This is a genomic window from Shewanella nanhaiensis (assembly GCF_019457885.1).
Taxonomy (GTDB): domain Bacteria; phylum Pseudomonadota; class Gammaproteobacteria; order Enterobacterales; family Shewanellaceae; genus Shewanella; species Shewanella nanhaiensis.
In genome coordinates this window covers 115,344-197,924 of record NZ_JAHZST010000010.1, presented here as the reverse complement: position 1 = coordinate 197,924, position 82,581 = coordinate 115,344, and the positions used below count along the sequence as shown (strand labels likewise).

Sequence of the window (82,581 nt, the reverse complement as noted above, 5' to 3'; positions counted from 1 at the left end):
GAAGATATGTAAGGCATCAAGAAAAGGTTGAAAAACAGGAGCAGCCGCAATTAGATTTGAAGTAGACAACGCCCCCTTTTAGGGGGCTAATGCAAAGCCACCTTCTTCAGAAGGTGGATTCTTTACTGTTAATACCAATTAGTATCAGATATTCGAGCTTTAACGGGTTTTGCTCAATGCTGGAATGGCAAAAACAGCCAGTGCGATTAAATATGCCGTAAACGCACCTATCATCCATTGACCCATGGTGATCCCAAACATCTCCCAAGGGATATCGGTGCACATACCGGTAGGCATAAATAGTGATGGGAGCCATTCATGAAGTGGCATCCAAGTTGGAAATTCGGGTAGGAATGAACAGGTAGAGAAAGGGGATGGATTAGTCTGCATATCAACTAACTCAAGTGCCAACTTTAATCCCCATGCGGCACTGACAGACCAGCCTAAAATGGCTATCAGGCGCATAAAGCGATTTTTATGCCCTATGATGCCGATTAAGCCTGCAGCCAAAATCCCAAATATCGCGAGACGTTGATAGATACACATCACACAGGGATCGAGCTTCATCACGTATTGAAAGAAGAGTGCACACAGTTCAAGGCCCAGAGCGGTACCGGCCAAAATAAGCCAAGCAAGACGAGATTGTGCAAATTGAGTGACTGGGTTCAAGACTAAATTCTCCCTAATTCATTAATAAAAAACGCCCAATGAGGGCGTTTTTAAGACTTTTGTAACCTGATAAAGTTCAGTTTACACTGAATTTACTCTCGACGTTAGTGTGAAGACACTGCAGGTTCAACCAGATCTTTTATCGAGTGGTGGGTAATAATCTGGTTATCGTAAAAGTACTGGGTCATCTGTTCTAATCCACCAAGCTCAATTGCAAGCACACCTACGATAGAGAGTACGATAGTGTATGGCAGAGCCATCCACACCATACGTCCATAGGAGAGGCGAATAAGCGGAGCTATGGCTGATGTTAACAAGAACAGGAAGGCGGCTTGACCATTAGGTGTTGCTACCGAAGGCAAGTTAGTGCCTGTGTTAATGGCTACAGCCAATAGGTCAAACTGATCACGAGTGATTTGACCAGACAGAAGTGCAGCTTTAACTTCATTGATGTAGACAGTGCCAACAAACACGTTGTCGCTGACCATAGAGAGCAGCCCATTGGCGATATAGAAGATCACTAATTGAGTGTTACCTTCATAGCTTAGTGCCCATTGGATCACAGGAGCAAACAGTTGCTGATCGATAATCACGGCAACTACTGCAAAGAAAACGGCTAACAATGCAGTAAAAGGTAGCGCTTCTTCAAATGCCTTACCCAATGCATGTTCATTGGTTACACCATTAAAAGCGGTTGCTAGGATGATAACGGACAGACCGATAAGACCTACAGAAGCTAAGTGAAGGGCTAAACCTACAATCAACCAAATTCCGATAAATGCCTGTACAACCAGCTTCATCTTGTCATGGTTGGTGCGTCTCGCATCTTCATGAGCTTCATAGTCAGATAAAATTTTGTGTACGGCTTCTGGTAGCTGTAGCCCATAGCCAAATATTTTAAATTTCTCCACAAGGAAACAGGTAAATATACCCGCAAAGAACACAGGGACTGTTACAGGGGACATGCGTATCGCAAATTCGGCAAACTGCCAATTAGCTTGCGCAGCAATGATCAAGTTTTGTGGCTCACCGACCATAGTGCATACACCGCCTAATGCGGTACCGACACCTGCATGCATCAGTAGGTTACGCAGGAAGCCACGAAACGCTTCGAGCTCCTCTTCGCACAACTGTTTCTGTCCATCAGAAGTGTGGTCGTGATCGTCATTGAAAGTTTTACCCGATGCAACCTTATGGTAGATAGAGTAGAAACCGACTGCGACGGCGATAATCACAGCAATAACCGTTAATGCATCTAGGAAAGCCGACAGAAATGCTGAGGCAGTACAGAACATCAAGGAAACGACTATTTTAGACCTTACCTTAGTGATCATCTTAGTGAAGCCAAACAGAAGTAGCTGCTTCATAAAGTAGATACCAGCAACCATGAAGACTAATAGCAGTAATACTTCTAAGTTTGCTTCTATTTCATGGAAAACTTGGCTGGGAGAGGTCATGCCTATCGCTACTGCTTGAATAGCAAGTAATCCGCCGGGTTGGAGTGGGTAGCATTTTAATGCCATGGCCAAAGTGAAAATAAATTCAATGACCAATAACCATCCCGCTACAAACGGATTGATATAAAACACAATCGGATTAATGATTAAAAATGATAAAATTGCGATTTTGAACCACTTAGGAGAATTACCTAAGAAGTTATCAATAAACGCCTGACTCATAGTCACAGGCATGTCATCCTCTCAAAATTGATAGATATTATGATTAGTAGTTTGAGACCACCATTTTTTAAGCCGCACAAGTCTAGCTCAAAGAGGCTAGTGTTTAATAGCCTACTAACATCTAATACCTTAAAAAAATCTTAAATTGTCGAATTCAGCAGGAAAAAATTCTCTCCATTAATGAATTGCGTCTTATTTTCCTGTGTTTTGGGACTTTAATCTTTGATCTTAACCTGTTTTGATCTAGAAAGGTTTCCATTTATCCTCTCTCTGGTATGATCAGTGGATAATATAATGTGAATCAAATTTGGAAAACGACCCTGATGACGATAGTCCAAAAAGCTCCGACCGTGGCAAAAAACAAAGATATTATCGAAGCCAAGGGACCTGCGAGTTTTGCTGAGAAGTATATTGTCCGTTCTATCTGGGAGGAGAAGTTTCCACCAGGTTCAATATTACCGGCTGAAAGAGAGTTATCTGAGCTGATAGGCGTGACGAGAACCACACTACGTGAAGTGCTACAACGTTTAGCACGTGACGGTTGGTTGACGATTCAACACGGTAAGCCTACTAAAGTGAACGATATTTGGGAAACGTCAGGGTTAAATGTACTTGAGACGATTGCTGATTTAAACCCTGCTGGTGAGCCTGTTTTATTAGAGCAGTTGCTCTCTGCTCGAACCAATATCAGTGCAATCTATTTTAAAGGTGCCGTACGCCATAACCCTGAAAAAGTGTTAGAGGCGTTAAAAGAGATCACCTTACTCGATAACGATCCTAAAGCTTATGTAGAGTTTGATTACCAGTTGCACCACACTTTAGCCTATAACTCAGGTAATCCACTTTATGTGTTGATTTTGAATGGCTTTAAAGGTCTTTATAGTCGTGTGGGTCAAGATTATTTTGCTATTGATAAAGCCCGTGAGCTGGCCTATGAGTTTTATGAAGCGCTGCAACAGCTCGCTGAAGAGAAAAATCATAATGCGATACCAGCACTGATGCGCAGTTATGGCATTAATAGTGGCAAGGTGTGGCAAAGGTTTAAGAATAGTCAAGCTCAACTGGCTGATTAATTCCAGTTAGGGATTGAAAAAAAACCGCTTTCTGCGGTTTTTTTATGTCAGGAACATTTATGCAGATTTGCCAAGGATGGCAGTAAATCTGCTTTATGTCTGGCCATAAATGTTCCCTTCATTTATTGGCATTTCCACCATCCTTGGCGGTCAGAACATCTGTGTAGATTTGCCAAGGATGGCAGTAAATCCGCTTTGTGTCTGCTTATCTTAGTCAATATCGAAGTTGTAGTAGATATCCAGAGATTGTTCAACGGTTCCAGATACCGTCTCGAGGTAGAGCTGTGATAGTAGGTAATACCTTACTGTCACCTCATAACCGGGGTTAAACACGCCAACACCGTATTTTACCATCAAGTCTTCACCGATAAATCCACTGATCGCCACTCGACCATCATCATTGGCATCAAGCTGCACGTTTGAAAAGCCCATCTTCTCAATAAGCGTTGTTGCTGAGTTACCGATATTATTCACAGCTCCGCCGCCTAATTGGTTACTTAAGGTTAATGCGGCGCCCATCATTAGGCTGCTGTTTTGATCGCTGTCATTGCTGTGAAAACCTGTCCCTTTTATGATGTAGGAGAGGATCTCCGCTTGCTCTTTTGTTGGCGATGAGAATAGTGTCACGATCGGTTTTAATGGAGTTCCGGTGATCCTAACTCCAGCAACCACATCCTCCTCTTTGATCTCTCTGACCGCCTCAATATTTAGATTGGGAATAGAGAGTGGGCCAATAAATTGCACTTCACCGGCTTTAATCTCCAGTGTTTGCCCCATAAATTTATAGTTACCGTCAACGACTCGAATATCGCCGTAGAGCTGAGGCGGCCTAAACGCTTCCTGTTTTAGATCCAGTGTGCCTGTGAGTTTACCCCTCAAGCCCATGCCATCAATTTTGAGCTTATCTGCTACATTAATCTGAATATTTGAGGTGATGGCTAGCGGTGTCTGCTCCTTCTCACCAGAGGAGATGCTGTCTTCAAATACCACATCGCTGGATTCAGCTACGCCGCCTTCAGGGAGTTGAACTACCTTGATATTTCCTGAGGGAATATCGATAACGCCCTGAATATCTAGGTTCTGTTTCTTAAACTGTATTTTGAGAGCAGGTGATACATTGAGTAAGGCTAGAGGCGGTTGAATTATGGCCAGATCTTCACCATTAAATGAGATATCTCCATTTAGTTCATCACCTCCCCAATCGATAACACCATCGAGTGTCGCCTTACCATCTCCCATAAGCCAGCTTCCATCAACGTTAGCTTTCTGCCCTGAGAGTGTAAGGGAGAGGTCGATATCTTCTAGTTGCGTTGGGTTAGCTGTGATAAGTAGCTCGCCTTGTTTTAGTGCTATCTCGCCAGAAATATCGGGTTTGCTTAAGGTACCGCCTATGGTGAGTTCGCTGGAGATCTTGCCAGCGAGACGCTCAAGTTGTGGCATAAACTCCGATAAAGCCTCTAAGTTGATCTGATGCAGTTTTGTGTAACCTGAAAGTGTTCTGTCTGGGGTCACATTAATATCAAGTTGTCCCTCTAAACTGGCGATATCATGGGAATCAAAGCTTACCTGAGTCGACAGTTTTTTCTCATCGAGGGAAGCTTGTATGTTTAACTGTTTGTAGCCTATATCTAATTGACGATTATTGTTGTTAAGGCTGATATGCCCAGGCTCAAAGTTAAGGGTCAAGAAACCTGTGGGTTTACCTCCTGGTTGCCACGCAAGCTGGGTGTTGAGTTTAGCTGGCGCTTCCCAAGCGAAGTTATCGGGTAGGAAAGGGGTGAGCACAGAGCCTAAGTCGCCGCTAAAGTTAATACTGGCATCGCCTTTAACGCCGAGTTCTGCGGGATCATTAAGGCATAAATTGCCCTCTTTATGTTGCCAACAAAAGGGCTGTACTAGGCCTGATTGTTCACGGTTTTGCCAAGTGATATCGAAGGGGGCTTCAAGTGACCAAGGACCCATTATGGAGTTAACACTAAAGGTATGTATCTCTGCGGTCAGTTTCTCTGTTTTAGCGTCGAAACGTGAATACATTTTTGAGTCGACTTGTAACTCACCGAAACTTTGTAAGCTTAGTTTTTGTTCCTTCTCGTTTCCTTTCGCCCCTAAGGTGACTGAGTCAATATCGATATCATCCCAAGTGAGTTTTTTGGCATTCATTGAGAGTGCAAATTCATGGGTATCGAGCGGTCGATAGTTGCCTTTGATTTGAGCGTGTTCAAGCTCGAACTGATCAAATTGCAGATCTAATGCATCTGCTATGATCCCTATTTGCGGGTGACTGCTCTGTCCAGAAACCTTAATGTTTGATTTAATACTTCCTGAAGCATCCCGGTGCCAGAGGCCTAGATCTGGAATATCTAATAAGGCATTTACAGCCCAGGTATCTTTTACCGCACCAGAGAGATGTAAAACCGATTGCAGGGCATTAATTGTTAGGCTGTTTGCACTGAGGCTTAACTTATTATTGATGGTGACATCACCTAAGAGCTCGAATGGATAACCTTGTATTTCACCGTGCAGATCCGATTGGGCTATCCCTACCTGCCACTGTTTACTGTCCAATGTGCCTTGAGTATGGAGCTGACCGCTAATAGAGCTTGCTGGTAGTGGGCTTTCCAGCTCCAAAACCAACTGTTCCATCTTAAATTGATTGAGCTTAATATCAGCGTCCCAACCAATTTGATCTCCATAACTGGCACTGCCTGAAGCGGTAAGTTCGCCAATACTCCCTTTGGCATTCAGGTGGCCTATCTCTATTTGCTGAGCTGTATGTTCAAACGCAGTATCGATATCAAGTTGAGGTTGATAGGGCGTATTGAAAAGGCCAGTGAGCGTGACTGACTGGTGACTCAAACTGCCTTGACTCGATAAGTTAATCGATTCACCTTTATAGAGGGGATTGTCGAGTGGCCAAGTTAATCGCTTACTCTTAAGTTTCAGGTGATAGGGCAGTGTTGGCGATGAAAGTGCAATATCCCCATCGAGCGAAAGATCAATGTGACCGGAGCCTGTTGCTGTAATGGCGAGTTTATCAAAACCACCTTCTGCTTTTATCGTGAGTTTTTGTGGATTTAGCTCTGGTAATTCAGCGATGTGCTGAGCATCAAATGCAGCAGAGAGTGCCATAGGGTAGTCAGCTTTAAGGGAGAGTTCACCTGCTAGACTCGCGTTACCGTAGGTGTGTTCAACCTCAAGCTGCTCAACATGAACGAGAAAACTGTGATAACTGGCCTGTAGCTTGATCTGTTTGAAGTTGTCCTGTCGTTGTCCCAGTTTAAGTAAGCTGTCAGTGAACTTGGCATCGGAGACAAATACCGGAATTGGCATAAACACTTCCGGAAGATGAGCCATGGCCCACTCGCTCTCCTTCTGCTCTACTGTGTTGACTTCAGAGTTTTTACTCTCTAAGGGAATAGAGACTAACAGACCTTGGCTATTAAGCCGGTTAACTCTTATGCCTGTTTGCTGCCATTGAGCCTGTGTTTGTAACTGCTCGGCATTAAACTGCATATTATCGACTCTGACCTTGACTCCCGCTAGAGAGGCATGTTGAAGATCGATCCCAAAAGGAAGTTGGATCTCCACATTCTCTTCATTCTCGGTTTGGAGGTTGTCAGGGGAGGGAGTGTCTGCGGCTTCACTTTCTGAAAGTTTATCAGTGTCAATCTCTACCTGAATATTTGATGCAACAAGCTCATCAACACATAGCTGTTTTCTCAATAGACACATGGGCAGCCATGTCAGTTGTAGCGATTTTACATCGACAGCAATACCGTCCATTCCCCAGTGAGTATCTTTCACCTCAAGGCGGCTATTAATGGTGCCGCTCACATAGGTGATGTCGAGGTCGGGGATGAATGCATCTGCCAGAAATACCGTGATCCTGCTGCCGAAATCGGTACCAATTAAGATGGCGATTAAGATTAATAAACCAAGCGGAAGGTAGATGAAGAGCCTGCATAGGCCCTTAAAGCTTCGCCAGCAGTGAGTTAACAGACCAGCTTTTTGCTTTGTAGAGGCTAGGGGGGGTAACGACTCTTGGCTAGCCTCTTTTACTAACTGCTCTGGAATCTGGCTCATAACTCTGACCCCATGGTTAAGTGAATACGCCATGGGCGGGAAACTGTGTCAGTTTCAGTCCCTTTAAGGCCAACACCGACATCAAACTTGATGGGGCCTATTGGGGTTATCCAGTGAATACCTCCACCTACAGAGATAATAGGGTCAATTTGATCCACATCGAAGGCATTACCTGCATCGACAAAAGTGGCCACACGCCAAGATGGGGTCAGGTAATACTGATACTCTAGACTTCCCACCATCAGGTAGCGTCCACCGATCACCTGCCTTATTAGCTTATCGTCACTGCTGGTGTATTCAAAATAGGGGCCTAACTCTTGATAACTATAACCACGGATACTCTGATCGCCTCCGGCAAAATAGCGCAGTGAAGGGGGGATAAAGGGCAGATCTTCATCTGCAGCCAAATTTATCCCTAAATCGAGTCTAGATACGATTCTGTGTTTTTCGAAGAAAGTATCGATCCACTTATATTTAGTTTGGAGCCGAGCAAGGCGCACCGTAGAGCCTAAGGAAGGATCGGCATATTCAATGCTGTAGTGCTGAAAGAAACCAGATTTAGGATCTAAACTGCTGTCTCCTCGTATGGTCTTGGAGATGCTACTGCCAAACAGAACAAAGGTGGGATCGTAGTCGATTTCAGATTGAGTGTAATACTCACGGATCGCCTCAACTGAGTAGCTAAATAACCATTGGCTCTCTAGTTTTTGTTGGCGAATGATCCCGAATAGACGTTTATTGCCCTCAAGCTCTCCGGTATTTCTAAAGGTGTTATCTTCAGGATCAAAAACCTGAGTGACGCCATATTTATCCCTTAACATCCCCACTCTTATTTTTAACTGATCATTGAGTGGATGAGTGAGCGGTATGGTATAAGTGCTTAAAAACTTAGGTTTATCGGGAGCCCACTCTAGGCTGGTCTCCTGAGAATGCCCGTAACTGTTTATCTGCGGGGTTCGCCAGGTGACTCTGACTCTAGGTTCGAACTCCTTCTCTGTGGTGTTACCGATATCGACACCTAAACCGAGCTCTATTGAGTGGCTTGGTCTGGGAGAGAGCTCAACTTTAATCGGAACATTCAAGTCGACCGCTTTATCCACCTGAGGGAGCACTTTAATATTGGAGAAGTACCCAGTGTTCAGCAACTCTCTATTTAGTGCTCCAAGATTTGCAGTACTGTATGGACTGTCTGTCTTGAAGGGGACTAAACCATTCATCAGATCATCATTGAGTGTCTGTCCCTCAAAGTTGACGGCACCGATTCGGTAACGTTGACCTGAGTCATAGTGGAGCGTGATACGAGCGGTGTTTAGATCGCGATTGATTGTGATAGCCGATTTTGTGTATTTACCATCGAAGTAACCACGGGCGAGTGCCAGTGTGACAAGTTGGGACTTTACCTGCTCATAAATACCGTGATTAAGGGTATCGCCCGGTTTAATGCTTAGCCCATTGAGCCAGTCGCTAATGATGGGATCATTGAGGATCTCGCCATCGAGATCAATATCTACCCACTCGATTAATGTGGGAGCACCAGGCGTTACAATAAGGCTTAATGTCCAGGCTCCTTTCTCAGGTGATAATACTTTTTGGTCCACTTTGCCATGGTAGTAACCGAGAGAGTGAAGTGCGGCCGAGGTGTTATCCTCTGCGTTGAAGATAAAGGCACGCCGCTGCACGTTTGAGTTTGGTAATTGGCCTAAGTGAGCCTTGATATTTCTATCTAATTCTCCGGAAACGCCACTAATGTTTAATTTAAGCCAATCTTCTGCCTGTGCTAAGAGGGGGCACAGTAAGCTGATGATTAAGATAAGGCTAAATGGCCATGAAGCTAATGTACGTATATGCAAAAAGAGGTAGCTCTAATCAGTAACAGAAATGCTGTGACCATTGTCGCTAGATTATTGAATGCAGGCAAGTTGATGATTGTAATTAAGTCTATAAATGGTTACAAAGAGTACAAATAAAAATAATGGACACGTTAATGGATCACAAGATTAAAATTACTGGCCTACTGCTGGCTATTTTATCGTCATCAACCACTCAGGTTGTTGCCGATGAAAAACCTTTCTCTATTGCGATACATGGTGGAGCGGGCACCATCTCAAAGGCAAACCTGACGCCAGAGCAGGAGCAAGCTTATCGGGATAAGCTTTCACAAGCTGTCAATGCTGGTTACAGCATATTAGAAAAGGGGGGAGATAGTCTTGTGGCCATTCAGGCTGCAATCAATGTGCTCGAGGACAGTCCACTTTTCAATGCTGGTGTTGGCGCTGTGTATACCTTCGATGGTCAACATGAGATGGACGCTTCCATTATGGATGGCAAGACCATGAATGCGGGCGCGGTTGCTGGGGTAAAACATATTAAAAACCCGATCAATTTGGCCGATGCGGTGATGAATAAGTCGCCTCATGTCATGTTATCTGGCGCTGGGGCTGAGGAGTTTGCACTCACGCAAGGGTTCCAGTTAGTTCCTGTGACTCACTTTGATACTGACAAGCGTTATAACCAACTTATCGATGCCAAAGAGAAGATAAAAACTGCTGAGACGGCAAAAGATTACCAAGCCGCTAACCACTTGATGGGACGTGATTATCTGGATCTGGATTATAAATTCGGTACTGTTGGCGCGGTAGCCTTAGATCAAAATGGCAATCTGGCCGCTGGCACCTCGACAGGAGGGATGACAGCCAAACGTTTTGGCCGTATCGGTGATTCGCCTGTGATAGGCGCTGGTACCTATGCTGAAAATGGTGTGTGCGCTGTATCAGCCACTGGCCATGGTGAGTATTTTATTCGCTATCATGTGGCCGGAGATATCTGCGCTAAGGTCAAGTATCAGAAAAAGTCTATTATCCAAGCCGCCGATGAGGTGATTAACCAGCGTCTTATCACTGCTGGTGGCACGGGGGGCGTGATTGCACTTGATCAAAGAGGCAATATCGCCACACCGTTTAATACTGAGGGGATGTACCGTGCGACACGTAAAAATGGTGAACCTGTACAAGTGATGATTTGGCGAGATAAGTAACTCTTGGTTTAAAATAAAAGAGTTGAAGCTGGCATCTGCATTGATGCCAGCTTTTTACTTTTACTGTTTCTTCTTCCAGATGTAGATACCAGCGACCAAGATAACGGCGGCAACAATAGGAAGTAGATCAAACATATGATGGAACAGACCCACACCATCATGCCCTGGGTGAGCCCAGGCCAAACTTGGTATTAAGGCCAGTGCGAGCAAAGAGGTTATTTTTTTCATTTTAACTCCATTTCATTAATATACGTAGCTTATAAAATTAGGTTTAATCCTGCTTGTTTTAATCTGTCTTATACCGATTAGTACTGTGTTATCCAGTGTCAAGTTCCAGCTGCATCAATAGCATCTCCTCTCCCTCTACTAACTTGGTGTCGCTGCTTTTGCATTGGGGGCAAATAAAATGTCGCTCTTCAAGTTGATTGCTTCTGTTGCAGCCATAGCATTGCAGTACTAATGGTTGGATCTGCATCTCAAGTTCGGCATCTTGGCAGATCTCGCCAAGCTTAAATGTTTCAAACGCAGTTTGTAGTAATGAAGGTTCTACACCACTCATCACGCCTATCTTTATCGCGACTCGAGTGACTTTATTGGCTCCATTTTCAAGCGCCAGCTGCTCACACTGTTCGATTAACGCTGATACGATGGAATATTCATGCATCTAACAGATCCTTGGCAATAGTTCACCTTGGGGTAGATCTAAGTAGCGACGGCTACCCCATGGAGTGGTGATGACAACTTTGCCTTGATGCTCTGCGGTCACAGAGCCTATGATGGCGGCATGTTCACTCTGGCCATATCGAGCCATTATCTCAATTACGCCTAGAGCAAATGCCTGAGGAATGGCAAGGATGAAAGTGCCTTCGTTTGCCAAATCGTGAGCTTCAAAGCCATAGAGTTCGCATAAGCCTTTTACTTCATCACTGATGGGGATGTCATCTTCTTGAACATCGATCCCCACATTGGACGCTGCTGCCCACTCATTCAATACAGCTGCTAAGCCGCCACGAGTAGCATCACGCATGGCGTGGATTTCGATATTTGCAGCGATGAGCTGTTCGATAACAGGCCATAAATTGGCACAGTCACTGGTGAGTGTTGACTCCAGTGCTAAAGACTCTCTGGCCATCAGAATAGCAGCGCCGTGTCGGCCAATATCTCTAGATACGATGATGGCATCGCCCACTTGGATGTTTTTAACTGAAATGCCTTTACGTAAGATGCGCCCAACACCGGATGTATTAATAAACAGACCGTCAGCGCAGCCTTTCGGTACAACCTTGGTATCTCCACAGACAATGCGAGTGCCACTCTTGTGCAGTTCAGTTGCCATGCTGGCAACAATCTGTTTAAGGGCGGAGATTTCAAATCCCTCTTCGATAATAAAACTGCAACTTAAATATTGTGGCTCGGCGCCCATCATCGCCAAATCGTTCACTGTGCCAGCAATGGCCAGCTTGCCTATATCTCCGCCAGCGAAGAAGAGTGGTGCCACGGTGAAAGAATCAGTAGTGAAGGCTGTTTCGCCTGAAAGATGCAGTAGCGCTGCATCCTCTTCATTATGTAAAATCGGGTTCTTAAATGCCTTAAAAAAGATCTGTTGAATAAGATCACTCATCTCTTTGCCACCACCGCCATGGCTAAGTTGAACCGTTTTGCTGTTGTTTTCAGACATTAAGACACTCCGTTGTAACGATAGTAGGCATTACATGCTCCCTCAGAGCTAACCATACAGCTGCCTAAAGGAGTTTGTGGGCTGCAACCGCGGCCAAAGACTTTGCAATCCTTAGGTTTAACAATTCCCCGTAATACATCACCACATTGACAGGCTTTATGATCATCGATTTCAGTATTGGGGAGCTGATCGCGGTAGATAATTTCGGCATCTCGATGGCTATATTTTGGGTTAAGTGCAAGTGCTGATTTTGCTATGGGACCAAGTCCGCGCCAGCGAAATGATTCTCTGACAACAAATGTCTCTTGGTTTTTGTTTTGGGCTGCAAGGTTGCCCTCTTCGGTGACGGCGCGGCTATATTGTACATCGAGCTCGGCCACTCCTTGGACTTTCTGTCTGACGATCCTTAGGATTGATTCCATCACATCCACAGGTTCAAAACCTGACACAACTAGAGGTGTCTGGTACTTCTCGACACAGGGTCGGTAGACCTTAGAACCACTGATCACACTCACATGCGAAGGCCCGATAAAGGCATTAACCTGAACATCTGGATCCGCCATCACAGCATCGATTGCTGGGGGAACGAGGACATGGTTGATGTAGAACAGCAGGTTGTTTATGCCTCTTTTTTCTGCCTGTTCAAGCAGCACTGCGGTCATTGGGGTCGAAGTTTCAAAACCTATGGCAAAGAAGATAATGGTTTTATCTGGATTATTGATAGCGATATTGAGCGTATCGAGGGGATCATAAATAGGGCGGATGTCATGGCCTTGAGAGCGAAATTCAGCCAGACTGCCTTTTGAACCAGGTACCCGAATCATGTCACCTAAGGTCACAAGTATAACATTGGGCAGACAAGCTAGAATTGCGGCATGATCGATTCGTTCTTTTGGCATGATGCAAACAGGGCAACCCGGACCATGGATAAACTCTATATTATTAGGCAGTAGCTGCTTTAGCCCATATTTCATGATGGTGTGAGTATGACCGCCACAGACCTCCATGATCTTGATTGGCTCAATTAGCTGTTGTGCTTCATCGGCAATCATTGTGGCGAGTTTTGCTAAGGTTTGTGGATCTCTAAACCCTTGGTATAAAGTCTTTAACGCTAACATCCAACTACTCCGAAGCTGTGAGTTTCTCTGCAATCTCTCGATAGAGGCTAATACTTTCCAGTGCATCACTTTTATCAATCTTGCTCATAACAAAGCCAATATGGATGAGCACATAGTCACCAATTTCAAGTGGGTCTTGAATCAAATGGGCACTGACTTTTCGTCTTACCCCTAGCGTTTCCACCGTCACACTCTGTTCATCTTCATGGAGCTCAACAACCTCTGAGGGGATAGAGAGGCACATAATTAAGCTCCTCTTTGATGCGTGTTAAGCCATTTGGCCAGCTGAGTCATGGATCTTGGATCTTTAATGGAAAGCTCAATGACATCGACATTGGGATTGAGCTTGGAGATCTGTGCTTTAGCCTCACTAATGCTGAAATCGAAGTGAGGTAATAGATCGCATTTGGTGATTAAAATTAGATCAGCGCGACGAAACATCACTGGGTATTTCTCGACCTTGTCATCCCCTTCAGGGATCGAAACCAACACAATATTAAGATGAGTACCAACGTCATAGGAGGCGGGGCAGACAAGATTACCGACATTTTCAACGAAGCAGATATCGAGGCTGTCGAGTTTAATATGGTGTAGGGCGCTGTGGACCATAAATGCGTCGAGATGACAGGCTGAGCCGGTTTGAATTTGATAAGCATCGATCCCTTTGGCTTTTAGCCTATCGGCATCGCGAGAGGTTTCAAGATCGCCCTCAATTACAGAGTATTTAAGGTTTGTATATTCATGTAAGTGTTCCAGCAGTGTGGTTTTGCCGCTGCCAGGACTGCTCATTAAGTTAAATGCAGTCACGCCATGGCTGTTAAAATGATCACGATTATGGCCAGCCTCAATATCATTTTTGTCGAGAATTTTATGGATCACAGACAAGGTTTTTTTATCATTGAGCTGGGGATTACTGTGTAGTTCGCTATGAGAATGATGGTCATGGTGATGCCCGTTGCTGTTATGAGCGGGGCGAGTCAGTGAACAACCGCAATCTTTACACATGGTGCTTCTCCATTTCATTCAATCTGGTCAATATGGTCTATATCTAACTAAGTTTCTTTGATTTTTGTCAGGAAAATTAAGTATTAATACTCTCTTGGGGGGCTTTGCTTAATGCCCCATTGATTTTATGTAGGCCAAACCAAAGTTGCCCAAGGGCGATACCGCCGTCATTAATCGGCAATTTTTGGCTGTCTAATCGTATGCTCTTCTGTTTTTTTAATTGTGAATGACAGGCTTCGCTTAGAAATCGATTCTGAAACACTCCACCACTGAGTACTACAGGTGCCCATGGATAGATTAGGGCTAATTGCGACACAGCGTCACAGATACAGAGCATGAACCCTTTTGCAATAAGTCCAACTCTTTGCTCTGTCAGCGTCTCTGCCGTTGTGGCATTAATGAGCTGCATTATCAGGTGAGTTGTGTCCCACTGATCTTTTACACGAGGCAGAGTGAAATGAAGCTCATCAGGTAAATCACTAGTCTGGTTTGCCGCGGCCTCAAGCAACATGCCAGCTTGGCCTTCGTATTGGTTACGATCTAACAAGCCCAGCAGTATGGCAACAGCATCAAAAAGACGGCCCATGGAGGAGGTTTGAATACAAGCACTACCACTCGACCATATTTTATGTAGATTACTGATAAGAGTTGGGTCACTGTTGTCGATGATGCTAATTGGCATTGCTAACACTTCAGAAAGAGAGTATTGCTGAAATAGCAGTGCCAGCAAGATGCGTTTAGGATCGTTAATCGCCTGTTCGCCGCCAATTAAGCTAAAAGATTTAAGGTGACAAATCCGTGTAAAGCCATTGATATCGGCGATCATCGCCTCACCACCCCATAGGCTTGCGTCGGTGCCGAGTCCTGTGCCGTCAAAACTAAAACCTAATACCTTATCTGTGTAGTGGTGCGTAGCCATCACACTTAAGATATGGGCGTAGTGATGCTGTACAGGTATTTGCGTTAAGCTACTGTCTTGCTTACAGCGTTGCTGAGCCCATTTAGAGGGGGAGTAGCCAAGGTGGAGATCATGACAGATATGTTGAGGGTTAAATCGATAAAGTCGCTCAAAAGTTTCTAAGGTGTGGTTAAAATACTGCTCAGCTTCCACAGAAAATAGATCGCCGATATGAGGGCTAAGAACAATCTGGTTGGCAAATGCAAAAGCTAAACTGTTTTTCTGTTGCGCTCCGACCGCCAATATATGACAAGGGATTTTCCTAGGCATTGGCATGCTAAAAGGGGCATAACCTCGAGCAAGGCGAAGGATCTGCACTTCCTTGCCTATGCATTGAATTACGCTGTCATCACAAGCGTTGAGTATGGGGCGATCGTGGTCGAGAATGCCATCGAAGACATCAGGTAGTTGACGTTGTATCTCTTCTGCATTGCAGATAATCGGCTCCCCAGAGCGGTTGGCACTGGTGGCGACCAGAGGACGCTGAAGTTGATCCATTAATAGTTGATGAAGTGGTGTATAGGGCAAGAAGATACCCAGTTTATCGATACCCGGCGCAATGGATGGGCTTAGGTCGATAGAGAGGGCTGTATATGCATCAGGCTTTGTATCAGGCGTTTTTGATTGATGCATTATAACGATGGGGCGTTCAATATTCGTTAACTGTTGCCACTCGAATTCAGCGCCAGTTACCCAGGTTTTCGCCATTTCGACGTTTGGCATCATTACGGCTAAAGGTTTACTGGGGCGTTTTTTTCGCTCTCTAAGACGACAAACCGCGTCATCATTACTGGCATCACACACAAGGTGAAATCCGCCCAAGCCTTTGATGGCAAGAATGTCGCCCTGTTTTAAACGTTCAACAGCATGTTCTACTGCTTGATATTTATCAAATAATACCGAACTTTCATGGGATAAAAAGCGCAACACTGGCCCACATTGAGGGCAGCTAATGGGCTGAGCATGATATCGCCTGTCCATGGGGTTTTGATAGCTTTGCTGGCACTGCTGACACATTACAAAATGTGCCATAGAGGTGTGCTTTCTGTCATAGGGAAGGGCATTTATTAATGAGTATCTTGGGCCGCAGTTAGTACAATTTACAAAGGGATAGCGATAGTGGCGATTAGTAGGATCTTTCATCTCGGCTAGGCAGTCACTACAGGTGCTTTTATCTGGAGAGAGCGAGACTATTGCATCGAGCTCATTATGACTCTCAACAATGACGAATTGAGTGCTATGGCTATCCTTAGCTAATTGAGTTTGCTTAATGGCATCGATGCGCGCCAGTGGCGGTGGCGTACTAAATTGGCGAATAAAGTCATTGACCTTGGACGATAATCCTTGAACCTCTATAGTCACGCCTTGGCTATTATTGAGCACAAATCCACTTAGGCCCAGCTCTATGGCATGACGATAAACAAATGGCCTGAATCCCACCCCCTGTACTATGCCTGTGATCACCAGTGAGACGCGTATTATTGGGTTTAGGGATTGAGTCATTATTGGAGCTGCGCTGAGATTCACCGCCTTGCTCCTTGTGTTTTTGATCTTCTTTTATTTAGGTAAAGGGCCCCAATGGCCAGGTTATTGCCGTCAATATCGAGTTGTCGATTAACCTTAAGAGGGAAATTTTTACCCAGTCGAAGTGAGATCCTCTGACTTAAGACTTGATTAGCAAACTCATCTCCAGCGAGGATGACACTCTTGATGCCGAAATTTTGATCTAAATGCTCTATCCAGTTTGCGATGAAATCAGCTAGCGAGTCTTGCATACCGAACGCCAGTTTATGGTGTTCTTTGTCATCGGCGAGACGAAAACTCATTAAGCAGCCTAAGGTTTTACACCAGTTTAAACTTCGGTGTGCTTCGCCTCTGGTTAAGGGATAATCAATGCGAGGAGCATTAACCCCTCGGTGGGACATAGCTGAGCTAATAAGAGCATCAGAGAGTGCTTTTTTGGACAAGCTTTTAGATGGGAGACCAAGGATGACCGCGGCGATGGCCCAGAGAGTTTGCAGATTGTCAGTTGGCTTATCAAAATGCAGATCAAGCAGACGTATATAATCCTGTGGGTAGCTATGTTTAAATTTTTCAAGCACTTGTCTTTGTGAACTTTGCTCTAACTGGTAATAGATGTCGTAACCTGTACTGGGAAGTTCTGGAAAAGAGAAAAATAACTCAAGATTACGTTTGCCATCTAAGGTGACTATCTGGTTAGTGTTGTGTTGGCTAAAGTAGAGGACTGCACAATTTTTTTGTTGGCTGTATTCAAGGCTCCCCGCGTGAAGGGCGCAGGTTGCGGCATCTTTTGAGTCGATATGAGAGAAAGTGTCAGCTTCTAGAGTCTTGATATCTGAGCAGCAGCTGAGTTTCCCCTTATTCCACTTAGCTGTGACGCCACTGTAGCAGGCTTCATCATGAAGCGGCTCAATCATGTTAGCGAAGGGAAGGAAGATCGGTTGATTCTGTTTAGTTGACTTAAGTTCACACCAGCCAGACTCAACCCAAGCTAGAGGTGTAACAGGATTATTGGAATAATAATAAACCCAAGTGATCCCTTTTTGTTTAAGTCTTTCAGCGATGACGATCAAAAGTCGGTTATGGGCAAAGTGCAAGTTATAAAGAGGGGCAGTTAGTTTTGAGTGGTTACACACAGGGCGAGCTGTTATCCAAGGTTTCTCTATACTGGATAGGGCTAATACATGATGCTCTTGCAAATGGAACAGGGCATTTAAATTATTAGGGTTACAGATTAGAAGGTTATTTTGTGATGAGCTGACTCCAGGATCAAGGCTGAGAGTGATAGCAGGCAAGCCGGGTAGCGTTAGCGCTTTTTGTGAGAGCAGAGTGTCGACTAGAGCCGATATGTCAGCATAAGATAGATAACGGTGGTCCTCTTGCAAGCGAGTCTGTCCTTGGCAGCATTCACAGGTCAGCCCAATGTCTCCAAATTGTGGTGATTGGTTATCACCAAATTGCGGCACACAGATTTGGCAAAACTCTTGCTCAACAATAGAACTAGTCAACGGTGTTCGGCTCCCTATGGGAGTATCAATGAGTAAGATTTGTGAATCAATAAGCCAAACCGAAAGTAAGAAGTCTTGAGCAATTTGATCGGCAAGTTGGCCCAGTGATTTAAGATCGCCTCTTGCTTCAATAAAATAGGTGAACTTATTTAGTCCGATAGTGATCGATAACCCCTCTATTTTCAGGTATTGATCACACAGGTGAGCGTAAAGAGGGACAGGTCTAGAGCAGGTGAATTCAAATCGAATATTTCTCATAGTAAGTTCTCAATGTTTGAAACTCCGCGTTTGTAAGAGCTAGGGATAGAGTCATGAATATCGATGTCATTGACTCGTTTGCATTCAAAGTTGAGCAGCTCGAGGTGAGTGATGAGAGTTTGCTCCATCAGGGGAGTAGCGGCTTCAATACGTTTTGTAATTCCCAGTACCATAGGTTCGAGGACAGTGGGGGTGACACCTAAGATAAAGGTTTTGGGTCTATCGCCGACCATATCCATCATGTTTAAGGTTTGCAGCATCTCAACTTCGTGGGCGCTACCTTGCCAATCAATCTCGCTAGGGGCCTTGTCAAAATCAAAGAAGTAGACCTCTCCTGGCATGACACCGCTGGCATTGACGGTATCGACGACAATCATGTAATCATATTGGCAGATGGTGGGAATGAGCCCTTGGGCTAATGTGCCGCCATCGGTAATATCGAGTTGATGGTCACAGTGAGTAAATTGATAGTTATCTTCGATATAATTGACAAAATGGACACCAATACCCTCATCTGCGAACAAGACGTTGCCTATCCCAAGTAACAATACTTTCATGCAATAATTGCCTTTTAACGGTAAATCTAGTTAACAATCATCAGCCTATGTTAAGGATATCTGTGCTGATTTTCTTGCTCTACAAAAAATGGGAAAGGTACATTCCAAAAATGGATGTACCTTGGTCAATGATTGTCTAATGTGATGACTACTTTTTGTGGTAGTCATAACCTGAGACGATCGAGTCCACAGAGTTATGTTTAAATCTGATCCCTGACCAGACAGCCATATAAACGTGGATCACAGTGAAGATAATAAATACCCATGTGAGGTAGTGGTGCCAGATTCTGACCTCAGCTAATCCCCCCATCTGAGCGGTTATCCAGGCTGCTGGTTCCCACATCATGCCGCCCATGCCTAAGTGATAGACGTTGGCGTACAGGACTAAGCCTGTGATACAGATAAAGAGAGCAGCAAAAGAGATCGCTGCATAAGTCACAAATTGAAGTGGACCATAAACCCCAGCTTTATGTAGATGACCACTCCATAGGTAAGATCTAAGCTGAACGAGCCAACTTTTCACGCTAAGCACATCTTGGATAGAGCGACGCTCAATGTCACTTTTACCGAAAAAGAACAGATAAAAACGCACTAAGGTCACAGCCGTCAGTAGAAAGCCAAACACTAAGTGAGCGAAACGGATATAGCTCTGAACCTGTACATCATTGCTTTCTGGTGCAACCAGAAACGGCCATGAAATATAGAATCCTGTGATCACCAGAATCAATATCGACAGTGCCCTGAACCAGTGAAATATACGGATCGCCGGACTGAAAATTAACGTTCGAGTATGGGTTGCAGAATGACTCATTTGCTATCCCTCCCTAATCTGTTATTGGCCGTTGGGCGAAATACGAAACTCACTCAACTCTTGTCCCTTGAAATCCATAACGTGTACCGAACATGCCATACAAGGGTCAAACGAGTGAATAATACGTATTACTTCTAATGGTTTCGTTGGGTCTTCTAGCGTCAGGCCTATAAGTGACGCCTCATAAGGGCCCATCTTGCCATTGGCATCGACGGGACCTGCATTCCAAGTTGTAGGTACCACGGCCTGATAGTTTTCAACTAAGCCGCCTTTGATGCGGATCCAATGGCTTAGCATCCCCCTTGGCGCTTCAATCATGGAGTAACCGGCATACTCTTTATCTGAGTCCATCACAGGTTTTGTATAGGTAGATTCATCTGATTGCATGTTGACCAACATGGCATCGAAAGTTTTCACCCCCTCTTCGGCCACAATTAAGGTCTGTAACATGCGAGCCGCAGTGCGACCTAAGGTTGTGAAAAGAGCTTCAACGGGTAAACCTGCTTCTGCTAAAAATCCATTAACAGATTCAACTACAACCTTATTGCCGCGGGCATAGCTGACTAATAAGCTTGATAATGGACCTACCTCTACGGGCTCGTCTTGGTAACGAGGAGATTTAACCCAGGAGTATTTACCATCGCCATCGAGTGTTGGCAGCTTGCCGTATACGGTTTCACGCTCAACAAAGCCTGTGTAATCAGGGATTGTTGTTCCATCATAAGGGTGTTGAGGACCATCGGATTTATACCAGGCATGGCTTACATCTTCCTTGATTAAATCAGGGTTAACATCGCTCACATTGGCCAGATCGCCATCCATTATTACGCCTTGATCAAAAATATATTCCCCATTGGCTAGTACAAAATCGTTGGTCGACATGAAGTTTTTAACATTAACACCACCGAGTACGCTGGGCTCGTTACTGAACGCGGTTGCGGCCATTAGCACGTCAGCTTTGTAGGCTCGGTGTATAAAGTCGGTGACGGTGGCATGTTTTTGTTTCCACTCCTGCAGTCGAGCAGGGCTCAACATATCTCGGACAGAGGTTACGCCACCCACGACTAACGATTGTGGATGAGGAGATTTACCACCAAAGATTGCTAACATTTCAGCCGCGATTCTTTGTACTTCCAACGCTTTGAGATAGTGAGATAGAGCTATTAAGTTTTGTTCTGGGGTGAATTTGTAGGTGCCATTACCCCAGTAAGCATTGGCAAATGGTCCCAACTTACCCGTTTCTACAAACCCTTTTACTTTCTCTTGTACAGCCCTGAGTTCGCCTTCACCAGCAGCGATCGGTTTATTGGTGTACTTCATCGCTTCGGCAGCAGCAGCGGCAGGATCGGCGCTTAGTGCGGATACCACATCAACCCAATCTAACCCATGAAGATGATAGAAGTGCACGATATGGTCGTGCATATACAAGGAGGTTTGCATTAATGAACGTAGGTACTTGGCGTTGAGGGGGATCTGAGTTCCTAACGCATTTTCGACTGCTTCAATTCCTGCGCGGTAATGAGAGTAAGTACAGACACCGCAAATACGCTGCACGATAAGACCGACATCCATCGGACTTCGCCCTTTTAAGATAACTTCTATTCCTCGCCAAAGGGTTGAAGATGACCAAGCTTTAGTGACCGTATTATTGTCATCAACCTCAACTTCAATACGCAGGTGACCTTCGATACGGGTGATAGGATCGATTACGACACGTTGACTCATTAATTACTCCTCCAAAGGTTTGGCAAAAATACTGGCAACGGCATGGGCACCAATGCCAACTGCTGTTGCGCCAAGGATAACGGCACCGACAGTGTCAGCTGTCGCATCCACCCCATGGAGGAGCTGTCTGCCCAGTGGCTTTTCGAAATCGGCCATATCGTCCCAGAAGTTGGGCTCTGAGCAGCCTATGCACCCATGACCGGCAAGTACTGGCCAACTGGTATGGTGGTTAAAGCGTTCGGTAGGGCAGTTGTTATAGGAGTAAGGGCCTTTGCAGCCGAGTTTATAGAGACAGTAGCCATCTTTAGCGCCCTGATCGCCAAACTCTTCAACGAACTCACCTGCATCGAAACGACCACGGCGTTCGCAGTTGTCATGAACACGAGCGCCGTAGGCCCATTTAGGACGGTTAAACATATCCAGAGCTGGTAGTTTGCCAAACATGATGTAGTACATCAGAGTACCAACGATATTTTTTTCGCTGGGCGGGCAGCCACCAAGGTTGATAACAGTTTTATCGATGACCTCATGAACCCCTTTGGCCTCTGTAGGGTTAGGGTGAGCGGCTTGAACACCACCGAAAGCAGCGCAGGTACCGACAGAGATAATGGCGGCAGCGCCTTCTGCAGCATGTTTGATTATCTCTAGTCCAGTATGACCCTTACAGCCTACTGTTAAAAAGCTGCCGTTATTGGCTGTAGGGATTGCTCCTTCAACGGCTAAGAGGTAACGGCCTTTATAGGCTTCCATTGCATGTTCTAGATTCTCTTCCGCCTGCCAGCCAGAGGCGGCCATTAAGGTTTCGTGATACTCCAAAGAGACATGATCGAAAATAAGTGAATCAAGGTTTGGGGTATCTGTTCTGATCAAGGACTCAGAACAACCGGTACATTCGGCCATATGAAGCCAGATCAGTGGGACTCTGTCTGCAAGCTCAGCCGCTTCTGCGACTAAAGAGCTAAATGGGAGGGGAAGCGCCAGCATGGCAGTAACTGATGCACTCCATTTCATGAAATCACGCCGGGTGATCTCATTTTCCATCATTTTATTTTCGAGAGAGTGTGGAGTACGGGCTTTAAGCTGGCGAAGCATATCCAAACGCGCTTTTCCCTGTTGATACAGGGCTGCATGTGTGTCCATGTTATACCTTTACTTGTTATTGTTATGTAAATGGCTATTTGTTGATTGCGTTACTCAGTCTATGCTTTAAAAATTTCCAATTATTGACATAAATCAAGCTTAAACAGGCTAATTGAGCTAGGTAGAGAACCTCAAGTAACAACATGAGCTAGATCAAAAAAAATAGATGCATTAGGACAAAATGTCCCACTTTGTTATCAGTGTGTTTCAGTAAATAATGCTAAAAAGAGGGGGATGAGTAGGAGATATATGCAGACAATTGATATTTTTAATGCTAGGTGACAAAAGTTGATTGAGCCACTAAATATAGGCTTACGGTAATTTAGATTAGAGCTATCGGTTGTTTTGTGTTCAGATATTTAATAGGTTAGGTAGACTGGGTTTATTATTTTCATAGGGGAAGATTATGGATTCTATAAAAATTACCGAGCATATGGATCGTCAACCAGTACTACTAACTGCAGATATGAATTTAGCGACTGCTGTTGATGCGTTATTAGACAGAAATAAACTTGGGGCGCCAGTGGTGGATGACGCTGGACACTTAATTGGCTTTCTCTCCCAGCAAGACTGCATGTCTGTGATGCTTAAAAGTAGTTACCATTGCGATCTTGTGGCGACGGTGAGTGATTGCATGCGCAGTGACGTACTTTGGGTGTCGCCTGAAGATAGTATCCTAAAACTGGCGGAGCAGATGCTCGGACCTAAGCCTAAGGTTTACCCAGTGGTCGAAGAGGGTAAGGTTGTTGGGACGATTAATCGAACCAATGTGCTTAATGCGATTAATATCTATATGCAGCAGTGTTATCTAGCGCCAGTATAAAGGGGATCTCTTGTTAAAAAGTGAAAGTGAATTTGGCACTTATAATGCTTGTCATTAGGCTAAGCTCACTTTACTTCTGACGCCCTTGGACTAAGCTTTTCTTCTATGAAACAAAGAGAAGTGATACGTCTTAATGAAGCATTAATTGTACAAGCCAACGCTGAAATAGTGAGGGGATTTGGCTGGTTTGTGCACTTTTCATGTATCTTTTTTCTCTTTATTGCCGTTATTAGCCTATTGAAAGTCGACACTAATGCCAACAGGGACTACCTGCAGATAGTCTTTGGTGTGAGTGGTGCAGTCTTTGCCGCTTCCTATCTTCGCATCACCATCAAAAAGTTTAACTATGACGATCTAAAACTCGCCTACATCAATCTGTTTTTTATCTTGTTTGCCTGGTTACTGCTAATGCTGGGCTTAATTGCGGTCGGTGATGAGTTCTGGCCATATGTGGACTTTATTGCTTTTACCTTGTCGATCTCTTTACTGACCTGTTTTTATCCCAATAGCCGATTTTTCTACAGTGGCTTGCTGTTTGTCTGCTTGTCCATGATTACCATGCATCTCTATATTCGAAATGAAGATATCTTGATGTTTCTTGGGAGCTACCTGACCGTAAGCTTTGTGCTAAATCATTGCCGAGTTTCGTTCGCTCAACATTTTTATGATGGGCTAGCCAGTCAACATGAGAATACATTACTGTTGTCAAAATTAGAAAACTTAGCCATGCGAGATGGCCTGACTGGGATAAGCAACCGCAAATATCTCGATGACAGACTCAATATTGAGATTAAGCGGGCTAAACGGTGCGGTAAACCTTTGAGTATGATCTTATTGGATGTGGATCATTTTAAACGTTATAACCAGAGTGTGGGCCATCAAGCTGGGGATCTGTGCCTAATCGATATTGCTAACCTCATACAGGGCTGTATTCAGAGGCCCGATGATATGCTTGCCAGATATGGTGGTGAAGAGTTTGCAATACTGCTACCGGACACAGGATTAGAGTCGGCGGTTAGAATTGCCAAAAAAGTACAAACAAAACTTAAAGAGGCAAAAATGTTGCACCCAGACTCCCCCCTAAGTGGGTGGACGACGCTGTCGCAGGGGATCACTGTGTGGGAGCAAGGGATGAGCGCCAATGTTTTTTTAAAGCAGGTTGATAAGGCGCTCTGTGACGCTAAACTTGCTGGGCGAAACTGTTACGTCGTCTACTCTTGAGTCGATAAAGGTCATCTCTTTCTATTTTTACGACTAGGCTAATTTTCCATACCATTAGCGCCTGTTCCTTGCTAGGATCCCTTTTTTGTTTTTAAAAGTGGGATCTGGTCTTGAGTTCGCAACAACATCCTCTATCAAACGCTTACCTTAATCTTTGCTATCAAGCAGATGCCTCCAAAATTAAGCGTCGTCTCTATAGGCTAAATAAAGAGGTCGATTCTGATAAGAAGCGTGCCAATCTTGAAAAGCTTGAAAAGCAAGCCGTTGAAGCATTTGAGAAGGTAGAGAAGCGCCGTCAAGCCCGTCCAGAGATCAGTTATCCTGAAGGTCTACCAATTTCGCAAAAACGTGAAGAGATAGCCCGCGCCATTGCGGGTAATCAGGTGGTGATCATCGCAGGGGAAACAGGGTCGGGTAAAACCACTCAGTTACCAAAAATCTGTCTCGAGCTAGGCTTGGGCTGCCGTGGCCTTATTGGTCATACTCAGCCTCGACGACTCGCAGCAAGAAGTGTTGCCACCCGTGTCGCGGACGAGCTTAATAGTCCTTTAGGTGAAGCCGTAGGCTTTAAAGTAAGATTTGCCGACGCCATTAACCATGACTCCTACATCAAGTTAATGACCGACGGTATTTTGTTGGCTGAGCTGTCCAATGATAAGTTTCTAGATCAGTATGACACCATCATTATCGATGAAGCACATGAGCGAAGCCTGAATATCGACTTTATTTTAGGCTATCTTAAAAGTGTTCTGAAGCGTCGTCCTGACCTTAAGGTGATCATCACTTCAGCCACTATCGATCTTGATAAGTTTTCACAGCATTTTGGCGATGCACCTATTATTGAGGTGTCCGGTCGAACTTACCCGGTTGAGACCCGTTTTCGCCCCTTAGTTCGCGACAGCGATGAAGATCTTGATCTCACCGAGGGGATTTTTGAAGCGGTTGATGAGCTAACCAAAGAGGGTCCTGGGGACATTCTTATTTTTATGAACGGCGAACGAGAGATCCGCGATGTCGCCGATCAGCTTAATCGACGCCAATACCGCGATACCGAAATTTTGCCTCTCTATGCGCGTCTCTCCTATGGCGAACAGTCAAAGGTGTTTAAGAGCCACGTGGGGCGACGAATAGTGTTAGCCACCAACGTTGCTGAAACATCGTTAACTGTCCCTGGGATCCGTTATGTTATCGATCCCGGTACAGCGCGCATCAGTCGATATAGTTATCGCACTAAGGTGCAGCGTCTGCCGATTGAGCCTATCTCTCAAGCCAGTGCGAATCAGAGACAGGGTCGATGTGGCCGTGTCGCGCCTGGGATCTGTATACGTCTCTATGGCGAGGATGATTTTATTAATCGTCCTGAATTTACCGATCCTGAGATTTTACGTACTAACTTAGCGTCAGTTATTTTGAAGATGCTATCGATTGGTTTAGGTGATATTGGCTCTTTCCCCTTTATTCAGCCACCAGATCAGCGCTATATCCAAGACGGCTCGCTTCTGCTTGAGGAACTTGAGGCTGTGACTAAGAGTAAAGGACGTTTGGCGTTAACCGCCTTGGGCCGCCAACTGGCCACGATCCCAGTGGATCCTCGTTTAGCGCGTATGGTGATTCAGGCGAATCAAAATGGTTGTTTGCATGAAGCACTCGTCATTACCTCGGCGCTCTCTATCCAAGACCCCCGTGAGCGGCCTATGGATAAAAAGCAGGCCAGTGATGAGGCTCACAAGAAGCACAGTGATAAAGATTCAGATTTTGTCTCCTATGTGAATTTATGGGATCACATCAAGTCACTACAGAAGCAACACTCATCCAGCCAGTTTAGAAAACAGTGTAAGAAGGAGTTTCTTGCCTATTTGAGAGTGCGAGAGTGGCAAGACCTTTATACTCAGTTAAAACAAGCTGTGCATGATCTTAAATGGCGTCTTAATAGTGAGCCAGCCGATTATGAACTGCTGCATAAATCCTTATTAACAGGCCTTTTGAGCCATGTTGGTTTTAAAGATAAAGACAATGAGTATTTAGGTGCTCGTAATCGAAAGTTCTTTGTGTTTCCAGGTTCCCCTTTGGCCAAGAAAGGGCCTAAATGGATCATGGCGGCGGAGCTTACTGAGACATCCCGTCTGTTCGCTCGTTGCTGCGCCAAAATTCAGCCGGAGTGGATTGAGCCTTTAGCGGGTCATTTGATCAAGAAAAACTACCTCGAACCGCATTTTGAAGCAAAGCAGGGCAGTGTGGTTGCCTTAGAAAATCAGTTGCTATATGGCTTGATGGTAGTCAACAGACGTAAAACCCAATATGGGCCAGTTAATCCAGTTGAAGCGCGAGAGATATTTATTCGCAGCGCCCTTGCAGAGGGGGAGCTGCGGACAAATGAGTCGTTTTTTATTAAGAATCGTAACTTACTGCAGGAAGTTGAAGCTCTAGAGCATAAGTCTCGTCGCCGTGACATTTTAGTCGATGAACAGGCGTTGGTGGACTTCTATGAGCCTAAAATACCTGAAGGTATCTACAACGCGCCTAAGTTCTTTAGCTGGTGGAAGCGTGAGCGCAAACAAAATCCAGATCTGCTGGATTTTGAACGTGAACAGTTGATGCAGCGTGGAGATTCACATATCTCAGCTTTAGATTTCCCTGATTTTTGGCATCAAGGGAACCTAAAGCTATCGGTCAGTTACCATTTTGAACCCTCTGCTGACGATGATGGCGTTGCCATTCACGTGCCTGTAGCCCTGTTAAATCAGATAGAGAATGTGGATTTTGACTGGCAGGTTCCAGGTCTGAGGGAGGAGAAGTGTATTGCGCTTATCAAATCCTTACCGAAATCTATCAGACGTAACTTTGTCCCTGCCCCTGATTACGCCAAAGCCTGTTTACAAGCGATGAAGCCGTTTGAGATGAGTTTAGTTGAAGCCATGTGTAAACAGCTTCTGCGCATGAGTGGAACTCGGGTTAACCCAGAGGACTTCGATCAGAGTCAGCTAACTAAACATCTTCTGATGAACTTTAAAGTAGAGGGTGACAAGGGGAAGTTGGTTGCTCAAGGCCGTGACATTGAGGTGTTAAAAGCGAGCTTGCAGGGGCAGGTTTCCCAAGCTATTCGTAAAGTGGCAGATTCTGGTATCGAAAAATCTGAACTAACCCAGTGGTCCTTTGGTGATCTGCCAAACCAGTTCCAGCAGAAGAAAGGTAACTTCGAAGTTAAGGCATTTCCTGCGTTGGTTGATGACAAAGAGAGTGTTTCGATCAAACTATTTGATGACGAAAATGAAGCGCTTCGCTCTCATCGTGGTGGCTTGCAGCGTCTGCTGCTGATCAATATGCCATCACCGGTTAAGCACCTGCAAAAGACCTTGCCTAACAAGGCCAAACTTGCGATGTATTTTAACCCTTTTGGTCAGGTGCAGATCTTAATTGATGACATACTCGCTGCCGCGGTTCAGCAACTGCTGGATGAGAAAGCATTGAACGTGCGCAATGAAGCTGATTTTGAAGTTGCCAAAGAGTGGGTTAGGCAGGAGCTTAATCCAACTGCGGCAAAATTAGCACTCAAGGTTGAAGAGATCTTGACCCTGTATCAGAAGATAAAGAAGCGACTCAAAGGCAAGATAAGCTTAGATATCGCCTTTGCCATGAGTGATATTCAGACCCAACTGGATAAGTTGGTTTATAAGGGCTTTGTTGAAGGTTGTGGTTGGAGAAGACTGGCTGATATGGCGCGTTACCTAAAAGCGGTGGACAATCGTTTGGATAAACTGCCTATCGACCCAAACCGAGATCGCTTGCATATGCATAGCATTAACAATGTTCAAAATGCCCTTGAGGAGCAGCTGGGCAAGGTGCCACGATCGAATGCAATACCTGAAGCTCTGCTAGATGCGAGATGGATGATAGAGGAGTACCGTGTCTCCTGCTTTGCCCAAGTGTTAGGTACTGCCTATCCTATCTCTGAAAAACGGATATTGAACCGTATTAAAGAGAGTTAACTCTATTTAATACTGATTGGTATCACCTTCATTTATCGTTTAAAGCGCAGCCTACACTGCGCTTTTTTATTACCTCAAATTTACCCTGTCCCTTTATTCATCTCATCTGCTATTTACTTAAGCCTATAATTAGCCTTCAACACTTGTTTGATGTTTTTTTGTACAGGCATAGCTCAGTAAGAACTAACCATTTAGCTGTATATTTACAGTCGCTTAATCTTCTGTTAGGGCGTGTTAATGACTGTAAATTTAACAAAACTTGTTCTAGATCATGGTTATTATTTGAATGTTTGATTTTTAAGCTAAAATATGAGGGTGTATTTGTTGATCTATGTGGTGTTTTGTGTCGAAATGGTGACAGAGATCAAACTGTATCGGCTTTACCAAGTTAGAGGTATACAGCTTGAGCTCTTATAAACGTTACTATTTTAAATAAGTTAACAGTTTGATAAATACACTAGACATTAACCGTCAAATAATGAGTCTGATCTATATGGCTCACCATGTGCCGGGTTTACCCCCCCACGTTGGAGGACTTATGAGTTCCACAGCTTCAGAAGAGAAAAGTTTAGAGTTGAAAATCTTTATCTTTCTTACCGTTTTTCTCGCTCCTTTACTATCAGTTATTTTGGTTTCCGGACTAGGTTTTGCCATCTGGTTTACTCAAATTATTGCTGGTCCACCAGGTGCTGGATAGAAAATAAAAGTTCAAATAAACAATAAAAATGAGTGATATTTAATGAGCAATGAACTTCACGTAACAAGCCTGGTATTACAGGTTCAACCTGAGCAGATGACTGCCGTAAGAGAGCGCATTATTGAGATGAATAATGCAGAACTGTCGGTCAACAACGAGGTGAAGCTGGTTGTTGTACTCGAAGGTGACTCTCAGAAATCATTGATGACAGATATTGAAACCATTAATGCCATTCCTGGTGTGTTATCAGCGGCCATGGTGTACCACCAAAGTGAAGTGCTTGAAGAGGGCGAAAAATGAAGATGAACAGACGTGAGTTTATGAAAGCCAATGCAGCGATAACCGCTGCAAGCGTCGCTGGATTAGCTTTGCCTGCTACCGCAAGCAACCTAATTACCAGTTCGGCTGAAACAAAACTTGAGTGGAACAAGGCACCTTGTCGTTTCTGTGGAACTGGTTGTTCTGTGATTGTGGCAACCCGTGACGGTAAAGTCGTTGCTACACATGGTGATGCTGAGAGTGAAGTCAACAAGGGCCTTAACTGCATTAAAGGCTACTTCCTATCCAAAATCATGTATGGGCGAGATCGACTTCAGACACCGATGTTGCGTATGACAGATGGCAAGTATGACAAGAATGGTGAGTTTACGCCCATCTCTTGGGATACAGCATTCGACACTATGGCTCAAAAGTGGAAAAAAACCATTAAAGAGAAGGGACCGACTGCCATCGGCATGTTTGGTTCGGGCCAATGGACAGTGTGGGAAGGCTATGCTGCCTCTAAACTAATGAAGGCAGGTTTTGCTTCAAATAATATCGACCCTAACGCTCGCCACTGTATGGCATCTGCGGTAGGTGGCTTTATGCGTACCTTCGGTATCGATGAGCCGATGGGCTGTTATGATGATATGGAAGCGGCTGATGCATTCGTGCTTTGGGGCTCTAACATGGCAGAGATGCACCCGATCCTCTGGAGTCGAGTGACAGATCGCCGTTTAAGTGCGCCCCATGTGAATGTTTCTGTGCTTTCAACGTTTGAACACAGATCTTTTGATCTGGCCGATCTGGGTATTATTTTTACACCAAATACCGATCTAGCAATACTTAACTTTATCGCCAACTACATTATTCAAAACGATAAAGTTAATTGGGATTTTGTTAACAAACACGTTAATTTCCGCCAGGGTGAAACCGATATCGGTTATGGCCTACGACCTTCTCACCCGCTACAGCAAAAAGCTAAGAATGTTAAGACGGCGGGTAAATCTACGCCAATTGATTTTGAAGCGTTTAAGAAGTTCGTTGCTGACTTTGATGTTGAGTCAGTTAGCAAACTCTCAGGTGTGCCTGAAGATAAGTTGATTGAGCTTGCTAAGATGTATGCCGATCCAGATACTAAGGTCACCTCTTTCTGGACCATGGGTGTCAATCAGCATACGCGTGGAGTCTGGTGTAATAACCTTATTTACAACATTCACCTGTTAACGGGTAAGATCTCGACGCCAGGTAACAGCCCGTTCTCATTAACGGGTCAGCCTTCAGCTTGTGGTACCGCACGTGAAGTGGGGACTTTCTCACACCGTCTACCTGCCGATATGGTTGTTGCAAACCCTAAGCATAGAGCGATTGCAGAGAAGATTTGGAAAATTCCAGCAGGCGTTATTCCACCAAAACCTGGTTACCACGCTGTTGAGCAGAATCGCCGTCTAAAAGATGGTGATATCAACGCTTATTGGGTGCAGGTGAACAACAATATGCAGGCGGGTCCTAACATCAACGAAGAGGGACTACCTGGTTACCGTAACCCTGAAAACTTCATCGTTGTATCCGATGCTTACCCAACTGTGACTACTCAAGCTGCGGATCTTATTTTGCCGACAGCCATGTGGGTAGAGAAAGAGGGGGCTTATGGTAATGCTGAGCGCCGTACACAGTTCTGGCATCAGATGGTGAAAGCGCCAGGTGAGTCTCGCTCTGATCTTTGGCAGTTGATGGAGTTCTCTAAACGTTTTACTACCGATGAAGTGTGGCCAAAAGATGTATTAGCGGCTAACCCTGAATTTAAAGGTAAGACACTATTTGAAGTACTTTATCAAAATGGCAATGTAGATAAGTTCCCGCTTGAGCAAACCGATCCTAAGTTTATGAACGAAGAAGCTCAGCACTTTGGCTATTATGTTCAAAAGGGCTTGTTTGAAGAGTATGCCACTTTTGGCCGTGGTCATGCCCATGACCTTGCGCCATTTGAAACCTATCATGAGGTCCACGGTCTGCGCTGGCCTGTGGTCAATGGTAAAGAGACTAAATGGCGTTTCCGTGAAGGTTCTGATCCTTACGTGAAACCAGGTAAAGGGTTTGAGTTCTACGGTAAGCCAGATGGCCGCGCAGTGATCTTCGCTCTACCCTATGAAGCGCCGCCAGAGTCTCCAGATGAAGAGTACGATATCTGGTTATCTACGGGTCGAGTGCTAGAGCACTGGCATTCAGGCTCTATGACCCAACGTGTCCCTGAGCTTTATAAAGCCTTCCCTGACGCAGTCTGCTTTATGCATCCCGATGATGCCAAAAAGCGTGGGTTGCGACGCGGTGATGAGGTTAAGGTTATCTCTCGTCGTGGTGAGATTAAGACAAGAGTTGAGACCCGTGGCCGTAATAAACCACCTGTTGGTCTAGTGTTCGTTCCTTGGTTCGATGCGAGCCAGCTCATTAATAAAGTCACCCTTGATGCGACAGATCCATTGTCAAAGCAGACCGACTTTAAGAAATGTGCCGTTAAAATCGTTAAAGCGTAAGGAGCCATACCATGAAAACAGTAAAATTAGTCTCTATCGCCGCTTTAATGAGTTGCTCATTTGCTATCTTCACAGGTTCAGCTGTGGCAGCCGATGCTGTCTCTGATGTGAAGATTGCGACGCTTCGTGAAGCGCCATTAAATGTCGAACCAACACCACCTGCCATGCAGAAGGTGAGCAATACTGACGTTAAACAGTCAAGAAACTACCCGATGCAGCCACCGGTGATCCCTCATAAAATTGATGGTTACCAAGTGGATCTGAAGGTGAACAAGTGCATGGCATGTCATGACCGTAAACAAACCACAGATTCTCAAGCGCCTATGGTGAGTGTGACTCACTATATGGACAGAGAAAATAACTTCTTGGCGACCCTGTCACCACGCCGTTATTTCTGTACCCAGTGTCACGTTCCGCAACTTGAAGCTAAGTTGTTGGTTGAAAATGATTTTGTAGATATGGATCATTTGATTGAAGCTGACTCTAATAAGAAAGCTAAGCACTAGGAGCAGATATGATAGCTAAACTACTCTCTATCCTGAAAAAGGGTTGGACGGTGCTCAGAAAGCCGAGTGTGCATTATAGCTTAGGATTTCTGACCTTAGGTGGCTTCGTCGCTGGTGTGATCTTCTGGGGGGGATTTAACACCGCCCTTGAAGTAACCAACCAAGAAGCCTTCTGTATCGGTTGTCATGAGATGGAAAATAATGTTTATGAGGAGCTCAAAACAACTATCCATTTCACTAACCGAAGTGGCGTAAGAGCGACTTGCCCAGATTGTCACGTGCCACATAACTGGACCGATAAGATTGCTCGTAAGATGCAAGCATCGAAAGAGGTATGGGGTAAGATATTTGGTACCATTAATACCCGTGATAAGTTTGAGGCTAAGCGTCGTGAGCTCGCTGAACATGAGTGGGCACGATTGAAGGCCAATGACTCGCTTGAGTGTCGAAACTGCCATAACTTCGACTATATGGACTTTACTCGTCAGTCGAGCCGTGCAGCTAAGATGCACTCAACATCGCTGGCAAGTGGTGAAAAGACCTGTATCGATTGTCATAAGGGGATAGCACATCACCTTCCTGACATGAAAGGTGTATCTGGCTTCTAGAAACAGTTGCTCGGTATCACAGACTAAAAAGCCAACAGCATGCTGTTGGCTTTTTTTGTGGCTTAACAGTGTTGAGCATTTAAGGCTAGGGAATATCGGTAAGCGGATTAGCCTGATGATGGGCAATTGTGCGAGTGGCTATCAACTTCCTTAACCAAGCATGGCTAAGATCGAGATTAAAGTGTTTATGCCAAAATAGCACGTAAGCACCGGGGATTAGATCTGTTGGTACGGCTAACGTGGTGAGGGCGTAATTCTGGCTCATTTGGGAGGCATATTTTGCGGGACAACACAGGAGTAGTTCACTTTGCTCACACAGTTGCATTGCGCTAGTAAAGTCACTCATGTTGACTGCGATATCACGGTCAAGGTGGGATAACTTAAGTACATCATCTAAAAGCCAGTGTTCGATGCCGCCAAAGGTGACCTGCAGATGGCGATATTTTAAAAATGTGTCTAAGTTCCATGCTTCCTTGAGCAGCGGGTGATGATTACTCACTAAGCAGATAGGGTGATCTCTGAGTAGTTCAACATACTCCAACTCATCGGGTATATTCTTAATATGCATTAGCGATCGATTATCCCACTCTCGACATGCTATCCCTAAATCGACCTCACAACGCAGTAGCATCTCCATACTGTCATGGTGCCAAGTTTGGCTATCTAACTTAATTTTTGGGGCTTGCTGCAAAAGCTCCGGCATGAAATAGGGATAAGTGAGCGAGTAGGCGGTCTCTACCATATGGATACGGAACTTTCTCTGACTCAGCTGAGGTTCAAAATCACTGGGGCGGGTAAGTTGGGAAACTTGATTGAGTACCTGACGTAACTCTGGGGCCAGTGCTAACGCTTTAGGTGTGGGCCTTAGCCCATGTGATGTACGTTCAAACAGCTTATCATCGAAGGTGTCCCGTAATCTGGCTAGCTGTTTACTGACGGCTGACTGGCTTAAATGCAAGCGGGCCGCTGCTGAGGTGACACTTTTCTCTTCAAGCAGCACTTCCAGTACGGTGAGCAAGTTAAAATCAAAGTTTTTCAAGGTGTAAGGATCCTTAAATTAAACTCAGCCACCAAGGGGCCTCTCTTTTGCAGCTGATAGTAAGGTGCCGCGGGTTTGATAGCAAGAGCCTATTTAACGCCTCTTGATTTAACTCTTTTTAGCAATAATGTGATCTAATTTAGGAGATCATATTATTGATGGCTAAGCTAGATGGTAGAATAGGGATTTTGTGCTGGGAGTCCGTTTCTGTGATACAACATCGTGCCAGTCAAATGATTGTTTTTCATACGCTAGTGATGACAGGCAGCTTTACGTTGGCGGCTAAGCAGTTAAACACATCTACCTCCTATGTGAGTAAGCAGCTTGGGGCGCTCGAAGCTGAGCTTAACTTGCAGCTTGTGCAGCGAACCACACGAACCTTAACGTTTACCGATGCTGGCAAACGTTTTGCCCTGTATTGTGAGCAGATGTTCGATCTGATGCATGATGCTGGTGCCAATATGCTCGATGCCAGAGATGATATCTCCGGCACGGTTAAACTAGGTTTACCGCAATCTTTTGGTACCTTGCATATCATTCCGGCACTGGAGCTGCTTCAACAAGAGTATCCTGAGCTGATATTTGAGTTAACCCTATTTGATCATGTAACCGATATGGTGAAGGAGTCTTTAGATATCTGGATCACTAATCAGGAGAAGATCCATGATGGCTATGTTGCCCAGCGACTCGCGCATACTGGTTTTGTTTTAGTCGCATCCCCAGAGTATCTGTTGAGTCATGGGGTTCCTGAGCATCCGCAAGATCTGGTTGAGCATAACTGTGTTATCTACCATAGTAAGAGCCGCAGTTATGATAATTGGACGTTTACTCAGGGAGATGAGGTTGTGGATGTGCAGGTCAATGGTAATTTTCGTATCGATCTCTCCGAAGCGGTTCGTGACAGAGTCATCTCTGGTCATGGAATAGGGCATCTTGCCACTTATCTACTTACTGATGAATTTCAACAGGGGAAATTGATCCCACTACTGCCAAAGTGGCAGACCGAGCAGAAACTGCCTGTTTATGCGGTTTACCCTAAACGTAAACACCTTCCTGCAAAGTTTAGAGTTATTATAGAGTTTCTTCGCAGCCATTTTGGCCAACCCGCTTATTGGGATCGTGACTTAAAGCCATGGCTAAAACACCGTTAATGGGGAGTGACTTTTTCCTGATAATAAAAGATTATTTCCAAGAGGAAATAATCTTTATCTCTCATGATTAAATCGCTAATTTAACAACAGCTTATTTCACTGTTTATGTTTTAATCGTTATATCTCACAACTCTTTAACTAACCTAACTTGCGCTTCAACCTTTTCTGCCTACAATGCGCGGCTTCCCCCTTTGTTTGATAGAAATAGGCCCGTTATGACCGCCTTATTAGGTATTATTAGTATTTTACTCTTTGCTTGGTTACTGTCCGTAGACAGAAAGAGCATTCCCTACCGTACAGTGTTTTTAGCCCTAGGTTTACAGATATTCTTTGCGCTGTTAGTCCTCTATATCCCTGCGGGTAAATCGGCTCTTGAAGCGGTAACTGGAGTGGTATCGGGGGTGATTGAGTATGGTAATGTGGGGATCAATTTCCTATTTGGCGATCTTGCCAGTGGTAAATTAGGTTTTGTTTTTGCCATTAATGTACTGGGAATTATTATCTTCTTCTCAGCCATGATCTCGGCGCTCTACCATATCGGTTTTATGCCTATGGTGATCAATTTTATTGGTGGTGGACTTCAACGTCTGCTCGGGACTGGCCGTGCTGAGTCATTATCGGCCACGGCGAATATCTTTGTTGGTATGGTAGAGGCGCCATTGGTGATTAAGCCATATCTCAAAGGGATGAGTGATTCGCAGTTCTTTGCCGTTATGTGTTGTGGCTTAGCATCTGTTGCAGGTGGTACCTTAGTGGGTTATGCATCGCTTGGGGTTGAGTTGAGCTATCTTATTGCTGCCGCCTTTATGTCCGCGCCAGCAGGACTCTTGATGGCCAAAATCTTGATGCCCCCCTCTAAAGATAGCCATCAAGCCGATGAGATCACCTCTGTTGAACTGCCTAAAGCGACAAATGTCATCGAAGCCTTGGCCGATGGTGCCATGTCAGGCCTGCGTATTGCCGTTGCCATTGGTGCGACTCTATTGGCATTTGTTAGTGTGATAGCACTGCTTAATGGCATGTTAGGCTCTGTTGGTGCTTGGTTTGGTTATGAGCTAAGTTTTGAGCTTATTCTAGGCTATATGCTTTCACCTATGGCATGGCTACTAGGGATCCCATGGAGTGAGGCTATTACTGCGGGTTCTTTGATAGGTCAGAAAATTGTTGTGAATGAGTTTGTTGCGTTTATCAATCTGATGAGTATTGGAGATCAATTAAGTGCTCACTCTAAAGCTGTGATCACTTTTGCACTTTGTGGTTTTGCAAATATCGGTACAATGGCCGTGCTGATTGGTGGTCTCGGTAGTATCGTGCCAGAGCGTCGAGAGTTTATTGCTAAACATGGCTTTAGAGCTATTGCGGCGGGGGTCTTTGCAAACCTAATGAGCGCGGCTATTGCCAGTGTGATCTTGTCAATTTAGTCGATATTATACTTGTTGATATTAAAAGCCAGAGATTCTCTGGCTTTTAATATCTAGATTTACGCTGATGCTAGCTGTGATTTTATGCTCGAGTAGAGGTAATGGGTAAAGTCATCACCATGATTTTGCAGCATCTTAGGGAACATTGAGATAGGCGTTAGCCCAGGGAAAGTATTGATCTCATTAAGTAAGATCTCATTATCTTGTGTTAAAAAGAAGTCGATACGTGAAAGGTGGCTCAACTTCATCCCTTTAAACACTTTAATGGCATAAGCTTGGATCTGCTGGGCTATCTCTTCACTGACATCCGCCTCAACTTTAGTTTCGGCTTTACTGTTGGCTGCGTATTTCTCATCGAAACTGTAGAAGGTGTTGCTAGCACAGATGATCTCACCAGGTTTGGTTGCCACTATCTCACCGTTTAACTCATAAGCCGCGACTTCGAGCTCTCGGGCTTTAATGGTTTTTTCAACAATCACATAGGGAGAGAAGCTAAATGCTTGCTCTAAACTTGAGATAAGCTCATCTTGGTTATCGACTCGGTAACACCCAACCGATGAACCCTGTGATGCAGCCTTAATAAAGATTGAGCCCCAGTTTTTCAGTGCTTGTTTAGTCTGTGCGATAGACTCTTGATTTAGCTCATTGAGGAAGATGTAGGGGGTGTTTGGCACGCCAAGGGCACTGAACCACATCTTAGCTGTCACCTTATTGAAGCAGTTGCTACTTGACTCAGAGTCACAACCAAAGAAAGGCAGTTTGATTAAGTTGAAATAGGATTGAATATCACCGGTTTCACCAGGGAAGCCGTGAATACAGGGGATCACATAATCGACAGGCCAGGGCGCTTGCTCCTCATTAGTAAAACGTATCTCTTTGCGGTTGGTGAGCTCACAGCTTCTGCCATCTTGGGTGCGATAGTGTCCTTGACCGTCCAGCTCTACTCTTAATAGATTTATCTCAGGCTCTTTAGCCAATGAGGTTTCGAGGAAGTCTGCAGACATAAGCGAAATCGCATGTTCGTCTCCACCACCGCCGCACAATAAGAGTAGGTTAATTTGGCTCATGTTCTCTTGGTCTCCAGAGATAATATTCAGTTGCTGGCTCACTATGGCGTAATCGCTATTTTTTGCAACTATTCTAACGTGATGTTAATCCAGTTTTGGTTTAAGTGATGAATATATCTTCATAAAGCGACAGGAGTGTGGTGAGTGAACCTCTTTTAGATAGAGGTTCACTGAGTGCCATTATCGGATTAGATCAAGCCAACATCTGTGATTATCTCAAGCAGCGCGGGACCATCGTGAGACATGATAGTTTTCATCGCTTCCTCAAGGGCGTCATTTTCTGTGACACGTATTCCCAGAGCGCCACAGGAGTTAGCGTATTGTGAGAAGTTAGGATTAACTAAATCTGTGGCCCAGACATCGAACTCGCCAGCTCTTTGTTCCTTTGATATTTTGCCAAGCTCACTGTTGTTTAAGATAATTGCCTTGATAGGCATTTTGTATTTTACTGCTGTAGTGAGCTCTGCCAAATACTGGCAGAAGCCGCCGTCACCGGCGACTGCGATAATGGGTCTTTGGCTACCAACCGCTGCCCATGCGCCCATGGCCGCAGGAAAGGCGAAGCCAATAGAGCCCAGATAGCCTGACATCAGAAATGTCTGCTGTTTGCTTTCAAAATATCGCCCCAGTGAATAGGCGTTGTTACCGACATCGACACACACAACGGCATTATCTGGTGTGAGCTTTGAGAGTGCATCGAAGACAGATATGGAGCTGATCCCTTTGCCTCTGTCTTCGGTGAGGCGCTTAGCTTTCTCTGCGGCCCAAATATCACTGCGTTTCTTGATATCCTCTATTCGATTAATTTTATTGTCAAAGCTGCTCATTTTCGCGGCTAGAATTTTCACCGTGACCGATATCTCTCCCCAGACTGCAGCATCAATCTTGTGGAACTTGCTTAACGCTAGAGGATCGAAATCTATCTGTATGGTGGGCTTTTTAGGTGTGATCCCACTGTGGTTTGAAAACGAGGCACCAATAACCAGTAGTAGGTCGGCTTCATTCATAAACCAAGAAGCGATAGGCGTTCCGCTTCGCCCTAACACACCACAACCTAATGGATGGCTATCTGAGATCTGACCTTTGGCTTTAAACGTGGTCATCACTGGACAGTTCAACTTCTCTGCAAAGGCGAGGATCTCCTTCATATGGAATCTGGCACCGTGGCCGACGATAATGGCTGGCTTGGCCGATTGATTGAGCATGTTGAGGGCTTTATCAACGCTCTCTTGAGGTGGCGCTATAGTAAAGGAGGTGATCCGCTCCTCATCGGTCTGTGCGCGCTCATTGTTCTCAAGGGGTAACTCTTGTACTTCATCGGGGAAGGTAAGGTGGGAGACATCGCGTTTAATGATGGCGGTTTTGATGGCCAGACTCATCAGCTCACTGTGTTTACTCTTATGTTCGACCCTATGGTTGAACTCGGCCACTGAGTTAAATGCATTGATCAGATCGACCTCTTGAAAGTTCCCCGTTCCTACTACTTGGGTCGCGACTTGGCCTGTTAATGCCAATATGGGCGCCCGATCAACTTTGGCATCCCAGAGCCCTGTAAACATATTGGTAGAGCCTGGCCCTGCAATGGCGAAACAGGCGGCGGGTTTACCGGTTAATTTGCCATAAGCTGATGCGGCAAATGAGGCGGCACCTTCATGACGTATGCCGATAAACTTAAGATTGCCTTGCTCCTCTTGACGCCTAAGAGCATCGGCCATGCCGAGATTTGAGTGACCAACCATACCAAATACTCGGTTAACGCCCCAGTTGACCATGGTTTCTACCATCACATCAGAGATGGTGGCTTGATGTTCCTCCTCCTCTTCGATGGCGACTAGTATGTTGTCACCTTCAACTTTTACTTCAAAAGTTTGAATACCATCGTTAAATCCGCCTGGAGGTATACCAGAGCAGGGATGAAACTCCCAACCATGCCAAGGACAACGAAGTAACCCTTTCTCTATCGAGCCTTCGCCTAGTGGGCCACCTTGATGGGGACAACGGTTATCTAAGGCTGAATACTTTCCCTCAAAATGGCTTAAACAGAGGACTTGATGTCCAGCTGTAACTGACATGACTCGGCCTTCTTGGAGCTCATTTTTATTTTCAAGAACCTTGTACCACACTCTTTTTTTAGTCATTTCACATCCCTTAGATCCGTTATATTGGTATTATTCTAGTTGTGGTTACAACAAACCTCGTGACTCATTTAGGTGAGTTATATACGTTCAGCCTGATCGCTGGCGAACGAGCTGTTGGCGCATTATCTGACTGACATTGATAGAAATTAATATGTTGTAAATAATGCTTAGTGTCAATATTCTAGTTTTTTATGCTGAGTCACTTCTTTTTTTGGGGCTGAATGTGTTGATTGTCGTGTCAGTGCCGCGGAGTGTGAACGCCCAATATGGAGAAAAGGATGGAGCAGGGGGTTGAAGTTAAGTTTCAGCAGTATCCTGAGAATGCAAAAACCATTTTGCTATCAGTTCGGCAATGGATACTCGATATTATCGAGCAAGAGCGGTTGGGCGAACTGGAGGAAACGTTAAAATGGGGTCAACCTAGTTATCTTGTGAAAAACGGCAGTACCATACGCATGGATTGGAGCCCTAAAGATCCTGATGGGGTCTATATTTTCTTTACCTGTAATACTAAGTTGGTGGATACATTTCGTGAGTTATATTCTGATACGTTTATTTTTCAGGGAAATAGGGCAATAGTTTTACCTCTTGATAAACCACTGCCCAAAGAAAAGTTACGCCACTGCTTACTCTTGGCACTTAACTATCACAGGCTTAAAACCCTGCCGCTATTGGGTGCATAATCTACTTGGCTAGGGTTGTGGTACTCATTTTCGACTTGCTGGACTTTTTGTGTAGATCTGATTAAATGCTATGACTTTAGCAGCTTTTGCTAATGTAAATAACTGATTGAGGCTATCACTGTTAAACTCTAAAACCGACTTACCAAGATCTACTGAGCTACTTTCAACAAGTGTTGCAGGGAGGGTTGGGAGGCGAGTGCACTCAAACATGACACTGGTGATTTTACTGGTGGTGTTCTTGTGTCAGGTGTTATCGTTAGGTGAGGCGTTTTCGGTACAATACCCAAATAGCGATCATCCCATAGGCTCGGCTGTTAGCCACCATCACCTTCATGGGAGCAGTGTAGCCCAAGGCCACCATCATGGATCATCCCTGAGCGAATACAGAGAGTCCGTTATCCTGTTTGATGGTGAAGTGGAGTCTGTTGAGTCTGTTGCGGGTGACCATGAACATGCCAACCATTCACATATGCCATCTCACCCTCCTGTCGAATCTCAGTTAACATGCTGCTTTTTTTTGCATGGAACCTTGAGTCATGATGATCTCACCTATTTAAACATAGGTTACGCGCCGCCACTTCCGCCTCCTTACTATTAATCTGCTCATTTTTTGTTTCGTTTTTGATTTTTTAAAGCGGACAGTTAGTTACGTAAAACAAAGGCTTATTGGCTTTCCTACTATGGGGAGATCTACTTCTGTTTTACTGGTATATATTAAACGAATGGAGTGTGTGTAATGAGCCAGATTTTGGCTAACAGCTTAAAGGTGTTGATGGGATTATTGCTGGCAATATTGGGGTTGTCAGTGTCACTTACGTTATCGGCCCATGGGGTTGATGAGGCAACCAAGCAGTTTTTAATCCTCAATGAGGGGATCTCCATCTTGCCTTTTATCTATATTGGCGCCAAGCATATGGTGACGGGTTACGATCATCTGCTGTTTTTGGTCGGAGTGATTTTTTTCCTCTTCAAAGGTAAAGATGTCCTGCTCTATGTGAGCCTATTTACCTTAGGTCACAGCATCACCTTACTGTTTGGCGTACTCAACAATATTGAGGTTAACCCCTATCTTATCGACGCCATTATCGGCTTCTCTATTGTCTATAAAGGCTTTGATAACTTGGGAGGTTTTAAGCGAGTCTTTGGCTTTCAACCCAATACTAAAGTAGCGGTGATGATCTTCGGCTTGTTTCATGGCTTTGGTTTAGCGACAAAAATTCAGGAGTTTAATCTGCCGCAAGATGGTCTAGTGCCAAATATTCTGGCGTTCAATTTAGGCGTCGAAATTGGCCAGTTTTTAGTCTTAGGCATTGTGCTTATTTTGATGAGCTTTTGGCGAAGACATAGCAGTTATTTTCAGTTTTCAACTGCAACAAATACCCTGTTGATGAGTGGCGGCTTGATGTTAGTCGGCTTTCAATTGACGGGTTACTTTACTAGCTAACGCTTTGTGAACGTTCAGATAAAGATCAGGATAAATAATGACAAATACAAATAATAGCAATGAGATCAGTGTTGAGCTCCCAGTTCATTCAACTGCGACACTAATCAAAGCCTGTATTGCCGCATCTATGATTGCCGCAGTTGTTCTGCTTATCGCCATTTTACCCGCCGAGTACAACATTGACCCGACAGGTCTAGGAAAATCATTAGGGCTGACGCAGCTGTCACAAAATAGCTTGCCTGAAAGTGAGGAGCTCGGTGGCAGTACTGAACCTAAGGTTACACTCTCTATTAGCGAGACCGATTTTCAAGCTGTAGCTGATGCGCCATCGGTGGAGCAAATCGCTCAGAGACGACAAACTCCAGGCGTTAGAAGTGATCTGGTTAATATCGATATTCCAGCAGGGAAGGGACTCGAGTATAAATTGCTGATGGATGCGTATACACACTTGGAATATGAGTGGAGCACGAATGGAGAGCCACTCTACTTTGATTTTCATGGTGAGCCTAAAGGGGACAAAACCGGTTACTTCGAGAGTTTTTCAATTACCACATCGGATAAGATGAAGGGATCGTTGACTACGCCTTTTGCTGGCTCCCATGGCTGGTATTGGAAAAACAGCACCGATGCAGTGATCACTGTGACGTTGTCGACTAAGGGGGATTATCAGATTAAAGGCTAAGGGGAAACTAAGTGCTAAGGGCGGCCACTTTACCAACTTGGCTGCTCTTGAATTTATCAGATGCTTGTCGTAGCTTGAATCACTTCTATATAAGCGTAAGGTTTTTAGATGTTTCCCTCATATATAGCTGGCTTTACATTGGGTTTGTCGCTCATATTGGCCATCGGCGCTCAAAATGCATTTGTGTTAAAGCAGGGATTAAAGAAACACCATGTATTTGCGGTCTGCTTTATCTGCGCGCTATCCGATGCGGTATTGATCTCATTTGGGGTTGCAGGGTTTGGCGCTATTGTCAGTGAGTTTCCACTGATTGAGGTGATATCTCGTTATGCGGGAGTCGCTTTTTTGTTGGTTTATGGGCTAAAAAGTCTCTATAGCGCTTTTAAAACCTCTCATCAGTTAGATGCAGAGGGAGAGCTACCAGCAAGTTTGATAAAAACGGTACTGGTTTGCTTAGCATTTACTTGGCTTAATCCCCATGTCTATCTGGATACTGTGGTTCTACTTGGCTCTATCTCCACCCAATATGAGGGGACTAAAGAGTGGTTTACTCTAGGCGCTGTTTCAGGCTCTTTTGTGTTCTTTTTCTCACTAGGTTATGGCGCTAGAGTGCTTATTCCTATTTTTAAGAAACCAGTTTCATGGAAAGTATTGGAGTTTGTGATCGCCTTTATTATGTTTGCTATTGCTGCGAGTCTTCTCCTTGGTTAGTGTTACATTTGATCTGTGAAATAAGGTAGGGAACAAGAAGGGTGATGACGCCTGCGACGACTCCCCAAAGTGCTGAGCCAATATTCCATAGAGTGAAATCTGAGGCTGTGACTAAAAATGTCATTAAGCTTGCTTCTTTATATTGAGTATCAATAAAGGCTTGTTGCAAACTACTACCTATGGTTGAAAACAGTGCTATCCCAGCAAGAGCTAATATCAGTGCTTGTGGCATAGATTGAAATAGTGTCATCAGGCTGAGAGCCATCACTCCCATTAGCAGATAAAATACGCCAGCACTGACAGCGGCCCAATAACGCTTATTGGGATTAGGATCTGCCTCTGGTGACATACAGATAGCGGCAGTGATCGCGGCTAGATTGATAGCAAAACCGCCGAAAGGCGCGATAACTATGTTCATAAACCCAGTGACTGTCATCAATGTGGAGGTGGATGGGAAGTATTGCTGGCTTTTTAAGATGGCAATCCCAGGTATATTTTGTGTCGCCATAGTGACAATAAACAGGGGGAGGCCTATGTTCAAGAGTGCCGCAAAACTCCACTCTGCTTCGATATAGATAAGCTTGCTTATGGTCCAATCCAGCTTGGGGGTAATGAGTCCCCCTTGCTGCCACGCAATTAACCCTCCGGAGAGTAAGATGGCTAACATTGCAAACCTAGGTATTGCCTGCTTACTAATAAGGTAAACAAGTAACATGGCAAGCACCAGATACAGTGATTGACCCATCAGGTTAAACACGTCAATGCCAAATGTAAGCAGTATTCCCGCTAACATGGCACTGGCGATCTGTTGAGGAATGCGGTTCATCAGCTTTTCAAACCAACCAGTGAGTCCAGATAAAGTGATTAAGCAAGCGCAGAAGATAAAGGCTGCTATGGCTTGATTGATGCTAAAACCTTGAGTGCTAGTGATAAGTAGTGCTGCACCGGGCGTTGACCAAGCAATTAAAATAGGGACTCGATAGTAGAGTGATAAGCCTATGGAGGTGAGCCCCATGCCTATTCCTAATGCAAAAATCCAGCTCGATACCATAGTGAGATCGGCGCCGAGATTCACGGCAGCTTGATAGATCAATGCGACAGAGCTGGTAAAACCCACTAAAAATGCGAGAAAGCCAGCGTTGATACGATTCAAGATTAAGCTGACATTTTTCATCTCTACTCCGGTTTCTGTTCATCATTTTTTTCTGTTTATGCTACTCTCACTTTGTGCGCAATAACGCACAAAGTGAGAGTAAAATAACACCGTATGTTATAACGCACAAGGAGTTGAAGATTAATATTCATTGCACGTTAGCGACTAGATTAAAAGATGCGCGTAAACAAAAGGGGTGGAGTTTAGATAAAGCCAGTCAACACACAGGTGTGTCTAAAGCTATGTTAGGCCAGATAGAGCGGGGCGAGTCTAGCCCGACTGTGGTGAAATTATGGAGCATTGCGAATGGTTTTAATCTGCCTCTGTCCTATTTCATTGAGGAGCTTGAGTTTAGTAGTGCGCCCAGTGTTTTAATTAATCTTGAGCAAGATATTCAAATTACCGCCTTATCTCCCTTTGATAGCATTACGGGGTTTGAAGTGTTTCAAATTACCCTGTTTCCTCAACGTAAACATATCTCTGAGCCTCATAATACGGGTGTTGTTGAGCACATATTAGCCATTGACGGTGCCATGGAGTACTACCTAAACCAATGCTGGCATAGAGTCGAAAAAGGCACTGCAGTGAGGTTTAATGCTGATCAAGAACATGGTTATCGTAATATGAGTGATAAGCCTGTCACCATCCATAATATTATCAGCTATACCTAAAGTCGCTTGCTGGAGGTGATTCAAGAATGAAAAGTACCTATTAGTTTTGTTTTTGTAAGCTGTTGATTAATATTGTTTATATTTTTATCTCTCCCGAAATTGTCTGACGATTTCCTATTTTGCCCATGAAGTTAGCGGTAAAAAAAATCTAAGTTTGCTATCTCTTTTGTGGCCAAGGGCAATCCTGAGTTTGCCTTTGGTCTTCATCAAACTACAAAAGGAATGACAGACGATGAAACTTAAATCTTATTATCTTTTGGCTTCAACTTTAGCCATGGTCGCAAGTAACCCAACTATCGCAGATGAAAGCATCGCAGATGAAAGCAGAGGAGCGGTATCATCTAACTTCAAAGTGAGTGAGGAGCAGAGGCCTGAGGCTGAGCTTAAGATGTTTAAACTCTCCCTTGATGATAATTGGAAGGGACAAAGTTCTGCACACCGAGGAATGTTATCAGGCAAAGCGTTATCACAAGAGGAGGTAATGGAACTGCTTCAGCGTGAAGGGCGCATACACCCATCAAAAATGACTGTCGCATTAGATGATGGGGAGGCTAGAGAAATTGGGCGTTTCCAGTCAGAGCTGACGGCGGATGGAGTGATGCTGTCAGAGATAAACCAGCAACTTCAGCGGGCAAAATACCAATGGGAAACCTGTTTGGAGACAGAGCTTGCTGAGGGGGCTTTTACCTTCTGTATTAGCTCTCCTTTAATTCCTAACCGTTATCTAATTCAGTTAGATAGGCGTGTTGATACCAAAGAGTTGGCCAGTGTTGCCAGTGAATTAACTCGCAGTGTCAACGGCAGGTTAGATTATCTCTATGACTCTGTATTTCATGGGTTTTCAGGCGTGATAGATAAGGAGGGGGTAGCCCGTTTAGAAAATGAGCCTATGGTGATCGATATTCAGCGTGATGATCTCGTGCATCTTCATACGATCCAAAACCCGGTACCTTCTTGGGGAATGGATCGCATCGATGAGAGGCCACTTAACCTAGATAGCCGATTTACCTATCAGGAAAACGGTGCTGGTGTGGATGTTTATGTGATTGATTCTGGTCTTCGTGCTTCCCATCTAGATTTTTCAGGTCGAGTAGGCGCTGGAGCGAGTTTTGTCGGTGGCAGCCCCAATACAGATTGCATCGGTCATGGTACCCATGTGGCGGGTACCACGTTAGGAACGCGTCATGGTTTAGCTAAGGGAGCAACGGTTCACCCTGTTCGTGTATTTGGTTGCAGTAATAGTACATCCACCGCCGCTATTGTTGCTGGTGTGAACTGGGTGACGGCGAATGCTGGTGGAACCGGTGTCGCGAATATGAGCTTAGGGGGAGGAGTGAGTACGGCCATAGACAGCGCGGTTCAAACTTCAATTAACTCAGGGGTCACTTACGTGGTTTCAGCGGGAAACAGTAATGCTAACGCTTGTAGTTTCTCTCCGGCCAGAGTGAATGATGCGATAACCGTAGGCTCTACCACAGATCAAGATAAGCGCTCATCTTTTTCCAATAAAGGGAGCTGTGTGGATATTTTTGCACCAGGCTCTGATATCACCTCTGCCTGGATAGGCTCGAATACGGCCACCAATACCATCAGCGGCACCTCAATGTCCGCGCCCCATGTCACAGGTATTGCGGCGCTTCTTTTAGCTCAAAATCCAGCTGCAACACCTGCAGATATCATGTCACAGGTGGTAGGCGATGCTACACCTGGAGTGCTTTCAAGCATAGGTAGTGGTTCGCCAAACCTAATGGCATTTTGGAAACAACCCTGTACCGATCCTGTGATTGCCCATGACGGCAGTGTTATTACCCCTTGGTTTGATAGCCAGAACTGTTATGTGACTCCCGTTCCAAGTGGACATAATGCTTTTATCTGGTCAGGTAAATATTATGTGGAGCCAAGCTTTACCGATTGTCCTCTGGGCAGTTACGACGGCGCAAATTGTTACGTGATGACTAAACCTTCAACAGGCTTTATCTACGCCAATAATTTTTATCACCAATATGATGCTTGTTCAGTCGGCAGTGACGATTCTGCAAACTGCTATATAGCTTCAGCTGCAGGCGGAACAACGGCTTTCGAGTGGGGCGGCAATTTTTATACCACACCACTGCCAGGTAATGTGTGCCCAATTGGTAGTTTTGATGGTGCTAACTGTTATGTGATGACTAAGCCAGCGACAGGTTTTATCTACGCCAATAACTTCTACTCTGAATATAATGCCTGCTCTATTGGCAGTGATGATTCAGCTAACTGCTATATCGCATCAGCGCCCGCGGGTACAACAGCCTTTATCTATGCTGGTAACTTCTATACCACGCCAACGGGAGTACCATCTTGTCCTGCAAGCAGTGTCTATGATGGTGCTAACTGCTTTATCGCGACAGCGCCAAATGGTTCAACCCCCTTTATCTGGGGAGGAAACTTCTATTACGCAGACTAGTTAATTTGAGGTCTAGCGTTAGGCTGAGAGCGCGTTAAGTGTTCTCAGCTTTTTCATAAAGTTTTGTTTTACAAGTTTAAAGTATTACCTTTAGATAACTTCGCCCTGTTTTTACCCTCTGTTTTGATTACTTTTTAATGTTGAAAGGATTAGTTTGGGATCAAAATCAACACCGACTTATATCAAGGGAATGGAAATATGAAAAAGTGTGTTATGGCACTGCTAGTTGCCACAAATATGATGTTACCTGCCACGGCATTTGCCCACGAAGAGCCTATTGAGGGCCAGTGGTGCCAAAATGGAAAAGTTGTAATACTGGGAGAGTTTAAATTAACGCCTCTGCATCTGGCACGTTTTGGGCGTTTTGCTGAGGATGAATGCCCAGATTTTGGTGGCGGGGTAGGCACTAAAAGTTGTGGTCAGTTTGATGATGAGTATGGATTAACAAGAGCAGCCACCGGTCATCTGTGTAACTCCATCGCTTATCAGTTAAGAGATGACAGCCGTGAAGGAGATGGAGGAACGGTTAGGCCTATCTTTTATGGGCCTGAAAGCTTAAAAAATAGTGATAAGAATCATCATGAGGTGTATTCAATTGTGCAGGGGGTACAATTTGCCTGTGGTCTTTGTGATATGGAGATCGAAAGACGAGAGCGTAAATTACTGGCTAAGTAGTTTTCGTTCAATTTCAAAGAGTAACAGGGTAGAGTAACGTTAGCCCTGCTTTTAGAGCAGGGCGTTTTTATTACTATAACAGGGCTTTAGTGTGCAGATGTTGGTTAAGTGCAGTGAGCTTTAAGTTGATGGTGTTCTCCTGCTCTGTATCTAGCTTACACTCTGCAATGACATAGTGAGCTGTTCTCAGCACCTCTCTCCACCTAGGTTTCTTAGGTAGCTGTTGCACCGAAAGGTAGCGGTCAAGAGAGCGTGTTCTTAATCTGCCGTCATCTATTGATACACGCCAGATCCCACTTTTTTCAGCCAATTCGATACGTGTTGATTGTGTCGTGGTCTCCCAAAACTCAACGCAGTAGAACATCAGATCAACAAGTTTATGCTGAAAATCTTGTTCGGTAAGCAGTGAGTTTATCGGCTTTTGTGCCGTTGACTCACCATGTTTAACCATATTGATCACGGCAATGGGTTCGCCTCGTGAGATATTGGTTAGCCAGATATCTAATATTTGCTCTGGATCTTGTGAGTTGAGCCTGACATCAGTCACTAGGGCATTTTCCAGCTCTGAATCACTGTCCCACTGTTCCCAGAAGTTTAATGCCGTACGAGGAAAGATGTTTTCTAGGCGTTGCCCCACAAGTTGGGCTTCATCTTGTTTAAGCAGTTCGCAGCCACTTTGATTGATATAGACTATCTCTTCGCTATTGCCCACTACTAAAAGGGCTTGTGGAAGTTGACCAAATGCTGCTTTTAATGCTGAATGAGATACCCCCAGCTGCTTTACTCTCCTTCTGTGCCAATTAATTTGTGACTCGAGCTTTTTCTGCTCTGCTATTCTATGCTGTTTCTGTCGATAATAGAGGGCGTACATGGCAGCGGCCATGATGATTATTAACAGTATTAAAACCAGCAGCTGGGTATTTCTACTTTGAATGAGTAGATCACTTATCTTATTCTTTTTATCCAGTAGCTCTATGGCTTGCTGTTGGCGTTCATACTCAAACTGTACTCGAGTGTTAGCTAATGACTCGTCAAATTTAAGCTGAAAACCTTTAAGTTGATGCTCTTTTAACTTGGTTTCAAAAATAAAAGCTTGCTCCCAACGGAGAAATTTAACAGCGTTATCAATTAATGCCTGATAAAAGCGTGTTGTGATCCGGCTATCTCTGTTTTCTAACGAAAGCGCTAAACCAGTTTTTAATATTGACTCAGCTTGTTGATAAAGTCCTTGTTGAATGAAGAGTTGTCCTAAGTTGAGTTGCAGTGGAAGTGTTAAAGCATTATTTCCAAGCTTTGATTCTATTTTTTGTGCTAGATCTAGATGCTCTTCGGCCTCAACTAATTGCTGCTGCAGAAGGTTTAGTTCTGCCATATTAATATGTAACCTGAGTTGAGCGACCTCCTGTTTTATTTCAATAAAGAAATTGAGTGATTGTTTAAAGCCTTGGGATGCCTGCTTATATTTGCCTTGTTTCATCTGTACAACGGCAATGTTTTCTAAACTGTGGGCTTCACTGGCTTTATTTCCCTCATTGATATAGATGCTTAACGCTTGTGAGTAATAGCGCTCAGCCTGTGGCCAGTCCTCCATTTTAAGGTAAACTGAGCCTAAGTTATTTAAAGTGATAGCTATGCTTCTTTGAGAGGCAAGCTGCTGTTTCAAAAGTAGACTTTGATGAAAAGCTGAAATTGCCTCCTTATGATTTGCCATGGCCATATTGGCGGTTCCGATATCACTCAGTGCTTTCGCCTCTAATAGAGTTTGCTTATCAGTTTTTGCCAGTTGATAAGCTTGCTCAAATATCAATAGAGCTTGAGGATATAATCCTTGTCGATATTTTAATATGCCTCGGTGTCGCAGGTATTTAAACTGTTTATCAAGAGGGAAATTCGTTAAGTTAAGGCTTGATATCGCCATATCGGTTTGATTTGCGAGAGAGTATGAACCTTGAGAGGTATACAGAATAAGTAGTTGTAACTGTAGGTCTAAATAATCAGAGTGATTTTTTTTCAGAGGGGCAAGACTATTTTCACATGCGGCTATCTGCTCAACTTTATCCCCCTTAGATTTAAAACAAGTATCAAGATCGCTTGCTAAGATATTGGTATGTCCAAAAAAGAGCAGCAACAATAACCAACGAACTTTTTGTTTATCTAACATCTTCCACCACGGTTTACATTTACTTATGTAACTAAACCTATCATGGAAAGTAGAATTATCTCAATTTAACATTAAATTTGTATTTTTATATTAGTAAAGAATAACTATATGGATAAATAGGCCCTTAAGGACCTATTTATTATAGGGTTATTTTCTCTCTTGCTCTTCACTTTGACGCCAATACTCTTGCATGGCTTCTAACTTCTCATAGGGAACAACTTCAATGCCTGTTTCTGGATTAGTGGGCTCAAATCTAGCGACCTCTTTATGCTCCATTAGTGGTGGAATGGTGTAGCATTTATCCAGCTTGAACTTAACCCCTTGGCTGGTGTAGTAGTAACCAGGCCCCACCATATTGGTCAAGGTGTAAGGGGCGTAATGAATAACCCTTACTTGACCTGATCCAGGTACACTGTAACCACCAAATCCGCCGCCACCGCCTGCAAATGTATTGGCGTAATTGTAGGTTGAGTGGTAGGTGGTGTAGACCTCTGTATCCGCTACGCCACCTGGAATGCTGCCGGTAAAGTTAGCCATGATTTGAGCTTGGTTCCACGTGACATCGGCAATTTGAACAATTGTTCCTCTGTGACACCAAGGCACCGCTTGAGCGATACTGCTGATCCCTAAGCAGGCTAGAACGGCTAATGTTGTGGCGGCTTTAATATATTTTGGTGATTTTTTAGTTTTTATATTCATGGTGCTAATCTCTTCGTTAGTTGATTCATTATTTGAAAACGTTGAACACAGAACAACTATGTAATTCTTAAAGAGTTAAGACCAGAAATTGGCAGGGCAAAGGTGGGGAGGAGTTAACTTCTCCCGACTTTTACCCAGAGTGTGGTGAATTTTGGGGCAGCACAGAGATAGTGCTGAGATAGTACAGAAATAAGTATGTGGGATTAGAATTTAACCTTAACCCCCCCGATATAGGTTCTTGGGGCGCCGGGTCCTACGAATCTAGCATCGTCAAATCCAGGATAGATATTATCCAGTACTTCATCGGATTCACCATAGGCACCGAAGGTTTCATACTCGGTATCAAACAGGTTATCGATGCGAGCATAAAGGGAGATATTTTCATTGATCTGATATATCGCTTTGAGATCTACTAAGGTAAAACCTGATATCATCTCATTTTCATTGGCTTCATCGCCCCGATAATACTGACCGCTTTGGTATTTTATATCACTGCCTAGGGTTAGGTCACCGATATACCACTCAAGACCTGCTTTAGCATTATGTTTAGGTAGACCAGGTATCGCATCACCTGAGCTTACCTGTCTATCTCCGCCTTGTGGGTTATTGGGACTGAACGAGATATAATCAGACTGGAAGGTGGCATCGAGGTAGCTGTAAGAGAAAGCTAACTGCCAATCTTGCCACTGCTGTTTATAGAAAACCTCTCCTCCTTGGCGTTGAGTATTACCTACATTATCGAAGAAGCCTTCAGATGGTAGACCCGATGCCTGCTGGAAAATGATGTCATCCTGATTTCGGGCATGGAACAGGGTTAGTCCCAATGAAAGGCCATCACTGCTGTACTCTGCACCTATCTCAAATGTATCTGTGATCACCTGCTCTAGTGGTGGATCGGATACGAAACCATTGGGGAGTTTGCAGGGAGCCTCAGGATCGGCGCAGCTTAGCTCTACCGGAGTCGGTGCTCTGCCGGAGCGACCGTAGGAAGCAAACAGTGCTGTTTCGGCACTTGATGCCCAGTGAATGCCGACGGAGGGACTGAAATTACTGAAATCATGATCGCCATCTAAGGTTTTGCCGTCATCGCCAGGGGCTAAATCAGTCATATGAACATTGGTTGCGTCATACCTGAGTGCCGAATTTAGCGTTAAATCCTCCCGTAACTTTAAACTGGCAGCCATAAAGGCATAATAGTGACGGCGCTCACTGTCGAGTCTGACGACAGAGTCAGCATCAAACAAGCCGATGGCCTTGGTTGCGCGGGGAGAGCTAGCCGTATCATTGAGTAGCTCTGCAAACTCTGTATCTGACTGAAAATCTATATCTGCATAATCGATACCCGCTCCCAAGAGCCACTGCACATTCATCTGGCTTAGTTGTGAATCAATGGTCCACTGAGCCGCGGCTCCCATCGCTTTTTGATCAGTCTTTGAGGTGTTATTAAGGCCGTCGAGTTCGTCTGCATCTAAGCCTAGCTCCTCTAAACTTCCTAAGTATGCAGTGCCGTCTTGGTTGAGAAACTTAACTGGTTCATCATCCTCATCGCAAAGGGTCTCCTCGCCTGAATCAAGACACTCCTCAAAGTCACTGTCATCACCGTTGAGTGAATCGGTTTGGCCGTTACGGTAGTAAAGGTTCAGATCGACGGCCATATTATCCTTGAGTTTGAAATTACCCGATAACGCTGCAAAGCTGTGATCTGTCTCTGTCTTATCTGGGTGAGTGTATACCGCACCTCTGCCCTCTATGGCCATTAAGTCATAGGGGACAGCGCCATTGCCGATAAGATCACTTTGGCTGAAAGCGGTAAGCAGATCCCAGCGAGACTTGTCGGTGGCCTTCCAACTGAGCCGCCCAAGAAACTGTGTCACCTCGGTGGGGGAGAACTGACGCCAACCGTCTTCTTGATAGCGGCTAATGGTTGCGTAGTAACCCAGTTCGCCATTATTACCACCAGTCTCAAGGGTTTGCTGATCCATGCCATGGCTTCCGCCTCTTAGCTCTACAGAGGTGCCTTGGAAAGTAAAACCATCTTTGAGATCCAGTACCAAGGCACCGCCTAAGGTATTTTGCCCAAAAAGCGGGTTTGAACCTGAGTAGAGGCTGACTTGGTTAAGTGCGGATAATGGAATTAACTCCCAATTGATTGTGTCACCAAAAGGCTCGTTAAAACGTACGCCATTGACGTAGACAGACATGCCTTGGGGTAAACCGAGCAGAGGGGATAGGGTAAAGCCACGATACTGCAGATCCATCTGGAAAGGGTTGTTCTGCACATCATTAACACTGACCCCCGCAAACTTGTCCCTAAGGAAGTGGCCTATGTTGGTATCCAGACTTCGCTCGATCTGTTCCATATCCGCATGTTGCTGAGCACCGGGGTAAGTTTGTAGCTCATGATCAATGGCTTGACCAAGGACTGTGATCACTTCTGGTGAATGTGTATCATCGGCTTCTGCATCCGTTGCAGTGAATAGCAATGGAAGGCTGAGAGTATAAATCAGGCCGTTCACTCCACTTATTATTCCAAATGATTGTTTTATCAAATGTTCCTCTTTTTTATTTTGAGCTTCTTTAGCTAGCCTATAACAGAGGCTAATACTCCTTCTATTGATGCTTATATGGATTTAACTCCTACTTTAGGAGGAAGGCGTTTTGATTAATTACTGCCTCATCGAAGAGGTTACGGCACACTGTTTAAAGGCGTTATAAAAACTACAATTAAAATAAGGTGCTATATGGCAGCGCTCAATGCTATAGAGATAGTTTTTAAGCTGTGATATGTAACTAAACTAGGCGTGAAGCGCTCTGTCCAAGCTAAAACGTCACACTGGTTTGTTAACAGAACCGCTATTCCCTTTATTTTTCTGTGTGATTGTTGTTCACAAATGTTTCAGGATGTGTCAGAATATTGACGCTGATTTATCATATTATCTGACTTAATTATCTATAAAATGAAATTACCTCGGAATAATGAACTGTAAATAGGGGAAATAAATGAAAAAACTAAATACGCTAGCAACACTTTTTACTGCTGGTTTGGCATTGTTTGTTGCAACATCTGCACAGGCAACTTGGATCCCGAATCATCAAGTAGTCGTTGATGCTCACATATCTGGAGATGAACTTACAGAAGAGAATAATGGCAGAATAAAGGTCGTTGAATATAATAAGACTAAGATCAATTTCAATACCTCATTCGACATTAATTCACATATTTTTACCGCGCCAGCAACGGGCCTATATAATGTTGATGCTCGTTATGCTCAACTTAAGTGTGGCAGTAAATACTTAATGCGTATTGGTATTTCAATTCCAAATGCGACGGCTCCAGGAAATAACAGTTCACTAGGCCCAGTCGCTTTTGTTGAAAGTGATACTGGTTGTGCGATTCCTGGTATTGCATCGGTTAATGGTGTGATGCACCTAGAGGAGGGGGATACCCTGTTTATCCAAGCGCGGTATCAGAGAGCTATCTATGATATTTCACGCTGGAACTACAAGAATGAATATCAAAACCGCTTAGTCATTACCTATCTTGGTGTGCCAACTTTATTCTAATTTACTCTTAGATTTAATCATTTAACTGCAACTGTAGTGATGTAGTCGTTTGAAAATTAAAAACCATCAACCCCTCAACAGGCTTGATGGTTTTTTTGTTTCAGCTCTCTAGGCTAATCTTGACTCTTTAAACGTGGCTGACATTAAATGCTAAAGAGTAGGGAAGTTACTGCATTAATGGGTTTTTGATAGGCTTTCCTATGTCTGGTAGAGGTCGCTCGTCACTGTCACCATAACCAATTTTAAAGCGAACGCGATTGATGCAAACTTTATCGATATCGGGCGTAAGCAGATTAAATTGCGTGAATCTATCTGATAGATGAGGGTGCTGCGCTTGATAAGTGTTAATGACCTGTTTTAGTAATCGATAAAACTTTATTTCACTTAGTCCCAAAGTGGCAATTTTAGGCGAAATAAATCGTAATACTGTGACGAAATGGCCAGTCAATAGATCATGAATCAAGTAGTTTGCAGGGAGCCGAGTTAGTGTGCCTCTTATCTCTGATGCGAGAGAGTCCAGCTCTGAAAAGTCTTGATCAACAATTCTCAGATCGCCGTGAAAGTCTTTGATAATACAACCGACAGGTTGGTGATCTTCTAGTACAAGAGTAATGTTTTGACCATGCGCCACAAGTCCAACTCCGTATTGGCACATTAGATGGTAGACAGGTATTACAACATGGAAAAACAACTTTTCTAACCAAGGTTCGATATCAATAGCCGATTTTTTTATCAAAGCGCCAATGAGCGGAGCTCCATGTAAATCCGTTTGCATTAGGGCTGCCATAGTGATGGGGCGCTGGTTAGCATTTAATATGTGTTCAGCACGCTCTCGCCAAATACAACCTAGCATCTCTTGATATCGATAAGGACCTTGCTCGATCTGAGATTGATAAGGATGCGGGCAGTAGAAACCAGCAATTTCTTGCTGAACATGCAAGCCGCAAGTTCTTAACGTCGAGTCCTCATTTGCTAGTTGTTTTAGCCAAGCTGATAACTTTGGTCCTTGAACGATAAACTTACCGGGGATCCCTCGGTAGCAAGATGTATTTAAGATACTGAGTGCTGTTTTTGCATCAAACCTTACGTCTTGCGATGCAGAGCTTAATGTTCGAATTGACTGCTGTGCATACCAAGCAGGTCCTAGCTCCCCAAGGTCTATAATGGTTTTGTTTGCAAACAGACTTGCATATTGTCCGGTTAAAAAACGTTGATACTGCCATGGATGAACCGCGACTAACCAATACTTATCGGAGTCTTCTCCTAATTTGCTGGTCAGAGAACGCACCCCTGATCCCCCTAAAACATTGTTGAGGATCTGAAGGTAATTAATCTCTTCACTGATCCCTGAACTGCAGTATGATCTGTCTATGGCTAGCCAATGAAGCTGAAAGGGAGTTCCTGACTCAGGTGAGTAGCTTTTTAGCGATGCTTCCCCCCAACCTAATCGGCCTTTGTTTGCGATAGCTTTAGGGTGTGCATCAATATAACGTTGGCGCTCTGTTTCATCCATAGAGACCAGATCCGAAGCAGTCACTCCTTGTAGTTTAGTTAGCCTAACTGTGTCGCTATAAAGCGTTTGCTGAATCTCTTCCAAAAGGTTTGCAAGATTTATATCAGAGATTTTTAACATCTCTCGTGTATCCAACAATAGCTGGCACGCTTGTGGTGCAAGATTGTCGGAGCAAGTAATGGAGTAGGGCTCAATCTCAAGCATTCCCCAAATCGTCACTTTGGCTTTAAATTCCCAGTTTCTGTGTGGGGTTTTTAACTGCCAGTAATCCCCTTTATCTGTAGGGTGAAGTCGCTCCTCGTAGTGAAGCTCTGAAATAATTTTTGCGCATAGAGAAGTGTTTATCTTTTGCCAATCTTCACTGTTTATCATGTAAAGCCCGCTATCCGATCAATTAAGTTAAAAAAAGTAACAAAAACAACAGTAGGTGATTTTTGTTTCATAAAAATAAACTAATTTAGCAATACTGTTGACACGATGTTACATTAATAGTAATCATAATGGCAATGATAATCATTCTCTTTTGGGGTGCGGTCCACCATGAAGTATGCCTTGTTCTTGGCATTGATATCTCTGGGTATTAACCAAACGCTGGTCGTTGCAGCTATTCCGACCTTAATGACATGGAGTGAGCAGACGCCAAATTCACCATCTTTAGGTGTATTAGTTCTTGCGGTTAATTTGAATCTAGTGAGCTATTGGTTTGGGGCGAGTCGTTGGGGAAGTGTTGCAAAAAAGTTGGGCGTTACTCGTACATTACACATAGCAGCTTTAGGTTTTATTAGCGCTAACTTGTTATTTGTTGCCACTTTTTACAGTGAGAGCCCACATGTCTGGCAAATAGGTGTTTGTCGAATGTTGGTCGGTGCATTTAGCTGTGCATTTCTTCCTATGGCACAAATGCTTTTGGCTGCAAAAAATGATGCGACATCTGCAGCATTATCTCGCTTAAGCAGTGCCTTAACTTTGGGGCGATTAATTGGCCCGAGTCTTTTATTCCTTCCAGTTTCCTTTGAATATTTACTGCTGCTCCCAGTGGTGATGATCCTACCGGTATTATTCAGCCGTTTTGACATTGAGTTTGTTCAAACTCCCTTAGGCACTGAACAAGAGTTAGTGACTATTAGAGATCGTCAATATTTCATTTATGCCTCTGCCATCATGACTACGGCAATCGTAGCAGTGTTTCAATTCTATGCGTTGGAGTTCTTAAACTTAAAGGGCTATCGTGGAGAGCAAGGTTCAGATATGTATGCCTCTTTAATGCTGGTGACAAGCGTTCTTCTTATTCTATATCAGGTGCGTATTATTCCACTTTTAAGTCAACGACGACCTGAACTATTTCTCCCGATATTACTGTTTGCATTGATGTTCGGCAGTACCACACTATTAGTGTTTGGCGAGTTTTGGTGGGGGTTAGGGCTATCATTATTTGGGCTTATATTTGCGATATCAGGTTTACCTGCCTGGTACACGGCTCGTTTATTGGCAAGTGAAGAGAACACAATAAAACAAGCCAAACTCAGTGGATACTTAACGCGAGCCCATACCACTGGACATATCATCGGGACAGGCGGAGCCTCCCTATTTTTACATCAAGAGTGGACGCTCTCTTTTCTAATAGCGACTTTTTCCATCGCACTTCTTTTTTGTGCAAGCCGTCTACACTTGCTAACGAACGAGCCTGCGCAAATTAAATCCTATTAGGTTTTAGCGTTATTTTGTGCCCTTATATCAATTGGCCTTAGTACTAAATAGAGTAGGGGACCGATGGAGACAAAAATCAATTTTTTTAGGCATACTGGCGAGTTATCACTAAGCATATTGCGATGATTGAACTGTTTATTGCTGCTCGAATCAACCAGTGATGTTCACGGTATGAAATATCAAATCTCTTTGTTGCCAAAACGATAAAGCCCATTAAGGAAAACCAGGGGGTAAAGAAGAAGGTTAACTTCCACTTTACTAGAGTTATCGCCAAATCGTGCAATGCGCCACTGACTGCAAAAGTCATGATAATTGCTAGCCAGATAGGAAGTCGTTGGCTTAATGGCTTCATTACCCTACGAGAAAGGTAATAACCCCAAATTGGGTTCCAATATTGCCAAAATAGATAAAACGAACTTGCACCTAGCGAACGTTTGAGCATATTTGTCATTGAACCCGATGCGCCAAGAGCGACACCATTACGCTTTTTTACGTACTCTGATAGTGTAATCGTTTTATGCATGTTGACCTTGTACCTCTGACGCCATTTATAATAGCGTATAGATGCTTGTTAAAATGAGAAACGGGTGGAACTGAGTAGCTGCTACGAGTTCGACTTGAAAGCCTTATTATGTTGCATTAATGCTAGGGTAACCTATTTCTAGAATATCCTTCTCTAATTCCTTTAGTGATACTTCAGAATTTATTGATTTAACCAACCTATCTGTTAAAGGTAAATGACGATACACCTTTTCAATTACTGCAATGTCTAAATCTACTTCATAGTACTCTTGTGCGAAAACTCTATAAGTATCAGGATCTCCATCAAAAATTTCTAGAAGGTATTCTGAACCATCAGGATCTTCGCCAACAGCGAATTCGAAATCACCTATTCTCCAAGAGTTTACTGAGTGCAGTTTCCAGATGCAAAATGAAATATTTTCCATAGAAAAAGCAGGCTCTTTAGAGGCGGCTAAGAATTCAGGTGGTAACCCTTTTAACAAGTTTGGCCAAGGCTGCTGTTTGCCAGTATTCCAAGAAGACATTGCAGATTCATGATCAAAACCTTTAACAAAGCAGCCAGCTTGATTGAATAGTACAGAGAAGTCATCACCGCAACCATTTCTCATTGAGCCCATTTGCTCATTTTCATCCCATTTAGAGTTAAAAGAATAATACCGCTCGTCCCATTCAGGGGACATAATCGCATCTAGCATAGCCAGTGATTGGAGTAGCTTTTTTAACTCCGATATTTCTGGCATTGAGTTAAGGTTATTTGTTGATATAGCATCCACTGCTAGAGACTCCTTTTGTCGTCGGTTGCAGCGCTTTGTTAAGCCTACCATCTGGCTGCCAGTTTCCTTCACCAAGAAATGAACCAACTATTTGTGTAAGAGATAAGCCAAGATATTTCTGGGCAGCTAATTCACCTGCATCTTCGTAATTTGCGTTATTACTGAATTTTGCAAAAGCAGTAAAATCCTGACAAATATTTCGGGTAAGAATATGAGCTAAGTTATAGCTAAGTTCCTGACCTTCATCAGTTGCCATGAAGCTTTCTCCCGACCAGAAACTCTGAATAGTTTCTTCATTCCAGTAACTTTGGTGGCGTTCAACCATCTCCTTATTTAGAAAAAGACGGTGACCAGCTAGAACATCTTCCATCAGAACAGCCATCCCCTCATTTAGCCATAATGGGATAGGAAGATGTACTAAGCACGCATGGGTGAGTTCATGTACTGCAATTGGCTCGGCATAATCTATATCTTGAGATGGAAATACAAAATGACCATAACCCTCATTTATGTACATTCCCGAGCTAAGGCCGAATTCACCCTCTTCGGGAAAGAACATACCGACATATTCGTAATATTGATCAATATCTTGAAAGATTAAAGCTACGTGCTTTCCAAGTCCTTCGTCGGAAGCAATCCCTTTAAGAGTGTTTAAGATTCGTTCTAATGTTCTTTCTAGTAAGCCAGAAAAGACGTGAATGTAACGATCACTTTCATTCGACATTATCGAGAAATTTGGTGACTCTTCAATTCGATATTCTTTACCAAACTCATTGGCTACTGACTCTAACCACTTTTTACACTCTATAGACCATTCAGAATTTAAGTCGTCATGACTTAAACTATCGCCGATCCTAATTGCTATTTCATTCCAATCTGGCTTAATACTCATTGTTCTCCCTGTTCATTGGGTATAACGTCCTAAATAACTTACTGAACCAGCTTGATTTAGCTTTATATGGATAATACACCCACCTAACAGGATTTATAAAGCCACCCATAATTAATAGCACATCTAGATACCTCTTACTACGCTTTACCTATGAGCTGAAATGAGAGGTTGTTATGCCCCGTCCAAGAAGAAGTCAAATTAGTTTAGAAGATACACCTATGTATCATTGCTGCAGTCGTGTCACAAGAAGAGCATTTCTATTTGGCGATGATGAACTTACTGGTAAGAACTATGACCACAGACGTGATTGGGTCGAATCTCAGTTGCTGAAGCTAGCAGCGGTCTTTGCTATCGATATTGCGGCCTATGCGGTGATGTCGAATCACTTGCACTTGGTGCTGAGAGTCGATATCTATGAAGCTAATGCTTGGAGTGATAGGGAGGTTGTGGAGCATTGGCATAATTTGTTTAAAGGCACTGATATCACTCAAAAGTTTGCCAAAGGCGAAGTGATAGAAAGCTTTGAAGTTAATAGTTTAAAGCACTCTATAGCGCAATATCGAAGTCGATTGAGTGATATTAGTTGGTTTATGCGTGCCCTAAATGAGCCTATTGCACGTATGGCAAACAAAGAAGACAAGTGCACAGGGCGGTTTTGGGAAGGGAGGTTTAAGTCTCAAGCCCTGCTTGATGATGCGGCCGTATTGGCTTGCATGGCCTATGTTGACCTTAATCCTATCAGAGCCAAGATGGCTACAACTCCAGAAAACTCAAACTTCACCAGTATACAACGACGTATAAAAGCAGCGCTAAATGGCGAGCAGCCAGCATCGTTACTGCCATTTGTGGGTAATGAACGTAACGAAATGCCAAAAGGACTGATGTTTAGCGCTAAAGATTACCTGCAACTCGTTGATGATACAGGGCGTATTATTAGACAGGATAAACGTGGTGCCATTAGCCAAACTTCACAGCGAATACTTGATAGACTCAATATTCCTCAAGAGAATTGGCTAAAGCTCTCGACTGACTTTGGCCATTTATTTAAAGGAGCAGTAGGCACACTTCAAGAGTTAGATGCCTTTTGTGAACATCAAGAGAAAAAGCGCAGACAGGGCGCCGCAAACTGTCACCGTTGGCTAGACAGCGCTTAGCTACTACAACTTAGAACATTTGTTTTAGATAAAATAGTACGCTTTACCAATCAGGCTATCAGCTTGATGTTCTTGTTGTCTACTCTTCAGTAAGTTGACCTATATTCCCTCTTTTGAATCAATTTCTCTGAGCACTCAGTGAAGTTTTTAGCTTAAGGGAGTAAAGAGAGCTTTATTCTAGCTAAGTAAAAGGGGATTGATTTTTGTTAGAATTAAAATGGGTGTCTTAATAGTACGGAATTAAAATGGGTGTCTTAATAGTAGGTGTCCGGAATTAAAATGGGTGTCTTAATAGTACTTACTGGTAAGAACTACGACCACAGACGTGATTGGGTCGAATTTCAGTTACTGAAATTAGCAGCGGTCTTTGCAATCGATATAGTAGCTTATGCAGTAATGTCCAATCACTTGCACTTGGTGTTGAGAGTCGATATCTATGAAGCTAACGCTTGGAGTGATAGGGAGGTGGTTGAGCATTGGCATCGCTTGTTTAAGGGCACTGATATCACGCAAAAGTTTGCCAAAGGTGAAGTGGTAGAAAGCTTTGAAGTTAATAGTTTAAAGCACTCTATAGCGCAATATCGAAGTCGATTAAGTGATATTAGTTGGTTTATGCGTGCCCTAAATGAGCCCATTGCACGTATGGCGAACAAAGAAGATAAGTGCACAGGGCGATTTTGGGAGGGAAGGTTTAAATCTCAAGCCCTGCTCGATGATGCGGCCATATTGGCTTGCATGGCCTATGTAGACCTTAACCCTATCCGAGCCAAGATGGCGACAACTCCGGAGCGCTCAAACTTCACTAGTATACAGCGACGTATAAAAGCGGCATTAGATGGCGAGCAGCCAACATCGTTACTGCCATTTGTGGGTAATGAGCGCAAGGATATGCCAAAAGGACTCATGTTCAACGCTAAAGATTACCTACAACTCGTTGATGATACAGGGCGTATTATTAGACAGGATAAACGTGGTGCCATTAGCCAAACTTCACAGCGAATACTCGATAGGCTTAATATTCCTCAAGAAAACTGGTTAAAGCTCTCGACTGATTTTGGCCGTTTATTTAAAGGAGCAGTAGGCACACTTCAAGAGTTAGATGCCTTTTGTGAACATCAAGAGAAAAAGCGCAGGCAAGGTGCTGCAAATTGCCATCGCTGGCTAGACAGCGCTTAGGTACTACAACTTAGATCACTTGTTTTAGATAAAATAGTACGCTTTACCAATCAAGCTCCCTGCTTGATGCACTTGCTGCCTACTCTTCAGTAAGTTGACCTATATTCCCTCTTTTGAATCAATTTCTCTGAGCACTCAGTGAAGTTTTTAGCTTAAGGGAGTAAAGAGAGCTTTATTCTAGCTAAGTAAAAGGGGATTGATTTTTGTTAGAATTAAAATGGGTGTCTTAATAGTACGCAATACCCGAACAGGAAAATATGGTCCAATTGGTTTTTCGGTGTCAGATAAAACCATTTCACTCTCATCTGACTTTATTCCTTCAACCAGTTTTACCGACAAAATGTCAGGATAATGAAATTCTAGCTTTTCGAAAAACCATGTATCTACTTTGGGAATACTCATATATACCTAAAGCCGTGCTAAGCGGCTAAAAAGGTTTGGCTTAAAATTAGTGAGGCACGAACGACAAGCCAAACTTTTGTGTTCGTTCTTGAGCATCTTGTTAGTTGCCCGGGTTTACTCTTGAACTACGTAGTTCTGCAGTATGATAATAACCACCAGAATATGACTTTCCTAATATAAGAAATAGTCCACAAGTAACAAAACTCAAAACAATTACAGTAACATAAAACCAATTAACAGGTGCGTTACAGTCAAATTCTGGGAGAGAATAAAATGCTAATATCCCCCATAACAGAGTTACGTATAAACTAATAATCTGATTTATTTTTGACACAGACAATTTCGAAGGCCCAGTTATTAGATGAACAGCTTTGTCTTTGCAGTTACCATTTTGATTTCTTGAAAGAACGACTTTATATAATGGGCCAGTAACATCATCTTCTAATACATCTACGTGCTTTTCCCAATTTTCTTGCCAAAATTTACTCCCTCTATTTACACAAAACCATGCAAAAGAAAAAACAAAACCTAAACAACTAATGATAATAGATAAGTCAATCTTAGTTTCAGAAGTGGAAGCTTGAATTGCAACGAAACCTGCAAAAGTTGCGGCAATAAATGTCCAAAAATACGTAGCTCTTTTCCAGTAAAGGTCAATCTCAAATTTACGAATATCAAGAGCTTGCGTAAGAGCTTTTTCCTCTTTTCCTTCAAATTTTGATTTGTACTCGTCTGGAGTCAAAATTTTTGTGCTACTGCTATTCGACATTTTTAAACTCGATAGGTTGATAGATAGAATTAGGGCAACTAACAGCTTATTGATTAGCAGCAGGATAATGTTCCAGTCTGCTTGGTTGTTTTTGTTAACTTAACACTGGTAAGTCACTGCTGTAAATGAGTTATTTTTTTACATTCAGCAAATAGGCATTAAATCATTAGATAAAAAGGTGCGTGGGTATTTATGAGGAACGCATAACACTCTTTGAGATTATATCCTGATAACTAGCTTGCCAGTTCTGATAATTAATTTGTATGGGCGTAACTTGGTTATTATGCACAAGCACTAATGAGGGGAATCCTTGAATGGGAAGCTGGCGCGTGCTGGCTATCTCACTCATTAGCTTTTGATTGAGCTTCTCACTGTGCATCTGTTTAATAAATTCGGTACTGTCTAAACCAATTGAAATCGCTATGTCGGTTAAGGTTTCAAGATCTGACGGGTTCTTGGCTTCAAGATAATAGGCGGTTTGAATACCTTGAAGCATCGCTTGTTCGAGGTTGTGCTCTCGGGCTATTAGTGCAGCGCGACAAGCGGGGTAGGTTGAACGTCTTGGCTGGCACTGTTGCCAAAAATCGTAGTTAAATACTGTGCCGAGTTGAGCACTGATTTTGTGCCAAGTCTGTTCAAGAAAAACCTGCATCTCTTCTGGCATCGGCTCGTCACTGTCTGGTGCTAAACCGCCGAGTTTATATTTGACGGTGATTCCTGACTCCTCTAGCGCTGTTTTTAGCTTATGCCAGGTTGGAGCATAGCCCCAACACCAGCTGCACATAGGATCGTAGATGTAATAGAGCTTTGGCTTGCTATTCATTTTTGATGTCATCTGCTTAATATCCTATCTCTATAGCCACAAACGCCTAGCAAGCCCAGACGAGCGCTGTGTGGCTTGCAAACTGGCGTGCTCGAAGACGGTTTGTGAGCCTAGGCATGTGAAGTGTTGCTTGGCTCGGGTGATGGCTGTGTATACGAGTTCTTTGGTTAACAGCTGCTTTTGAGCAAGGCTGGGCCACAATGGCAGGACTAAGCCTACGTTGGCAAATTCACTACCTTGGCTCTTGTGTACTGTCATGGCAAAACAGGTATCGTGGCTGGGGAGACGAGCTGGGAGGACTTTTAAGATGCTACCATCTGCTTGGATAAAGTGGGCCATCAGCCTTGGTACCGATCCGTTCTGCGTAGGCTTTTCATTATCTAGCAGTATCAAGCCAATATCACCATTAAACAGGCCTAAGTTATAGTCGTTACTTTGGATTATCACTGGGCGGCCTTGGTAAAACTCGACATCTGTGGTGATGAGTTTTGCCTGCTTTAGTGCATTAGTGACGCTTAAGTTGATGCCATCTACGCCATATTCACCAGCGCGCATGGCGCATAAAATGCGAAACTCGTTATAGGAGTCGATGATATCAGTGGCTGTGGCAGTATTATCTTTGGCTAGTTTAAGATAGCGTTTGTAATGAGACACGGCGAGTGAGAGTAGTTGATCTAAACCTGTATTGCCTGACTGCGTCTTTTGATGCTCAATCCAGAGTAGCTCCTCATAACCCCTCTGCCACACCTGCATGATACCTGCTTTATCGGAATTATTGACGGCGGCGGCCAATTGGCCAATGCCTGCATCGCCTTTGAATCTGTGGCTGTGCATCAACATGCAGAGACTATCGCCAATTTTTGGTGATTCACTGGTAAAGACGTTGAGATCAAAGCCGGTTAATGTCGACAGTGTTTGTGCATAACCTGCTGAATAGCGCATCTGCCACTTGTTTTGTGCATCACTTCCGGCTTTTAAGCCCGCACAGATATCAGCAAGTACGGCGCCAGCCTCGACCGACGCAAGCTGGTCTTGATCGCCAAGCAGTATCAGTCTGGCGTGGCTTGGCAGTGCCGATAACACCTTATGCATCATGGGCAGATCGACCATAGAGGCCTCATCGATAACCAGCAGGTCTAGCCTGAGCGGGTTGTCCTTATGGTGGCGAAATTGGTGTGAGTTGGGGATAACCCCTAACAATCTATGTAGGGTAGAGGCCTCTTCGGGGACTCGAGTTAAGCTATCGAGATTAATCTGGTGTGCGTAGGGAGCCAGCTCCTGCTTCAAGCGCTGCTTGGACGCCTTAATAGATTCACTTAACCTTGCGGCTGCTTTACCTGTTGGCGCGACGAGCCTGATGGTCATTGGCGATTCTTGTGTTAGCAAAAATAGCAGTTTAGTGACGGTTGTGGTTTTACCTGTTCCAGGGCCGCCGGTGATAACTGCCAGCTTTTTGCTAAATGCCGTGGCGGTAGCGATTTTTTGCCAGTCAAATACAGTGACATCGTCAGGTGCAGGAAAGAGGATGTCTAAGCTTGCTTTTGTGGCTGGTGAAAATTGAGAGCCTGGCTCTTTTGATAGTTGAATGAGCGTGTCGCTGACTTGGGTCTCAAATTGATAATAGCGTTGCAGGTAGAGATCGCCGCAATCTAATACTATCGGGGTTGCAGCCGCTGCGACTTGTTCTACCTGTGACTCTGCGCTGACCAAGCCGATACAGGGAAACTGCGCTAAAAGCGAGGTTAACTCATCATGGCTACAGGTGATCTGACAGTTAGAGACTTGTTCCACCATAGGATTATCTAGCACTATCTGCTTGATGGGCAAACAGGTATGTTGCTGTGATAGTTGTTTGCTGAGCAGGGCGCAGATCAGTAAAAAGAGTTCGCTGTAGGAGTCCTCTTTGTACAAGCTTTGTGTGCATGAGTTATCACTGCCATGCGACTTATCTAGAGCTGTAAGCTGTTCTTGGTGAACGAGTGCGAGTTCCAGTGCAAAGTGTCTGTCTAGTGGCGTGATTAAACGCTCAACTTCCCAGATTTTAAGTAGATCTTTAATGGGCTGTGTGGATTGGATCATAGCTTAAGCTCCATCTGATCAGTTTGTGAAGGCTGTGCAGTCTGAGTTGATTGAGCTGTTGCTATGATCTGCTCCTTAGGCTCATCGAGATCTATATCGAACAGTGTATCGAGGGATTCGATAAGTGCTCTAGGCGGTTTGTCATAGAAGACACCTGATAGTGGTGCTGCGGCAGACATACCCCGCAGGAAAAGGTAAAAACTGCCACCGATATGTTGATCGTAATGATAATTTGGCATTCTCAATCGCAGATACCGATGCAGTGCTAAGGTATAGATGATGTACTGCAGATCGTATCTATGGCTACGGATAGCCCCTTTCATGGCATCAAAGCCATAATGGCTAACATCATCACCTAAATGGTTAGATTTGTAATCGGCAATGTAGAACTGACCTTGGTGTTCAAAGGTGAGATCGATAAAACCTTTGAGCATCCCCTTTAGGGATTCAAAGTTTAAACCTGCGCTGTAACCATGGGCTTCGAGTAAAGTATTAAGCTTAACTGCGATCAGTTGATTGATTGGCAAATAAAACTCCATCTCCACCAACTTTTGCGCGTGAGTCAATTGAGCCAGTTTTAGCGAGCCATCTGCAACCAATGGAGAGTCAAGCAGATCTAGATACCAAGCGTTAAGTACCTCATACCAGCTCTCATCTATGCCATATTTTTCCATGGCGATCGGCAGATGAATGGGTAACTCGGCTCCAGCTTGAGGAAAATCAATCAATTCCAGTACCAAGTGCATAAAGCTACCAGCATTGGCGCCACGCTCAAACGTGAACCTAGAGGGAGTTGGGTCGACCTCATCTTGAATGATTTCAAGCTCTGGAAAAGCTTCATCATCGGCGCCAGGGGCAATATGTTCATGGGGCAGATCTTTCACCAGCCCAGAGTAACTGCCCACACGCCAAGGTGTGTATAGCTTTCGTTTGAGCTCTTTAGGGGCTAAGTTGAGCTCAATATCTGAAACATTATCCAGAGGTTGAGTCGAGGCGTCATCGCCCATCTGCATGACGCTAATGGCTTGGCTCATCAGCTTTTGCGCCTGAGACTGAATAAGCGAAAATTCGCAGGCTTTATCTTCAATGCCCAGTAGGTAACCAATACCAGTTTCATGGAGTTGGCTGGTGATCCCCGCTTTTTTGGTAAAGCGGCTGTGGTTAGCCACATAGAGATAACATTGATACACAGGTCGGGTCATGGCCACATAGAGTAAACGCAGATCTTCGGCCAAGTTTTCACGTTTATGTCGCTCCCAGCCCTCATCACTTTGCGCGATATCCCACACTAGCTTGTTATCTTCATGATAAAGCATCGGCGCTGGTTTGCGCCGGTTGTCTCTGGCCAAGCTAACAAAGGGGATAAAACAGACCGGGTACTCGAGTCCTTTACTTTTGTGTATGGTGACGATTTGGATCAGGTTCTGCTCACTTTCGAGTCTTAGCTGCGCCTCCTCATTGGCATTATTGTCGATTAACGCTTGCTCATACCAATTCACCAGCGCGCTGATACCATCAAGCTCTGTGGCTTTTTGCTGCAGCAACTCGGCTAAGTGTCTGAAATCTGTTAACCGTCGCTCACCGTCTTCATCTTGAAGTAGGCGCTCAATCAGTTTCGTTTCGTTGGCCAGATTCAGTAGTGCTGGCATCACTCCTCGTCTTAACCAGTTTTTATGTAGTTCATCGAACTGTTCAAGCAGGGTCTGTCTGACAATCTCATCTTGGTTAAAGCTGTGGATCGATAATGCATCAAAGCCAAGCAGTGAAGTGGCTAAAGCCGATCTCAATGCTCGCTCATCTTTTGGCGTCGCAAGGGCGTGAAGCACCAAGGCCATCTCACGGGCTTCTAAGGTGTTAAATACGCTGTCTCGGCTTAAAAATACAGCGCCAATCTGCCTGTCTGACAAAGACTGCTTAATTACAGCAGCTTCATTTCTGTCACGCACCAGTACGGCAATATCTTTGGCTTTGAGTGGTTGACCGCTAATGCTGCATTCGCCAGCTTGTGATTGTGTTAGCAGTCTGCAAATCTCTGCGGCGGCATCTTCAGCTAAGCGTTTTCTGGCGGTGGTTTTATTCAATCCCTTTTCAGGATCTTCACTGAGCAGTTTAATTTTGAGCGCTGAATCATCGCCCCCATTTTCGATAAACACCTTTTTATCGGCAAAAGGTGAGGGGTGCACAGGCTCAAACGGGATAGCTTGGCTGATAAAGGGATCGTCTCGATTCTCAAACAGGGCGTTCACACCCACAATCATATTACGGCTAGAGCGATAGTTGGTATCGAGATTATAGTGATCTTGAGTTTGTGATCTGGCCTGAATATAGGTATGAATATCCGCGCCCCTAAAGGCATAGATAGCCTGTTTCGGATCGCCAATCATCAATAGGCTTAAGTTGTCTGCACCTGATTTTGCTGGAATTTGAGCTTGCATCTGATAGATGCGGCTAAAGATTGCGAATTGCAGTGGATCAGTATCTTGGAACTCATCAATCAGCGCCACAGGGAAACGTTTGGCAATAGTTACGGCCAATTGAGCTGTGTTAGCTAAAGAGTCGCTGTGTTCATCACAGCGCAGTGCCTGCTCTAGGGTGGTCAGTAGATCATCTGGGGTTAACAGGTTACGCTCAGATTTTTGTTGGATAAATCGGCGTGAGATCCCCTCTCTGGCACAATAGAGAAAACTTGGGATAAAGTCGTTAATAAGCGAGCATAAACGCTCGATATGATCCAGAACAGGGGCTTGCTCAGGTGTGGGCACTTCACCACCCTTATTGAGCTTAAGCTCGCTCAGTGACAAAGACTCCATCACCTTCATCGGTGGCAGACTGTCACTGAACTTGCACCAGTTGTCCATGGCATCGAGCATAACGGCAAGTTTAGGGTAACCATCGGGCTTTTTACCAAACCGAACGCCATTTAATGGGAGTGCATGGAGTAGAGCTTCGATATTTTCACGCTCACGTGGCCAGATTAGTTTCAGGCGACTTAAGCTCTGAGTTAAGGTCTGCTGCAGTTTCTCAAAGGGCTGAGGTGTCGGCAGGGCTGTAGCCTGACTCGCGCCAAGTAGCGGCCTGAGCTGCTTAGATAAGGCGTCAGGGTCGCTAAATTTCTTCTGTATGATCTCAGCAAGATAGATAGGCAGCGGGTAACACTGCTCACGCCAGAAATCACGCACCGCATGGTGCAAAAACTCGCTGTCATCTAAGGTAAATTCAGACTCAAACAGCAGGGAGGATTCGAAGGCCATGTCGGCCAAGATCCGCTGACAGAAACCGTGAATGGTAAAGATAGAGGCTTCATCTAAAGATTTAAGCGCCAAATCCAGTCGCTTCAGTGCCAGTGGGCGTTCTGATTCTGGTGTAAGCCGATAGAGAGACTCAATCAACTCATCCCCAGTTTCTAAACCGATAAAGCAGCGGTAGGCCAGCTGTATTTTACGGCGAATACGATCTCTAAGCTCACCCGTTGCCGCATTGGTAAAAGTGACCACTAATATCTGCTCGCAGGTCAGTGGCGTTGAGATCTCATGACCGAGCAAAAGGCGCACATAAAGCCCTGCGATGGTGAAGGTTTTGCCTGTACCTGCACTGGCCTCAATCAAACGACTACCACCAAAGGGCAGGGTGAGGGTGTTTAACGGGACTGAACTTGTTTGGTTCACTGTATTATTACTCGCCATTATTGTGCTCCCCCTTCGACAAAAGCAGTGAGTTCACTTAGCCTGTCTTTGTGATAAAGGCTGAGCATGGGAGAGAGCAGCGTCATCGCAGTGTGTCCAAATTGTACTTCTGTAAAATCTTCAGGAAAGCTAAAGAGCCGCTGATAGTGGGGCTCAAATCCTTCGCCTAACTGACTCTGCTCGTCTATCCACTGACTTTGAGCTTCGATAAGTTTATCTGCGTGTTCCCCCTCGGCTTCAACGTAGGCGAGGGCGGTTCTGGGCATAAACATTAATGGATGTAGTTGTCCTGATTGGAACAAACTTAGCCAAAGGCTCAGCTGCCCCCGTGCTTGCTCTGGGGTGACGCCGTGAAATGCATGGAAGTGGCCGATATCCAGTAGGTAGCTGGTATGCTGTTTATTCTCTCCCATGGCGCAGATACATAGATGCCTTAAGTAGACGCGAATTAAATCACGGCCGTTGGCGGTACCAGGTCGGTAGTTCACTAAGCCTTTAGCACAGAGGTCGTCAATGCGTCCCACCAGTGTGATGGCCTCATTGAGGCCATCTTGGGCAGTGAAGGCAAGGTCGATATCCAGTGATTTTTGATTCTCTCCCTGCAGATATAGAGCGCGGCCAATTAAGGGCTTAATGTCGTGCAGGTAATTGCCCAGAAGTAGGTCGTCAAAGGGAGCGAGTGGCAGCTCACCACCGGCTTTGAGTCGTTGTAATAGCGCTTCGTCTGGGGTTTCAAGTTTTTGCTCAATTGCGTTATCGAGTAGGTTTGCTTGTAGTTTATAACGCTCTAACGCATTGAGGCTAAAGGGCTCGTCGTTATCGTCTGCTTGAATATTAAGCCCCAAGTCGACCTTAAGAGTGCGATTGAAAAAGTATTGGGCTGGATTTCTGAAAAAACGGATAAGCGCCGAGATCTCTAGCTCCTGGCTATTTTGGCTATCGAGGTTGTCGGTCAGTTCAGCGGCTTGAGTGATAGTAACGCCATTATCGATAAAACGTGGAGTACGTTCGACACTATTTGCTGATTGACCCGCAGCTTTGGTCGGGCACCATTGTGCCGAGTAGCTCTGTTTGAGTTGAACTGAGCCATTAACCTCGGAGGCCGGGCTTACATAAAGGCGCTCATCGAAAGGTTGCAGTGGCTGCTCAATTAACAACTGCTGATGGACAGCCTTTTCAATAGCCGGGATCACCTTGATGACCGTTTCAGCATCACTCGAGTCGAGTTTGTTGAATGCTTCAGGCAGGTAACAGAGCTGGCAGTACTCAACCAGTTCAGAGACCAGCATTGAGGGGATCCGCTCCGAGTTATCGCGCTCACTGTGGCCGATATAGCTGATATAAAGTTGCTCACGGGCTGAGAGTATCGCTTCTAAAAATAGGTATCTGTCATCTAAACGGCGTGAACGGTCGCCTTTGCGTGGGCCAAACTGTGCCACCAGATCAAAGCCTACTGGGTGCTGAACCCTAGGATAGATACCATCGTTCATGCCAACTAAACACACCACCTTAAAGGGAATCGAGCGCATCGGCATTAAGGTGCAGAAGTTAACGCTACCGGCCAGATATCGTTGGCCGACACGAGACTCGCTCAAGGTGCTGTTAAACCAGTTTTGCAATACTTGGGTATTTAGCGGTGTGACTTGACCTGCATCAGACAGCTCAGTTTTTAACTTGCTGATCGCCTCACGTATCGCTTGCAGCTGCATCCGCTCTTCATCATCCACTTCATAAAAATCATCCAGTAGCTGATTGAGCTGGGTCATACGCACTTCAATTTCACAAGTTTGGCCAAGTTGTAGACGGTATTCATCTAAGGCTTCGATGAAGTTGAGTAGCTTACCTAGTGCTTGAGCCGACTGCCCCTCGATCCCCATGACGGTTAGGGTGTCGTGATAGAGGGGGGCATCGTCACTAAATGCATAACCTAAGATGAGACGTTTAATGCCAAATGCCCAGGAGTTTTTATCGAATGCAGGTAGAGACTGTGCCGATCTGCTGGTTTCATCTCGTCCCCAACGCACCCCAGCTTGCTCAAGCCACTGGCGTATCATCATCAAGTCATCATCATCGAGCTCGAATCGCCTGAGCACCGCAGGTACCTCTAGAATCCCTAAGATGTCAGTGAGGGCAAAGCGGCTCTGGTTGATGGCGAGGATATTTAGAAAGCTGTTGATCAGCGGTGATTCCTGCGCCGCACCTCGGTCAGCTATTGCGTAGGGAATATAGTGAGCGCCCTGTTTGGCCGAGAAGACGGCGTCGATATAGGGGGCGTAGGCTGCCACATCTGGCAGCATGATAACGATATCTTTGGCGAGCAAAGGATCATTGGGATCGATAGGTTCTCGTGAGAGCATCTCCAGCAGATGATCGTGCAGAGTTTCAATCTCTCGTAGCGGACTATGACAGCTTCTTAACGTCAGCGAGTCATCATCGATTGTCAGCGGACGGCGCCCATCAAGGGTTAGATACAGTGAGGCATCAGGGCCTAAACTTTTGCCTCTTGTCTCAAGCTCGAGAATGTCCCGTTGTACCCCTTGAAGCAGTTTATTAACCCCAGGGTCTTGATAACATTCGAAGTTAAAGTTGGTGTGCTCCTCGGGGAGCTCTAAAATCAGATCCAGCAGTTCACGTCCCATCTTGCCATTATTGGCAAGCAGGGGATTACCCACTTCAAGTTTATCTTCCCACTGAGCTTCGAGTTTATGTTTATTGGCGTATTCCAATGCCATACGAGCACGCAGGCGTGGATCGACAATGTCGCCCCAATAGTGCTGACAGGGACTTAAATTCAACATGATCACATCGATGCGCTTGGCCAAGTGATAGAGCACATCTAAGGTTTGTGGCGCCATGGAGGAGATCCCAAATACGAATAGGCGTCTTGGCAGGCCATCAAGGGAGGTGTTGGGATCATCAAGTGCGTCAAACAGAGATTGGTGTAGGTTGGCCCTGTGGTAGCGGCTCTTGTTCAGTCGCTCGTTATTAAACTCGATAAGCGCACGCCACAATATAGGTTGCCAAGCTTGAGCTGGTGCTAGTTTTTCGCCTTTTGGTGGTAATCTGGGCTCGCTTGCCTCCCAAGCGGCTATCCAGTCGGGGCGATATACCAAGTATTGATCGAAGATATCCGCTATTTGGCCACAAAGCTGAAACAGCTTGAGTGGGTCTTCAGATCTCTCATCTAGCTCATTATCAGGGTTCTGGCCAGACACTGAGTTTAGGCCTGGATTGAGGTAGTTTTTAAGGGGAGCAAACTCCTCAATATCGAGCAGCTCGGGTAGCAACTCCATCAATTTCCAGGTCATCGAGGGCTTGGTGAAGGCATTTTCCTTAGGCACATCGGGCAGCAAGATATGGCAAAGTTGCCAAATAAAGCTTGAGGGCAGAGGAAACTCCAATGCAGCAGCTACCTTGTTCTTGCTGGCGATCTCAAGCCTTAACCAGGTGGACATCCCTGGGCTCTGTACCAATATCTGCTCCGGCATCAGTAACGACATACCGGGAATGGGGGTTTGTAACTCCTGCGCCAGTTGAGCAGAAAGGGCTTCCATTCGATTCGATTGAACAAGATAGAGCATGAATATTCCTAAGGAAATTAAATCAGTATCTTGGTGAGTTAGCGTGTCAACTTATACTGATTGGTATTAGCTATCCATTCTATGTGTTTAACTTAGTAAGTCTACCTAATCTCTTGGTATTTGGGCTCAATAGAAGGCGTTCGGACAATATCAAAGCAATACGCAGTTGGTACTTTTTATCCTAGGTTTGTTTGCTAAAAATTGATGTAGGACATCAAAACTCGCTTATGTTAATAAATATGGTTGGTTTTTGTTTAGAGTTAATTAATATGTCATTAAAAGGTGTTTCTCAACATCAAGCCCAGCATCTACATTGAGGATCTTTATGGATAATCAACAGCGCCGAGCCTATTTAGCCTTAACCTTAGCTACGTTGGCGTTTGCTGCCTGTTTCTCTGTCTGGACCTTGTACTCTATTATCGGTATTGAGCTTAAAGAGCGATTAGCGCTAAGTGCAACGGAATTCGGTTTTTTACTGGCAGCGCCAATCTTTACAGGGGCTATCTTTCGGGTGCCGGTAGGTTTTCTTGCTGAGAAGTTTTCCTGTCGAAATCTGTTTTTCTGGCAGATGTTGCTGGCGGTGCCTCCTCTGTTTTACCTTCCTCAAATTGAGACCTATTCAGGTTATATCTGGATAGGTTTTGTGTTGGGGCTGACAGGAGTCTCATTTACCATAGGGATCCGCTATGTGACCGATTGGTTTGAGACTAAACGGCAAGGGTTTGCGCTAGGGGTATTTGGCGCAGGAAACGCGGGGGCTGCTATCACACTGGTGTTAGTTCCCTTTATTGTCGATACCTTTGGTTGGCAGCAGATAGGGTACGCCTATGGGATCGGCATGATCTTTATGGCGATTCTTTTTAGACTTTTTGCTCCTGAGGTCAATCGCTATTATCGAAAGCAGAGAGACAGTCATGATCTGGCTTTTCACCTTGCACCTTTGAAAGATCTGCAGGTGTGGCGATTTGGTCTCTATTACTACTTTGTGTTTGGCAGCTTCCTCGCGTTGATCCTCTGGTTACCCCATTACTATGTATCGGCCTATGGTCTATCTTTGACCCAATCTATGGCGTTAACGCTACTTTTTGTCACTAGTTCCAGCATGATAAGGGCCGTTGGTGGCTGGTTTGCCGATACCTACGGGGCAAAAGCGGTTAACTGGACTGCATTTTGGATCTGCATGGTGTGTCTGTTCTTCTTGAGTTATCCGCCGACCACTATGATCATCCATGGGGTGGAGAAAAACGTTGAGGTTTCATTTGAGGTCAATGTGTGGCTGTTTACTCTGCTTATTTTTGTGATTGGTATCGCCCAAGGTTTTGGACGAGCAAGCGTGTACAAAACTATCTACGATCACTACCCGCACCATATGGGCAGTGTCGGAGGGATAGTGGCTGCAATTGGTGCTCTGGGAGGCTGCACTCTGCCCATCCTGTTTGGTTTTGCTGTGGATATTATTGGTGTGTACAGTGCCTGCTTTATGTTGCTCTATGGCGTATTAGCGGCATGTATGGTGGTGATGTACCTAGCACTGAGGGCTGAGCGACAACAGAAGCTGCTTCGAGATGCCATCGCCAATAACTTTTTAGAGCAGGATTGATTTTGAGAGCCGCTATTTTGAATATATTTATTGTAAAAACTTATTCTCTTCGTTGATTTCACAACGCTCGACCTCTGTTAGTCTATTGTTTCTGTCTGTTTCCCAGCACTCATTATAAATAGAGCAGTAACAGATATTTATTGTAAGGTAATCATCTACTCTCAAGATGCTATCAATTTCTGCTTTCTTTTTATAATTAAACATTATAGGTTTATTTTTTGCTGTGAAGGTAAAATACGGCTACTTAAATGGGACTGAATGAAATTTGGGATATTACCTAAGTCTTTCCATTGATGAATAACGTTATCCTTAAATGTTACCTCTGCATGCTTAATTATTGCTGGACCTGTGCCTGAGTTTGTAACCAAAAGCTCAAACGATTGCTCATTATAGCTTCTCGCGATCTCTATTCTTGGCCAAACTGAAGCTCTTGCATAAGATCTATCAACGTATGCTGAATATATTCCAACTATTGTGGTCACGACACTAATGAGTAGTACTGAAAATGCAACGATCATTTCTGGTTTTTTGTACCATTTACTATCATCCATATTGAAATTTATACTCCTATATAATTTATATTCTACTTCGAGTTTCTCTTTTTTTAATCATACTTAGTAGCCACTAAGCCAAAACGAGTGAAAACACGCTTAACCATATTAACTGAAAGCCATAGGAGATGCGTTGATAGATGCCTGCATTGGTTTGTGCCTTCACTGCTTTAGCCATCGCTAAAAGGTAATATACGGCCCCTATAACAGATATCATTGAAAATATGCGAAAGGGTAGCGGGACAGTGTCGCTAGTCGGGCTGATAGCGATTAAGATGGGGGCGATAACCAGTGACAGTAACATGATAAATCCGGCCCACGAGTGTACCTTACAATTAAATGTTGGGGCTTTAGTGAATGGGTCTGCATCCATTGGGAAATAGCCAGCAACCCAGGTTCCCACACCATGAATTATGACTAACCAACCAGTAATATTAACTAGGATTGAAACATTTGAGAGTTGTGTCAAATAACAGCCAAACAGACAAAATAAAGCACCTAAAGGGTAATTATTAATAAGCGGGGATAACTTCTCTGTGGGGCTGCCTGTCGCGCCTAGTTCACTGCAAAACTGTCTAGCGTGATCATAGCCTGTATAAAATCGACCTGCGATATATACCCCGATAGAGATCCAAATTGTGGCAATTAACCCTGAATAGATTGAAAACGTCTCAAACACCAATGAACTCCTTTTTATAGGTTAAAGCCATAAATATTTTTTCATTAAAAGGCTTCTTTTTAGTGGCCAATCTTATGCTCTACCGCCCATACTGCGGCTTCTACGCGGCTCTTTAGACCTAGTTTTTTTAGCAGGTTTTTCACGTGTACTTTAACTGTGGTTTCTGCAATTCCTAAGGTATTGGCGATATCTTTGTTGCTCTTACCTGAGGCGATCAATTTCAGGTTCTGTAGCTCCCTTTGGGTCAAGTTTTCGAGGGGGGAGGATGATTTACTTTCTGGCCTGAGGGATCGGGCTAAAATTTTGGTGAGTGGAGCACTAATCACAAACTCCCCTTGAATCGCTAGGTTGATTTTCTCAATAAGCTCTTCGGGTTCGGAGTCTTTTAACAGGTAACCGTCTGTGTTGAATTTGATGGCTTGAAGCACGTCACTCTCACTGTCGGATACGGTGAAGATGACGATTTTGCTGTCTATCTCTGCACGTTTTAGTGCAATTAAGGTGTCGATGCCACTTAAGCCCTTCATATTCAGATCCAGTAAAATGAGATCCGGAGTGTGTTTAATGGCAAGACTGATCGCTTCATCTCCCGAGCCTGCTTGGGCGACGACATCTAAGTTATCTTCAAGTGAGATAAGTTGAGCTAGCCCTTGCCTGAGGGTCGGATGATCATCAACCAGTAATATCTGTGCTCTTGTCATAGTGCTCCTCGCTGTTGTGTCGCAATCGTAGATTAATGGATGAACTCAAGTATAATCTGAGTGCCTGTAGGGGAGTTTGCTTGCACATCTAACTGTGCGTTAAGGGATTTTGCTCGCTCCCTCATGATCCCTAAGCCAAAGTGGCCCTGCTGTTCAAGGTTATCCGAGATCCCTTTGCCATTATCCCAAATATCGATATATATCTTGTTATTGTCTTTAAACAGGCGAACTCCAGCTGCCGTCGCCTGTGCATGTCGATGAACATTGGAGAGACTCTCTCGAATGATCTGCAGCACATGCACCTCTTGGCTGGCTGACAGGTAGTTTTGTGGAAGTTCAAACTTGAGTTCAATGCCATGTTGGCACTTTTCAATAAACTCAGCCACAGTGCCCTGTAGGGCATTTTCCAGTGATGGGTCATCAAGTTTAAGTCTAAAGGTGGTGAGCAACTCTCTCAGTTGTAAGTAGGCGTTATTAAGCCCCTGTTTGATATCATCTATGGTTTCGTTCACTTGCTCTTCGGGTAGTCCTTTTTGCATTTTTCGGGTCAACAAGCTCATCTGCACTTTTAAAAATGAGAGTGATTGGGCCAGTGAGTCATGGAGCTCTCTTGCTATCACGGCACGCTCTTCGGCAATGAGTAGTCGATTTTCACTGTTCTTTTTTCGCTCAAGTTCGATGGAGGTGGCTACTATATCTGCCATGGCTTGAAGTAACTGTCGCTGCCATGCTTCAGGCTTTTTATCTTTGGGGATCTGCCAGACAATATCACCGAAGAAATGGCCCTGTTTTTCCAGTACGAATTGATGAATATCTCTGTTTTTATGATCTATGATATTGGTGTTTGCTTTATAGATGATGAGTTCATTGATGCTGGTTTCGCTAAGCACAATTGACACTTTTCCAAACTCGAGTACTTGTTCAAGCTCTTGAATTATCTCCTGATCGATTTGATGATATTCACTATTGGATAGGTTTCTGGCGGCCAGATAGAGTACTTCAAGGGATTGATTACTTTGAATCAACTCTTGGGTTTTCTGAGCCACGCGATCTTCAAACTCTTGATAGGTATTTTTTAACTGCTTCGACATCCTGTGAATTGTGCGGGAGAGTACGCCCAGCTCATTATCTGCAATATAGTCGACGCGAGTATCAAAGTTTCCTTTACCCGCTTCAGATGCGACCCGAACTAGCTGTTTTAGGGGGGAGATCACGGTGCGATTGAGACGAACCAGCACAAAAGAGGTGACAATAAGGGTTGAGAGTAGGGTGATCCCCTGGATCAATCTAAGTAGGGTTAATTTCTTCTCCGACTCCATCTGTAGCAGACTGACTAGCTTGTCGATGACTAAGGTAAATTCATCAAAATCTTCAGCTGTGCTCGATTCAATATTGGCTTTTATATTTCGCCAAAGGGTGACTATTTTTTTATGTTGGGCCAGTATTTGAGGGTTGTCAATTGTGCTGGTAATGCCACCGAAAAAAAGCTGAGAAAGTTTGTCCTCAAATATCTGCATCTCTTTGGTGACAAGGGGCCTAGCGTCATCTTGGACGAGTAGATTCGCTCTGGATACGCGTATTGCTTGCATACGCAGTGCCCCTGCCTGATTGATCTGCTCGGCATCACCACTGAGGCTTTCAGTGACTAAGATGGAGGAGATCATACTGATAAGGCCCAAAGTGATGATCACCGCCATAAATTGTCCCGCTCTGGCAACCAGAGAGGAGCTACTTAATTGATCGTCAATGGAGGCGATCTTATCGTTAAATTGCTGTCTTATCATAGAGCCAACTTCATCATTAATCGCAGATAAATGCCAGTCAAATGTTTTGCTTTTGTTACTACTACTTAATAGTTTTAGACAGGTATTTTATTTTAAAAAACGCTCATAAAATAATAATACTTCTATTAAAACAGTGCTTTGGAAATATCGTTGCACTAGTGCTTTAGTAGTAGTTTGCTGTGATCTGCTGCAAATTTGCTGACCTAAACATGATCTGGATCAACCGACTTTTCCCCCTCGATGATATTTTCTCCACTAAATCGAATTTAAACATCTGTTAACAAGTTTGCTAAATGCTGCAGGTGTGATGCCGGTGATAGGCCCTCTTAATCGATGGCTTAAATCAAAATAACCTCGTGATCAGTTGGAGAACGAAATGTCTGATATCAAAAAATGGGACGTAGAAGATCCCAAGTTTTGGGATAGTGAAGGGAAGAAGATTGCTAATCGTAATCTTTGGATCTCAATTCCAAGTCTGCTATGTGGTTTCGCAGTATGGCTATACTGGGGAATTATTACGATTCAAATGCTTAATCTTGGTTTTCCATTTGCGAAATCTGAGCTCTTCACTCTGATGGCGGTTGCGGGTCTAACGGGTGCCACCCTACGCATTCCAAGTAGCTTCTTTATTCGTCTGTGTGGTGGCCGTAACACCATAGTGTTTACCACGGCACTTTTGATGATCCCTGCTATCGGAGCGGGTATTGCTCTGCAAGATAAAAATACGCCGCTGTGGGTGTTTCAAATCTTAGCTCTATTATCTGGTTTTGGTGGTGGTAACTTTGCATCCTCCATGTCCAATATCAGTTTCTTTTTCCCTAAGAAACAGCAGGGTTTAGCTTTAGGCTTAAATGCAGGGCTGGGTAACTTTGGTGTGACTACCATGCAGATCTTAGTGCCACTGTTTATGACCTTTGGCATCTTTGGCGGTGAGCCGATGGAGCTGGTAAACACATCAGGGACCTTGATTGGTAAGATCCCCGCAGGTTCTGATGCTTGGATCCATAATGCTGGTTATATCTGGCTACTATTCTTAATTCCTTTAGCCATTGTTGGCTGGATGGGAATGAACAACATCAAAGCATCCCATGTCACCCCTGAGTTACCAAGCCCTATGGGATCATTTGGCATTATCTCCGGCATGCTAGCCATTGGATTTGTGACCTCTATTTTCGGCCTCTGGTTGATGTTACCTGAAAACGTCGGTGGCTCAGGCTTTGGGGTGAGTAAGTGGATAGTCCTGCCGATTGTTATCGCGCTGACGGTTTTTCTTCTGAAATTGATCCCTGGGCAAGTTAACGAAAACCTATCTCGCCAGTATAAGATTTTTAATAACAAGCATACCTGGGTGATGAGCATCATCTACACCATGACTTTTGGTTCATTTATTGGGTTTGCCGCAGGCTTTGGTTTGTCGATTAAGGTGATATTTGGCTACCAGCATGTGATGGTCGATGGGGTGATGAACCATGATCTTGCCAATCCTAATGGACCCAGTGCACTGATGTACGCTTGGATGGGCCCCTTCATTGGTGCGCTTATTCGTCCAGTAGGTGGTTGGATAGCAGATAAGATGGGCGGTGCGAAAGTGACGCAGATCTGCGCGGTTGTGATGGTGGCCAGTGCCATTGGTGTTGCTTACTTTATGCAGGCCGCTTACGCATCTCCAACTCCTCAAGAGTACTTTGTTCCTTTCCTAGTGCTATTTCTTATCTTGTTCGCTGCGACCGGTATCGGTAACGGTTCGACGTTCAGAACCATCTCTATGGTGTTTGATAAAGAGCAGGCGGGCCCTGTTTTAGGTTGGACATCGGCTGTGGCCGCTTATGGTGCTTTCATTATTCCTAAGGTTCTTGGTGAGCAGATTAAACTTACGACACCTGAAAATGCACTCTACGGTTTTGCCATCTTCTATGCACTGTGTATCGCCATTAACTGGTGGTTCTATCTAAGACCAGGAGCGGAACACCACAACCCTTAGTTATCCCGTTTTGCGCTTCTAAGGGAGCGCAAAACGCGTTAAACCACTGTGAGGTACTTGGAACTCTCACCGTGGGTTGAGCAATATTTACATAATAAAATTGCTGATTGACACCCAATATCTTCAATGATTTTGGTTGTTGTCTTAAGTAAATGGAGTAAAAAGATGAGTAATTTTCTTGATCGCTTACAGTTCTTAAAGAAGAAAACTGGTGAGTTTAGCGATGGTCATGGTGAAACCACCAACGAGAGTCGTGAATGGGAAAACAGTTACCGCCAACGCTGGCAACATGACAAGGTCGTGCGCTCTACCCACGGGGTAAACTGCACGGGTTCATGTTCCTGGAAAATATATGTTAAAAATGGTCTAGTGACTTGGGAAACTCAGCAAACTGATTACCCTCGTACACGACCAGATCTCCCTAACCATGAGCCCCGCGGCTGCCCTCGTGGTGCTAGCTACTCTTGGTATCTCTACAGTGCTAACCGTCTAAAGTATCCTAAGGTTCGTAAACCTTTATTGAAGTTATGGCGCCAAGCAAGAGCAAACCAAGATCCTGTCAATGCTTGGGCATCGATTGTAGAGGATAAGGCGAAAGCTGATTCATACAAGTCAAAGCGCGGCATGGGGGGATTCGTTCGCTCTAGCTGGGATGAAGTTAATGAAATTATTGCAGCAGCCAACGTCTATACCACAAAGACATTTGGTCCAGATCGCGTCATCGGTTTCTCGCCAATTCCTGCTATGTCTATGGTCTCTTACGCTGCCGGAGCTCGTTATCTTTCTCTTATCGGTGGTGTGTGTTTAAGTTTCTACGATTGGTATTGTGACTTGCCGCCATCATCGCCTATGACTTGGGGTGAGCAGACTGATGTGCCAGAGTCTGCCGATTGGTATAACTCCAACTACATTATCGCTTGGGGTTCGAACGTGCCTCAAACCCGTACACCCGATGCTCACTTCTTCACTGAGGTTCGCTATAAGGGGGCTAAAACAGTTTCAATTACCCCTGATTATGCCGAGGTTTCTAAGCTTACCGATGAGTGGTTAAATCCTAAA

General features: G+C 44.4%; 64 protein-coding genes and 1 pseudogene (1 of these 65 cut by a window edge). 29 read left to right on the top strand and 36 right to left on the bottom strand.

From position 1 onward, the window contains the following. Positions 1-65, top strand: a pseudogene (locus K0625_RS14880) (IS200/IS605 family transposase); the annotation flags it as partial. A 94-nt stretch (positions 66-159) separates the two neighbouring features. On the opposite strand, the gene dsbB reads toward K0625_RS14880, so the two are convergent. Next, positions 160-669 (bottom strand): disulfide bond formation protein DsbB, encoded by a 510-nt coding sequence (gene dsbB, locus K0625_RS14875; protein ID WP_220110408.1) that lies wholly within the window; start codon positions 667-669, stop codon positions 160-162. A 104-nt stretch (positions 670-773) separates the two neighbouring features. Beyond that, complete coding sequence (gene nhaB, locus K0625_RS14870; RefSeq protein WP_220110407.1) at positions 774-2,360, bottom strand: sodium/proton antiporter NhaB; 1,587 nt, start codon at positions 2,358-2,360, stop codon at positions 774-776. Positions 2,361-2,671: 311 nt separating this feature from the next. Between nhaB and fadR the strand changes: the two genes are divergently transcribed. Continuing rightward, the gene (gene fadR, locus K0625_RS14865) at positions 2,672-3,421 is read left to right on the top strand and encodes a fatty acid metabolism transcriptional regulator FadR (RefSeq protein WP_220110406.1); all 750 of its coding nucleotides are present in this window, start codon (positions 2,672-2,674) and stop codon (positions 3,419-3,421) included. Positions 3,422-3,631: 210 nt separating this feature from the next. On the opposite strand, the gene tamB is transcribed toward fadR, so the two are convergent. Both tamB and K0625_RS14855 read right to left on the bottom strand, forming a co-directional pair. After that, positions 3,632-7,504, bottom strand: a complete 3,873-nt coding sequence (gene tamB / locus K0625_RS14860) for an autotransporter assembly complex protein TamB (protein ID WP_220110405.1) — start codon at positions 7,502-7,504, stop codon at positions 3,632-3,634. Beyond that, on the bottom strand, positions 7,501-9,354 hold the full coding sequence (locus tag K0625_RS14855) for an autotransporter assembly complex protein TamA (RefSeq protein WP_220110404.1): 1,854 nt from the start codon (positions 9,352-9,354) through the stop codon (positions 7,501-7,503). The genes tamB and K0625_RS14855 overlap by 4 nt, the downstream gene beginning before the upstream one ends. Positions 9,355-9,488: 134 nt before the next feature. On the opposite strand from K0625_RS14855, the gene K0625_RS14850 reads away from it, so the two are divergent. Further along, positions 9,489-10,538: an isoaspartyl peptidase/L-asparaginase family protein gene (locus tag K0625_RS14850; RefSeq protein ID WP_232847115.1), complete on the top strand. Its 1,050-nt coding sequence runs from the start codon at positions 9,489-9,491 to the stop codon at positions 10,536-10,538. 60 nt (positions 10,539-10,598) lie between these two features. Here K0625_RS14850 and K0625_RS14845 read toward each other — a convergent pair whose 3' ends face one another. From K0625_RS14845 to hyaA, 12 genes are all read right to left on the bottom strand, one after another. After that, positions 10,599-10,766: a hypothetical protein gene (locus K0625_RS14845; RefSeq protein ID WP_220110402.1), complete on the bottom strand. Its 168-nt coding sequence runs from the start codon at positions 10,764-10,766 to the stop codon at positions 10,599-10,601. An 88-nt stretch (positions 10,767-10,854) separates the two neighbouring features. Then, complete coding sequence (gene hypA / locus K0625_RS14840) at positions 10,855-11,202, bottom strand: hydrogenase/urease nickel incorporation protein HypA (RefSeq protein WP_220110401.1); 348 nt, start codon at positions 11,200-11,202, stop codon at positions 10,855-10,857. Beyond that, the gene (gene hypE, locus K0625_RS14835) at positions 11,203-12,216 is read right to left on the bottom strand and encodes a hydrogenase expression/formation protein HypE (RefSeq protein ID WP_220110400.1); all 1,014 of its coding nucleotides are present in this window, start codon (positions 12,214-12,216) and stop codon (positions 11,203-11,205) included. Further along, on the bottom strand, positions 12,216-13,334 hold the full coding sequence (hypD, locus tag K0625_RS14830; RefSeq protein ID WP_220110399.1) for a hydrogenase formation protein HypD: 1,119 nt from the start codon (positions 13,332-13,334) through the stop codon (positions 12,216-12,218). Before hypD ends, hypE begins: the two co-directional genes overlap by 1 nt. A gap of 4 nt (positions 13,335-13,338) precedes the next feature. Further along, entirely contained in the window at positions 13,339-13,578 is a 240-nt protein-coding gene (locus K0625_RS14825) for a HypC/HybG/HupF family hydrogenase formation chaperone (RefSeq protein ID WP_220110398.1), read from the bottom strand. Between the two features lie 2 nt (positions 13,579-13,580). Further along, on the bottom strand, positions 13,581-14,339 hold the full coding sequence (hypB, locus tag K0625_RS14820) for a hydrogenase nickel incorporation protein HypB (RefSeq protein WP_220110397.1): 759 nt from the start codon (positions 14,337-14,339) through the stop codon (positions 13,581-13,583). A 76-nt stretch (positions 14,340-14,415) separates the two neighbouring features. Then, a complete protein-coding gene (hypF, locus tag K0625_RS14815; RefSeq protein WP_333473857.1) occupies positions 14,416-16,824 on the bottom strand; it encodes a carbamoyltransferase HypF in 2,409 nt (802 codons plus the stop codon). Continuing rightward, positions 16,821-18,584 (bottom strand): Kae1-like domain-containing protein, encoded by a 1,764-nt coding sequence (locus K0625_RS14810; protein ID WP_220110396.1) that lies wholly within the window; start codon positions 18,582-18,584, stop codon positions 16,821-16,823. The genes hypF and K0625_RS14810 overlap by 4 nt, the downstream gene beginning before the upstream one ends. Continuing rightward, positions 18,581-19,141, bottom strand: coding sequence for a HyaD/HybD family hydrogenase maturation endopeptidase (locus K0625_RS14805; RefSeq protein WP_220110395.1), 561 nt, complete (start codon positions 19,139-19,141; stop codon positions 18,581-18,583). Before K0625_RS14805 ends, K0625_RS14810 begins: the two co-directional genes overlap by 4 nt. 148 nt (positions 19,142-19,289) lie before the next feature. Next, entirely contained in the window at positions 19,290-19,952 is a 663-nt protein-coding gene (gene cybH / locus K0625_RS14800) for a Ni/Fe-hydrogenase, b-type cytochrome subunit (protein WP_220110394.1), read from the bottom strand. Between the two features lie 21 nt (positions 19,953-19,973). Next, positions 19,974-21,677, bottom strand: coding sequence for a nickel-dependent hydrogenase large subunit (gene hyaB, locus K0625_RS14795; protein ID WP_220110393.1), 1,704 nt, complete (start codon positions 21,675-21,677; stop codon positions 19,974-19,976). Positions 21,678-21,680: 3 nt separating this feature from the next. Beyond that, the gene (gene hyaA / locus K0625_RS14790; protein ID WP_220110392.1) at positions 21,681-22,817 is read right to left on the bottom strand and encodes a nickel-dependent hydrogenase small subunit; all 1,137 of its coding nucleotides are present in this window, start codon (positions 22,815-22,817) and stop codon (positions 21,681-21,683) included. Positions 22,818-23,223: 406 nt separating this feature from the next. Here hyaA and K0625_RS14785 point away from each other — a divergent pair, with 406 nt between their 5' ends. From K0625_RS14785 to K0625_RS14750, 8 genes are all read left to right on the top strand, one after another. After that, positions 23,224-23,640, top strand: a complete 417-nt coding sequence (locus K0625_RS14785) for a CBS domain-containing protein (protein ID WP_220110391.1) — start codon at positions 23,224-23,226, stop codon at positions 23,638-23,640. Between the two features lie 105 nt (positions 23,641-23,745). After that, positions 23,746-24,861: a GGDEF domain-containing protein gene (locus K0625_RS14780; RefSeq protein WP_220110390.1), complete on the top strand. Its 1,116-nt coding sequence runs from the start codon at positions 23,746-23,748 to the stop codon at positions 24,859-24,861. Between the two features lie 110 nt (positions 24,862-24,971). Then, positions 24,972-28,847, top strand: a complete 3,876-nt coding sequence (gene hrpA / locus K0625_RS14775) for an ATP-dependent RNA helicase HrpA (protein WP_438944507.1) — start codon at positions 24,972-24,974, stop codon at positions 28,845-28,847. 538 nt (positions 28,848-29,385) lie between these two features. Continuing rightward, the gene (locus tag K0625_RS14770) at positions 29,386-29,544 is read left to right on the top strand and encodes a periplasmic nitrate reductase, NapE protein (protein WP_220110389.1); all 159 of its coding nucleotides are present in this window, start codon (positions 29,386-29,388) and stop codon (positions 29,542-29,544) included. A 42-nt stretch (positions 29,545-29,586) separates the two neighbouring features. Then, complete coding sequence (locus K0625_RS14765; protein ID WP_220110388.1) at positions 29,587-29,844, top strand: chaperone NapD; 258 nt, start codon at positions 29,587-29,589, stop codon at positions 29,842-29,844. A gap of 2 nt (positions 29,845-29,846) precedes the next feature. Next, a complete protein-coding gene (napA, locus tag K0625_RS14760) occupies positions 29,847-32,336 on the top strand; it encodes a nitrate reductase catalytic subunit NapA (RefSeq protein WP_220110418.1) in 2,490 nt (829 codons plus the stop codon). Positions 32,337-32,347: 11 nt separating this feature from the next. Further along, the gene (locus tag K0625_RS14755) at positions 32,348-32,842 is read left to right on the top strand and encodes a nitrate reductase cytochrome c-type subunit (RefSeq protein WP_220110387.1); all 495 of its coding nucleotides are present in this window, start codon (positions 32,348-32,350) and stop codon (positions 32,840-32,842) included. An 8-nt stretch (positions 32,843-32,850) separates the two neighbouring features. Next, positions 32,851-33,450: a cytochrome c3 family protein gene (locus K0625_RS14750; RefSeq protein WP_220110386.1), complete on the top strand. Its 600-nt coding sequence runs from the start codon at positions 32,851-32,853 to the stop codon at positions 33,448-33,450. 85 nt (positions 33,451-33,535) lie between these two features. Here K0625_RS14750 and K0625_RS14745 read toward each other — a convergent pair whose 3' ends face one another. Next, complete coding sequence (locus K0625_RS14745; protein WP_220110385.1) at positions 33,536-34,489, bottom strand: LysR family transcriptional regulator; 954 nt, start codon at positions 34,487-34,489, stop codon at positions 33,536-33,538. 209 nt (positions 34,490-34,698) lie between these two features. On the opposite strand from K0625_RS14745, the gene K0625_RS14740 reads away from it, so the two are divergent. Continuing rightward, the gene (locus K0625_RS14740; protein WP_220110417.1) at positions 34,699-35,640 is read left to right on the top strand and encodes a LysR family transcriptional regulator; all 942 of its coding nucleotides are present in this window, start codon (positions 34,699-34,701) and stop codon (positions 35,638-35,640) included. A 215-nt stretch (positions 35,641-35,855) separates the two neighbouring features. After that, the gene (locus K0625_RS14735) at positions 35,856-37,061 is read left to right on the top strand and encodes a NupC/NupG family nucleoside CNT transporter (protein WP_220110384.1); all 1,206 of its coding nucleotides are present in this window, start codon (positions 35,856-35,858) and stop codon (positions 37,059-37,061) included. Between the two features lie 59 nt (positions 37,062-37,120). On the opposite strand, the gene K0625_RS14730 is transcribed toward K0625_RS14735, so the two are convergent. Together K0625_RS14730 and K0625_RS14725 are read right to left on the bottom strand one after the other, a co-directional pair. Continuing rightward, a complete protein-coding gene (locus K0625_RS14730) occupies positions 37,121-38,128 on the bottom strand; it encodes a D-alanine--D-alanine ligase (protein WP_220110416.1) in 1,008 nt (335 codons plus the stop codon). 188 nt (positions 38,129-38,316) lie between these two features. Next, positions 38,317-40,266: a thiamine pyrophosphate-dependent enzyme gene (locus K0625_RS14725; RefSeq protein WP_220110383.1), complete on the bottom strand. Its 1,950-nt coding sequence runs from the start codon at positions 40,264-40,266 to the stop codon at positions 38,317-38,319. Between the two features lie 278 nt (positions 40,267-40,544). Here K0625_RS14725 and K0625_RS14720 point away from each other — a divergent pair, with 278 nt between their 5' ends. The 5 genes from K0625_RS14720 (at position 40,545) to K0625_RS14700 (ending at position 43,786) form a co-directional block, all read left to right on the top strand. After that, on the top strand, positions 40,545-40,949 hold the full coding sequence (locus K0625_RS14720) for a DUF1801 domain-containing protein (RefSeq protein ID WP_220110415.1): 405 nt from the start codon (positions 40,545-40,547) through the stop codon (positions 40,947-40,949). A 196-nt stretch (positions 40,950-41,145) separates the two neighbouring features. Next, positions 41,146-41,547 carry a hypothetical protein gene (locus tag K0625_RS14715; RefSeq protein WP_333473856.1) on the top strand — a complete coding sequence of 134 codons (402 nt, stop codon included), beginning with the start codon at positions 41,146-41,148 and terminating at the stop codon, positions 41,545-41,547. A gap of 138 nt (positions 41,548-41,685) precedes the next feature. Beyond that, the gene (locus K0625_RS14710) at positions 41,686-42,393 is read left to right on the top strand and encodes a HupE/UreJ family protein (protein WP_220110382.1); all 708 of its coding nucleotides are present in this window, start codon (positions 41,686-41,688) and stop codon (positions 42,391-42,393) included. 37 nt (positions 42,394-42,430) lie between these two features. Further along, positions 42,431-43,075, top strand: coding sequence for a hypothetical protein (locus K0625_RS14705; protein ID WP_220110381.1), 645 nt, complete (start codon positions 42,431-42,433; stop codon positions 43,073-43,075). A gap of 108 nt (positions 43,076-43,183) precedes the next feature. Continuing rightward, complete coding sequence (locus K0625_RS14700) at positions 43,184-43,786, top strand: LysE/ArgO family amino acid transporter (RefSeq protein ID WP_220110380.1); 603 nt, start codon at positions 43,184-43,186, stop codon at positions 43,784-43,786. Here K0625_RS14700 and K0625_RS14695 read toward each other — a convergent pair. Beyond that, positions 43,758-44,960 carry a benzoate/H(+) symporter BenE family transporter gene (locus K0625_RS14695; protein ID WP_220110379.1) on the bottom strand — a complete coding sequence of 401 codons (1,203 nt, stop codon included), beginning with the start codon at positions 44,958-44,960 and terminating at the stop codon, positions 43,758-43,760. The two genes, K0625_RS14700 and K0625_RS14695, sit on opposite strands and share 29 nt — an antisense overlap. A gap of 113 nt (positions 44,961-45,073) precedes the next feature. Here K0625_RS14695 and K0625_RS14690 point away from each other — a divergent pair, with 113 nt between their 5' ends. The 3 genes from K0625_RS14690 to K0625_RS14680 all read left to right on the top strand — a co-directional run bounded on the left by K0625_RS14690 (position 45,074) and on the right by K0625_RS14680 (position 48,728). Then, on the top strand, positions 45,074-45,610 hold the full coding sequence (locus K0625_RS14690) for a helix-turn-helix domain-containing protein (RefSeq protein WP_220110378.1): 537 nt from the start codon (positions 45,074-45,076) through the stop codon (positions 45,608-45,610). Positions 45,611-45,842: 232 nt separating this feature from the next. After that, a complete protein-coding gene (locus K0625_RS14685) occupies positions 45,843-48,053 on the top strand; it encodes a S8 family peptidase (protein WP_220110377.1) in 2,211 nt (736 codons plus the stop codon). Positions 48,054-48,251: 198 nt separating this feature from the next. Next, positions 48,252-48,728, top strand: coding sequence for a hypothetical protein (locus tag K0625_RS14680; protein WP_220110376.1), 477 nt, complete (start codon positions 48,252-48,254; stop codon positions 48,726-48,728). Between the two features lie 73 nt (positions 48,729-48,801). Here K0625_RS14680 and K0625_RS14675 read toward each other — a convergent pair whose 3' ends face one another. The 3 genes from K0625_RS14675 to K0625_RS14665 all read right to left on the bottom strand — a co-directional run bounded on the left by K0625_RS14675 (position 48,802) and on the right by K0625_RS14665 (position 54,104). Next, entirely contained in the window at positions 48,802-50,889 is a 2,088-nt protein-coding gene (locus tag K0625_RS14675; RefSeq protein WP_220110375.1) for a tetratricopeptide repeat protein, read from the bottom strand. A 147-nt stretch (positions 50,890-51,036) separates the two neighbouring features. Further along, positions 51,037-51,588 (bottom strand): hypothetical protein, encoded by a 552-nt coding sequence (locus tag K0625_RS14670; protein ID WP_220110374.1) that lies wholly within the window; start codon positions 51,586-51,588, stop codon positions 51,037-51,039. Positions 51,589-51,791: 203 nt separating this feature from the next. Beyond that, on the bottom strand, positions 51,792-54,104 hold the full coding sequence (locus K0625_RS14665) for a TonB-dependent receptor (protein WP_220110373.1): 2,313 nt from the start codon (positions 54,102-54,104) through the stop codon (positions 51,792-51,794). Between the two features lie 484 nt (positions 54,105-54,588). Between K0625_RS14665 and K0625_RS14660 the strand changes: the two genes are divergently transcribed. After that, on the top strand, positions 54,589-55,152 hold the full coding sequence (locus K0625_RS14660) for a hypothetical protein (protein WP_220110372.1): 564 nt from the start codon (positions 54,589-54,591) through the stop codon (positions 55,150-55,152). 166 nt (positions 55,153-55,318) lie between these two features. On the opposite strand, the gene K0625_RS14655 is transcribed toward K0625_RS14660, so the two are convergent. Further along, on the bottom strand, positions 55,319-57,037 hold the full coding sequence (locus tag K0625_RS14655) for an IucA/IucC family protein (RefSeq protein WP_220110371.1): 1,719 nt from the start codon (positions 57,035-57,037) through the stop codon (positions 55,319-55,321). A gap of 168 nt (positions 57,038-57,205) precedes the next feature. On the opposite strand from K0625_RS14655, the gene K0625_RS14650 reads away from it, so the two are divergent. Continuing rightward, a complete protein-coding gene (locus K0625_RS14650) occupies positions 57,206-58,372 on the top strand; it encodes an MFS transporter (protein ID WP_220110370.1) in 1,167 nt (388 codons plus the stop codon). An 85-nt stretch (positions 58,373-58,457) separates the two neighbouring features. On the opposite strand, the gene K0625_RS14645 is transcribed toward K0625_RS14650, so the two are convergent. The 3 genes from K0625_RS14645 to K0625_RS14635 all read right to left on the bottom strand — a co-directional run bounded on the left by K0625_RS14645 (position 58,458) and on the right by K0625_RS14635 (position 60,559). Continuing rightward, complete coding sequence (locus K0625_RS14645) at positions 58,458-58,895, bottom strand: acyltransferase (protein ID WP_220110369.1); 438 nt, start codon at positions 58,893-58,895, stop codon at positions 58,458-58,460. 106 nt (positions 58,896-59,001) lie between these two features. Beyond that, positions 59,002-59,667, bottom strand: a complete 666-nt coding sequence (locus tag K0625_RS14640; protein WP_220110368.1) for a hypothetical protein — start codon at positions 59,665-59,667, stop codon at positions 59,002-59,004. After that, positions 59,645-60,559, bottom strand: coding sequence for a gluzincin family metallopeptidase (locus K0625_RS14635; RefSeq protein WP_220110367.1), 915 nt, complete (start codon positions 60,557-60,559; stop codon positions 59,645-59,647). The genes K0625_RS14640 and K0625_RS14635 overlap by 23 nt, the downstream gene beginning before the upstream one ends. 173 nt (positions 60,560-60,732) lie before the next feature. Here K0625_RS14635 and K0625_RS14630 point away from each other — a divergent pair, with 173 nt between their 5' ends. The 3 genes from K0625_RS14630 to K0625_RS24715 all read left to right on the top strand — a co-directional run bounded on the left by K0625_RS14630 (position 60,733) and on the right by K0625_RS24715 (position 63,241). Beyond that, the gene (locus K0625_RS14630; RefSeq protein WP_220110366.1) at positions 60,733-61,713 is read left to right on the top strand and encodes a transposase; all 981 of its coding nucleotides are present in this window, start codon (positions 60,733-60,735) and stop codon (positions 61,711-61,713) included. A gap of 279 nt (positions 61,714-61,992) precedes the next feature. Then, positions 61,993-62,889 (top strand): transposase, encoded by an 897-nt coding sequence (locus K0625_RS14625; RefSeq protein WP_232847113.1) that lies wholly within the window; start codon positions 61,993-61,995, stop codon positions 62,887-62,889. A gap of 217 nt (positions 62,890-63,106) precedes the next feature. After that, positions 63,107-63,241, top strand: coding sequence for a hypothetical protein (locus tag K0625_RS24715; RefSeq protein ID WP_269902804.1), 135 nt, complete (start codon positions 63,107-63,109; stop codon positions 63,239-63,241). A 150-nt stretch (positions 63,242-63,391) separates the two neighbouring features. Here K0625_RS24715 and K0625_RS14620 read toward each other — a convergent pair whose 3' ends face one another. The 5 genes from K0625_RS14620 to recC form a co-directional block, all read right to left on the bottom strand. After that, the gene (locus tag K0625_RS14620; protein ID WP_220110365.1) at positions 63,392-64,060 is read right to left on the bottom strand and encodes a RipA family octameric membrane protein; all 669 of its coding nucleotides are present in this window, start codon (positions 64,058-64,060) and stop codon (positions 63,392-63,394) included. A gap of 190 nt (positions 64,061-64,250) precedes the next feature. After that, complete coding sequence (locus K0625_RS14615; RefSeq protein ID WP_220110364.1) at positions 64,251-64,895, bottom strand: DsbA family protein; 645 nt, start codon at positions 64,893-64,895, stop codon at positions 64,251-64,253. Positions 64,896-64,913: 18 nt separating this feature from the next. Beyond that, the gene (gene recD, locus K0625_RS14610; RefSeq protein WP_220110363.1) at positions 64,914-66,962 is read right to left on the bottom strand and encodes an exodeoxyribonuclease V subunit alpha; all 2,049 of its coding nucleotides are present in this window, start codon (positions 66,960-66,962) and stop codon (positions 64,914-64,916) included. Continuing rightward, on the bottom strand, positions 66,959-70,645 hold the full coding sequence (gene recB / locus K0625_RS14605) for an exodeoxyribonuclease V subunit beta (protein ID WP_220110362.1): 3,687 nt from the start codon (positions 70,643-70,645) through the stop codon (positions 66,959-66,961). The genes recD and recB overlap by 4 nt, the downstream gene beginning before the upstream one ends. Next, on the bottom strand, positions 70,645-74,226 hold the full coding sequence (gene recC, locus K0625_RS14600; RefSeq protein WP_220110361.1) for an exodeoxyribonuclease V subunit gamma: 3,582 nt from the start codon (positions 74,224-74,226) through the stop codon (positions 70,645-70,647). The genes recB and recC overlap by 1 nt, the downstream gene beginning before the upstream one ends. A gap of 325 nt (positions 74,227-74,551) precedes the next feature. On the opposite strand from recC, the gene K0625_RS14595 reads away from it, so the two are divergent. Next, positions 74,552-75,826: an MFS transporter gene (locus tag K0625_RS14595; RefSeq protein WP_220110360.1), complete on the top strand. Its 1,275-nt coding sequence runs from the start codon at positions 74,552-74,554 to the stop codon at positions 75,824-75,826. A 203-nt stretch (positions 75,827-76,029) separates the two neighbouring features. On the opposite strand, the gene K0625_RS14590 is transcribed toward K0625_RS14595, so the two are convergent. The 4 genes from K0625_RS14590 to K0625_RS14575 all read right to left on the bottom strand — a co-directional run bounded on the left by K0625_RS14590 (position 76,030) and on the right by K0625_RS14575 (position 79,541). Further along, complete coding sequence (locus K0625_RS14590; RefSeq protein ID WP_232847112.1) at positions 76,030-76,377, bottom strand: hypothetical protein; 348 nt, start codon at positions 76,375-76,377, stop codon at positions 76,030-76,032. A 73-nt stretch (positions 76,378-76,450) separates the two neighbouring features. Then, positions 76,451-77,056, bottom strand: coding sequence for a DUF998 domain-containing protein (locus K0625_RS14585; protein WP_220110359.1), 606 nt, complete (start codon positions 77,054-77,056; stop codon positions 76,451-76,453). Between the two features lie 59 nt (positions 77,057-77,115). Then, on the bottom strand, positions 77,116-77,757 hold the full coding sequence (gene narL, locus K0625_RS14580; RefSeq protein ID WP_220110358.1) for a two-component system response regulator NarL: 642 nt from the start codon (positions 77,755-77,757) through the stop codon (positions 77,116-77,118). A gap of 32 nt (positions 77,758-77,789) precedes the next feature. Next, positions 77,790-79,541, bottom strand: coding sequence for a histidine kinase (locus K0625_RS14575; protein ID WP_220110357.1), 1,752 nt, complete (start codon positions 79,539-79,541; stop codon positions 77,790-77,792). Between the two features lie 376 nt (positions 79,542-79,917). On the opposite strand from K0625_RS14575, the gene K0625_RS14570 reads away from it, so the two are divergent. Beyond that, entirely contained in the window at positions 79,918-81,522 is a 1,605-nt protein-coding gene (locus tag K0625_RS14570) for an MFS transporter (RefSeq protein WP_220110356.1), read from the top strand. Positions 81,523-81,687: 165 nt separating this feature from the next. Then, positions 81,688-82,581, top strand: partial view of a nitrate reductase subunit alpha gene (locus tag K0625_RS14565; protein WP_220110355.1) — the beginning only. The gene runs 2,871 nt beyond the window's last position; the window shows 894 of its 3,765 coding nt (coding positions 1-894); its start codon is at positions 81,688-81,690; the stop codon falls past the right edge of the window.

Bases quoted from the DNA above. Each gene is read 5' to 3' on its own strand.
- K0625_RS14785 (WP_220110391.1), top strand. From the start codon at position 23,224: ATGGATTCTATAAAAATTACCGAGCATATGGATCGTCAACCAGTACTA.
- K0625_RS14575 (WP_220110357.1), bottom strand. From the start codon at position 79,541: ATGATAAGACAGCAATTTAACGATAAGATCGCCTCCATTGACGATCAA.
- hypE (WP_220110400.1), bottom strand. From the start codon at position 12,216: ATGTCTGAAAACAACAGCAAAACGGTTCAACTTAGCCATGGCGGTGGT.
- K0625_RS14720 (WP_220110415.1), top strand. From the start codon at position 40,545: ATGGAGCAGGGGGTTGAAGTTAAGTTTCAGCAGTATCCTGAGAATGCA.
- K0625_RS14635 (WP_220110367.1), bottom strand. From the start codon at position 60,559: ATGAGTATTAAGCCAGATTGGAATGAAATAGCAATTAGGATCGGCGAT.
- K0625_RS14755 (WP_220110387.1), top strand. From the start codon at position 32,348: ATGAAAACAGTAAAATTAGTCTCTATCGCCGCTTTAATGAGTTGCTCA.
- tamB (WP_220110405.1), bottom strand. From the start codon at position 7,504: ATGAGCCAGATTCCAGAGCAGTTAGTAAAAGAGGCTAGCCAAGAGTCG.
- K0625_RS14570 (WP_220110356.1), top strand. From the start codon at position 79,918: ATGTCTGATATCAAAAAATGGGACGTAGAAGATCCCAAGTTTTGGGAT.
- recC (WP_220110361.1), bottom strand. From the start codon at position 74,226: ATGCTCTATCTTGTTCAATCGAATCGAATGGAAGCCCTTTCTGCTCAA.
- K0625_RS14650 (WP_220110370.1), top strand. From the start codon at position 57,206: ATGAAGTATGCCTTGTTCTTGGCATTGATATCTCTGGGTATTAACCAA.
- K0625_RS14685 (WP_220110377.1), top strand. From the start codon at position 45,843: ATGAAACTTAAATCTTATTATCTTTTGGCTTCAACTTTAGCCATGGTC.
- K0625_RS14780 (WP_220110390.1), top strand. From the start codon at position 23,746: ATGAAACAAAGAGAAGTGATACGTCTTAATGAAGCATTAATTGTACAA.
- K0625_RS14825 (WP_220110398.1), bottom strand. From the start codon at position 13,578: ATGTGCCTCTCTATCCCCTCAGAGGTTGTTGAGCTCCATGAAGATGAA.
- recB (WP_220110362.1), bottom strand. From the start codon at position 70,645: ATGGCGAGTAATAATACAGTGAACCAAACAAGTTCAGTCCCGTTAAAC.
- cybH (WP_220110394.1), bottom strand. From the start codon at position 19,952: ATGAGTCATTCTGCAACCCATACTCGAACGTTAATTTTCAGTCCGGCG.
- K0625_RS14765 (WP_220110388.1), top strand. From the start codon at position 29,587: ATGAGCAATGAACTTCACGTAACAAGCCTGGTATTACAGGTTCAACCT.
- K0625_RS14655 (WP_220110371.1), bottom strand. From the start codon at position 57,037: ATGATAAACAGTGAAGATTGGCAAAAGATAAACACTTCTCTATGCGCA.
- K0625_RS14660 (WP_220110372.1), top strand. From the start codon at position 54,589: ATGAAAAAACTAAATACGCTAGCAACACTTTTTACTGCTGGTTTGGCA.
- K0625_RS14645 (WP_220110369.1), bottom strand. From the start codon at position 58,895: ATGCATAAAACGATTACACTATCAGAGTACGTAAAAAAGCGTAATGGT.
- K0625_RS14810 (WP_220110396.1), bottom strand. From the start codon at position 18,584: ATGAGAAATATTCGATTTGAATTCACCTGCTCTAGACCTGTCCCTCTT.
- K0625_RS14595 (WP_220110360.1), top strand. From the start codon at position 74,552: ATGGATAATCAACAGCGCCGAGCCTATTTAGCCTTAACCTTAGCTACG.
- K0625_RS14770 (WP_220110389.1), top strand. From the start codon at position 29,386: ATGAGTTCCACAGCTTCAGAAGAGAAAAGTTTAGAGTTGAAAATCTTT.
- K0625_RS14675 (WP_220110375.1), bottom strand. From the start codon at position 50,889: ATGTTAGATAAACAAAAAGTTCGTTGGTTATTGTTGCTGCTCTTTTTT.
- K0625_RS24715 (WP_269902804.1), top strand. From the start codon at position 63,107: ATGGGTGTCTTAATAGTACGCAATACCCGAACAGGAAAATATGGTCCA.
- K0625_RS14730 (WP_220110416.1), bottom strand. From the start codon at position 38,128: ATGAGCCAAATTAACCTACTCTTATTGTGCGGCGGTGGTGGAGACGAA.
- K0625_RS14680 (WP_220110376.1), top strand. From the start codon at position 48,252: ATGAAAAAGTGTGTTATGGCACTGCTAGTTGCCACAAATATGATGTTA.
- hyaA (WP_220110392.1), bottom strand. From the start codon at position 22,817: ATGGACACACATGCAGCCCTGTATCAACAGGGAAAAGCGCGTTTGGAT.
- K0625_RS14615 (WP_220110364.1), bottom strand. From the start codon at position 64,895: ATGACATCAAAAATGAATAGCAAGCCAAAGCTCTATTACATCTACGAT.
- K0625_RS14805 (WP_220110395.1), bottom strand. From the start codon at position 19,141: ATGAAAGTATTGTTACTTGGGATAGGCAACGTCTTGTTCGCAGATGAG.
- recD (WP_220110363.1), bottom strand. From the start codon at position 66,962: ATGATCCAATCCACACAGCCCATTAAAGATCTACTTAAAATCTGGGAA.
- K0625_RS14750 (WP_220110386.1), top strand. From the start codon at position 32,851: ATGATAGCTAAACTACTCTCTATCCTGAAAAAGGGTTGGACGGTGCTC.
- K0625_RS14735 (WP_220110384.1), top strand. From the start codon at position 35,856: ATGACCGCCTTATTAGGTATTATTAGTATTTTACTCTTTGCTTGGTTA.
- K0625_RS14670 (WP_220110374.1), bottom strand. From the start codon at position 51,588: ATGAATATAAAAACTAAAAAATCACCAAAATATATTAAAGCCGCCACA.
- K0625_RS14705 (WP_220110381.1), top strand. From the start codon at position 42,431: ATGACAAATACAAATAATAGCAATGAGATCAGTGTTGAGCTCCCAGTT.
- K0625_RS14700 (WP_220110380.1), top strand. From the start codon at position 43,184: ATGTTTCCCTCATATATAGCTGGCTTTACATTGGGTTTGTCGCTCATA.
- K0625_RS14620 (WP_220110365.1), bottom strand. From the start codon at position 64,060: ATGTCGAATAGCAGTAGCACAAAAATTTTGACTCCAGACGAGTACAAA.
- K0625_RS14630 (WP_220110366.1), top strand. From the start codon at position 60,733: ATGCCCCGTCCAAGAAGAAGTCAAATTAGTTTAGAAGATACACCTATG.
- K0625_RS14850 (WP_232847115.1), top strand. From the start codon at position 9,489: ATGGATCACAAGATTAAAATTACTGGCCTACTGCTGGCTATTTTATCG.
- fadR (WP_220110406.1), top strand. From the start codon at position 2,672: ATGACGATAGTCCAAAAAGCTCCGACCGTGGCAAAAAACAAAGATATT.
- K0625_RS14590 (WP_232847112.1), bottom strand. From the start codon at position 76,377: ATGGATGATAGTAAATGGTACAAAAAACCAGAAATGATCGTTGCATTT.
- nhaB (WP_220110407.1), bottom strand. From the start codon at position 2,360: ATGCCTGTGACTATGAGTCAGGCGTTTATTGATAACTTCTTAGGTAAT.
- K0625_RS14710 (WP_220110382.1), top strand. From the start codon at position 41,686: ATGAGCCAGATTTTGGCTAACAGCTTAAAGGTGTTGATGGGATTATTG.
- K0625_RS14695 (WP_220110379.1), bottom strand. From the start codon at position 44,960: ATGAAAAATGTCAGCTTAATCTTGAATCGTATCAACGCTGGCTTTCTC.
- hyaB (WP_220110393.1), bottom strand. From the start codon at position 21,677: ATGAGTCAACGTGTCGTAATCGATCCTATCACCCGTATCGAAGGTCAC.
- hypA (WP_220110401.1), bottom strand. From the start codon at position 11,202: ATGCATGAATATTCCATCGTATCAGCGTTAATCGAACAGTGTGAGCAG.
- hypD (WP_220110399.1), bottom strand. From the start codon at position 13,334: ATGTTAGCGTTAAAGACTTTATACCAAGGGTTTAGAGATCCACAAACC.
- K0625_RS14725 (WP_220110383.1), bottom strand. From the start codon at position 40,266: ATGACTAAAAAAAGAGTGTGGTACAAGGTTCTTGAAAATAAAAATGAG.
- narL (WP_220110358.1), bottom strand. From the start codon at position 77,757: ATGACAAGAGCACAGATATTACTGGTTGATGATCATCCGACCCTCAGG.
- K0625_RS14625 (WP_232847113.1), top strand. From the start codon at position 61,993: ATGGGTGTCTTAATAGTACTTACTGGTAAGAACTACGACCACAGACGT.
- hypB (WP_220110397.1), bottom strand. From the start codon at position 14,339: ATGTGTAAAGATTGCGGTTGTTCACTGACTCGCCCCGCTCATAACAGC.
- K0625_RS14845 (WP_220110402.1), bottom strand. From the start codon at position 10,766: ATGAAAAAAATAACCTCTTTGCTCGCACTGGCCTTAATACCAAGTTTG.
- napA (WP_220110418.1), top strand. From the start codon at position 29,847: ATGAACAGACGTGAGTTTATGAAAGCCAATGCAGCGATAACCGCTGCA.